The sequence below is a fragment of the Pseudomonas sp. AU12215 genome, assembly GCF_001675465.2.
Classification (GTDB): domain Bacteria; phylum Pseudomonadota; class Gammaproteobacteria; order Pseudomonadales; family Pseudomonadaceae; genus Pseudomonas; species Pseudomonas nitroreducens.
Genome location: NZ_MACM02000026.1, coordinates 1 through 96148, shown reverse-complemented (window position 1 = coordinate 96148; position 96148 = coordinate 1). Strand labels below are relative to the sequence as shown.

Below are 96148 nucleotides of genomic sequence, written 5' to 3'. Positions count from 1 at the left end.
CGCCATCGAGATCGAGCCCGTCACCGTCGGGTGGGTGTCGTTGGTGTAGCCACCATTGTCGACCTTGCCCACCACCGGCAACACAGCATCTTCGATCGAGAGGATCTGGATAGCCTGCGCGACGATGTTGGTGTTCAGCGTGAAGCTCAGACTATTGGACTGGGCGCTGCCGTTACCGGCAGCGTCCACGACCTGGGCGTAGTAACTGTACATTGACAGGTTGGACAGCCCTGCATCCTGATACGTCCAGGACCAGACACCACCTTTGAGCTCGACCGTAGCCGTGCCAATGTCCGCACCATTACGGAAGATGTGCACCTGCTCGTTGGCGCTCAGCGCGGACGAGATCGTGCCGTGCAGCGTCGGCGTGTCGTCATCGGTAACCCCGTTGTTAGCAATCGGACCGGTTACGTCACCCTTGTCGTCGATGATCTCGGTTAGCACTACCACTTGCGGCGGTGCCGTCAGGTCTACGTTGATTACGTAGGCGTTGGACAGAGCGCCCGGATTACCCGCACCGTCCACTACCTGCGCAGTGTAGGTGTAAGCCTTGCCATCCTGCAGGCCGGTATCCTGGTAGCTCCAGGTGGTACCGGTCACGACCGCCGTACCAATCACCTGACCATCGCGCAGAATCTCCACGCTCTGACCAGCGCTCAGCGCTTGCGACAGGGTGCCATCCAGCGACGGGTGGGTGTCGTTGGTGTAACCACCATTGTCCACCTTGCCCACCACCGGCTCGACATCGTCCATGACCTCGCTGATCACCACCTTGATCGGCGGACCAACCAGCTCCAGGGTCATACTGTAGGCATTGGAGTAGCTGCCGGTGTTGCCAGCGGCATCCTCTACCCGCGCTTCGTACTTGTAGGTGTGCTGGTCTTCCAAACCCGATTTGTCGGTGAAGCTCCAGCTGGTGCCATTGACCGAGGCGTTACCGACCTTCTGGCCATCGCGGTACACCACCAGCACTTCATTCTGTGCCAGACCTGCCGACAGTGAGCCTTTCAGTTCCGGCTGCGAGTCGTTGGTGCTACCGCCGTTGGCCACATCACCAATACCCGGGGCAACATCATCGTAGATGGTGCTGATGACCACCGTTTGCGTCGGCGCCGAGGTGTCGATGTTCAGCGTGAAGTCCGCTGARATCGCACCACGGTTGCCCGCGGCATCTTCCACACGAGCGGTGTAGGTGTAAGCCTTGCCRTCCWSCAGRCCGCTATCTGCGTAGCTCCAGTGGGTGCCTGTRCCATCGACCGTGGCTGTGCCAATCACCGCGCCATCGCGCAGCACCACGACTTTCTCGCCCGCCTTGAGCACRTCGGAAATCGTGCCCTCCAGCTTCGGCGTGGTGTCGTTGGTGTAGCCGTTGTTGGCAATCTTGCCAATCACCGGCGCCACGTTGTCGTCCACATCCAGGATCGTCGTCGACTGCGTCGGAGCAATGGTGTCCACGGTGAACACGAACGGATTCGACTTCGGTCCTTCGTTACCCGCCGCATCGACGTCGGAGAACTGGAAGCTGTGCTCCTTGTCGTCCAAGTTGCTGGTCGGCGTGTACTTCCACTTGCCGTCCGCATCCGCCGCCACGGTGTCTACCAGCACACCGTTGTCGTAGATGTTGACTTTGCTGTTGGGCTCGGCGCCCGAACCGCTGAAGTCCGGCTTCGGATCGTTGGTGCTGCCACCATTGGTGATCGCACCGGTGATCGGGGCCACGTCGTCAATCACGCTGTCCAGCGTCGGCGCGTCGGTCGGTGCGCTGGTGTCCACGATGAGGCTGAAGTTGCCGCTGACCGGGCCCTGGTTACCTGCCTGATCTTCCACGCGAACGGTGTAGGTGTAGGTATGACCATCCACCAGACCGGCATCCTGGAAGCTCCAGATCTTGCCATCGGCACTCAGGCTCGCGGCACCCAGACGTACCCCATCGCGGTACACCGCCACCACTTCGCCTGTACCCAGCGCACCACCTACCGTGCCGTTGAGCTTCGGATGTGGGTCGTTGGTGGTCGAACCACTCAGGAAGTCACCCGTCTGCGGCGCTACATCGTCGGTGTAGCTGACGATCGCAGCTGTCGCCGTGGGAGGAATGATATCGGTGTAAGCAACGGGTGTAGGTGGGCTGATGTTACCCGCAGCATCTTCAGCTCGGACCTCAATCTCACAGCTTTCTACCGGCGCCGGGATACTGATGCTGTAGTCGCCCTTGGCATCGGCGGTGGTTGAGGCAGTGGTACCATCCGGCAGTTCAACGATCACTTTGCTGCCCGGCTCGGACTTGCCATCGATGGTGATGGTGCCGGTGCCCGGGTCGGTGATTTCCGCAGTGGGCGCGGGCGGCGGCGTGATGTCGTGGTAATCGACAACAGTGGGCTCACTTATATTCCCTGCTGCGTCTTCAGCCCTGACCTCAATCTTGCCGTCGCCATGTGGCGCTGGCACGTCAATACTGTAGTCACCCTTGGCATCCGCGGTGGTAGTGGCGGTGGTGCCGTCCGGCAGCGTGACAATAACGGTGGCATTCGGCTCGGTATTGCCATCGATAGTGACTGTACCCGTACCCTTATCGGAAATATTCACCGTTGGGGGATTTGGCGGCGTCGTGTCGCCGCCATTGTGATGGTGATCTTTCTTTGTCGCGGCAGCCACGCCACCTATCAGGCCAGCACCAGCCAGAAGCGGCCATAGCAGGAAACCGGCAGATTCGTCGATCTCGCCATGGACCACCGGCGCGGCGCCCAGCGGTTCACCCCCAAGGGCAATGGGGGTCATCTCGCCATCGGCCAGCAACAGCTGGCTGTAGAAGCCCTCACCATCGGTACGCACATACGCGTACATCTGGCCGTCTTCGGATACGCCATAGAGTTGGCTGTCCATGCCGTCTGCGAAGAAGTCCTGGATGACCAGATCAGGCTTGTCGCTGCCCTGGAAAAACACCAGCAGATCCTTGCCGTCCCGCTTGACCGTGACGTTCTCCGGTGCCACTTCATTATTATCGAGTTTAAGAAGGTACTTGGTACCGATCTTTGCCTTGACCTTGCCGCCATCCTTGAACGTAACCCGCTGGGCTGCATTTTCGGAGACTTCTACCAATTGGACTTTTTCAGCGGACATCTGCATTTTCCTTATCCAGCCACAGAAATAAAACTGCGGTGGCCAGCTTAAGGCGGGAGTCATTGAGTCATTTGTAGGACAATTCGGCAGATCAATGCGGATTCGCCGCAACTGCGATCGCAGTGGACTACAGAGCAAACGGACGCCTTGTGGCCGGCTATTGCTGGTGCCGTAGGAGCAAAGGAAATACCGCGAGGCAACAGGCTGGACAGCGCTTCTCCGTCGCATGGACCAGCAGATGCTGAGCTCAATCTCGAATACCGGATCCTGAGGCTGAAAATCGGATGAACCGCTGGCAGGGCCGGCGGCACGATGGTGATAAACTATGCAGCCATTTTCCGGCCGGCCCGCTCTCGGGCCGGCATTCGTCACAGAGTGCACCACGTGGAATTGTTCAAAGAATTCACCTTCGAATCCGCCCACCGCCTACCCCACGTTCCCGCCGGGCATCAGTGCGGCCGCCTGCATGGCCACTCCTTCCGAGCCGCCATCTACATCGAGGGCGAGGTCGATCCGCATACCGGCTGGATTCGTGATTTCGCCGAGATCAAGCAGATCTTCAAGCCGATCTACGATCAGCTCGACCACAACTACCTGAACGACATCCCCGGCCTGGACAACCCCACCAGCGAAAATCTCTGCCGCTGGATCTGGCAACAGCTCAAGCCGCTGCTGCCAGAGCTGTCCAAGGTGCGCGTGCACGAGACCTGCACCAGCGGTTGCGAATATCGCGGCGACTGATCCGCCCGAAGCCATGAACAAGGCCGGCAATCGCCGGCCTTGTTCATATCAGCCCGGGACTCAGAACAGGCCCATCTGCTTGTCGATCAACGCGCCGAAGTCGTCGTCCACGAACGGCAGGATGGCGTCGGCGATCGGCTGCAGCTGGCGGCTGACGTAGTGGTCGTAGTCGATGGGCGAGCTGAGCGTTTCCAGCGGCTCCGGGCCGTTGACGGTGATGACGTAGCTGATCCAGCCACCGCGCTGGTACTGCCGCGGCCGACCCTGGCGCTCGTTGTAGTCGTCGGCGATACGCGCCGCGCGCACGTGAGGCGGCACGTTACGTTCGTAGTCACCGAGCTGGCGGCGCAGGCGCTTGCGGAAAATCAGCAGCTCGTCCTGCTCGCCGGCGAGGGTACGGTTCACGTAGTCGCGCACGTAATCGCGATACGGCTGACGCTGGAAGATGCGCAGGTAGAGTTCCTGCTGAAACTGCTGGGCCAGCGGCGACCAGTCGGTGCGCACGGTTTCCAGGCCCTTGAAGACCATTTCGTCGCTGCCGTCCTCACGCCGTACCAGGCCGGCATAGCGCTTCTTGCTGCCCTCTTCCGCGCCACGGATGGTCGGCATCAGGAAGCGTCGGAAGTGCCGCTCGAACTGGATCTCCAGCGCGCACTCCAGGCCATATTCCTCGCGCAGGTGCTGCGCCCACCACTGGTTGACGTGGTGTACCAGATCGCGCCCGATCCGTGCTGCCTCTTCTTCGCCATGGGCACGGCCAAGCCAGACGAAGGTGGAGTCTGTGTCGCCATAGATCACCCGATGCCCCTGCCCTTCGATCAGCTCGCGGGTGCGACGCATGATTTCGTGGCCACGCATGGTGATCGATGATGCCAGGCGTGGGTCGAAGAAGCGGCAGCCGCTGGAACCGAGCACGCCGTAGAAGGCGTTCATGATGATCTTCAACGCCTGGGACAGCGGCGCGTTGCCGTCGCGCTTGGCGGCGTCGCGGCCCTGCCAGACGCGCTCGACGATGGCCGGCAGGCAATGCTGCGTGCGCGAAAAGCGTCCGCCGCGGAAGCCGGGGATCGATGCCTCGTCGGACGGGTCGCTCAGCCCTTCGACCAGCCCGACGGGGTCAATCAGGAAGGTGCGGATGATCGACGGATACAGGCTCTTGTAATCCAGCACCAGCACCGATTCGTAGAGCCCCGGCCGCGAATCCATGACGAATCCGCCGGGGCTCGCTTCCGGCGCCTTGCCACCGAGATTCGGCGCGACGTAGCCCAGCCGGTGCATTGGCGGCAGGTACAGGTGGGTGAAAGCTGCCACCGAGCCGCCACTGCGGTCGGCCGGCAGCCCGGTGACACTGGCGCGTTCCAGCAGGAAGTCGAGGATGCGGGTCTTCTCGAAGATGCGCGTGACCAGCTCGCAGTCCTTGAGATTGTATTTCGCCAGCGCCGGCTTGTCTTCGGCGAAACGGCGGTCGATCTCGGCCATGCGGTCGTAGGGGTTGTCGATGGCCTTGCCCTCGCCCAGCAGAGTCTGCGAGACGCTTTCCAGGCTGAACGAGGGGAAACTCCAGAATGCCGAGCGCAACGCCTCGATGCCGTCGATGATCAGCCGCCCGGCTGCCGCGGCAAAGAAGTGATTGGACGAGGCATGCTGCCGCCAGCCCATCTCGTCGCCGCCACGCCCCAGGCGCAGCGGGACCTCCAGGCGCTTGGCATGCTCCTGCAGGACGCGCAGGTCGAACTGCACCAGGTTCCAGCCGATGATCGCGTCGGGATCGTGCTCGGCCAGCCACTGGTTCAGACGCTCCAGCAACTGCGCGCGGCTCTCGCAGTATTCCAGCTCAAAATCGCGTTCGCCGTCGATGCCATTGGCGGGGCCGAGCATGTACACCTGGCGCTGGCCGCAGCCCTCCAGGGCAATGGAATAGAGGTCGCCACGGATGTTGGTCTCGATGTCCAGCGAGGCCAGCTTCAGCCTTGGCCGATAATCCGGCGCGGGCCGCAGTTGCGCCGTGAGGATACTGCCGCCCTCGCCTGGCTCGCCCTGGAAGGTCACCGGAGCGGTGATGAAGCGTTCCATGAGGTAGCGTTCGGGTGGACGAATGTCTGCCTCGAATACTTCGACGCCCGCTTCGCGCAGCTTTTTCTCGAGGTTCATCAACTGGCGGTGCTGCTGGCAGTACAAGCCCAGCACCGGACGCTGCTGGAAGTCACGCAGGCCCAGCGGGCGCAGTTCGGCACCACGCTCGCCGGCCAGCAGTTTCTCGGCGCGGGCGCGCTGCTCGGCCGGCAGGAAGGCCACCGAGGTCTGCGGCGGCAGCAGCACATGCCGGGGCCCTTCATCGGTGGCCAGCCAGAAGCCCACCTCGGTGCCTTCGGGCGTATCCCGCCAATGTCGGGTCAGGACGAAACCCTGCCTTGCCTCCACGCTCTAACCACCCGTCTGTCGAATCAGAACGCCATTCTACCGGTCCGCCCGCGGATTCGTTGCAAGGCGTGTAAATCCGACCGATGCGTTTGACGCACGCCCCGCGTCTGCCCAAGCTAGCGGGCTTTCGTTTGCCTGCCAGGACTCGCCCGTGACCGATTCGTCCCGCCACTGGACCCCCCCTCTCCTCGCCACCCTGTGTTTCGCCACCCTGCTTTCAGGCTGCGGCCTGTTCGGCAAAAAGCCCGAAGAAGCCCAGGCACCCACCTATTCCAAGGTCGCCTGGTCGGACCTGCCCCAGACCGCCGACAGCGACGTACTGCAAGGTTTCAGCGCCTGGCGCTCGGCCTGCGCGGTACGCCTGAAGAAAGATGACATCTGGGCCGCGACCTGCGCCGAAGCGGCGAATGTGCCGGCTTCCGCCCCGGCGATCCGCCAGTTCATGCAGGCCCAGTTGCAGCCCTACCAGCTGCGTTCCGGCGAAGGCAGCAGGAACGGCCTGATCACCGGCTACTACGAGCCCGTCTACCGTGGCAGCCAGCAGCGCGACGCCACGCACACCGTACCGATCTATGGCGTGCCGAAAGACCTGATCACCGTCGCGCTGGACAGTGTCTACCCGGAGCTGAAGGGCAAGCGCCTGCGCGGCAAGCTCGAAGGCAACACCCTCGTACCCTACGCTGACGCCGCCGGTATCCGCCGCGATGGGGTCAATGCGCCCGTGCTGGCCTGGCTGCCCGACCCGATGGACCTGCAGTTCCTGCAGATCCAGGGCTCCGGCCGTGTGCAGCTGGCCTCCGGTCGCCAACTGCGTCTGGGCTACGCCGAGCAGAATGGCCGCCCGTACAAGCCGGTGGGCCGCTGGCTGGTGGAACAGGGCGAGCTGAGCAAGGAAGAAGTCAGCATGGCGCGCATCCGCGACTGGGCCCGCGCCCACCCGCAGCGCGTCGACGAACTGCTGGCGAGCAATCCCAGCTACGTGTTCTTCAGCCAGCGCCCGGACAGCAACGAAGGCCCGCGAGGCTCGCTGAACGTGCCGCTGACGCCCGGCTACAGCGTGGCCATCGATCGCAAGGTGATCCCGTTGGGGAGCCTGATGTGGCTCTCCACCACCCGCCCGGATGGTGCGCCGGTGGTGCGCCCGGTCGCAGCGCAGGACACCGGCGGCGCCATCGTCGGCGAAGTGCGCGCGGACCTGTTCTGGGGCACTGGCGATGCCGCCGGGGAGCTCGCCGGGCACATGAAGCAGGACGGCCAGTTGTGGCTGCTCTGGCCAAAGGACAAGTCACTGCCGGGCACCTGAGCGAAACGGCGTGTAACGTCGAACCCTGTACGCCCTAAGAGCCTGGAATTTTCAGACAGAGGAAATTCCTACTCATCCTACAGAGCTCCCTGAGTTCCCGACATCACCGCCAACCGGACAATGGTCGGCGAATCCAGGCACTCCCCTGGCTTCGCCGATCCTCAACCCGATCGCGGTGACCGCCATGAAGAAAAGCCAGCCTCCCCTCCATTCCCAGCGCCAGCACCGTGGCTGGCCGCTGGACTACGACGTCCTCTGCTGGATAGGCGCTATCGCCCTGGTCCTACTGTTCTTCGGCGTCGACCAGTTCTTCGTGTCGAAGCTGCCCGGCACCGGTGCCATCGAACACCCGCGCAGCATTCCCCAACGCGTTGACCTGCCCGCCGCCCATGCGCTGGCGTCGCTGGACCGCGACCGCCAATAGGTGGCTCAGTTGCCCTGACGGAATTGCCCCGGCGTCATCCCGCTCCAGCGGCGGAAAGCCTTGGCGAAAGCGCTCTCGTCGGAGAACCCCAGGCGCTCGGCCACCTCGCCCAGTCGCGAGGACTCGCGCAGCAGTTGTTCGGCCATGCCATGCAACACCTGTTCGCGCAGCAGCTTGAAGCTGGTGCCTTCCTCCGCCAGTTTGCGGTTGAGGTGGCGCCCGCTGAGCTCCAGTTGCTCGGCGACCTTCTCCTTGCCCCAGCGTGGGTTCTGCCGCAGCAGCTGCTGCACGCGCGCGGCCAGGCTCTGCGCTCCCAGACGTTCGAGCTGGGCGTCGGCCAGCGCCCGCAGGTGCTCGCGCATCAGGGCGTTGGCCTGGATCAGCGGCACGTCGAGATCAGCCACGGCAAAGCTCAGGGCATTCTCGGCACCCTCGAAGATAACCGGGCATCCCAGCACCTCGACATACCGCGTCGGCTCGCCCCGGGCGGCATGGCTGAGGATCAGTCGCTGCGGATTGACGCGATCGCCGGTGATCCAGCGAGTCAGGTGCACCAGGCTGGCCAGCGCGGCCTCCACTCGCTCCTCGCGGCGCACGGCGTAGCTCGGCCGATAGACCAGGCGTACCTGCGTTGCATCCTGCTCACGCTGGAACTCGCTGCCCTCGGCGATGATCGGGTAATACTCCAGCAAGGCGTCCAGCGCCTCGCCATAGTGGTCACAGCTCATCAGCAGCGCACCGACCATGTCCAGGTGCCCCACTTGCAGCGCACTGCCCAGGCGCAGGCCCAGCAACGGATCGCCCGAAGCGGCACAAATGGCTTCCCAGAAAGCGTCCTGGCGCTGCAACGGAATGCGCGGCTCCAGGCTGGCCGCCTGCAGATCGGCAGGCACCGGCAGCCCCAGGCGCTCGGCGGCCTGCAGGATGCCCTGGGCGTAATGGACAGTAATGGTGTGCGGCATGGTCTCGAATTAACCGGTAAAGGTCCCGATTGAGCCGTTACCGGGCGGTAACGCTGCCCTATGCTTGCCAATTACAACGATAAATACAAACAAGAGTCGCCTTGCATGCCCAATCCCACCGGAGCCGCGCCCGTGCCGCCGGCTGCAGTCCATTCGCCAGTCCCCGCCCTCCCTCTGTGGGAGAACGGCGATGCCTGAAGTCCACCTCGAATTCTCCGGCGGTTCGATGATCGCCTTGAACGCGATCATCGCCCTGATGATGTTCGGCGTATCGCTGGAACTGCGCCGCGACGATTTCGCCCGCATCCTGCGCCAGCCCAAGGCGCCGGTGATCGGCATGCTGGTGCAGTTCCTGCTGCTGCCGGCCGCCACCTGCCTGCTGACCATCGCCCTGCCCATCGACCCGGAACTGGCGCTGGGGATGATCCTGGTCGCCACCTGCCCCAGTGGCACCTTCTCCAACATCATGACCTGGATGGCGCGGGGCAACGTCGCCGTGTCGGCCAGCGTCACGGCGGTTTCCGGCCTCAGCGCGGGTATCTTCACACCGCTGAACTTCGCCCTGTATGCCGGCATCAACCCGGCCACCCGCGACCGCCTCACGCAGATCCACATCGACCCGCTGGAACTGGTCGGTGTGGTGCTATCGGTGCTGATCCTGCCAATGCTGCTGGGCATGGCCCTGGGCAAGCACAAGCCACAGCTCGCGCGGCGCCTGGAGAAGCCCATGCGACAGTTGTCGCTGCTGGTGATGCTGGGCTTCGTCGGCATGGCCTTCGCCAAGAACTTCCAGCAGTTCATGGCCTACTTCCACCTGTTCTTCTGGCTCGTCCTGCTGCTCAACGGCACGGCGCTGATCCTGGGCTATACCTGCGCACGGCTGTGGAAGCTGCCGGACGCCGACGTGCGCGCCGTCACCCTGGAGAGCGGCATCCACAATTCGGCGCTGGGCATGGCGCTGATCCTCACCTTCTTCCCGCAGGCCGGCGGCATGCTGCTGATCGCCGCCTTCTGGGGCTGCTGGCAGTTGTTTTCCGGGTTGCTACTGGCGCAATGGTGGGCGCGCCGCGAACCACGAGGCACCGCGGTGAGCGCGTCATGAACGCTCCGGCCATCGCCCTTGGCGGTTTCATCCTGCTGGCCTACACACTGGAAGCCATCACCGGCTTCGGCAGCGTGGTGATCGCCCTGTCCCTCGGTGCGCTGCTGATGCCCATCGAAACGCTGCTGCCGATCCTGGTGCCGCTGAACATCGGCATGACCGGCTATCTGTGCTGGCGTCACCGGCGTCTGATCGATACCCGCCTGCTGCTGCGTACCGTGTTGCCGGGCATGCTGGTGGGCATGGTGATCGGCTACCTGTTGCTGCCGCATCTGGACCCGCAACCGCTCAAGCGCGGCCTGGGCGTGCTGATTCTCTGGTTCGCCGGCCGCGAACTGTGGCGCCTGCGCGCCAGTGCACCGGCACGCGGCCACACACCGAGCTGGGTGGTACGCCTGGCGACCGGGACCGCCGGTGTCTGCCACGGCCTGTTCGCATCGGGTGGGCCCTTGCTGGTCTACGCACTGGCCACCCGACCGCTGGATAAAACTCGTCTGCGCGCCACCCTGGTCTGCGTCTGGTTCACCCTCAACGGCCTGCTGACCCTGGCCTTCCTCCTCGATGGCCGCCTGCGCCCGGCGCTGCCGCAGGTGCTCGCCTACGCACCCTTGCTGCTGCTCGGCGTGTGGCTCGGTGAACACCTACACCAGCGCTTCGAGGAACACCATTTCCGTCTCGCCATCCACTGCCTGCTGCTGGTCAGCGGCATCCTGCTGCTGTCGCCCTGGAGTCTCCTGTGAGCTACGACATCATCATCAAGAACGGCCTCTACTTCGACGGCAGCGACGCCCCCGGCAGCCTGCGCCACGTCGGCATCAAGGATGGGCGCATCGACACCCTGAGCGTCAGCCCGCTCGACGAAGGCGGCTGCCCAGAGGTCATCGACGCCAGCGGCCGCTGGGTCACCCCAGGCTTCCTGGAAATCCACTCGCACTACGACGCCGAAGCCATCGCCGCCCCGGCGCTGAAGGAGTCGGTACGCCACGGTGTGACCACCGTCTCCGTTGGTTCCTGCTCCATCAGCATGGTGCTGGGCGAGGCCGAGGACTGTTCCGACCTGTTCACCCGCGTCGAGGCCGTGCCGCGCGAGCAGGTGCTGCCGATCCTGCGTGACAAGCGCACCTGGAAGGACGCCAAGGGCTATCGCGCCTTCTACGACCAGCAACCACTGGGACCGAACCTCTGCTCCTTCCTCGGCCACTCCGAGCTGCGCGTGACAGTCATGGGGCTTGAGCGCGCCATCAGCGGCGCCAAGCCCACCGAAGCCGAGCTGCAACGCATGGAAGAGCTGCTGGAGCAGGCTCTGGATGCCGGCTGTTTCGGCCTGTCGGTGATGACCACGCGCCTGGACAAGATGGACGGCGACCGCGCCTGGTCCAGCCCGCTGCCCTCCACTTTCGCCAGTTGGAAGGAATTCTCCCGCCTGTTCGCCGTGCTGCGCCGGCGCAACGCGCTGATGCAAGGCGCGCCCAACGCGGTCACCAAGATCAACGTGTTCGCCTTCCTCTACCAAGCCCACGGCTGGTTCCGCCGGCCGCTGAAGTGCTCGATGCTCACCGCGCTGGACCTCAAGTCCCAACCCTTCATGCACCGTATCACCCGTGCCTCCGGCTGGGTCGCCAACCGCCTGCTGCGCGGCCGCTATCGCTGGCAGACCCTGCCAGCGCCCTTCGTGGTGCGCATCGAGGGGCTGAACATGAACGGCTTCGAGGAGTTCGGCGCCGGCGAAGTGCTGCGCGACATCAAGGACCCGGAGGAGCTCTACACGCGCATCCAGGACCCGGCCTTCCGCGAGCGCTTCAAGAAGGACATCAAGGCCACCCTCAGCCTCGGCTTGTGGCACCGCAATCTCTCCGACTGCTGGGTGCGCGAGTGCCCGGACGCCTCGATGGTCGGGCGCAATTTCGAGGACATCGGCCGCGAGCGCGGTCTGGACCCGGTGGATGCCTTCTTCGAGCTGGCCGGCCAATACCGCAACGAACTCAAATGGACCACCTGCTACGGCAACCACCGCCCCGAGATCATGGGCAAGCTGCTGGCCAGCCCGTGGACCCAGCCGGGCTTCGCCGACTCCGGCGCGCACCTGGCCTCCCATGCGCAGTACAACTTCCCGCTGCGCATGCTCAAGTATGTGCGCGACGCCGAGCTGGCCGGGCAGAGCTTCATGGATACCGGCCGCGCGGTGCACCGCCTGACCGGCGAGCTGGCGGACTTCGCCGGGATCGATGCCGGTTACATCCGCGTCGGCGACCGCGCCGACCTGGTGGTAGTCAACCCGGCCGGGCTGACCGACGGGCTGGATGACGTCTGCGAGGCACCGATGGAGGTCATCGGGCTGACGCGGCTGGTGAAGCGCAACGACGATGCGGTGGACGCCACCCTGATCAATGGCCGCGTGGCGTATCGGCGTGAAGGCGGCTTCCCCGAGGCGTTGGGCAAGGAGCGCGTGTTCGGCACCTTCCTGCCGGGGCGCGACGTGCTGAGCCGGCCGCAGGAGGTGTCGGCAGGCAGCCCGGTTTACGGTCGGTAAGATCAGTGTCGCTGGTGGTTCGCGAGCAAGCTCGCTCCTACACGGAGCGCGTGCTCTTCGTAGAAGCGAGCTTGCTCGCGAACCCGATTGACGCCAGCCACACCGAATAACCGCGCAGCGGGCCGAGATTGACGCTCTGACGCGCACTCACTAGAGTGCGCGTTTTCCTACATCCTACGCTGCACCCGTATCATGACCCCGTTCTGCCGCTTCGCCGACTCATCGCTCGCCCTCCTCCGGGAGCCTCCGCGCGTGCGCAAGGTCGATGCCGTGCTGAACCTGCGTCGCAGCGTCCTCTTCGCCTTCACCTTCTCCCCGCCTACCGGCCACTGAGCCGGATACCGCGCGCCCTCGCGCCGGTCATTCCGCCTTTCGAATCCGCCCACCGGCGAATCCCGGCGGGCTCGTTTGCATGTGCAGCCCTGCCGCTGGAGCGGCAGGGCAAGAGAAGGTTTCCATGAACACCCCGACCACCCTCAACAAGCCGCTGCTCGCGGTGCTGCTGTTCGCCGTTTCCATCGTCGGCCTGAGCCTGGGTGCCACCCTGCCGCTGGTGGCGCTGCGTCTGCTGGATAACGGCGCCAGCGCCCTGCAGATCGGCATTCTCTCCGCCGTACCCGCCGCCGGCATGATCCTCGCCGCCACCCTGGTCGACCGTGCCTGCCAGCTGATGAGCCGGCGCCGTCTTTATCTACTGTGCTTCGTGCTGTGCACCGCCAGCACCGTCGCCATCGAATTCAGCAGTCATTCCCTGTGGCTGCTGGCCGCCGCGCGCCTGGCGCTGGGGATCGGCATGGGCATCGCGATCATCCTCGGCGAGGCCTGGGTCAACGAGCTGTGCGGCGAGCACAACCGCGGCACCATCGTGGCGCTGTACGCGACCAGCTTCACCGCCTTCCAGTTGCTCGGCCCGACCCTGGTGGCGCTGCTCGGCGCGCAGACGCCCTGGGTCGTGCTGCTGGTCAGCGCCGGGCACCTGATTGCATTGGCCACCGTGGCGCTCGCCATGCCCGAGGACGGTATCCACGAGCACGTCGAGGAGCCGCGCAGCTTCTCCCTCGCCGGCTTCCTGCGGGTGGCGCCGGCACTGTGCATGGGCGTGCTGTTCTTCTCCTTCTTCGACAGCGTGGTGTTGTCGCTCTTCCCCGTGTACGCCTCCAGCCACGGCTACGCGGTGGGCATTGCCGCCTTCATGGCGACGGTGATCCTGCTGGGCGACATGCTCTTCCAGATGCCGCTTGGCTGGCTCTCCGACCGCCTCGACCGCTCCAGCCTGCACCTGCTGTGCGGCGTGGCGGCCATGCTGATCGGCCTCGCCCTGCCCTGGCTGATCGGCCAGCCGGCGCTGCTATGGCCGGCGCTGATGGTGCTCGGCGCGGTGGCCGGTGGCGTCTACACCCTGGCGCTGGTGCTGATCGGCCAGCGCTTCCGCGGCCGCGACCTGGTTACCGCCAACGCCGCCGCCGGCATGCTCTGGGGCGTCGGCAGCCTGCTCGGCCCCCTGCTCAGCGGCAGCCTGATGGACCTCGGCCCGCAAGGCGTGCCGGTGGCACTGGCGCTGGCCGCCGGCCTGTTCGTCGCCACCGCGGCCGCCTCGCTGCGCCGCGCCACCATGCGCACCGCCTGATGCCTCAATAGAAGGCAAGGCGCATCGACTTGGTGCCAGCGTGATCAGGGCTGGCACCTGCCTGCCACTGGGGATTTCAGCTAAGCAATTGAAATCCCCAGTGGTTTTTCCGCTTCACGAAAACTGGCATTTCAATTGCTCAGTCCCCTGCAACGGGATGCATCGCCCACGGCAAGGTAGCCACCGGGTGAGCGAACGCAGCAAGGCACACACTGGAGTTGCACCACAGGCGAACTAGGGTTCCGGTCTCCGTGAGGGGATGTCTGGTCCGAGAGTTTTCCGGCCCTAGGGACAGGGCTACACGGCGGGAGAAAAGCCCGGGAGACGTGATGTCATCCCGTGCCGATTTCCAACCGTTAGGAGCAATGCCATGACCATGCCGCTTTCCCTGCGTTCCCTGCGCAAGACCCTGCTCGGTGCCTGTCTGGTTGCTGCCGCCGGGGTCGTGCCGCTGACTCTGCAAGCCGCCGAGAAGCTCAAGATCGGCACCGTCGTCTGGGCCGGTTACGCGCCCTTCTACGTCGCCGACAAGCTCGACCTCTACAAGCCCCACGGCCTCAAGGTGGAGCTGCAGTTCTTCAACGACCCCGCCCTGATCCCCACCGCCATGACCGGCGGCGCGCTGGATGGCGGCATGCTCACCTACGACCAGGTGGTCGGCGGCGTCGCCAAGGGCCAACCGTACCGCGTGGTGATGCCCATCGACTTCTCCAACGGCGGCGACGCCATCGTCGCGGACAAGTCGATCAAGTCGGTCGCCGACTTCAAGGGCAAGAAGATCGGCTTCAACCCGCTGTCGCCATCCGACTTCCTGCTCGCCTACGCGCTCAAGAGCCACGGCCTGAGCGACAAGGACGTCAGCCCGGTGAACATGACGCCCGAAGGCATCCCCGGCGCCATGGCCTCGGGCAGCCTGCCGGTGGGCGTGACCTACGAACCCAATGTCTCGCAGATCCTCGGCATGCCGGGCGGCAAGTTCCACGTCGTGTATTCATCGAAGGACGCGCCGGGCCTGATCACCGACGTGCTGGTGTTCAACCAGGCGGTCATCGGCAAACGCCAGAAAGCGATCAGCGCGATGATCCAGGGCTACGCCGACGGCCTGGCCTACATGAAGGCGCACCCGGACGAATCCGCCGAAATCATCGGCAAGGTGCTGGGCGTCAGCGCCGCCGAGGCCAAGGAACAGATGGCCGGGGTCTACAACATCCCGCTGGCGGAGATGGGCAAGAACTTCGAGAAGTCCGACGCCACCAGCTCCTTCTTCGGCAGCGGCGCGGTGATCGCCCAACTGCTCAAGGACAACAGCCAGATCCCGGCGATCCCCGACCTCGCCCAGACCTTCGACGCGCAATTCGTCCAGGCCCTCGCCCAGTAAGGCACCCACCCGACGCTCTCGCCGGGACGGCGGGAGCGCTCACGGAGGTATCCATGTCCGCGTCCCTGTACCGCTACGCCGATGGCCGGCTGCCCAACAGCCTGGCACTGGCCTATGCCTTTGGCGGCTATGCCGCCGGCTTCGCCCTGCTGTTCGCCGATAGCTGGCTGCTCAACGCCGCCGGCACCCTGTTGCTGGGCCACGCGATGATCGTCGCGGCCTACCTGATCCACGAATTCGCCCACGGCACCATCTTCGCCAAGCCGGCGCACAACACCTGGGCCGGCGAGGCCTGCAGCTGGCTCTGCGGCAGTTGCTATGCCGGGTTCCAGGACCTGCGCCGCAAGCACATGCGCCACCACGTCGACCGCGCCGACGTGATCACCTTCGACACCAAGGCCTTCCTCGCCCGCTGTCCGCACTGGGCGCGCCGCCTGGTACTGGCCGCCGAATGGGCCTACGTGCCGGCGGTGGAGCTGATCATGCATTACTACGTGATCCTGCTGCCCTTCATCACCGACAACCCGCGCCACCGCGCCAACCGCCGTCGTGTGGCGCTGACCCTGCTGGTGCGCGGCGCGCTGTTCGCGCTGGTGGCGGCGGTTTCGCTGAAGGCACTGGTGCTGTACTTCGTCGCCTGGACGCTGATGATCATCGTGCTGCGCTTCACCGACGCCTACCAGCACACCTACGACGCCTTCGCGGTACTGGAGGACGGCGGCAAGATCCCCGACGACAAGTCCCGCGACCGCACCTACGAGCAGATGAACACCTACTCCAACGTGGTCTCGGTGCGCTGGCCGGTGCTCGACCTGCTGTTGCTCAACTTCGCCTACCACAATGCCCACCACGAGAAGCCCGTGGCGCCCTGGTACCGCCTGCGCAAACTGCACCACGAGCTGTATGGCGACGGCTACGCCCAGGTCCTGCCGATGCACCTGCTGTTCAAGGGCTTCCATCGGCACCGCTTGCGCCGCGTGGTCGACGATCACTACGGCGCGGTGGCGCCCGAGGGCAAGGACCGCGCCGACGGCTTCTACGGCGCCGTGGGCGTCTCCTTCCTGACGGCGGTCTGAGCATGATCGACTACCGGGGCAAACGCGTGCTGATCACCGGTGCCGGAAGCGGGATCGGCAAGGGATTGGCGCGGGCATTCGCCGAACAGGGCGCGACACTGGAACTGCTGGATCGCAACGCCACTGCCCTGGCGGCAGTTGTCGACGAGCTGGCAGCGCTGAGCGATGTGCGCAGCCACGCCCTGGACCTGGGCGACAGCGCGGCCATCGCTGGATTTGTCGCACTCCGCGAAGGCACGCCGCTGGACGTGTTGATCAACAACGCCGGCGTCGAGTACGCCACGCCGCTGGACGACCCGGATGGCGAAGCGGACAGCCGCTGGCAGACGCTGCTGGACAACAACGTCGCCTCGATGCTGCGCCTGACCCGCGCCCTGCTGCCGAGCCTCAAGGCGGGCAGCAGCGTGATCAACCAGGCCTCGATCTGGGGACTGAAGGGCGTGCCGGGTTTCTCCGCCTATGTCGCCAGCAAACACGCGGTGATCGGCCTGACGCGCTCGCTGGCCTGGGAACTCGGGCCACAGCGCATCCGCGTCAACGCCGTGTGCCCCGGCTGGATTGCCACCGAGGCGGCCATGCGCTCGCTCGCGGTGATGGCCACCTCCAATGGGCGCAGCGAAACCGAGGAACTGGCGCAGATACTCGCCGCCCAGGCGGTGCCTGAGCTGCTGACGCCGGCGGACCTGGCCGGCACCTACCTGTTCCTCGGCAGCCCGCTGGCCACCGCCCTCACCGGCCAGGCGCTGTCGGTCAGCCATGGCGAGGTCATGCACTGATGAAACCGCTCGAAGGACAGACCGCGCTGGTCACCGGCGCCACCCAGGGTATCGGCCGCGCCACGGCCCTGGCGCTGGCGGGAGCCGGGGCGACGGTATGGATCAACCACCTCGACCAACCCGAAGCCGCCACCGCGCTGGTGGCACGCATCGCCGCCTCGGGCGGACGGGCCTACGCGGTGCAGGCTGACGTTTCCGCGCCGCAGCAGGTCGAGGACCTGTTCGCCCGCGTGCTTGCCGAGGGCGACCTGCACATCCTGGTGAACAACGCCGGGATCATCCTGGAGAAACCTTTTCTCGACACCAGCGAGGACGACTGGGCCGCGCTGCTCGGCGTCGACCTCACGGCGGTCTATCGCTGCTGCCGCCACGCCCTGGCGCACATGCAGGCGCGCGGGGATGGCTGCGTGGTCAATATCGCCTCGGAACTTGGCCAGCTCGGCCGCGAGCGTTACGCCGCCTATTGCGCGGCCAAGGCCGGGGTGATCGGCCTGACCAAGGCGCTGGCCCGCGAGTTCGCCCCGCACATCCGCATCAACGGCGTGGCGCCGGGGCCGGTGGACACGCCGATGGTCTCGGTAGAACACATGAGCGAAGCGATGATCGCCCGCGAAACGGCGATTCCCGCCGGGCGCCTGGGCAAGCCCGAGGAAATCGCGGCGGCGGTGCTGTTCCTTGTTTCGCCTGAGGCCAGTTTCTTCCACGGACAGATACTCGGCGCCAATGGCGGTGCCTGGATGGGCGCCTGATGCGCGCGGAAATCGTCCTGCTGCTGGGCGCCGCCATCTGGGGCCTGGGCTGGATGCCCCTGGCGCACTTTGCCGGCCAGGGACTTTCGGGCATGCCGCTGGTGCTCTGTACCTATGGCCTGCTTAGCGCGCTGGCCGTGCCGCTGGTGCTGAGCCAGCGCCGGCAATGGTGGCCGCAACGCAATGCCCTGCTGGCTATCTGCATGTTCGGCGGCTGGGCCACGGCGGGGCTGGTGGCGGCGCTGTCCGAGGGCGACGTGGTGCGCGCCATGCTGCTGTTCTATCTGGCGCCGGTATGGGGTCTGATCGGCGGGCGAGTGCTGTTCGGCGAACGCCTCACCCCGCCACGCCTCGGCGCGCTACTACTGGCCATGGGCGGCATCGCGCTGACCCTCGGCGTCAGCCGCGAAACCTTCCGCCCGCTGGGCGCCAGCGACTGGCTGGCGCTCTCCGCCGGCTTTGCCTTCGCCCTGAACAACCTGGCCACCCGCGCCGCCGAGCAGGTGCCGCTGACCAGCAAGGCGGTGGTCGGCTTCATCGGCAGCGCCGTGCTGGGCGGATTGTTCTGCTGGCTGCAAGGCACACCTCTACCGGCCGTAGACGCTCAGCAATGGCTGCAACTGGCCGCCTTCGGCCTGTTCTGGCTGGCCGCCATGGGCGCGGCGCAATACGGCTTCAGCCATGTCGAGGCGAGCCGCGCTGCGGTGCTGGTGGTGATCGAACTGCTGGTGGCGGTGCTCACTGCCGCCTGGATCGGCGAGCGCGAGCTGGGCCTGCGCGAATGGCTCGGCGGCTCGCTGGTACTGGCCGCGGCACTGATCGCCGCGCGCCCTTCACCCGAACCTTCCCCCACTCTCTGCGAGGCCGAATCATGACTGTCCGGATGGACCAGCTCAGCTGGGTCGAGTACGCGCGCCGGGTGCGCGAGCAATCCCCCGTGGTATTCCTGCCCTGCGGCGCCACCGAGCAGCACGGCCCGCACCTGCCGCTGGGCACCGACGCGCTGCTGGCCAGCGCGCTGTGCGAAGACGTCGCCCGGCAGGTCGACGGGCTGGTCGCGCCCGCGCTCTCCTATGGCTACAAGTCGCAGCCCAAGTGCGGCGGCGGCCAGCATTTCTGCGGCACCACCAGCCTCGACGGGCAGACGCTGATTGCGCTGGTCCGCGACGCCGTGCGCGAGTTCGCCCGCCACGGCGTGACCCGCCTGGTATTGGTGGACGGCCATTACGAGAACCAGTGGTTCGTCACCGAAGGCATCCAGCTCGCCCTGCGCGAACTGGGCACCAGCAGCCCGCTGGAAGTGATGCGCCTGGAGCATTGGGATTTCTGCAGCGAGACCACTCTGAATGACGTCTTCCCCGACGGCTTCCCCGGCTTCGCCCTGGAGCACGCCGCAGTGATCGAAACCTCGCTGATGCTGCACTACCTGCCCAACCTCGTGCGCCTGGACCTGATCCCCGACGACGGCCCCGCCGACTTCCCGCCCTACGACATGTACCCCAGCCGCACCGAGTGGGTGCCGCCGTCGGGCGTGCTCTCCTCGGCGCGCGGCTCCAGCGCCGACAAGGGCCTGCGCATGGCCCGCGACATCGTCGGCGGCATCGCCCAGGCCGTGCGCAAGGAGTTCCGCCTGTGAGCACCGCCCTGATCGTCATCGACATGCAGCGCGACTTCTGCGCCCCCGGCGGCTACGCCGACCAGGCCGGGTTGGACATCGACCGCCTGCGCGCGCCGATTCCGGCCATCTCCCGGCTGCTGGACAGCGCCCGCAGCCTTGGCCTGCTGGTGGTGCATACCCGCGAAGGCCATCGCGCCGACCTCAGCGACCTGCACGCCAGCAAGCGCCACCGCGCCGAATTCGCCGGTGCGCCAATCGGCCACCAGGGCCCGCTGGGCCGCCTGCTGGTGCGCGGCGAGTACGGCCACGACCTGATCGACGAACTGCGCCCGCTGCCCGGCGAACCGGTGGTGGACAAGCCCGGCTACAGCGCCTTTGCCTACACCGACCTGGATCTGCTGCTGCGCAGCCGCGGCATCGGCCACCTGGTGCTGTGCGGGGTGACCACCGAAGTGTGCGTTTCCTCCACCCTGCGCGCCGCGGTGGAACTGGGTTATGCCTGTACTCTGGTGAGCGATGCCTGCGGCTCGCCCAGCGCCGAACTGCATGCCGCCGCCCTGGCGATGGTCGAGGTGGAAGGCGGCCTGTTCGGTCGCGTGCAAGGCAGCCCGGCCGTACTCGCCGGATGGGAGGAGTCCGCATGTCCCGCCTGAAGAGCATTCCCGCGGTGCCACCCGCTTACCTCGGCGTCTGGCAACGCACCCTGCTGACCACCACCGGCGGCACCCACGACACTCGCACCCGTGTCTACTGGCTGCAGACCGGGCGCCTGTTCGCCGACCTGCGCATTCCCCTGCCTGCGCCGCAATCGCCCGGCGAGCTGTCCGCCCAGGCGGGATTTGCCGGCATCACCGAGATCACCGGCGACATTTGCCAATGGCACCGGGCAATCGACTTCCAGCCGCCCAATGGCGGCGAGGACATCGGCCGCATGCACTTCGTAAACAGTGAGAAGGTGCTGGAAGACGGCCTGGATGGCAGTTACCACGAAGTCTGGGAGCGCCTGCCGGAATCCATCGGGCGCAATCGCGGCGTGTGGTTAAGCGCCGCCGATGGCCGCCAGGGTTGCCTGCTGCTGGCCGGCGATTGCTTCCTGTTCGCCGCCGGGCGCCGGGAGGCATTACCGATGGCCGACTCACTGGCCGCCCTGCTGGACAGCGACCACCCGGAGTTGCTGGATTTCGAGCTGTCGTTCGGGCGCCACTACGGCGGTGAAACGCCCTGGAAGATCGAACTATCCACCCTGCCCGCCCGCATCGGCGCCGACCTGCTGCCCGCCACAGCCGATCCGGACCACCCCGAGCTGCTGGGCGATGCCAGCTGGCTGAACGGCCTCGGTGTCACGCCACCGGCCGGTGGCTGGCAACCCTGCGAACTGCCCCTGTTCCCCGAGGAGGTGACGCCATGACCGCCCACCAACCCCTGCCGCGCCCACTGGCGCAACCCGCCCGCCAGCGCTGGTGGGTAATCCGCGGCGACCTGCCGCGCGGCGCCTTCTGGGCATTGGCCAGCGCAGGCCTGCTGTTGCCCGTGGTGCTCTGGTGGGCCTGCGGCGCCCTGGGGCTGACCAATCCGATGTTCTTCCCCAGCCCCGATGCCGTGCTCGTACGCCTGGGCCACTGGTGGAGCGACGAAGGCCTGGTCGGCGATATCGCCATCAGCGTCTACCGGGTCATGGGCGGCTTCCTCGCCTCGGCGGTGATCGCCCTTCCCATTGGCCTGTACATCGGCACCTATCGCCCGGTGCAGGCCTTCCTCGAACCGCTCACCGACTTCATCCGCTACATGCCGGCGGTGGCCTTCATTCCGCTGGTGATGCTCTGGGTAGGCATCGACGAAGGCTCCAAGGTGCTGATCATCTTCATCGGCACTTTCTTCCAGATGGTGCTGATGGTCGCCGAGGACGTGCGCCGCGTACCCATGGCGCAGATCGAGGCGGCGCAGACCATGGGCGCCAACCGCGCGGAAATCATCAAGCTGGTGGTACTGCCCTCGGCGCGCCCGGCGCTGCTGGACACCCTGCGCATCACCTGCGGCTGGGCCTGGACCTACCTGGTGGTGGCCGAGCTGGTGGCCGCCAATTCGGGCCTCGGCTACGCCATCCTCAAGGCGCAGCGCTACATGCAGACCGACAAGATCTTCGCCGGCATCCTGCTGATCGGCGTCATCGGCCTGCTCACCGACCAGGCGTTCCGCTGGCTCGGCCGGGCAGCCTTCCCCTGGATGAAGAGGTAACCGGCATGAGCCAGAGCAAGATCGCCATCCGCCACGTCGACAAGGTCTTCAGCAGCCAGGGCCGCCAGGTGCAGGCACTGCAGGACATCAACCTGGATATCCGCGCCAACGAGTTCGTTACCTTCGTCGGCGCCTCGGGCTGCGGCAAGTCCACCCTGCTGCGCAGCATCGGCGGATTGGAGCGCCACAGCGGTGGCGAAATCCTGGTCGAAGGCCGCGCCGTGGACGGCCCCGGCATCGACCGCGCCATGGTGTTCCAGCACTACAGCCTCTACCCCTGGCTGAAGGTGATGGACAACATCAAGTTCTGCCGCCGGCTCAAGGTGGTGTCCGACACCGTGCGCAGCGATGCCGATGTGGAAGTCGCCAGTGGCCGCGCCGATGCGCTGCTCAACCTGATGGGCCTGTCGGCTTTCGCCCAGGCCTACCCCAGCCAGCTTTCCGGCGGCATGCAGCAGCGCGTGGCGATTGCCCGTGCCTTGATGCCCAAGCCGCAGATTCTGCTGATGGACGAGCCCTTCGGCGCACTGGATGCACAGACCCGCGAGGTCATGCACGACCTGATCCGCCACGTGCACCGGCTGGAGAACAGCACCATCCTGTTCGTCACCCACGACGTCGACGAGGCGATCTACCTGGGTGGCCGCGTAGTGCTGATGGCGCCGCGCCCCGGGCGCATCGACAGCGTCTACGAGGTGCCGCTGCCCGCCGAGCGGAATCAGGACATGAAGATGTCGGCTGAATTCATCGCGCTGAAGAAACAGATCCTCGCGCGTATCCGCGAGACCTCGGGCATGAGTACCGACCTGGAACTGCTGGAGCAACTGACCCGCACCGCGGCGCCGGTCTGATGTTGTGGGAAGGGAATCGGCGGAGCGGGTAGCTCCGCCGTTGTGCCGGGCACGAAGCCCGAAACGAATTGCGCCGAAGGCGCGAGGGGAACGGTCTGCCGGGAGCGGATAGCCCCACCCGAAGGCTGGCAGGCCGGATGGCCGCAGGAGCGGCCGAAAGCTTGCCGCAAGCGCCCGGTGAGGCGCTTGCGGCATCGACCTCAGCCGATGGTCATCAGGCTGGCGTTGCCACCGGCGGCAGCAGTGTTGACGCTCAGCGCGCGTTCGATCAGCAGGCGTTCCAGCGGGATATCGGTTTCCCCGCGGTTCAACCCGGTCACGCCGACGATGGCGCCCTTGCGCTGCGAAGCCAGTTCGCACACTGCACGCAACTGATCGGAATCGCCGTGGTGCAGGATGGCGTCGAACACCTTGTCGGTCGTGCTCCAGTCGGCGACCAGCTCGATGCGCTGGGCGACTTCCTTCGGCAGTTCCTTCACCACGGCGGCGTTGGACTCGGCAACCAGCGCACGGCTGCCCACCGCGAGCACGGCGGCCAGCTGCGCGAGCAGGTCGGCGCGGTCTTCCGCCAGGCACAGCACGTGCTCGCGCGGCAGCAGGGTGTAGCTGTTGCGCTCACCGGTCGGGCCGGTCAGTACCTGCTGGGTGAAGCTCTGCGAGAGAGCGGCATAGCCGGCCAGTTGCGCCGCCAGGGCGGTGTCCTTCTGCGCCCACTGGGCGAGTGCTTCCACGGCCTTCTCGGCATCCTTCGGACGCGGCAGCGCCTGCGCGCCGTCGCCCTTGAGCTGGTTGGCCACGGCCTCCTGCGGGCGGGTCGAGAGCAGGCGGTACAGGTACAGCGGGCCGCCGGCCTTCGGACCGGTGCCGGACAGGCCCTCCCCACCGAAGGGCTGCACGCCGACCACGGCGCCAACCACGTTGCGGTTGACGTAAAGGTTGCCGACATGGGCGCTGCCCACGACCTGAGCGATGGTCTCGTCGATGCGGGTGTGCACGCCGAGGGTCAGGCCGTAACCGGATTCGTTGATCTGCGCGAGCAGCTGGTCCAGCTCGGCTCGCTCGTAACGCACCACGTGCAGTACCGGGCCGAAGATTTCGCGCTTGAGCTCGCTGAAGCTCTCCAGCTCGATCAGGGTCGGCACGACGAAGGTGCCGCGCTTGATCTCCTCGGCATCCACGCGGGCGCTCTGGAATACCTTGCGGCCTTTGTCGCGCATCACCTGGATGTGCTTGTCGATATTGCCCTTGGCTTCTTCGTCTATCACCGGGCCGATGTCGGTATGCAGGCGCTCCGGCGCACCGACGCGGTACTCGGCCATGGCGCCCTTGAGCATGGCGATCACGCGGTCGGCGGCGTCTTCCTGCACGCACAGCACGCGCAGCGCGGAGCAGCGCTGGCCGGCGCTGTCGAAGGCGGAGTTGACCACGTCCACCACCACCTGCTCGGCCAGCGCCGAGGAGTCGACGATCATGGCGTTGAGGCCACCGGTCTCGGCGATCAGCGGGATGGTGCGGCCCTGGGCGTCGAGACGGCCGGCGATGTTGCGCTGGAGGATGCCGGCCACTTCGGTGGAACCGGTGAACATCACGCCACGCACGCGCTCGTCGCCGACCAGACGGGCACCGACGGTTTCGCCACGGCCCGGCAGCAGCTGCACGGCACCGGCGGGTACGCCGGCTTCGAGCAGGATGCGCACGGCTTGCGCGGCGATCAGCGGCGTCTGCTCGGCGGGCTTGGCCAGCACGGTGTTGCCGGCGGCCAGGGCGGCGGCCACCTGGCCGCTGAAGATCGCCAGCGGGAAGTTCCACGGGCTGATGCAGACCACCGGGCCCAGCGGGCGGTGGCTGTCGTTGGCGAAGTGGGTGCTGGCCTGGGCGCCGTAGTAGCGCAGGAAGTCCACGGCCTCGCGCACTTCGGCGATGGCGTTGGCGAAGGTCTTGCCCGACTCGCGCACCAGCACGCCCATCAGCGACTGGATCTCGGCTTCCATCAGGTCGGCGGCGCGCTGCAGGATGGCGCCGCGCTCGGCCGGCTGGGTCGATTGCCAGATCTGCGCGCTGGACAGCGCGCCGAGGATGGCGTTGTTCACGTCGGCTTCGCTGGCTTCACGCACGTGGCCGACCACGTCGCGCAGGTCGGCCGGGTTGCGCACCGGTTGCGCTTCGCCCGGCGCCGCGTCGGCCAGGCCGAGGATCGGCTCGGCGACGTAGGCGTGGTTGGTGCTCGACAGCAGCGCCGAGGACAGCGAACCCAGGCGGTGTTCGTTGGCCAGGTCGATGCCGGCGGAGTTCAGGCGGGCATCGCCGTAGAGGTCACGCGGCAGCGGAATGCGCGGGTGCGGCAGGCCCAGGGTGCCTTCCTGCGCCGCCATCTGCTCGACCTGCAGCACCGGGTCCAGCACCAGGTCCTTGAGCGAAATGCTGTGGTCGGCGATGCGGTTGACGAAGGAGGTGTTGGCGCCGTTCTCCAGCAGGCGGCGCACCAGGTACGCCAGCAGCGTTTCGTGGCTGCCCACCGGTGCGTAGATGCGGCACGGGCGGTTGAACTTGCCGTCGGCAACCTTGCCCACCACCTGTTCGTACAGCGGCTCGCCCATGCCGTGCAGGCACTGGAACTCGTACTGGCCCGGGTAGTAGTTCTGCCCGGCCAGCTGGTAGATGGCCGACAGCGAGTGGGCGTTGTGGGTGGCGAACTGCGGGTAGATGGCTTCCGGCACGGCCAGCAGCTTGCGCGCGCAGGCCAGGTAGGAAACGTCGGTGTACGGCTTGCGGGTGTAGACCGGGTAGCCTTCCAGGCCGTTGACCTGGGCCAGCTTGATCTCGCTGTCCCAGTAGGCGCCCTTCACCAGGCGGATCATCAGGCGGTGGCGGCTGCGCTTGGCCAGGTCGATGACGTAGTCGATCACGTACGGGCAGCGCTTCTGGTAGGCCTGGATGACGAAGCCGATACCGTTCCAGCCGGCCAGCGACGGCTCGAAGCACAGGCGCTCGAGCAGGTCGAGGGAGATTTCCAGGCGGTCGGCTTCCTCGGCGTCGATGTTGATGCCGATGTCGTAGTCGCGGGCCATCTTCACCAGGCCGAGCACGGTCGGGTACAACTCGTCCATTACGCGGTCGTACTGGGCGCGGCTGTAGCGCGGGTGCAGGGCGGAAAGCTTGATCGAGATGCCCGGACCTTCGTAGATGCCGCGGCCATGGGAAGCCTTGCCGATGGCGTGGATGGCCTGCTCGTAGGAGGCCAGGTAGCGCTTGGCGTCTTCTTCGGTCAGCGCGGCTTCGCCGAGCATGTCGTAGGAGTAGCGGAAGCCGCGGGATTCCATGTTGGCGGCGTTGGCCAGGGCTTCGGCGATGGTCTCGCCGGTGACGAACTGCTCGCCCATCAGGCGCATGGCCATGTCCACGCCTTTGCGGATCAGCGGCTCGCCGGACTTGCCGATGATGCGGTTGAGCGCCGAGGACATGCCGGTCTCGGTATGGGTCGAGACCAGCTTGCCGGTGATCAGCAGGCCCCAGGAAGCGGCGTTGACGAACATCGACGGGCTCTGGCCCAGGTGCTGGCTCCAGTTGCCGTTGCTGATCTTGTCGCGGATCAGCGCGTCACGGGTGGCCTTGTCCGGGATGCGCAGCAGCGCCTCGGCCAGGCACATCAGCGCCACGCCCTCCTGGGAAGACAGGGAGAACTCCTGCAGCAGGCCCTGCACCAGACCCTGGCGGCCACCGGCGTTCTTCTGGTTGCGCAGCTTCTCGGCGATGCCCAGCGCCATCTTGTTGGCGGCGGCGGCCTGCTCCTTCGGCAGCCGCGCCAGGTCCAGCAGCATCGGCAGCGCCTCGGTTTCCGGGCGGCGATAGGCGGCGGTGATGGCCGCGCGCAGCACCGACTGCGGCAGGATGCTCTCGGCGAAATCGAGGAAGACCTGCAACCCTTGTTCGTTCAGCGAATCCAGCGACTCATCGCCCGCGGCCGCGGCCAGACCGGACTGTTCGGCCGGCGTGAGGCCGCCTTCCACCTGCTCCAGGTAGGAGAAGATGGCCTGCTTGATCAGCCAGTGCGGGGTACGGTCGAGTTGCTGGGCAGCCAGCTTGAGGCGCTCGCGGGTGGCGTCGTCGAGCTTCACGCCAAGGGTGGTGGTGGCCATGGGGCTTCCTGTTGTTAGAAGGTGTGCCTGAAAACGGCGCAAGGTTATACCGCCGAATCGCAAGGTGCAACCAGGTGCAACCCAATAAAAACAAGCCTTTGGTCGTACGCGCGAATCCGGTGCAACCGGTGACATTTCCCACACCCGGCGCTACCAAACGGAGCATGCCAACGGCCTCGCCCGGCTGCAACCCGCAAGGACCGGCCGGACGGCAGGAAGAAAGCAGTGTTCGTGCCAGGGCTGGAAAAGGTGCAACCCGGAGCATTCCCGGTGCTCAGTTGCAGAAGCGTTCCATCAGGCTACACGGCCTCCCGGGCCGCCGGGCGCGCCTTGAGCCACAGACCGAAGGTCTTCACCACCTCCACCACCGGCCGCAGCCGCGCGCCGTCGGCGCTCAGGCAATACTCGACGCGGGGCGGAACCTCGGGGTAAACGGTGCGGGTCACCAGCCCTGCCTCTTCCAGCGCACGCAGTTCGGCGGTGAGCACCCGTTGGGAAATTTCCGGCATGTCGCGCCGCAACTCGTTGAAGCGCTTGCTGCCATCGAGCAGGTACGACACCAGCAACAGGCGCCAGCGGCCGCCAATGACGCGCATGGCTTCTTCGACCGAGCAGCCCGAAACGTTCTTCTTCATCTGTCCTTCCCGGTAACCTTTTTGTGCCCAGGCCACAAAAAAGTGCGTTCTTACGCGCAGCATCGGGGTCGGGAATACTGGCCGCCCACTTCAAACCAGGGCCCGACCCGATGAAACTCTACTTCGCCCCCAATGCCTGCTCTCTCGCTGCACACATCGTTCTGCGCGAGCTGGGCCTGCCGTTTTCGCTGGTGCGCGTGGACAACCGGACCAAACGCACCGCCGATGGCCAGGACTTCTACCGCATCAATCCGAAGGGCTATGTAGCAGCGCTGCAGCTGGAAGACGGCACTGTGCTGACCGAGGGCGCGGCGATTCTACAGTACCTCGCCGACCTGCAACCCGAGGCGGGCCTCGCCCCCGCCAACGGCGCCCTTGAGCGCACGCACCTGCAGGCGCAGCTGAACTTCATCGGCAGCGAACTGCACGCGGGGATGAGCCCGCTGTTCGACAGCGAGATCCCCGAGCCGGTGAAGGACCTGCTTCGCTCGAAACTGGCCCGGCGCCTGGGTTACCTGGAGCAGGAGCTGGCAGCGAACGGCCAGGTCGCCGGTGACAGCTTCAGCATTGCCGATGCGTACCTGTTCACCGTGCTGGGCTGGTCCGAGCAGCTGAAGGTCGACCTCGGCGCTTATCCGGCGATCCGCCGCTTCCGCCAGGCGGTCGCAACGCGCCCGGCGGTGATCGAGGCGTTGCGCGCCGAAGCAGAGGTGCCGGCTGTCGCCTGAGGTGCCGGACCGTGCAACCGCTCGGCGGAAAATCCGCCGAGCCATCGCGCAAGCTGCGCCTTCCGTGGTCCATCACACTAGCCCGGCCCGTCATGCGCCGGGATTTGTGCATTGAGCCCAGGAGAAACCGGATGAGCGCTGACCCTGAGAGTTTCGCCAACGCCTACCAGAACGCCCTGGTGGCAGTGGCCCTGCCCGCCTTCGCACGTGCCAGCGAATTCGCCCGCCAGCACGGCCTGGAATGCAGCGTGGAATTGCTGGATGGCCGCCGCGACCTGCCGGAGCTGAGCCTGAAGGTGCGCAACTCCTGCCGCGACACCGAATGCATCTGCCGCATCAGCGCCGACCCGCAGACCCAGCGTCTCTGCCATGAGAACCGCTGCGGGGAAACCGACGCCGATGTGAAGCAGGTGATCGGCTCTATCGCCTCACTCAACGAACTGGTGCTGGACACCCGTCTCCTGGAGTTCTTCCAGAGCGCGTTCGCCCTGCACCTGGACTATGCCTCCAGCCGGCACGCCAGCAGTTTCTGGTAGCCCGCTGCGCACTTCTCCCGCCTAGCACCCGCAGGAAATCGCCCGTGCCGTCCAGCCCATGAGGGTTTCGGGGTGCCCGGTGTGCTCGTCCTGCCGCTCCTCCAGCACGACGAAGCCGTGCCGCTGGTAGAAGGCCACGGCACCGGTATTGTTGGAATAGACCGCCAGCTCCAGCATCGGCAGGTGAATCTTGGCGTCGCTCAGCAGGACCGAGCCGATGCCCTTGCCCTGGCATTCCGGGGCGACGAACAAGGCCGCCAGTGCGCCGTCATGCAGGCTGTAGAAACCACAGATGCAGCCATCGTTCTCGACGACCCGCGAGGCAGCGGCCGGCAGGTAGATATCCCGCATGTCCTGCAGGCGTTCGCGCCAGAAGTCGGCGCGAATGAAGTCGTGAGCCTGCTGCGAAGCTCGCAGCCAGATATCCAGCACCCGGTCCATGTCGTCGTCGCGAAAGTCGCGGATCATCATCGGCTGCAATCCCCCGGTTCGTTGAAGTGCTCGTGGCGTGGCGGGCGGCATCCTCGCACAAGGGATCATCGCTGCGCGCCCCCGCGCACTGCCGCCAATCGTCGCACCTGCTCGCACCCGTTTCGCCGTGACCCGATGCCTGCAAGCGCCTCCTGCACTCAAGCACGCCGGGCGCCAACCGTCAGGTTCCACTCATCAGAATCAGTGAACGGCTGGCGAGCGTCGGACTCTTCCGAATGGCTCCGCCAATTGGCAAAAGCGCGAGGTAGCGCGTCCACGGCTCGACGCCTGCGGTGGCGGAAATCAGTCGAGCAGCAACGCGAAGCCGAACGCCCCTTCCGCCCCCATTCCAACCCGAACAGACAAGGAGACACTCCATGGGCAGCTATCGATGGTTCCCCTCCAGCCGCACCAGCGGCGTGCAGGAACTGCAATCACTGGTCGATGACCTGGAAAACCTGCTGGTCAGCGGCCGGGACCTGACGGCCGACCAGCTCCCGGCGTTCAAGGCGAAATTGCGCGATCTGGTGGACGAGAGCCGGGAGACCAGTGAACACCTGATCCACCGCAGTCGCCGGGCCATCCGTGCCGGCAGCGAATATGCCGGCGAACATCCCTGGCAGACGGCGGCAATACTGGCCGCCGCCGCAGGCCTGCTGGCAGCGGCCTGCGCCTTGAGCCGCAATCAGCATTGATGCCCGTGCGGTGGTCAGCGGCCCGCTCGCTCGCCACCGCGCGCCGGTCCCGATGCTCAGCAGCGTGGCGTCCGCTAAGAATCGATAAAGCTGTCGATCAGCTCCAGGCCCAGGCTGCGGACGCGCCCGGCGCTGCTCAACTCGTCGCCATGGATGCCGACCACGGTGACACAGGGCATATCCGCCAACTGGCTGCCGAAGCGGATCGAATAGCGGCCGCCGGCCTCCCGGAAGCAGGAGAAATCGAACAGCGGATAGGCTTCGTGGAGAACCGCTTCCACATCCAGGCGTCGCAACTGCGTCATGGCCACCTCCTCTCCTCTGGCTGAACCCTGCCTGCCCGAGCGCCGGAGAGAAATGCTGGCGATTGGCCCAGGCGCTACTGTTCAACGGCCATGGCGGGCGAAGCGCCAGCCATGGCAAGCGGTACTGGCGGCCGAATGCACACCTGGAATCGAGGCGGGTTTCAGACGGAAGGCGTGCCGCGCAAAAGAGCAAGCGAAGCGCCGCGCCGTGCATTTTCCAGCCCCTTGCTGGTGCGCCCTTGCATCCTGCAAATGACCATTGGCCAGCATCGGTTAGGCATTTGCAGCAATAACAACCTGTTAAGCAGATGAAACAGCTTTCCCCGGTCTGGCATGGCTGATGCGAGGTTCCTGGCTCAGGCCGGCGCTCCGGCCTCTGCCAACCACCGGGAGGGAAAGACATGTCCAGTTGCCGCAATGCCGCCATCGAGCACCTGAGCCACCTGTTCAGCGACTATCGCCCGCAGTTCGCCACCAGGCCCGACGGTACGCTGCTGATCAACCTGCGCAATGCCGCGGGCAAGCGTCTCATCTCTCGGGTCATCCAGCAGGAAGAGCAATCCAGCGCCGTGCTGCTGAACAACCTGGTGGAGCGCATCCGCCGCGACCTGATGACCGTGGAAGGGCCGCTGGAAGAGGACAACGTCGACTGGTTCCTCAAGCGCATCGAGTTGCAGACCTTCGTCCCCGTCAACCCGACCCACCGGCCGCGCAAGGTGGTGGTGGCCGGCGTGCGCCTGCGCGCCCTTGCCGACAAACAGGCCCGGCAAGCGAGGTGAGCATGAAAAACCCGGTGGATATCCCCGACCCCGATCCGCAAGTGAGCCGCGAGGAGTTACTGGAGGAATGGGTGGACATCGAACCGGAGGACAGCCGGCAGGAACCCCACCTGTCCGCCGCCCACCAGGACGGCCTCAAGGATGGGCCCGCCTGAACGAGCCAGGCACGACAGCAAAATAACCGGGCCAGGCCGGCTCGAAGCGCATGCCGGTGCCGCCGTCAGTCCGAGCAGTCGGGCGGCTACCGGCTTTTTCATGCCGGAGCGTTTCATCGCCCCTCCCGCCGGACTGCGGGCAGGAAAGGACGCCGAGGCGCCGGCCTTCAGCGCGCCAGGAACGGCGGCGGTGCGTCGATCACACCTGTCTCCTTGACGTACTGCTTGTAGTGCTCGATCAATGCCTCCAGGCGCGCAGGTTCGCTCTTGGCGAGGTCCCGCGTCTCGCCCGGGTCGCTGGCCAGATCGTAGAGCTGCCAGGTGGCCGGGCCGACCGGAGCCGGCAGGTACACCGCCTTCCAGTCGCCCTGGCGGATGGCGCGCATGCCGAACAGCTCCCAGCCGGTGACGGTCTTCTCGTCGTGGGCCTGTTCGGTCTCGCCGGAGAGCCAGCCCAGCCAGGACTTGCCGCGCACTTCGGCGACCTCGCGGCCGTGCCAGTGCTTGCCCGGATGGCGCACGCCGGCCAGGTCGAGGATGGTCGGGGTGATGTCCATCACGGTGGAGAACGAGTGGCTGACCTCGCCCTGGCGTTTCAGCGCCGGGTAGCGCACCAGTGCCGGCACGCGAATGCCGCCCTCGGTGGTGAAGGCCTTGTACAGGCGCGACGGCGCGGTGGCCGCCTGGGCCCAGCGCGGGCCGTACCAGATGTAGGAGTTGGCTCGGCCGATGTTCTCCAGGCTGTTGTCGTAGTGCTGGTCGAGGAAGCTCAGCAGGTCCGGGCCGAAGCGCGGGAAGGCCTCCAGCAGCGCACCTTCGGCGCCGTTATCGGACATGAACAGGACGAAGGTATTGTCCAGCTCACCCTGCTGGCGCAGGTATTCGACGACCCGGCCGACGTTCCAGTCCAGGCGCTCGACCATCGCCGCGTAGACCTCCATGGCCCGCGCCGATTTCGCCTTCTCCCCGTCGCTCAGGCGCGCCCACTCCTTGCTGATCGCCAGTACCGGATGCGCCTGCACGTCGGCGTCGATCAGGCCCAGCTGCTTGAGCCGTTCCAGGCGTTCCAGGCGCAGCGCCTCGGGGCCGGCGTCGTAGCGGCCCCGGTACTTGTCGACCACCTCCTTGGGCGCCTGCAGCGGCCAGTGCGGCGCGGAAAACGGCAAATAGGCGAAGAACGGCCGGCTCTGGTCGCGCTCCTTGAGATAGTCGATCAGCTTGTCGCCAAAGGCGTCGGAGGAATAGAAGTCCGCCGGCAGCTCGTCGATGAACTGGTCGTCCTCGACATACAGGGCCGGCGTGCCCTTGAGGATGCGCGGCGTGGTCTCGTCGTACGGCGGCTCGAAACCATAGTGGTTGGCGGCGCCCGGCAACAACGAGAATGAACGCTCGAAGCCGCGTGCATGGGGTGCCTGTTCGAGCTTCAGGCCCAGGTGCCATTTGCCGGACAACAGCGTCTGGTAGCCGGCTTCGCGCAGCAGTTCGGGCAGCGCCACGACGCGGTCGTTCAGGTAACCCTCGTAGCCCGGCTTGCCTTCCAGCTCCGGCGTCAGTGCCTCGGCCATGGTGCCGATGCCGGCAATGTGGTGGTCGGTGCCGGTGAGCAGCATCGAGCGCGTCGGCGAGCAGGTCGGCGCGGTGTGGAAGTCGGTCAGGCGCAGGCCTTCGAGGGCCAGGGCGTCCAGGTGTGGCGTGGCGATCTCGCCACCGAAGGCGCCGAGGTCGGAGAAACCGAGGTCGTCGGCAACGATGACGAGGAAGTTGGGGCGTTTGCTCATGGCGGGTCTCATGGTTGAGGTCAGTGTTTCCAGAGCACCCTCGCCCTAACCCTCTCCCGGAGGGAGAGGGAACTGATCGGCACGGGGATCGACTCCGTGCTTCCAGGCTGGCAGAGGACGGCTCCCTCTCCCTCTGGGAGAGCGCTGGGATGAGGGTTTTCGGTCAGCAGGCAAGAAACTCTAACGGCAGGTCTTCCACGCGCTTGGGCTGCGGCGCGACGTAGTCGCCCTCTCCCGTCAGCTCGTGCAGCAGCGCCTCGCGCTGGCGCAGGAAGTCGTAGCCGCCGCGCTCGCGCGGGTGCTCCAGCGGCACCTCGACGATGCGCTTGATCCGCCCCGGCCGCGGCGCCATCACCACCACGCGGTCGGCGAGGAATAGCGCCTCCTCCACGTCGTGGGTCACCAGCACCGTGGTGATGCGTTCGCGCTGGCGGATGCGCTGCAGTTCCTCCTGCAGTTGCTGGCGAGTCAGCGCATCCAGGGCGCCGAAGGGCTCATCCAGCAGCAGGATGCGCGGGCTGGCCACCAGCCCGCGGGCGATGGCCACGCGCTGCGCCATGCCGCCGGAGAGTTGGTGCGGGTAGGCCCGGGCGAAGGCCGTCAGGCCCACCAGCTGGAGATAATCGGCGACCCTGGCAGCCTTGCCGGTCTCGCTCAGCGGTTCGTTGACCAGACCGAGGGCGACGTTCTGCTCCACGGTCAGCCAGGGGAATAGACGATGCTCCTGGAACACGATGCCGCGCTCGCCGCCGATGCCGTCGATGGGCTTGCCGTCGATGCGGATCTCGCCCTGGAACTCGCGATCGAGCCCCACCAGCAGGCGCAGCAAGGTGGACTTGCCGCAACCGCTGGCACCGACGATGGCGATGAACTCGCCGTCGGCGACCTCCAGGTCGAAACGCTCGATGGCCTGCAGCTCGCGGCCGTCCACGGGGAAACTCTTGGCGACCTGGCGAAAGCTCACCAGGGCCGGGGAAGCGAAAGCATTCATGCGTGTCTCCAGCGCGTCACCCGCGCTTCGATGCGCTGGCCGACGGCAGCCAGCAGAGCTCCAGTCAAGCCCACCAGCAACATGCCGGCGCCGACCAGGTCCATGCGGAAGAGTTGTTGCGCGCCGATCATCAGGCTGCCGATACCGCCGTCCGAGGGCATGAAGTATTCGGCGCCGATGGTGCCGAGCCAGGCGTAGATCAGCGCCAGGCGCACCCCGGCGAACACCGACGGCGCAGCGCCGGGCAGCACCAGCCGGCGCAGCCGTTGCCAGGGCGACAGGCGCAGCGCGATGGCCGCCTCGGTCAGTTGCGCCGGCAGGCTGGCGATGCCGCGCTGGGTCGCCAGCAGCAGCGGAAAGAACGCGGCCAGGCCGACGAACACCACCTTGGCCAGCTCGCCCAGGCCGAACCAGGCGGTGAGCAGCGGCACCCAGGCGAAGATCGCCACTTGCCGCAGCGCCGCGAAGGACGGGCCTAGCAACCGCTCCGCCGGGCGCCACAGGCCAAGCCCGAGGCCGAGCAGGAAGCCCAGCGAGCCGCCCAGCAGCAGGCCGACGAGTGTACGTTGCAGACTCGCCAGCAGCGCTATGGTCAGGCTGCTGTCCAGCAGGCCATCCCAGAGAGCGACAGCGACTGACGCGGGGCTGGCGAGGATGGCCGGATCGACCCACTGCAGCGCGCTCGCCGCCTGCCAGATGGCCAGCAGGCCCAGTGGCAGAAGCCAGGGCTGCAGGCGCTCCCAGCCCTTGCCCGACGTGCTGCGGCGGAACTCTCCGGCCGCCTGCTGCGGCCAGTGCACCAGGCGCCGGTCCAGCGCCTGGACGCCTCTGTCCATCGCCGCGCCGACCAGGCCGATGACCAGGATGCAGACGAACACGATGTCGAGCATGAATAGCTGCCGCGCCTGCACCATCAGGTAGCCGATGCCTTCGCTGGAAGCCAGCAGCTCCACGGCCAGCAGCGAGGTCCAGCCTTGCGCCAGTGCCAGGCGCACACCGGTAAGGAACGCGGGAAGCGCCGCCGGCAGGATCAACCGCCACAGCAACAGGTGGCGCGGCAGGCGCAGCACGGCGGCGGCCTCGCGCAGGCGCGGCTGGGCATCGCGCACGCCGACGAGGGTGTGCAGCGTCACCGGCACGATGATGGCCTTGATCAGCACCACCAGCTTGAGCAGCTCGCCAATGCCGAAGAACAGCATGAACAACGGAATCCAGGCCAGGGTCGGGACCTGCGCCAGGGCACTGAAGGTGGGCAGCACCAGGCGCTCGGCAAGGCGGCTGAAGCCGAGCCAGGCGCCCAGTGCGAGCCCGCTGAAAATGCCAGCCAGCAGCCCCCAGGCGAGGCGGTTGAGGCTGACGCCCAACTGCTGCCACAGCTCGCCGGCGAGCAGCTCGCGGCCGGCCTGGAGGACCAGTTCCGGTGTCGGCAGAATCTGCGCGGACATCCAGTGGCGATGGCTGGCGATCCACCAGAGCACGCCGATGGTCAGCGGCAACAACCACGGCAAGCCGGCCTGGAGCCAGTGCCAGGACGGCCGCGAGAACCCCAGGCGCGGCGGGGGAAGATCAAGGCGATAGGGCTTCGATATATTCTTCATTGGAATATTAATAGTATTTTCAATGCATTAATGAGCTAACCCAGGCCATTTAAGGGAAGCCCCCGGCGCTCATCCAATGCATTCGGCGAATATTTTTTATGCCGCCAGGGCATCTGCCGGTGAAGCCCTGTGGTTGTTCGCTTAGCTCGAAAAATTACTAAAAAATGCCTTTTTATTATTTTGTTGATGGAAAGCCCCATGCCTTTAGTGCAGGCGCCGGAGCCACATGCGCTCCCCCACTGCAGGAGGCAGGCGCCATGAAGGCCCTCACTGATCAATTGCTCTCCCTTTTCGCTGCGCCAGTGCTGGCCGGCCTGCTCGGCGCCTATCCGCTGGTGACCCAGGCCGCCGAGCCGGTAAAGGAAATCCGCATCGCCGTACCAGACGTCAGCGCCGGGCAGAAACATTCCGGCGGCGGCGTGGTGGACGTGCTCTACACCCGCCAACTGCTGGAGAAGGAATTCGCCGCCGACGGCATCCAGATCAAGTGGAGCTTCTTCAAGGGCGCGGGCCCGGTAGTCAACGAAGCCTTCGCCAATGGCCAGGTGGACTTCGCCTACCTGGGCGATCTGGCAGCGATCATCGGCAAGTCCAGCGGGCTGGACAGCCGCGTGCTGGCCGCCACCGCGCGCGGCGTCAACCATTACCTGGGCGTGCAGCCGGGTTCGGGGATCAAGACCCTGGCCGACCTCAAGGGTAAGCGCGTGGGGATCTTCCGTGGCACCGCCAGCCAGCTGTCGTTCGACAACGCCCTGGCCAGCGCCGGGCTTTCCGAGAAGGACCTGAAGGTGATCAACCTCGACTTCAGCGCCGCCCTCGCCGCCCTGGCGGCCAAGCAGATCGATGCCACCTGGGGTCTTGCCGGCCTGTTCGCGCTACGCGACAAGGGCCTGGCGGAAATCCCGCTGAGCACCCACGACCTCGGCGGCGCCGGCACCCTGCAAGCGCTGCTGGTGGGCAGCGGCGAGTTCGTCGACGCTCATCCGGACATCACCGAACGCCTGCTCAAGGTGCAGCTGCAGGCAGTGCAGTGGGCCAGCACGGAGGGCAACCGTGACGCGTTCATCGACCTGGTATCGCAGCAGGCCGGCTACCCGACGGTGATCTTCAAGAGCGAATTCCAGGGCCGGCCGCTGGCGGACGTACTGTCGCCGAAGTTGGATGCCGATTTCCTCGGCCGCCTGGATGCATCGATCACCGCAGCGAAGAGCTACGGCCTGATCCGCCGTGACTTCAAGGCCGCCGACTGGGTCAGCCCGGCGCTGCAGGACGCCGCCAGCCGCGAGGTGGCGTCGCAGCCGGTGGCAGCACTCCAATAGCCAGCCCCGTGCTCTTCGTAGGAGCGAGCTTGCTCGCGAACCGCACTCTGCCGATATCCCGGCTCGGGCGGCGGCGGTTCGCGAGCACGCTCGCTCCTACAGGGAAGCTCACCAGCGCGCCGCCAGAAACTCCGCCACCCGCCGGTAATACCCGTCGACTTCCGGCACCAGGTTGCCCATCCGCAGGAAGTCATGGGTCATCCCGCAGCAGCGCTCGGCTTCCACCTCCACGCCCTGCGCCACCAGCGCATGGGCGTAGGCCAGGCCTTCGTCCAGCAACGGATCGAATTCCGCGGCCAACAGCAGCGCCGGAGCGCTGCCTTGCAGGGCCGCTCCCGCATGCAACGGCGAGCAACGCCAATCGCGGCGCTGAGAAGCGTCGGGCACGTACTGCTCGTAGAACCAGTCCAGGCTGGCGGTTTCCAGCAGATAGCCTTCGGCGAACAGCTCCTGGGATTCGCTGCGCTTGCTGGCATCCGCCGCGGGATAGAACAGCAACTGCGCGCAAGGCTGCTCGACGCCCTCGCCCGCCAGCTCGGCGCAGAGCACGGTGGCCAGGGTAGCGCCGGCGCTGTCGCCGCCCACCGCCAGGCGGCGCGCGTTCAAGCCCAGGCTGGCGGCAGCAGCCAGCAGCCAGTTCCAGGCATCGCGGGCGTCGTGGGTAGCCGCCGGGAAAGGCGCCTCCGGTGCCAGTCGGTAGCCCAGCGAAATCACCGAGCAACCGCAGTGCTTCGCCAGCAGCCGGCACAAGCCATCGTGGGAATCCAGGCTGCCGACCGTGTAGCCGCCGCCGTGGAAATACAGGATCGCCGCGTCGCCCGCCCCGTTTCCGGTGAAAGCGGGCCGATACAACCGTGCGGGCAGTTCACGGCCATCCCGCGCAGGAATCCGCAATGCCTCCACCGGCATCGACGGCGCCCCGGCCTTGAGCGATTCGGACGACGCTTCGAAGTCCTCCCGCGCCTGCCCTACCGGCAGTTCATGCAGTGCCGGACGACCACTGCGGCGGCCCTCGTCGACCATATCGAGAAACGCGGAAATCTCCGGGTGCAGCATGCCGACCTCTGTCATCAATGCGTTCATACCGTGGCCTTTTCCTTGGCGCTTTCGACCTGCGCACAGCAGTAGCCGATCACACCGTCCAGTTCTTCACGCAGCGTCGCCATCAGCGCCTCGATGCGCGACGGGCGGAACACCCGGCGGCTGAACATGCAGCGCAGGGTCAGTTCGCCGTCATAGACCTGGCCGACGATCTCCAGCCAGTTGTTCATCGGCGTGCTGGCGGCGTAGGTGTCGCCGGGCTTCTCCTGCAGCGGCACGAACAGCGCCTGGTCATCGAAGCTCTGGTCGAACTGGCCGAGGTAGTTGAAGGTGACGCGCGGCTCGGCGCGGGCGGCGAGCTGGCGGCGCAGCGCGCTGTCGCCCAGGTAGCGCAAGGCGCCGTAGCCGATGCCCTTGTCCGGTACCGCGCGCAGTTGCTGGCGGATGGTCGGGATGGACTGGGCGTAACCGCCCTGCCCCGGCGTCAGGCGCAGCGGGAACAGGCTGGTGAACCAGCCGAGCGTGCGGCTGTGGTCGACGCTGTCGAGAATGTCCTCGCGGCCATGGCCTTCCAGGCCGATCAGCACCGACTCGCTGTCGCACCACTGGCACAGCGTGCGGCCCAGGGCGGTCAGCAGCAGGTCGTTGATCTGCGTGCGGTAGGCCTCCGGAGCTACCTTCAGCAGGCGCTGGGTCTGCTCGCGGTCCAGGCGCAGGAACGTTTGCTCCAGGTGCGCCATGCGCTCGGCGCCGCGCGGGTTGTCGCGCAGCGGCTCGCCCAGGCCGGTGGTGTCGGTCTGCTCCAGCCAGTACGGCAGGTCGGCTTGCGCCAGTTGGCTGTCGGCATACTCGCGCAGGCCTTCGGCCCAGGCGCGATAAGTGCTGGTGCGCTCGAGACGCGGCGCCGGCTCGCCGCTGAGCTGCGCGGCGTAGCGCCGTTGCAGCTCCTCCAGCAGGATGCGCCAGGACACGCCGTCCACGCCCAGGTGATGGATCACCAGCAGCAGGCGCTGGGTGCCGTCGGCCATGTCGGTGAGCACGCCGCGCAGCAGACGGCCTTCGCCCAGGTCCAGGCTGCGCTGCGCCTGGTTGGCGATCAGCAGCGCTTCCTCGGCATTCGCCGCCTGACGCTGCCAGAGCAGCGCACCGGTGATCTCGCTGGCCTCGCAATAGCGCTGGCGCCACACGCCGTCCGCGCCACGGGCGAAGGACAGGCGCAGGCTGCCGTGCTCGGCCAGCAAGCCTTGCAGCGCCGCCTCCAGCGCATCGGCATCCAGACGCTGGCGGCACTCCAGCAACACCGCCTGGTTGAAGTGGTTGGGCTCCTCCAGCTGCTGCTCGAACATCCATTGCTGGATCGGCACCAGGCCGAAGGATTCGCCGTCATCGGCGACCGCCACGGCCGCTGTCGGCGCGTCCTCGGCCACGCTCTCGGCGCGCTCCAGCAGGCCGGCGATGGTCTGGTACTGCAGCAGGTCGCGCAGGCGGATTTCCACACCCTCGCCCAGCGCCTGGCGGGCGCGGGAGACGATCTGCAGGCTGAGGATGGAATCGCCGCCGAGGTCGAAGAAGTTGTCGCGGATGCCGACGCGCTCCACTTGCAGCACGTCCTGCCAGATGTCGGCCAGGGCCTGCTCGCGCGCGTTGCGCGGCGCCTCGTAGGCCTCGCCCTGCCAGGTCGGCTCGGGCAGCGCCTTGCGGTCGATCTTGCCGTTTGGCGACAGCGGGAAGCGCGCAAGCTTGAGAATCTGCGCCGGTACCATGTAGTCCGGCACCTGGGCGCGGAGGAAGCTGCGCAACGCGTCGCCTTCCACCTCACCGACCACGTAGCCCACCAGTTGCTTGCCGCTGATACCGTCGCGAGCGACCACCAGCGCCTCACTGACCTGCGGGTGATCCTGCAGGCGCGCCTCGATCTCGCCCAGTTCGATGCGGAAGCCGCGAATCTTCACCTGATGGTCGATCCGGCCCACGTAGTCGATCACCCCATCGGCGCGGCCGCGCACCAGGTCGCCGGAGCGGTAGAGCCGGCCACCGCGAGCATCGAACGGGTCCGCCACGAAACGCTCGGCGGTCAATCCGGCGCGGTTGTGGTAGCCACGCGCCAGGCCGTCGCCGCCGATGTACAGCTCGCCCGCCACGCCCAGTGGAACCTGGCGCAGTTGCTCGTCGAGGATGTACAGCTTGCGCGCGCCGACACCCTTGCCGATGGGCGCATAGGCGGCATCGCAGGCAGTCGCGCGGTCGGCTTTCCACAGCAGCGGCGTGACCACGGTTTCCGTGGGGCCGTAGCCATTGATCAGGTGTTCGGCGCGCAGCGCGCGTTTGGCCAGTTCGAAGCTGGCATTGGGCACCGCATCACCACCGAAGCAGTAGATGCGCACCGGCGGCGGGTTGCCGTCACGCAGGGCATGCTCGGCCAGTTGCTGCAGGTAGACCGGCGGGAAGGCCGCCACGCTCACCTGCTTGTCGTGCAGCACACGGTAGGTCTGCTCCGGCGTCCACAGCTCATCGCCGCGCAGCACCAGGCTGCCGCCGTGCACCAGGGTGGTCAGCCAGCGCTCGTGGGCGCCGTCGAAGGCGAAGGACATGAAGTGCAGCTCGCGGGTCGCCGCGTCCATCCGGTACAGCTCGCCGATGGCCGCGCAGTGCATGGCCAGCGGGCCGTGGCTCACCGCCACGCCCTTGGGCTTGCCGGTGGAGCCGGAGGTGTAGATCAGGTAGGCGAGGTTTTCCGGCTCCAGCGCCACCACCGGCAGATCGCTGTCTTCAGACGAAAGATCGAGGCCGTCCAGCTCCAGGCACTGCACCCCTGCCGGCAGCGGCAGGCGTTCGCGCAGTCGGCTGTCGGTAATCAGCAGCGCAATGCCGGCATCGGCCATCTGGAACTCCAGGCGCTCGCGCGGGTACTCGGCGTCCAGCGGTACATAGGCACCCCCACCCTTGAGCACCGCCAGCAGCGCCAACGGAATGCGCACGCTGCGCGGCAACGCCACGCCGACGCGGACTTCCGGGCCGACGCCCAGTGCCATCAGCCGATGGGCCAGGCGGTTGGAGTCGCGCTCCAGCGCCGCGTAGTCGATCTCCTCGTCGCCACAGATCAGCGCCACCTCATCGCCGCGCAAAGCGGCCTGACGCGCAATCGCCAGATGCACCGGCTCGGCTGGCGGCAGCGACTGGTGCGGGCCACGGCAGGCGGCCAGGGCCGCGCGGTCATCGGCGGAGAGGCACTGCAGCTCGCCGACGCGCTTGCCGGCGCCGTGCAGCAGGCTGTCCAGCACCTGTTCCAGGTTGCCGCGCAGGCGCGCCACGGCCGGTGCGCTGAAGTGCGCGCGCAGGTACTGGTACTCGATCTCGAGCCTGTCGTCGACGCGCACCGCGAGGTCCATCGGAATGCTGGTCTCGTCCTTGGATTTCAGCTCGCCGAAACGCGGGCCCTGGGCGCTGCGCAGCACTTCGTCGACCGGGTAGTTCTCGAACACGATGATGCTGTCGAACAGCGCCTGCCCGGCCTGGCCGGCCCATCGCTGGATGTCGTACAGCGGCGTGTGCTCGAACTCGCGCACGTCCAGGTTGTAGGCCTGCAGTTCGCGCAGCCAGTCGCCCAGATCGGCCTGTTCGGCCGGCGCCTGGACGATGGGCAGCGTGTTGATGAACAGGCCCAGCAGGCTGTCGGCGCCGGCCAGTTGCGCCGGGCGCCCGGCCACGGTGGCGCCGAAGGCCACGCGTTGCTGGCCGGTGTAGCGTTGCAGCAGGAGAATCCACGCCGCCTGCACCAGGGTGTTCAGCGTCACCCGCTGGCTACGGGCGAAGGCTTTCAGGCGTTCGGTGGCCGCCGCGTCGTAGCGGCTGTATTCCAGGCCGTGGCCGCTGCCCTCGGCCGGGCGCGTCAGGCTGTCGGCCAGCACGGTGGGCTGGGCGAAGCCTTGCAGGCGCGCGCCCCAGAAGTCCTGCGCCTGCTGCGGGTCCTGCGCTTGCAGCCAGTGGATGTAGTCGCGGTAGCGGCCCTGCTCGGCGATGCTTTCGCCGTTGTAGCGGCGCAGGGCTTCGGCGAACAGCTGGGCATTGCTCCAGCCGTCGAGCAGGATGTGGTGGTGGGTGTAGACCAGCTGGTGGCTGTCCTCGGTGCTGCGCACGAGCACCAGGCGCAGCAGCGGCGGACGCTCCAGGTCGAAGCTGCGGCTGCGTTCGGCGGCAGCCAGCTCGTCCAGTGCTGCATCCATGTCCTCGCGGCCACGCCAGTCCAGGACTTCCAGCGGCAGCTCGACACGTTTGTGCACGGCTTGAAGCGGCTTATCGAGGCCCTGCCAGTGCACGCCGGCGCGCAGGTTGTCATGGGCATCCAGCGCAGCCTGCCAGGCGCCGCGGAAGCGCTCGACGTCCAGCCCCTGCACTTCCACGCGCAGCTGGTTGACGTAGACGCCCCCCTCGCTGCCGTCCACGCCGTGGAACAGCATGCCCTGCTGCATGGGCGACAGCGGGTAGAGGTCTTCGATCTCGTCGGGGTTCAGACCGAGCGCGGCCAGTTGGGCGGCATTCGGTGCCTCTATCTGAGCCGCGGCAACTGGCACCTCGGCGTGCACCATGTCACCGGCCACACGGGCCAGTGCCTGCAGCGTCTGGTGCTGGAACAGGTCCTTCGGGCTCAGCTGCAACCCGGCGGCACGCGCGCGGCTGACCACCTGGATGGAAACGATGGAGTCGCCGCCCAGCTCGAAGAAATTGTCGTCCAGGCCGACCCGTTCCAGGCCCAGCACGGCGCACCAGATGGCCGCGAGCGTCTGCTCGCGCTCGCTCTCCGGCGCGCGGTAGCTTTTCTGCAGCAGACTGAAGTCCGGCTCCGGCAGGGCCTTGCGGTCCAGCTTGCCGTTCGGCGTGAGCGGCATGCGCTCCAACTGGACGATCTGCGCCGGGACCATGTAATCCGGCAGCTCTTCCAGCAGCGCGGCACGCAGGTCGGTATCGATCTGCCCGGTGACGTAGCCGACCAGTTGCTTGACCTGCCCCGCATCGCGAGCGATCACCACTGCCTCGCGCACGCCGGGTTGGCCGAGCAGGCGCGACTCGATCTCGCCCAGTTCGATACGGAAGCCGCGAATCTTCACCTGGTGGTCGAGGCGGCCGAGGTACTCCAGCACACCGTCTGCCCGCCAGCGCGCCAGGTCGCCGGTGCGGTACATGCGCCGGCCTGGCTGGCCGTATAAACCAGCGTAGGGATCAGCGACGAAGCGCTCGGCGGTCAGCTCGGGGCGCCCATGGTAGCCGCGCGCCAGGCCGTCGCCGGCAATGTACAGCTCGCCGGCCACGCCAATGGGAGCCGGCTGCAGTTCGCCGTCGAGGATGTACAGCTGGGTGTTGGCGATGGGCTTGCCGAGCAGTGCTCGGGCGCCCTTGTCGATCTTCCAGGCCGCCGACCAGATGGTGGTTTCGGTGGGGCCGTAGAGGTTCCAAAGAGCCTCGGTCTGCGTGGTGAGCTTGTCCGCGAGCTCGGCGGACAACGCCTCGCCGCCGCAGAAGAAGCGGCAACCATTCAGGCGCGGGAAGTCCTCATGGCCGCTGAGCAGCGTCCAGGTGCTCGGCGTCGCCTGGATCACCGTCACGCCCTGCTCCAGTGCCACGCCCAGCAGGCGCGCCGGGTCGCGGGCGACGTCGCGGTCTACCAGCACCACGCGGCCGCCGACCAGCAGCGGCAGGTACAGCTCCAGCGCGGAAATATCGAAGGACAGCGAGGTCAGCGCGAGCACGCGGTCCCGCGCATCCAGGCCCGGTTCGCTGGCCATGCTGAGCATGAAGTTGACCACCCCGCCGTGGCGCACCGCGACGCCCTTGGGCTTGCCGGTGGAGCCGGAGGTGTAGATGACGTAGGCGAGATCGTCCGGGCGAGCGAGGTTGTGCAGATCGCTGTCGGCGTAGCCTTCCAGTTGTGCCCAGTCGCGGTCCAGGCAGAACGCGCGGGCGCCGGTCTGCGGCAGCTCGCCGAGCAGGTGCTGCTGGGTCAGCAGCAGGCGCACGTCGCCGTCGTCGAGCATGTGCGCCAGGCGTTCGGCGGGGAATTCCGGGTCCAGCGGCACGTAGGCGCCGCCGGCCTTGAGCACGGCGAGCAAAGCCACCGGCAGTTCGACGGAGCGCTCCAGCGCCACGCCGATGCGGCTGTCCGGGCCGACACCCTGCTCACGCAGCCAGTGCGCGAGGCGATTGGCGCGGCTGTTCAGCTCGGCGTAGCTGAAGCTGCGCTGGCCATCGGTCAACGCGATGTCGTTCGGCGTGCGCGCCGCCTGCTGCTCGATCAGTTGGTGCAGGCAGGCATCGCGCGGATACTCGACGTCGGTGGCGTTCCAGCCGTGGAGCAATTGTTCACGCTCGCGGCCATCGAGCAACGGCAGGCGCGCGACCGGGCAATGCGGATCGGCGACGATACCGCGCAGCAGGTTGAGGAAATGCCCGCAGAGGCGTGAGAGGGTCGCCTCATCGAACTGGTCGGTGGCGTACATGAACTGCCCGCGCACCTGGCCGTCGCGGCTTTCCTCGGTGTTCAGGGTCAGGTCGAATTTGGCGATGCCGCTGTCCAGCTCCAGGCTTTCCAGCTGCAGGCCGCCGGGCAGTTCGCGCAGGGCATCGCGGCGGCTCGGCTGGTGGTTGCAGGCCACCTGGAACAGCGGGTTGTAGCTCAGGCTGCGCTCGGGTTGCAGCGCATCCACCAGTTGTTCGAAGGGCAGGTCCGGGTTGGCCTGGGCGCCGAGCACCGCTTCACGGGTGCGGGCCAGGAAGGCGCTGAAGGATTCGTCGCCGTCGATGCGAGCCGTCAGCACCTGGGTGTTGACGAAGAAGCCGATCAGCCGCTCACTCTCGGCACGGCCACGTCCGGCAATGGGCACGCCGACGCGCAGCTCGCGCTGGCCGCTGTAGCGCGACAGCAGCAGCTGGTACGCAGCGAGGATCAGCATGAACAGCGTGGCGCCCTGCCCGCGCGCCAGGTCGCGCAGCGCGTCGCTCAGCTCGCGCGGCAACTCGAAGTCGAAGGTAGCGCCGCGGTAGCTCTGCACCAGCGGACGCGGCCGATCGCCCGGCAGGGTCAGCAGCAGCGATTCGTCGCCCAGCTGCTCCTTCCAGTACGCCAGTTGCCGCTCGCCCTCGCCGGCCGCCAGCCACAGGCGCTGCCAGCGGGCGATGTCGCTGTACTGGATCGGCAGCTCGGCCAGGTCGGCTTTCGCGCCTTGCACCTCGGCGCTGTACAGCACCGCGAACTCGTCAATCAGTACCCCGATGGACCAGCCATCGGCAATGATGTGATGCAGGTTCACCAGCAGCAGCGCTTCACCCGGCAGACGCGCCAGGTGCAGGCGCAGCAGCGGGCCTGCGGCGAGGTCGAAGGTGCGCTGGGCGCACTCGTTAAGCCATTGCCGCGCCTCGGCTTCGCTACCGAAATCCTTCGCCTCCAGCTGCGCCGGCCCAGGCGGCAGGATGCACTGCATCACCTCGCCATCTGCCGCCATACCCGGCCCTCGTTGCGGCGGATGACGCTGCGCGTCATTCGCCCTACCAGAGCGAAACACCGTACGCAGACTTTCATGGCGCGCGATCAGCGCGGTGAAAGCACACTCCAGCGCGCCCTCGTCCGGCGTGCCGCGCAGGCGCACGGCGGCCGGGATGTTGTAGGCGGCGCTGTGCGGCTCCATCTGCCAGAGGAACCACAGGCGCGCCTGTGCCGCCGACAGTGGCGCGTGCTCGCGCCCCTCGCGGAGGATCGGCAGGCGCGACAGGCTCACGCCCTTCTCGCGAAGCTGGCGCAGGAAGACGATCTGTTTGTCCTCGGAGAGCGCGCCAAGGCGCTCCGCGACCTGCTTCAGCTGGGCGTCCATCGGGTGGGTCATTACAGGTTCTCCAGCTCGCCGAGCAGTTCGTCCATCAGGTCCAGTTCCTCTTCCGCACTGGCGGAGCTCGCGCGCTGGGCTTCGATCCAGGCGGCCAGCGCCTCGATATTGCTCAGTTCGAACAGGCGATGCAGCGGCAACTCAAGGCCCAGGCGCTGACGCAGGGTCAGGCCGACCTGGGTGAGCAGCAGCGAATGGCCGCCCAGCTCGAAGAAGTCGTCGTGCAGGCCGACGCGATCCACTTGCAGCACGTGCTGCCAGATACCGGCCAGCTCGACTTCCAGGTCGCTGCGCGGCGCCACGTATTCGCGCAGGCGCTCGCCCAGTTGCGGGTCCGGCAGGGCCTTGCGGTCCAGCTTGCCGTTGGGCGACAGCGGCATGGCGTCGAGGGCGATGATCCGCGACGGCACCATGTAGTCCGGCAGCTCGCCTTGCAGCGCCTGGCGCAGGGCTTCAGGCTCGGCGCTGGCGACCACGTAGGCCAGCAGCACACCGTCCTTCGCCACCACCACCGCTTCGCTGACCTCCGGCTGCGCTTGCAGGCGCGCCTCGATCTCGCCCAGCTCGATGCGCAGGCCGCGAATCTTCACCTGGTGGTCGAGGCGACCAAGGTATTCGATGGCGCCATCCTCACGTTGGCGAGCCAAATCGCCGGTGCGGTACAGCCGCTCGGCGCTGCCAAACGGATCGGCAATGAAACGCTCAGCCGTCAGACCGGGGCGCGCGTGGTAACCGCGCGCCAGGCCGACGCCACCGATGTACAGCTCGCCGGCCACGCCCTGCGGCACCGGCTCCAGGCGCTCGTCCAGCAGCACCAGGCGCAGGTTGTCGATGGGCCGGCCGATGGGCACGACCTGCCGCGCACTGTCCTCGTCGCAGGCCCAGAAGCTGACGTCGATCGCCGCTTCGGTGGGGCCGTAGAGGTTGTGCAGCCTGGCGCTGCTGCGCTGGCGGAACTGTTGTTGCAGCTCATAGGGCAGCGCCTCGCCGGAGCACATCACCTGCAGCAGCGAGGTGCAGCGCTCCAGTTCGCCGGAAGCGACGAAGGCCTGCAGCATCGACGGCACGAAGTGCAGCGTGGTGACCCGCCCCGCCTCGATCACCCGGCGCAGCGCCGACGGGTCGCGGTGCGCACCAGACGCGGCGACCACCAGCGCCGCACCGGTCATGAGCGGCCAGAAGAACTCCCACACCGATACGTCGAAGCTGAACGGAGTCTTCTGCAGCACGCGGTCGGAGGCATCCAGCGCGTAGGCTTTCTGCATCCAGTGCAGGCGGTTGACCAGCGCGCGGTGGCTGTTGCCGGCACCCTTGGGTTTACCGGTGGAACCGGAGGTGTAGATGAGGTACGCGAGGTTCTGCGGGCTGCCTTGGATGACGGGGTTCTGCTCGGAAGCCGTGGCGATTTCGCTCCACTGGCTGTCCAGGCACAGGGTTTTCGCAGCCGTCTGCGGCAGGCGTTCCAACAGGTATTGCTGGGTCAGCAGAAGATTGACGCCGCTGTCGCCCAGCATGTGTTGCAGGCGGTCCTGCGGGTAGTCCGGGTCCATCGGCACATAGGCGCCGCCGGCCTTGACGATGCCCAGCAGGGCCACCACCAGCTCCACCGAACGCTCTGCGGCCACACCGACCAGTACGTCCGGGCCGACACCCTGGCCGCGCAGCCAGTGCGCAAGCTGGTTGGCGCGGGCGTTGAGCTGGGCGTAGCTCAGGCGCTGTTCGCCGAATTGCAGGGCCAGCGCATCCGGGGTCGCGGCAACCTGGCGTTCGATCAGCTCCTGCAGCTGCACGTCTGCCGGGAATGTCGCCGCGGTGTCGTTGAAGCGTTGCAGCAGCGCGTTGCGCTCCGCGTCGGCCAGCTGGTTGACGCGGCCCAGCGGGCGCTCGGCGTCTTCCACCAGAGCCAGCAGCAGGCGCTCGAAGTGGCCGCGCAGCTGTTCGATCTGGCTCGCGCTGAAGCGGTCGGCACGGTAGGTGTAGCGCACGTCCAACTGCTCGCCGGCACTGGCCACCAGGGCCAGGGCGTAGTTGGTACCGTCCACCGGGCGATGGCCGAGGATGCGCAGCTCATCGTTCGCGGACGACGACAGCGCCGCGTCCATGGGGAAGTTCTCGAACACGATGAGGCTGTCGAACATTGCCTGCCCGCCACGGCCGGCCCAGCGCTGGATGTCGTACAGCGGCGTGTTCTCGAACTCGCGCACGTCGAGGTTGAAGGCCTGCAATTGACGCAGCCAGTCGCCGACGCGCTGGGCGTCGTCCGGGGTCTGCAGGATCGGCAGGGTGTTGATGAACAACCCGAGGCTCTCCTCCGCTCCCGGCAGGGTCGCCGGGCGACCGGCGACGGTGGCGCCGAAGGTCACGCTGCGCTGGCCGCAGTAGCGTTGCAGCAGCAGCGCCCAGGCGCCCTGCACCAGGGTGTTGAGGGTGATGCGCTGGGCCTGGGCAAAGCGTTGCAGCGGCGCCGAGTCGAGACGGCTGCGCAGCTCGCGCAACGGTTCCTCGCGGAAGCTCGCGTTGCAGGCGGTGGCCAGCAGGGTCGGCTCCTCGAAGCCCTTCAGGCGTTCGCGCCAGAAGGTTTCACCGACGGTGCCGTCCTGGGCGTGCAGCCAGCCGATGTAGTCGCCGTACTGCGCGGCGGGCGCCGGCAGCGACTCGCCACGGTAGAGGGCGAGCACTTCGCCGATCAGCCGCGCGCTGCTCCAGCCGTCCAGCAGCAGGTGGTGACAGGTCCAGATCAGGTGGTAGCGGCGCTCACCGAGACGCACCAGCGCCAGGCGTTGCAGCGGCGGCTGGGCCAGGTCGAAGCCCAGGTTGCGCTGGGCGTCGGCGACGCTTTCCAACTGCTGCTCGCTGACCTGCTGGTCGCGCCAATCGAAGGACTGCACCGGCAACTGCACCTCACGCAGGACGAACTGCAACGGCGCCGCATCCGCACTGGCGAGGAAGCCGGTGCGCAGGTTGGCGTGGCGGACGATAACCGCGCGCCAGGCGTCGAGGAAGCGGGCTTCATCGAGGCCGTCAAGATCGACGCGCAGCTGGTTGACGTAGAGCGAAGAGCCCGGCACGTCGAGGGCGTGGAACAGCATGCCCTGCTGCATCGGCGACAGCGGATAGAGGTCTTCCACGCCGGCCGGCAGCGGCAGTGCATCGAGCTGTGGCTGGTCGAGGCCGAGCAGCGGCAGTTCGCTGGCTTGCAGCGGGAGTGGCGTATTCAGGCAATAAGCGACCAGCGCCTGCAATTCGGCGCGCAGCAGCGCTTGCAGCTCGTCGATGTCGGCAGCGTCGAACATGAAGCGGCTGTAGGTGACTTCCAGGCTCAGCTCGCCGCCCAGCACACGGCCGGCATAGACCAGCGCATTGCCCAGCGCGGCATTCAGCGGCTGGCTGCGGCCCACGCCTTCGAAGGCCGGCAGGAAGTCGGCGTCGGCAAACGCCTGGTCGAGCTGGCCGAGGTAGTTGAAGGTGACCTGCGGCGCCGGTAGGTCACGCAGGCTGGCGGCATGCTGGCTGAGGTAGCGCAGTTGGCCGTACCCCATGCCGGCGCGCGGCAGGTTGCGCAGGTGCTCGCGGGTAGCGCGCAGGTCCGCGCCCGGCTCGCCGCCGGCTTGCAGGCGCAGCGGATACAGCGCGGTGAACCAGCCCACGGAACGGCTCAGGTCCAGCGCTGCTTCGCCCTCGAAGGCATCCCGGCCGTGGCCTTCCATTTCCACCAGCGCGGAGGACTCACCGGTCCAGGCACACAGGGCGCGGGCCAGCGCGGTCAGCAGCAGGTCGTTGATCTGCACGCGCTGCGCCTTCAGTGCCGGGCCGAGCAGTTGACGGGTGGTGTCGGCATCGAGGCTGAAGCGCGCGTTGGCGGCTTCCTTCCAGGTGGCCGGGGCGTCGCTGCGGGCGCGGTTCAGACGCGGTGCATCGCGCAGTTCGGCCTGCCAGTAGTCGAGCTCGGCGGCAGCGTTATTGACGGCCGCCTGCTGGCGAGCGCTCCAGGCCTGGTAGCTGTCGCTGCGCGGCAGCGCGGCGGGCGTGCGGCCGGCGCGCAGTTCGCGGTAGGCGTACTGCAGGTCTTCCAGCAGGATGCGCCAGGACACGCCATCCACCGCCAGGTGGTGGATTACCAGCAGCAGGCGTTCGCCGCCGCTTTCCAGCGTGACGTGCATGGCGCGCAGCAGCGGGCCGTTGGCAATATCCAGGCTGGCCTGGGCGTCGTCGCACAGGCGCTCCAGGGTGCGAGCGTCGGCGGCGCGGCGGCGCCAAAGGAGGGTCATGTCCAGCGCACCCTGTTCAGCGTAACGCTGGCGGCTGCCGTCGAAGCGCAGGCGCAGTGCGTCGTGCTGGCCGACCAGCCAGTGCAGCGCGCGGGCCAGTGCGTCGCTGTTCAACGCTTCGCGCGGTTGCAGCAGCAGTGCCTGGTTCCAGTGATGCCGTTGGGCGCTCGGCACGCGTTCGAAAAAACGCGCCTGCACCGGCGACAAGACGACTTCGCCGCTGACAGCGGCCACCGGAGCCGGTACCGCAACGGCAGCCGGTGCGCGGCTTTCCAGCCATTGGGAGAGCTGGCGGACGCTCTGGCGCTCGAACAGCTGTTTCGGGCTGAGCTTGTAACCCAGCTTGCGGATGCGCGCGATGATCTGCAGGCTGAGGATGGAGTCGCCGCCCAGCTCGAAGAAGTTGTCCTCGGCGCCAACGCGCTCGACCTTCAGCACCGCCTGCCAGATGTCGGCGATGCGCTGTTCGAGTTCGGAGAGCGGTGCGCTGTCCAACGCTTTGGCAGCCATTTCGACACGCGGCAGGGCCTTGCGGTCGACCTTGCCGTTGGCGTTCAGCGGCAGGCGTTCCAGCAGCATCAGGTGGGCCGGCAGCAGGTATTCGGGGACTTCGGCGGCCAGGCTTTCACGCAGACTTTCAACGCTCTGCCCTTCGGCCACGGCCCAGGCCAGCAGCCTCATCGGGCCGTCGCCCTCACGCTCGGCCAAGGCCACGGCATCACGCACGCCGGGCAGGCGCTTGAGCGCCTGCGCCAGTTCGCCCGGCTCGACGCGGTAGCCACGGATTTTCACCTGGTCATCGACGCGGCCGAGGAATTCCACGGCGCCGTGACGGTTCAGGCGCACACGGTCGCCACTGCGGTACAGGCGCTCCCCCTCGATCTCCACGAAGCGTTCGGCCGTCATTTCCGGCTGGCCGAGGTAGCCCAGTGCCAGGCCGGCACCGCCGATGTACAGCTCGCCCGCTACGCCCGGCAGCAGGTCACGGCCATGCTCGTCGAGCACGCGGACGGCGGTGTTGGCCAACGGCGTACCGATGGGCAGGCTGGCCGCCGGCAGATCATCCACCAGCGACCATTCGTGGGTCAGTGCGCCCACGGTGGACTCGCTGGGGCCGTAGTGGTTGACGATGCGCAGCTTGGGCGAGAGCTCGCGCAGCGCTTGCAGCAGCGCGCGGTCGCAGGCTTCACCGCCCACCACCAGCAGGCGGCGCGGTAGCACGGCAGCAGCATTCGGTGCGGCCGCCAGCAAACCGGCGAGATGGCTGGGGACGATCTTCAGCACGTCCACGTCCTGCATGAACGCGGCGAAGCGTTCGGCATCCGCCACCGCCTGGGCATCCGCCAGGTGCAGGCGGCCACCGCCGCACAGCGCGCCGAACAGCGTGGTGTGGCCGAGGTCGGCAGCCACCGAGGAAACCATCGCCATGCCCAGCCCCTGGGCGCGGCCCTGGTCCAGTTGCAGACGTTCCAGCACGGCCTGCACGTAGTTGGCCAGCGCGCCGTGGCTGACGCGCACGCCCTTGGGTTGGCCGGTGGAGCCGGAGGTGAAGATGACGTAAGCGGCCTGCTGCGGATCGATGCGCCGAGCAGGCGCAGCGGCACTGCCCTGCTCTGGGCCGCCGGCCGGGATCAGCGTGGCCGCTTCGCCGAAGGTTTCCAGCAGCGCTACCTCACTCAGCAACACGCGGCCGATGCCGTTGTCCTGGATCAGATTACGCAGGCGTTCGGCGGGTTGCGCCGGGTCCAGCGGCACGTAGGTGGCGCCAGCCTTGAGCACGCCCAGCAGCAGGAGCACCCACTGCGCGCTACGCTCCTGGCAGATGGCGACGCACTCGACCGGCTCCACGCCGCTGTCGATCAGCGTATTGGCCAGGCGGTTGCTGCGCGCATCCAGTTCCGCGTAGCTGTAGCGCACGCCCTCATCCTGCACAGCGATGGCGTCCGGTTGCGCGGCAACCTGCGCGGCAAACAGGCCGAGAACATCCTGTTGCGGCCATTGGCGCACCTCGCCACGGCGGCGCGACGCCACCGGGCGCGGCAGCTCACCGAGGGCGCGCTGCGGCTCGGCGCACAGCTGGCGCAGCAGCGTTTCGAACTGGCTGGCGATGGCGGCGACGCTGGCATCAAGGAACAGGTCGCGGGCATAGACGAAGCTGCCGCGCAGCTCATCGCCCGGCTGGCCGTTGGCGTCCAGCGCCTCGGCCATGTCCAGGGCCAGGTCGAAGCGCGCGCCGTACTGCTCTTCGCTGAACAGTTCCAGCTTCAGCGCGCCGGCATCGGGCAGGCGGCTGACGTCGAAGCCGAAGTTGAATTTCACCTGCACCAGCGGGTTGTAGGCCAGGCTGCGTTCGGGTTGCAGCGCTTCCACCAGTTGTTCGAACGGCAGGTCCTGGTTCGCTTGCGCCCCCAGCGCCAACGGCTTGAGGCGGGCCAGCAGCACGGCGAAGGATTCGTCATCGGCAAGCTGGAACGGCATCACCTGGGTGTTGACGAAGAAGCCGATCAGCCCTTCGGTTTCCAACTGCTGGCGGTTGGCGATGGGCACCGCGATGCGCAGGTCGCGCTGGCCGCTGTAGCGCTGCATCAGCACGGCATAGGCGCCGAGCAGCAGCATGAACAGGGTGACGTCCTGCTCGCGGGCCAGCTGCTTGAGACGGCCACCCAGCCCGGCATCCAGGCTGAAGCCGAGGCTGCCGCCGCGGTAGCTCTGCACCGCCGGGCGCGGGTGGTCGGCGGCCAGTTCCAGGACCGGTGTGTCCTGGCTGAGTTGCTCGGTCCACCAGTTCAGCTGACGCCGGCCCTCCTCGCCCGCCAGCAGCTCGCGCTGCCACTGGGCGTAGTCGGCGTACTGCACCGGCAGCGCCGGCAGTTGCAGTGCCTCACCGGCAGCGAAGGCGCCATAGAGACGGCTGAACTCGTCCACCAGCACGCGGATCGACCAGCCATCGGAGACGATGTGGTGCATCGTCAGCAGCAGCACGTGGTCGGCGTCGGCCACTTCTTTTGGAGACAATCGCATCAGCGTGAGACGCAGCAGCGGGCCGTTGCGCAGGTCGAACGGGCGCTGTGCTTCCACCTCGGCCAATCGACGGGCGGCAGCTTCGGCGTCTTTTTCAGCGGACAGGTCGACACGCGCCAGGTCCAGCGGCTGGGCCGGCTGGATGCGCTGGAAGGCCTGGCCGTCCACTTCATCGAAAGTGGTGCGCAGGGTTTCGTGGCGCGCCACCAGGGCATCGAAGGCACGGCGCAGCGCGTTTTCGTCCAGCTCGCCGCGCAGGCGCAGGGCGCCCGGCACGTTGTAGGCGGCGCTGGCCGGTTCCATCTGCCAGAAGAACCACAGGCGGCTCTGCGCGGCGGACAGCGGCAGGTCGCCGTCGCGGGCCATGGCACGCAGCTGCGGGCGGGCGCTTGGGCTCAGCGCACTGAGCCGGGCGACGAATTCGTCCAGGCGGCTGGCCTCGAACAGATCGCGCAGCGGGACTTCGCAACCCAGGTCGCGGCGCAGGCGGGAGATGACTTGCGTGGCCAGCAGCGAGTGGCCGCCCAGCTCGAAGAAATCATCCTCGCGGCCGATGGCCGGCACGCCGAGCACTTCGGCCCAGACGGCGGCGACACGGCTTTCCAGGCCCTCGCGCGGGGCTTCGGTTGTGCTGGCGGCGTCCTGTGGCTCGGGCAGCGCCTTGCGGTCGATCTTGCCGTTGGCGTTGAGCGGCATTTCGGCAAGGACGAGGATGCGCGACGGCACCATGTAGTCCGGCAGTTGCGCACCCAGCGCGGCTTTCAGGATGTCTTCGGCGACGCCTTCGCCCGTCACGTAGCCCAGCAGGCGCTTGCCACGTTCGCTGTCACGGGCGATCACTGCCGCTTCGCGCACGCCGGGCAGCGCGCGCAGGCGGGCTTCGATCTCGCCCGGCTCGATACGGAAGCCACGGATTTTTACCTGCTGGTCGACGCGGCCGAGGTAGTCCAGCGCGCCGTCTTCACGCCAGCGCACGCGGTCGCCGCTGCGGTACAGGCGCAGACCGTCCGCGTAGGGGTCGGCGACGAAGCGTTCCGCGGTCATTCCGGCGCGCTGGTGGTAACCACGAGCCAGGCCGTGGCCGCCGATGTACAGCTCGCCGGCCACGCCGCGCGGCAGCGGCTGCAGGCGGTCGTCGAGGATATACAGGCTGCGTTCGCCGACCACTTCGCCGATAGGCGCATACGCCGCGCCGCACGCCGTGCGCGCATCCGCCTTCCAGAGCATCGGAGTGACCACGGTTTCGGTGGGGCCGTAGCCGTTGATCAGGTGTTGCGGTTTCAGCGCCTGGTGCGCCAACTGGTACGCCGCTTCCGGCACCGCGTCGCCGCCGAAGCAGTAGATGCGCATGCTCGGTGCGTGGCCATGCTCTTTATCCAGAGCCGTCGCTTGTTCAGCCAGCTGTTGCAGGTAGGCCGGCGGGAAGGCGGCGACGGTCACTGCATGACGGCGCAGCTGTTCCAGTGTCTGCTCGGCGGTCCACAGCGCGTCGTTGCGAATCAACAGGCTGCCGCCGTGGGACAGCGCGGTGAGCCAGCGCTCATGGGCGCCGTCGAAGGCGAAGGACATGAAGATCAGTTCGCGATCGTCGCTGGTCATCGCGTAGCGCTGGCCGATGGCGCGGCAGTGCGCGGCGATCTCGCCGTGGGCGACGGCAACGCCCTTGGGTTGGCCAGTGGAGCCGGAGGTGTAGATCAGGTAGGCCAGGTTCTGCGCCTGAATGTGCAGCAACGGGCGCACCGCCAGGGCGTTGGCGAGGTCGGCTTCTTCCAGCACCAGGCGCTCGACGCCCTCGGGCAGCGGCAGGCGCTCGGCCAGTGCGGCATTGGTCAGCAGCAGGTCCACACCGGCGTCCTGCATCAGCCAGGCGAGGCGCTCCTCGGGGTAGTCGACGTCCAGCGGCAGGTAGGCGCCGCCGGCCTTCATCACGGCCAGCAGGGCCAGCGGGATATCCACGCCGCGCGGCAGCGCCACGGCAACCCGGCGTTCCGGGCCGATGCCGCGCTGGATCAGGCGCTGCGCCAGGCGGTTGGAGCGGTCTTCCAGCTCGGCGAAATTCACCTCGCGTTGATCGTCGATCAGCGCGACCTTCGCCGGATGGCGGCGGGCCTGGGCGGCGATGGTCTCACTCAGCGCCTCGAAGGCCGGCGCATCACCGGCCACGGCGATGCTCCAGTCGCTGGCGGGCAACCAGTCGCGGGCATCAAGCGCGGCGTCGGCATTCATCTGCGGCAAGGCGCGCAGCAGGTCGAGGAAGTGCCCGACGAGGCGCTGCATACCAGTGGCGGCGTAGCGCTCCTTCGCGTAGCAGAAGCTCACGCGCAAGGACTGCTCGCCTTCGCGGACGCGCAGCACCAGGTCGAAGGGGGTTTCCAGGTCAAGCTGTTCCAAAGCTTCCACGCTGACGCCCGGCAGGCCGTTGCCGGCGCGCGGCTGCCACTGGTGGTCGAAGGCCACCTGGCACAGCGGATGGCGTCCGTGGCCGCGCTCGGGCTGCAGGGCTTCCACCAGTTGTTCGAACGGCAGGCCCTGGTGCGCCTGGGCTTGCAGCAGGTCGTCGCGCAGTTGGCGGAGCACGCCGCGCAGGCTGGCGCCTTCGGGCAGCTCGCTGCGCAGCACCAGCAGGTTGACGAAGAAGCCGACCAGTCCCTCGCTGTCGAGCTGCTCGCGGCCTGCCTGGGTCAGGCCGATGCGCAGGTCGTGCTGGCCGCTGTAGCGTTGCAGCAGCAGGTTGTAGGCGCTGAGCAGCACCATCGGCAGGGTGGCGCCGTGGGCCTGGGCCAGACCGCGCAGTTTTCCGGTCAGTTCGGCGTCCACTTCGCGCTCGATCAGCTCGGCGCTCTGGCCTTTTTCACCGGTCGCGAACGGTAGCTCCAGCGGCGAATGCTGGGTGCCCAGGCGTTCACTCCACCAGTCCAGCAGGCGCGCGCCCTCACCCGCTTCCAGCTTGTTCTGCTGGGCGGCAGCGAGATCGAGATACTGGCGCGACAGCGCCGGCAGCGCCGGCTCGCGCTGTTCGACGATGGCGCGGTAGCACTCGGCGAATTCGTCCAGCAGCAGGTTCAGCGACCAGCCGTCGGCGATGATGTGGTGCACGCAGAGCAGCAACGCCTGGCGGCCGCCGCCGAGGTTCTGCAGGCGCAGGCGCAGCAGCGGGCCGGCGGCCAGGTCGAAGGGTTGCGAGGCGAAGGCCTCGGCGTCCTCGCGGGCGGCGATGTCTCGGCGGGCGTTGCCCAGAGCACTGAAGTCGCTCTCGGTCAGCTCGACCTGATTCGCGTCGGACAGGCTCAGCGACACCTCGCCGTCGGCCTGTTCGATAAAACGGCTGCGCAGGGTTTCATGGCGACCCAGCAGCATCGCGAAGGCCTGCTCCACCGCGGGGCGGCGCAGCTCGCCGCGCAGGCTCATGCGCCCGGCGATGTGGTAGACGGCGCTTTCCGGTTCCAGCTTCCAGAGGAACCACAGGCGGCGCTGGGCTGGCGACAGCGGCAGCAAACCGTCACGCGGGACCTGCGGCACAGCCTCGACCTGAGTGGTCGGCAGTGCGGCCAGCGCGGCGACGAAGGCGCCCAGCTCCGGCGCTTCGAACAGCAGGCGCAGTTCCACGGCGCGGCCGAGGCGTTCGCGCAGGCGCGCCATCAGTTGAGTGGCCTTGATGGAGTTGCCGCCCAGGGCGAAGAAATTGTCGTCGCGGCGAATCGCCGGCAGCTCTAGCACCTCGCTCCAGAGTGCGGCGATGGCTTGCTCTTCGGCAGTCAGTGCAGCAACCGGCCTGGCGCTGGCGCCATCGCTGATCGGTTCGCCGGCACGCTGGATGGCGTAGGCCTGCAGGCTGCCATCGAGCAGCTGCGCGCGGCACGCCGAGCGCTGCAGCTTGCCGCTGGAGGTCTTGGGCAATGCGCCCGGCTCCAGCAACGCCACCACCAGCGGCGCCTCCTGGAAGGTCTCGGCCACGGCGGCGGAGATGGCTTTCGCCAGCGCCTCGGCGGAGATCAGCTTGCGCACGCTACGGCCGACTTCGGCGGCGATGCCAATGCCATCGCGGCCCTGGTGTTCGATGGCGAAGGCGGAGACGCGGCCCTTGCGCACCAGGTCCACCTCTTCTTCCACGCAGCGCTCCAGGTCCTGCGGGTAGAGGTTCTGCCCACGAACGATGAGCATGTCCTTGAGGCGGCCGGTAACGAAGAGTTCGCCGTTGTGCAGGAAGCCCAGGTCGCCGGTACGCAGCCAGGTGCGGCCGTCCTTCTCGACGAAGGTGCGCGCGCTGGCTTCCGGGTTGCGCCAGTAGCCCAGCGCGACGCTGGGGCCACTGCTGCAGATTTCGCCGACGCGATCCGGGCCGAGGGTTTCGCCACTCACTGGGTCGACCAGTTGCACGTCGTGGTCCGGCTGGGTGCGGCCGCAGTTGATCAGCGAAGTACCGCGCCCCGGGCGGGCGATGTTTTCACCCAGGGCGTTGAGGTCGACTTCCAGCTGGGCTATGCCTTCGCCACGCACGCCGCCGGTGACGAACAGGGTCGCTTCGGCAAGGCCGTAGCAGGCGTAGAAGGACGAGGCGTCGAATTGCGCCGGGGCGAACCAGGCGGCGAAGCGTTCCAGGGTGTCCGGGCGGATCGGCTCGGAGCCGGAGAAGGCCACGCGCCATTGGCTCAGGTCGAGGCCTTCCAGCGCGGCCTCGTTGACTCGCTCGCAGCACAGCCGGTAGGCGAAGTCCGGGCCGCCGCTGACGGTGCCGCCGAAGCGGGCGATGGCTTCCAGCCAGCGGCGCGGGCGTTCGAGGAAGTAGCGCGGCGACATCAGCACGCACTCGATGCCGCTGTAGATCGGCTGCAGCAGCCCGCCGATCAGGCCCATATCGTGGAACAGCGGCAGCCAGCTGACGATCACGTCGTCGTCACCGATGCCGAAACCGTGACGGATCAACCGCTCGTTGGCGACCAGGTTGCCGTGGCTGACCTGCACGCCCTTGGGTGTCGAGGTAGAGCCGGAGGTGTACTGCAGGAAGGCGATGTCGTCGTCGGCCAGTTCCGGCATCTGCCATTCGACGGCCAGCGCCGGATCGGCCTGGTCTACCGCCAGCAGCAGCGGGCTCTCGCCGTTCTCGCGCACGCAGGCCGGGCGCAGGGCTTCGATCAGCGTGGAGTCGGTGAGCACCAGGCTGGGTTCTGCGTCGTCGAGGATCGAGCGCAGGCGCGCCAGGTGCTGCGGGCGCACCGACTCCGGCGGATAGGCCGGCACGGCGATGATCCCCGAGTAGAGGGAGGCGAAGAATGCGGTGACGTATTCAGGACCGCTGGGCAATAGCAGCACGGCGCGGTCGCCCTGCTGGCCGTGGCGCAGCATCCAGGCGGCCATGGCGCGGGCGCGCTCGTCCAGCTCGCGGAAGCTGATGGGCTGTTCGACATTCTCGGCGATGAATCGCAGGGCAGTCTTGCGCGGCATTTCGCAGGCGCGTTGCAGCAGGGCCTCGACCAGGTTTCCTGCGGCTTCGTAACGGTCGTTCATGACATCACCTGTTCTGGCGGCGAATGGTGGGTATTCGCCGGGAAAAAATTTTCGGGAATGAACCTGAGCGCGCGAGCTAGAGCCAGGCGAGGCGGAAGGCAGACAAAAAAGCGCAGTTCACTGCAGTGAATGAGCATTTTTTGTCTGTCTTCCAACGACGCATGGCCGACGCGCAGCCGCTCAGGCCCCGTGACCTTCGGCCATCGCAACGACTACCTTGCGCGGCCCGCTGAACGGCGAGCGCGCATGCGCCGCCAGCATGTTGTCGAGCATCAGCACATCGCCGCTGGTCCAGGGGAAGCTCACCTTGGCCTCCTCCAGCACGCCGCGGACTTCGTCGAGTACCGAGGGTTCGATGGGGCTGCCGTCGCCGTAGTAGACGTTGCGCGGCAGGTCTTGCTCGTCGACGATTTCCAGCAGGCTCTCGCGCACTTCCGGCGGCAGGTTGGAGACGTGGAACAGGTGCGCCTGGTTGAACCAGACCCAGTCGCGGGTGGTCGGGTGCTGCGCCACTGCCTGGCAGACCTGGCGAGTGCGCAGCTCGCCGTCGTCCTTCCACTCCCAGCCGATCTTGTGAGCCCTGCAGTAGGCCTCGACCACGGCCGGATCGTCGCTGTTGAACACCTGTTCCCAGGCCACATCCAGGCCGTTGCCGAAGTTGCGGGTGTACATCAGCCCGCGCTCGGTGAAGCGTCGGCGGATGCCTTCGTCTACCTGGCGGTAGATCTCGCGGCTGTCGGCGATGGGAGTCTCGCCGCCGCTCTGTGCGGCCTGCACGCAGTAGAACCAGATCTTCATCGGCCACTCGCGGGTGTAGGCCTGTTCGTTGTGCAGCGGGATGTGCTGGTGCGGCGGGTATTCGGTGGAGGTGTACACGCCGCTGGTGACGTTGCTGCGCGGCGTAGAACCGAATTCGTAGTTGAGCAGCGGATGGCCGAAGCCGGCGGCGAACTCGCGGAAGCGCTCCGCCGCACCGACCTGGAAGCCACGGAAGAGAATGCCGGCGCACACCGGCAGGCGCTCTTCAACCAGCGGGCGCAGTTCGGCCAGGGCATCGAGCAGGTCGATACCCTCGCCGCGCGCCTGCACCAGCAACGGCAGGCCGCCGCGCGCTTCAACCAGTGAAGCTATATCGAACAGAGTGGAGGTAGGCATCTGGATTCTCCGCGAGGGGCACTCAGGCCAGCGCTGCGCTGGACGGTTTCCCCGGTTGCTGCAGGCGGCCGAGCATCAGTTCGAGCAGGCGCGCCTCGTCGGTGTTGATGAAGAAGTGGCCGCCTTCGAGCATCTCCAGGGAGAAACCGGCGCAGGTCTCGTCCTGCCAGGCCGACAGCGACTCGACCGAAAGCCGGTCGCCCTTGCCACCGAACACATGGATCGGGCAGGTCAGCGGCGCGCGTCGGCGGTAGTCGTAGCGGCCGCAGAGGAGGAAGTCGGCGCGCATCACCGGCAGGGTCAGGGCAAGCATCTCGGCATCGGCGAACACCGCCGCCGAGGTGCCGCCCAGCCGCCGCATGCGTTCGATCAACTGCGCGTCGCTCTGCTCCTGCGCCAGCTCACGATGGCTGTCGCGGTGTGACGGCGCAGAGGCGGCCGAGGCGAACAGCGCCTGCGGCAGCGGCAGGCCGCGCTCGCGCAGGGCATGGGCCAGTTCGAAGGCCAGCAGACCGCCGAGGCTGTGGCCAAAGATGGCGTAAGGCAGATCCAGGCGTGCGGCGATCTCATCGGCCAGTTGGCTGGCGAGAGCTCGCAGATCGGTCTGCAGGCCTTCGGCGAAGCGCCGACCACGGCCGGGCAACTCCACTGGGCAGACCTCGATCCACTCCGGGAGCTGGCGCTTCCAGCGCGCATAGAGCATGGCGCTGGCGCCGGAGTACGGCAGGCAGAACAGACGCAGCACGGGTCAGTGCCCCGCAGCCTGGCCGTCCATCTTCTGCCGCAGGCTCAGCGGGCGCATATCAGTCCAGTTGGCTTCGACGAAGGCCAGGCAGTCGGCCTTACTCCCCTGCTTGCCGGCCTCACGCCAGCCGGCCGGGACTTCCTTGTAGACCGGCCACAGCGAGTACTGCTCTTCGCCATTGACCAGCACCTTGTACACCGCGTCTTCGCGATCGAAAGCCATTGCTCTTCTCCTCTCTCCAGATGGGGATGCCGACGCAGAGCGGTTACCCCGTTTTTCCAGCTCTGCCATGAAGACGAGGGAGGCAATGAAATAGTTAGTGTTCTCGGATGCGATTAATTCTCATAAGATATGCGCCGGCGAAATTTCCTGGCTTGTCCTTCACCTGTAAGTCGAGAGTTCTGACGAATGGATGCGAATGAAAAAACTTCACACTTGTGTGGGAACCCTGTCCCAGAGCGATAGTCGGAGTCTCTCGAATAAATTGATAATAATTATCATTTGATCTAGATTACCGCCTCAACCCATGTGGACGTCCCCGCCTCCGCCGCCGCATAGGAACACCTTGCATGTCCAAGCCAATGCCCGCCGAGTCGCGCCCCGCTCTCCACGAGCTGTTCGCCACCCACCGGCAGACCTTCATCAATGCGGCCGCACGCATCCTCGGCTGCCGCAGCCATGCCGAAGACGTGGTGCACGATGCGTACATCAAGCTCAATGCGAGCGACCTCACCCCCGGCATCCAGTCGCAGAGCGGCTACCTGATGCGTGTGGTGCGCAACCTGGCCATCGATCTCTATCGCCGTCAGGCGCTGGAGAAGCGCTACTCGGGTAGCGAGGAAGAAGGCATGCACATCGCGACGCCGTCCGCGTCACCGGAAATGGAGCACGAGGACCGGGAGACCCTGGAAGCTATCTCCAGCGCCCTGCAGACGCTGCCCGAGCGCACCCGCTATGCCTTCGAGATGTACCGCCTGCACGGCCGCACGCAGAAGGAAATCGCCGAGGAACTGGGCGTCTCCCCGACCCTGGTGAACTTCATGGTGCGCGACGCGCTGATCCACTGCCGCAAGACCCTCAAGGGCCTGGAAGAAGGCCGCGGCTGATGCTCAGCCTTCCGCCGCCAGAGCGCGGAAGGTCGAGCGATACTGCTCCGGCGTGGTGCCCGACAGCCGCCGGAACATGGCGATGAACGCCGAGGGGCTGCTGTAGCCCAGGTTGAAGGCGATCTGCTGCACCCCCTCCCCCGATGCCAGTGCCTCGATGGCGGCAAGAAACCGCAGGCGCTGGCGCCATTCGCCGAACGACATCCCCAACTCCCGCTGGCAGGCTCGCGCGAGGGTGCGCTCGGTGCTGTGCACGCGCTCGGCCCATTGCGCCAGAGTGCGGTTGTCGCCCGGCTCGGCCTGCAGCGCGGCCAGCACCTCACCCAGCGCGCCGCCGCTGGCATAAGGCAGGTAATCATCATGGGGCTGTGCGGCCTGGAGCTGGTCGATCACCACTTCGGCCAGGCGCTGGTCGGCTGCGCTCTGCGGGATGTTGACCCGGCGTGCGGCAAAGTCGGAGAGGATCGCCTTGAGGATGTCGCTGATCGCCAGAGTGCAGGGATTCTGTGGCAGCTTGCGCGCCAGTTCGGCGGACACGTACAGCGAGCGATAGACGATGGCCTGCCGGTTGTAACAACTGTGTAAACGCCCCGGCGGCACCCATACCGCGTACTGCGGCGGCGAGAGAAAGCGCTGGCCGTCCACTTCCAGCTCCATCACCCCGTGGGAGGCGTAATTGAGCTGGCCCCAGGCGTGGCGGTGGCTGGGCGAGTGAGTCCCGGCGTCGAACTCGTCGTAGCGAAAGTACAGATCGGCGGGCAGGCGGTCGATGTCAGGAAGGGGAAGCGGCAGTACGCGGGTCATGTCCGAAAGCCGGGGTGGATTGTCTTATTTTCATTATACGTCTGGATTCGGACGAGCGGAGAATATGCACCGTTATCCCCGGAAGCGTTTCCCATGAATTACCTGTTCCCCTTGCTGGCCGTGGTCATCTGGTCCGGCAACACCGTCGTCAACAAGCTCGCCGTAGGGCAGATCGCCCCCGCGGAAATCGGCTTCTTCCGCTGGCTGCTGGCCGGCGCGCTGCTGACGCCCTTCCTGCTGCGCGCCACCCTTGCCCACTGGCCGGTGATCCGCGCCAACCTGGGCAGGATCGTCACCCTCGGCCTGCTCGGCATGGCGGTCTACCAATGCCTGGCGTACTACGCCGCCGCGCTGACCTCGGCGACCAACATGGGGATCATCCTGTCGCTGATGCCGCTGATGTCCCTCGCCCTGGCATCGATCCTGCTGCGCCACAGGATGAGCGCCACCGCGCTGCTCGGCGCGCTGGTGTCGCTGGGCGGCGTGCTGCTGGTGATCACCCAGGGCAACCCACAACAATTGATCAGCCACGGCGTGAACCTGGGCGATGGCATGATGATCGTCGCCACGGCGGCCTATGGGGTGTACGGCGTGCTGCTGAAGAAATGGAACCTGCCGCTGCCGCCGCTGCTGATGCTCTACCTGCAGGTGCTGGTGGCCATCGTTGCGCTGGCCCCGCTGTATATCGCTTCGCCGCACCACGGCCTGACCACGGCCAACCTGCCGCTGGTGCTCTATGCCGGGCTGCTGGCTTCCATCGTCGGTGCGCTGGCCTGGATGCAGGGCGTACAGCGCATGGGGCCGAGCCGAATGGCGCTGTTCTTCAACCTGCTGCCGGTGTTCACCGCCGCCATCGCCGCCGTGGTGCTGGGCGAGCAACTGACCAGCTATCACCTGATCGGTGGCGCGCTGATCCTGAGCGGCGTATTACTGGCCGAGCTGTGGCGGCCGCGGGAGAAACCCGTCACGGCCGCCAGCGCTCGCTGAATCAGGCGTTGTCACGCAACTCGGCCATCAGCGTCGCCACCAGCTGCGCCGCCGGCATCTCCCGTGACAACGGCGCGCCCTGCCCGGCCCATTGCACGGCGAAGTCGGTATTGCCCTTGGCGTTCGCTGCAGCCGTCAGCGCCTTGGCCGCGTCATAGGTGATGGGGTAGTCAGGCAGCGCCGGCGCATCGGCGCTGCCCAGGTCAGTGAACAGCCGATTCACCATCCCGCGAGCGGCGCGGCCGGAAATCGCCGCCGTCACCTCGGTGCGTTCTCCTCGCTCGCCACGCAGCGCTGCCTTGAATGCGGCGTTGGCCGAAGACTCGTCGGCAGCTATGAACGCGGTGCCCATCTGCACGGCCTGGGCGCCCAGTTCGAACACCGCGCGCATGCCCTGCCCATCCATGATTCCACCTGCCGCGATCACCGGCAGGCCTGTGCCTTTCACCAGCGTGCGGACCAGCGCGAAGGTGCCGATGCGCGCGTCCTTCTCCGGCTCGAACACGCCCCGGTGGCCACCGGCCTCATAGCCCTGAGCGACGATCGCATCGATGCCCGCTGCCTCGATGGCGCGGCCCTCTTCCAGGCAGGTGGCAGTCGCCAACAGGCGGATGCCGGCGGCCTTCAGGCGATCGATCCAGCTCTGCGGCGGCAGGCCGAAGTGGAAGCTGACCACGGCCGGGCGCGCCTCGATGAGGAACTCCAGCATGTCCGGATCGGCCAGGAAGCTACGATAGATCTCGGTGATCTGCTGCGGCGGCTGCGCATCGAACTCGGCGAACAGCGGGCGCAGGTGCTCCAGCCAGGCCGCCTCGCGCGCCGGATCGGCCACCGCCGGGCGGTGGCAGAACAGGTTGAGGTTGAGCGGCTTGTCGGTCAGCGCGCGGGTCTGCTCCAACAGGGCGCGGGCCTGCGTCGCGTTGCTGGCGCCCAGGCCGATGGAACCCAGGCCGCCGGCATTGGAAACCGCCGCGGCCAGCGCCGGGGTGGACACGCCAACCATGGGTGCCTGGATGATGGGGAACTGGATGCCGAGCAGGTCGGTGATGCGCATGACGGGGTCCTCAACGTCAGGGTCGGCGAAGTCGCCGTTTGGCCTGTAATGGCTTGACTTAACATCTCATAAAGAGAATATTCGTCGCAACATATTCTCTATTGAAGATTAATCATGGATCTCTCCAGCCTGGAAATCTTCCGTTGCGTGGCCGAGGAACAGAGCGTCACCCGCGCCGCGGCCCGCCTGCAGCGCGTGCAATCGAACGTCACCACGCGCATCCGCCAGCTCGAGGAAGACCTTGGCGCGGCGCTGTTCCTGCGCGACGGCAAGCGCATGACGCTGACCGACCAGGGCCGCGACTTTCTCCGCTACGCCGAGCAATTGCTCGCCCTCGCCACCGAAGCCCGCCAGTCGCTGCACCCGAGCAGCGCCACCGGCAGCCTGCGCCTGGGCAGCATGGAGGCCGCCGCCGCCAGCCGGCTACCGGAAATCCTGGCGCGCTTTCACCGGGCCTATCCCGACGTGGAACTGCACATCACCACCGGCCACAGCCAGAAGCTGATCAATGAAGTGCTGAACCGCCTGCTCGACTGCGCGCTGATCTCCCATCCGGACATCCTCCACGCCGAACCCGGCTTCGAATCGCTGCTGGAGCGCGGCCTGTGCGCCGAACCGGTGTTCCGCGAGGAGTTGCTGCTGGTGCTGCCTGGCGACCATCCACCGGTAACCCGGCCCGAGGATGTGCAGATCCGCACGCTGGTGGGCTTCGCCCGCGGTTGCACTTACCGGCAGTTGCTGGAGCGCTGGTTGAACGGAGCGTCGCTCGCCGTGCAGGAGGTCGGTTCGTACCATGGCATCCTCGCCTGCGTTAACGCCGGCTCCTGTTTTGGCGTGCTGCCTCGTTCAGTGCTGGAGCTGCATCGGGATATGCCGGCCCTGCAGGTGGTGCCGCTGCTGGAAGTGGACACCTTGCTGATCTGGCGCGAAGGCTACGCCACCGGCGCCTTCCAGCGCTGGCGGGAAGCCCTCGAGGCACGCCCGTGAGCCGCACCCGCCGCCTGCCCGCGGCGCTGTCGGCAGCACTGATCCTTGCCGTGGGCATGGGCTTTGGCCGGTTTGCCTTTACCGGGCTCTACCCGCTGATGGTGCGCGACGGCGTGCTCAGCGTCACCGGCGGCTCGCTGGCGGCCTCGGCCAATTACGCCGGCTACCTGCTGGGTGCGCTGCTGCTGGCGCGCAGCCACGAACGACATGCTGCACGCATCTGCCTGATCGCCCTGGTCGGCACCTTGGCCGCCCTCGCCGCCATGGCCATTCCGGCACCCGTCTGGTTTGCCGTCGGCGTGCGCCTGCTGGCGGGCGTGCTCACGGCCATGGTGCTGGTCAGCGCGGCGCAATGGTTGTTGCAGAGCATGGGCGAAAGCCATGGCGCTCCGATGATGTTCGCCGGCGTGGGCGTCGGCATCCTGGTCTCGGCGGAACTGATTGCCGCCGGCAACGCCTTCGGCCTGGGCAGCGCCGCGATCTGGTGCGTGTTGGCGCTGGCCGGGCTGGTGCTGTCGCTGCTGGCCACCCCCGCGCTGGGCCGCGCAGCACCGACTTCGCCGCAGCAGACAACGAACGGTACGGGGCCGATGCCCGAGCTGTCCGCGTTGATCATCCTGCTGGTCTACGGCCTGGCCGGCTTCGGCTACATCATCACCGCCACTTACCTGCCATTGCTGATGAAGAGCGGCCTGGGCGCCATCGACCCGCTGCAGGTCTGGGCCGCCTTCGGCCTGGGTGCGGCACCGTCGTGTTTCCTCTGGCATCGGCTGCACCTGAGGCTCGGCGGCCGTCGCGCATTGGCGTTGAACCTGCTGGTGCAGGCCATCGGCGTGATGCTGCCGGCACTGGGCGAGTCCGCTTTCCTTTATCTGGGCAGCGCGGTGCTGGTGGGTGGCAGCTTCATGGGCACCGTGACCATCGCCATGCCGGCGGCCCGCGCGGTGGCCGCGCAGGTGCGCTTCAACATGCTGGCGGCGATGACGGCGCTGTATGGCGTCGGGCAGATCGCCGGGCCACTGGCCGCCAGCGCCCTGCGCGGGTTGACCGGCAGCTTCATTCCGGCCCTGGGCGCCGCCGCCAGCGCCCTGCTGATCGGCGCGCTGTGCTGCCTGCCACTACGCCGGACTGCCCTTTGCAGGAGCGAGCTTGCTCGCGAACAACCTCAACACCACCGCTGCCTGTAAATCTGTTCGCGAGCAAGGACTGGGCGTCCCCCTAGGTCCGGCAGGCAAGGCACCCGCTCAGGCCGGCGGCGGCTGGCGGAAGGACACGCCCAGGCGGTTCCACACGTTGATGGCGCCGATGGCCACGGTGAGGTCAACCAGTTCGCGCTCGCTGAACTGCTCGCGGGCGAGCTGGAAGACCTCCAGTGGCACCTTCGATTCGGACAGCAGCGTCACCGACTCGCTCCAGGCCAGCGCCGCGCGCTCACGCTCGGTGAAGAACGGCGATTCACGCCACACACTGACGGCGAACAGGCGCCGTTCGGTCTCGCCATTGCGGCGCGCTTCCATGGCGTGCATGTCGGCACAAAAGGCGCAGTTGTTCACCTGCGACACGCGCAGGCGCACCAGTTCCAGCAGTGGCTTCTCCACCGACAGCTCGAAGATGGCGGCTTCCAGCGCCAGCACTGCCTTCAGCGCTTCCGGCGAGGCAGTGTAGTAATCCAGACGCGGCTCCATGACAGGAACTCCAGACAATGACCCGGCCATTGTGCGCCGGCGCCTCGCCCTGAGAGGTGGCCAATCCACCGAAATTGCACCGCGCAACTTCACCACGGCCAATGCCGGCGCTACGCTTGCGCGACCGCCCTGCCCCGGAGTTCGCCCTTGGAGCTGCACCTGATCATCCACGGCCAGAAAGATCTCGCCGGGCAACTCTATCGCCAGCTGCGCGAAGCCATCGACTCCGGCCGCCTCGCCGCCGGCACCCGCCTGCCGCCCAGCCGCTTGCTGGCCGAGCAGTTGGGTATCTCGCGCAAGACCATCTCCGACACCTACGCCCAGCTCACCTATGAAGGCGTGCTGGTGGGCAAGATCGGCAGCGGCACCTTCGTCAACACGCACCTGCCGCGGCATGACCGGCGCCAGGATGGCGTGCGCTTCGCCAGCCAGGAAAACATCGAGCGCTGGTGCAACCTCGACACTCGCCTGCGTCACCCCGGCGCCGCCGGCACGGCGAAGGCCGACTTCATCGGCGGCGCCACCACCCAGTTGCAGTTCCCCCAGGAAGAATGGCGGCGCTGCGTGAACCATGCGCTGCGCCAGATGGCCGGCATGCGCGGGCACTACAGCGCCCCCGAAGGCATCGCGCCGTTGCGCGATGGCATTGCCCGGCACATCTCCTATGCACGCGGGGTGAACTGCCAGCTGGACGACGTGATGGTCTGCAATGGCGCGCAGCAGGCGCTGGACCTGCTTGCCCGCATCATGCTGCGGCCGGGTGACAGAGTCGCGATGGAAGACCCCGGCTATACCCCGGCGCGGCTGATCTTCCAGACCCTGGGTGCCGACGTGGCCAGCGTGCCGGTGGACGCCGAGGGCATCTGCGTTGACCTGATTCCCGAAGGCACGCGGATGATCTACACCACCCCGTCGCACCAGTTCCCGCTGGGCATGCCGATGAGCCCGGCGCGCCGCGAGGCGCTGCTGGCGCGGGCGCTGGAGCTGGGTGCGCTGGTGATCGAGGACGACTACGACAGCGAGTTCCGCTACGAAGGCCGGCCCACCGATGCGCTGCAGAGCCTCGACCGGCACGGCGTGGTGGCCTACATCGGAACGTTCTCCAAGGTGCTGCTGCCGGAGCTGCGCCTGGGCTATCTGATCCCGCCGCCCAGCCTGTTCCCCGCGCTGGTGCGCGCCCGGCAGATCAGCGACTGGCACAGCTCGACCCTGCCGCAATGGGCGCTTTCCAAGTTCATCGCCGAAGGCTATTTGCTCAAGCACATCCGCCGTTGCCACGGTATCTACGCCGGGCGCCGCGAACGGATACTCGCGCGGCTGACCGGCGACCTGGCACCCTGGCTGGAGGTGGTGCCCTCGGTGGCCGGCTTTCACCTCACCGCGCTGCTGCGCCAGCCGACCAACGTGGCGCTGCTCACCGAGCTGGCGCGCAAGGTCGAAGTCGGCCTCTACGGCCTGGCGCCCTTCCACCACCAGGTGCCGGTGCGCGACGGCCTGCTGCTGGGCTTCGGCGCCATCGACACGCTGGATATCGACCCGGCGCTGGACAAGGTGCGCGACCTGCTGCAGCAGTTGGGCTGACGCCAAAACCCAATTCCCAGGGAGCATAGGAGCAACTGTCTTTTCCTGGGGAGTCCGTACCAATGCATCCCCCTCACCCCAGCCCTCCCCCTCAGGGAGAGGGGGCCGCCCGAGCCAGCTGACGCTGAGGTTTCATCCTGCACCGAACGGTCCCCTCTCCCTTTGGGAGAGGGTTAGGGTGAGGGCCGACCCAAGCGCAGAAGCATCTCGTAGGAGCGGACTCTGTCCGCGATCGATTTCCGACCATTCCAGGCCCGCCGGTAGCACATCGCGAACGAAGTCCGCTCCTACGCTCCCGATAGCATCGCAGCGCGCAGCGGAAGGATTGGTCCAACGGTTTTCCCGGGAATTGGCAGTTCATGCGCAGACGGCGCGGCCGTAACCTTCCAGCATCGGTTTTGAAAGCCGGTTCCGGCCTTTACCGGATGCCGGCGCCAGCGCCCAATGGCCATCCATTGCAGAAGGAGCCCCGCCATGTCCCCGTCCGCCATTGCCATCGTCCGCGTCCAGGCATTCCCCGGCCAGGCCAGTGCGCTGGGTTCCTACCTGGGCGAGCTGCTCGAACAGGTGCGCCGCCAACCGGGCTGTCAGTCCGGCGAGCTGCAGGCGCTGGCCGCCGACCGCTGGCAGGTATCGACCTGCTGGGCCAGCCAGGCCGAGCTGGAGGCACACCTGTCCGGCCCGAAGGCTCAACAGTGGCTGGGCCAGCTCGGCAGTGGTGAACTGGCGCTGGGGCTGGAGTTCGAGAGCCACAGCGCCGAGTGATTCAGAACGGCGAGCGCACCACACCGCCGTCCACCCGCAATGCCGCGCCATTGGTGGCCGACGAGGCCTCGGAGCAGACGTAGACCACCAGGTTGGCCACCTCTTCCGGGCGCGCGAAGCGCTGCAGCAGGGAGCTGGGCCGCGCACTGCGGAAGAACTCGGCCTCGAACTCCGCGAACGGCTGGCCGCCGGAGAGTTTCTCGACGAATTCGTTGACGCCCTCCGAGGCGGTCGGCCCCGGCAGCACCGCGTTCACTGTCACGCCGGTGCCCGCGCAGGTCTCCGCCAGCCCGCGGGACAGGCTGAGCTGGGCCGTCTTGGTGACGCCGTAGTGGATCATCTCCACCGGGATCACCATGCCACTCTCGCTGCTGATGAATACCACCCGGCCCCAGTTCTTCTGCTTCATGCCCGGCAGGTAGGCGCGGGACAAACGGACACCGGAGAGCAGGTTGACGTCGAGGAAGCGCACCCAGTCCTCGTCCGGGATGTCCTCGAAGGGCTTGGGGTCGAAGATGCCGAGGTTGTTCACCAGTACATCCACCGCCGGATAGCGCTTCACCAGCGCGGCAACCTGCTGCGGATCGGAAAGATCGCCGGCGAATCCTTCCACCTTGGCGTCCGCCTGAGTGGAGCGGATGCGCCCCAGCGCCTCGTCCACGGAAGCCTGGCTGCGGCCATTGACGATCACCCTCGCCCCTTCGCGGGCCAGGCCCTGGGCAATGGCGAAACCGATGCCCTTGGTCGAACCGCTGACCAAGGCGAGCTTGTCGGACAAATGCAGGTTCATGGGGTGTCTCCGGGGCGGAAGTATGGGGCGGGCGCGACATCGCAACCTGGGCCCGTGGACGGATCAGGATAGATGAAGGTCCGCAAGGCGCAGGCCTCAGTGGTCGGAAGGCGTTTCAGGCTTCGCCGGCGCTGCGTGCCAATGCTCCCTGGGGACCCATTTCGCCTCCTGCGGATCGCCCAGGTAATGCGGCGACATGATCTGCACGCCGTACTCGTTGAACACGTCCTGGATATTCGCGTGCAGTACGCTCAGCAGCAGTGCGCGCGGTCGCGGCTCGCTGGGGATGGCCTGGGCGACCAGGCGGTATTCGGGGTAGAAGTCCGACAGCGCGGTCTGGAATACCTGCGGCGCCGGGGTTTGCAGGATCCCGTCGGTGCGCCGCGCCGCTTCGATCAGCATCGCCTCCACCTGCCGCCACGGGGTGTCATAGCCAATGGTGACCACGGTATCCACCACGTAGCCTTGGCCCTGGACGATGCGCGAATAGTTGCGTGTCACGGAGCCGGTGATCATCGAATTGGGCAGCGTCAGCACCTCGCCCAGGCCGGTGCGGATGGTGGTGTTGAACACTCCGACCTCGGTCACCGTGCCCTCGTTGTCGCCAATGCGGACGAACTCGCCCACCCGCAGCGTGCGCGAATAGGTGAGGATCAGTCCCGAGGCAGCCTGGCCTATCACACTGGACGCACCGAGGGAGATCATCAGGCCGACCAGCACCGACAGGCCCTTGAAAGCCTCGGTGCCGGAGCCGGGCAGGTATGGGTAGGCCATGACAATGGCGAACAGCCAGATCGCCAGGGAGGTCAGCCGCGTGGTCGGCTGCAGGGTTTCCTCGGTCAGCCAGCGCAGGTTGCCCGGCCGTGCCATGCGTTGCAGCACATGACGGGAGAAGCCGCTGATGGCGCGGGCGATGATCAGGATGCACAAGGCGACTGCCAACCCCGGCAGCGCATCCAGCATGCCGTTGATCAGGTACCGCGCGAGGTTGACCAGATGCACATTGAGGCTCTCGCCCCAGGGCCGGGTATAGGGGAAGCGCGACAGCACGAAGCTCAGCCACTGGTAGCTGAAGAGGAACACCAGCAGCCAGTAGACCAGCCAGATCAACCGGCCCACCAGGTAATAGAGGTAGCGGCTGCCCAGCAGGGGTGTCTGGCCGACCTTGAGACGGCCGCTGTGCCGGCTCATCACGTCCGGCAGGCGGTCCAGCAGTTTGCCCCGCACATAACCGACGCCGCGCAGCAGTAACAGGTAGGCCAAGGTGGCCACCGCCGCCAGTCCCAGCGCGCTGAGCAGATAGCGCACGCTGCCCGCTTCGCGATTCTCGGCCACCGCGAGGCGCAGGTTGCCGGCGGCCGCCTCGGCGGCGGCACGCACCGAACTGCCCGGCGGGTCGACATCCTCGGGCGAAACGATAAAGGCGCGGCTATAGCCGAGCAGGACCATGTAGCTGTCCTGGATCGGGTCGAGATTCACCTTCAGCTCATCGCCACCCTGCAGGGCTTCCTCGATGGTCGCCTTGGCGCGGTGCGCGCGCACCTGCGGTGACTCGCCGAGCAGCGTGGCGCGGAACACCAGGATGCGGCGATTCTCGACTTTCAGCTCCGCCGCGGCATCGTCGGCAGCGCGGACTGCCGTGGCCGGCATTTCGGCGGCGACGCTGGTCTGCCCCCACACCCCTGCCAGCCATACCAACAGCAGACATCTGCCCAGCATTTTCCCCATCCCCAACCCCCGGCGCTCCGGCGCCCTGCTCCGGTCTCTCATGGACCGCTCGCTCAAGCGTAGCCAAAGTCGGAATAGGCGTCTGACGGGCGGCGAAATGCCGCTATGTAGGATCCATTCGTCTGGAAGCCGCGTACAGCGTAGGAGCCAGCGATGGGCTGTAAGACTCCTGTTACTTACCTGTCGCTTATGTCGCTGTTCTGCTTGCGATAATTCGGAATGGTACTAGCGTCAATTGCGTAAGCAGATATGCGTAGGACTGCTTTTTCTCTCGATATTGATCAGCCGGAATTAGGGAAATGCAGGCCAAGTATCGTTCGAAGCTTTTCCAGCCCGCCGCCCACGCGCTCGCGCTGGAGCAACGCATTCTTTTCGATGGTGCCGCTGCCGCCGCCGTCGACCAGCAGCACCACGACTCCAGTACGGGAGCCGAGGCCAAGGACACGGCCAAGCCGGCCACGGCTGTCGAGGCTCGGGCCCAGGCGGCGGCGCCCGCGCAGGCCGCGCCGCGCAACCTGGTGGTCATCGATGCTCGCCTGGAGAACCGTGACCAGCTGGCCGCCAACCTGCCGGTGGGCACCACCGCCCTGGTAGTGGATGCCGGCCAGGACGCCATCGCGGCAATCAGCAGCGCGCTGACGCAACTGGGCAAGGTCGACTCGATCCAGATCTTCTCCCACGGCGCCACCGGCCAGTTCACCCTCGGCAACCAGACCTTCACCCGCCAGAGCGTCGATCAGCTCGGCGATCGCCTCAGCGCCTGGCGCGGCGAACTCAATGCAGGGGCGGATATCCAGTTGTACGGCTGTGACGTCGGTTCGGGCAGCGCCGGTCAGGCGCTGGTCAACGAACTGGCGCGCTGGACCGGCGCGGATGTCGGCGCCTCCAGCAATGCCACCGGCGCTACCCGCGCCGGCGGCGACTGGAACCTGGAAGTGCGCGCAGGCGATGTCGACAAGACCATCGCCCTGAGCGCCAGCACCCTGACGGACTTCCAGGGCCTGCTGGCCAATGCCAGCCCCACCGTAGCCATGGGCAGTGGCGGCGCGGCGGTGCGCCTGGGCGATACCTTCACCTTCGACGTCATCTTCAGCAACCCCTCCACGCAGGTGGGCTACGCCCCCTACATCGACCTGTTCATGCCGGCCACCGGCCGCGACGGCAACGACGGCGCCACCTTCGTTTCCGCCAGCTACCTGGGCCAGTCCGTGAAGAGTTTCGTCGTCACCTTCGACGGCAGCGGCAACGCCACCCATCCACTGGCCAAGGACGCCAATGGCAACGCCCTGGTGATCAACGCCGCCAGCGTCGGCATGAAGCCGGGCGACCAGATGGTGGTGCTGCAGTTACCCTACGCCAGCGTCACCGTCGGCCAGCCGGCCATCGACATCCAGGTCACCGCGCAGTTGAGCAACCTGGCCGATACCAGCTATTCCGACGGCGCGCCGAACCTCACCATCAACGCCCGCGGCGGCTTCGAATACGGCAACGACTCGCTGAACAACCCCGCGCAGGATCCGACCCTGGTGGAAGCCGCGCTGCACAGCTTCGTGGTCACCCCGACCCTGCTGTCGGTCACCCAGACGGTGGATATGCCCGAGGGCGAAACCGTCACCGGCCCGAACTTCACCCGCACCGAAACGGTCACCGTGACCCCGGCCCCCGGCCAGACCCTGACCAACGTGACGGTCACCCAGACGGTACCCGACCAGGTGCATGTCAGCTCCATCACCCCCGGCGCTGGCGGCACCCTGTCCTCGATCACCCTGCATGACGGCACCGTGCTGACCGACCCGGCGCTGATCGCCGCGGCCCTGAACAATCCCAATGCCTTCGTCGCCAGCTACACCATCCATTACGACACCCTGAGCGCCGCCAGCACCACCTCGGTCGGCTTCTACGTCCCGGAGATCGACGCCGCCGGGCGGCCGGTGCTCGATCCAACAACCGGCAATCCGCGCACCATCACCTTCGGCACCGCGACCGTGAGCGGCGACTGGAATCCGCTGGACCCGCGCGACCGCCCGATCGACCCGGACGGCTACCCCTTTACCGTGACCGGCAACGGCGCGGGTGTCGCCTTCGTCGCCAAGTCCATCACCCTGCTCAAGACGGTGAACCTGCAGACCGATGTCGGCACCCCCGGCATCACCCCCGGCGATACTTTGCGCTACACCATGGATGTGGCCATTTCCGACTTCTACGCCTTCGGCAAGAACATCCTCGGCCAAGGCCGCTTCACCATCACCGACCAACTCAGCGACGGCCAGACCTTCTCCGCCGCGAACGCGCCAAGCATCGTCATCCAGCAACACGGTGGATCGCAGGTGATCCCGGTGATCTACACCGCCACGGTGAACGCCGATGGCAGTACCACGCTGGTCTTCGATATCGGTGCCTCCATTGCCGCCGCCGTGCAGGGGCCGGGGCTCTACGCGCTGTTCGGCGATCTCTGGGACGACGACATCCAGGAAGGCGCCACGCGGTTGTCCGTCGTCTATGACGCGATCATCGACACCACCTACACCTCCGACCACCCGCCCCACGACCAGCTCAACGAGGGCGACAGCGTCAGCAACAATGCGCTGGTGGATGCCACCGTGCTACGCGACGCGCTGAACACCGGCGGCGAGCAGACCGACGGCTCCAGCACCACCAGCACCATCAAGACCTCCAACATCGATATCCAGCTCACCCAGGTCAACGGCGGCGCACCGCCGGGCAACGGTGAGCTGCGCCCTGGCGACGTGGTGACCTTCACCATCACCTATGACCTGCTGGTGGCCGATTACGAGAACTTCACCCTGACCGCCTACCTGCCGCTGCCGCTGCTCGCCTCGCAGGTCACCGACTGGACCCAGGGCACCGGCGTGGGCCAATGGACCTTCGGCGCCGGCAACACCATCGGCGATGTACCGGACAGCGTGCGTACCGGCGCCGGCAATTCGATCATATTCAACTTCGGCAACTACGCTTCCGGCGGCCTGAATGGCGGCCGGGTGCAGGTGCAGTTCACCATGGTCGTGGGCGACCAGCCCTTCGCCGACCAGCGCGAACTGGACGTCCTGGCGCAATCCAGCCAGACCACCACCATCGACAAGACAGTGCTGATTTCCTCGGATGTGGCGGTCATCGAGTCGGTGGCCGAACCGGTGCTGGATATCAAGCACGGCGTGGTTTCCAGCACCAATGGCACGGTCACCGGCACCACCGGCACCTGGGCCCAGCCGGGTACCACGGGAGTACCCTTCAGTGGCAGCGTCACCAGCCTCGCGGCGGTGGACGGCAACGTCAGCGGCATCGACGGCGCCGACACCCTGCGCCTGGCCACCGCGATCAAGAATACCGGCGGCGGCGGCGCTTTCGACGTCGCCACCAGCATCACGCTGCCCGGCGGGCTGGCCTTCGTCGGCGGCAGTCTCGCGACGGCCAACCTGCAGATCCATCGCGGCGACGGCACCCTGCTGGTGCTGGGCGTCGACTACAGCGTCAGTGGCAACAGCATCACCTTCCTCGACGCCAATAACCAGGCCACCCTGCTCGCCGGCCGCACCGGCACCGCCAACGATGTCTCCGGCGCCAACGTCGTGGTGATCACCTACGACGTTACCGTGGACAACGCCATCCTCGCCTCGCGTACGCTGCAGACCAGCGCCGCGCTGACCAACTATGCCAGCGTGAACGGCGGCCAGGACTTCACCCCGGTGGACATCGTCGAGGTCGCCAACCAGCAGGTGGCGGCGCCGACCATCACCAAGACCTACCAGAACGACGGCCCCCCCAACGACGCCTCAAGCGCCGGCCACACCACCGGCAGCAACCTGGTGATCGGCGAGAAGATGACCTACGACATCGTCGTCACGCTGCCCGAAGGCGGCACCGCCAACCTGCGTCTTTCCGACCTGATCCCGCCCGGCCTGCGCCTGGATACCACGGCTTTCAACGGAGCCGGCTACCAGATCATCGTCAATAGGACCTCCAGTAATGGAGAACCGGTCAGCCTCGCGCTCACGCAAGATTTCAACGGTAACGTCACTGTCAGTACATCATCCCCACCCCTCGACGGTAGCGATGGTGCCGACTTGCAACTGCTGTTCAGTGCAGCGGGCTCCACCGCGGACAACAACGTCGCCAACAACGCCTTTGTCATCCGCCTGGTGCTGGTGGCGAGCAACGTGCAGGGCAACCAGCAGGGCGTGACCCTGAACAACGGTGCACAGATCACCTACAGCGACCCCGATGGCGATACGCCCAACGGCGCCACGGCGGTGGATCGCACAGTCACCAGCGCGCAGCAGCCCTCGGTGAGCATCGTCGAGCCGACCCTCACGGTGACGCAGAAGGTCAACTCCACCCCCACCTTCGGCGGTTTCGACGAAGGCGACACGGTCACCTTCGACATCACCATCGAAAACACGTCCGGGATCAATGCCTTCGACCTCAGCCTGCTGAACATCCTGCCCACGCAGATGGACAACATAGTGATCACCGGCATCGTCTACAGCGGCGGCGCCACAAACAATACCGGCGTGGACTTCATCATCCAGAACGGCCAGCTGGTTACCGCCAATGGCGCGAACATCGACATCGCCAACGGCGGCAAGATCGTCATCTCCCTGTCAGGCGTGGTGAACGCCACGGCAGCCGGCCAGGCGGTCATTTCAAACAACGTCGTGGTGCGCTGGACCAGCCTGGACGGCCTGAGCAACACCACCGACACCGGCGCCGGCGAACGCGGCGGCGACGATGGACTGCTCAATTCCGGGGTGCTCAACGACTACCGGCAGATCAACACGCTGTTCATTCCCGTCACCAACGGCATCCAGGTCTCCCGCGTCGGCGGCCTCGATGCCACGCCACCGGCCACCAATTCCTCCGGTGCCACTGACACCGCCGGCCTGGAGGAAACCGTGGTGGTCGGCGAGATCATCCGGTACCGCGTGGCAGTCGTGGTACCCACCGGCGACAACCCCAACTACCAGATCCGCATCGAACTGGCTCCCGGACTGGAATTCATTCCCGCCGATCTCAACAATATCCTGATCGCCCTGGGCTCCAGCGCCATCGGCGGGCTTAGCACCGACGCCACCGACCTGATCAGCGGCGGCACCCTGGGCATGGTCGGCAACCAGAACAGCGACGTGTCACTACCGATCCACCCTGACCTGTCCGGCGACAAGCCCACCGGCATATTCAACATCAACAGCGGGCGCCTGCAGATTTCCCCTGATGGCCGGACCATCACCTTCAACCTGGGCAACCTGACCAACACCGAGGTGAACGATGGCGATATCGAAGGCGTGATCCTGGAATTCAACGTCCGGGTCGCCAACATCGCCAGCAACCAGTCCGGAGCCCAGTTGGGCATGAATGTGTTCGAACACGTCGGCGCCGGTGCCGGGGTCGATCGCGGCCACAGCGCCACGATCTTCGAGCATGTGGTGGAGCCGAGCTTCACCGGCATGGATAAATCGGTCATCGACATCGCCGCCGGCAGTGTGGCGGGCACGACCAACGCCACCGTCTCCGTCAGTTTTACCCAGAACGGCGAAGTACCGGCCTACAACGTCGTGCTGCGCGACCAGTTCCCCAGCGGCAGCGACTACGCGATCCAGAGCATCGTCATCAACGGTACCAGCTACACCACCGGCAACCTGCCGGCGGGCGTCACCGCGAGCGTGGTGGGCGGCCAGGTGGTGCTCAACTTCGACCAGCTGAACGTCAACGACAAGGTGCAAGTGGTCTACAGCGTCACGCTGCCCAACACCATCGTTCCCGACGATGCCAACAGCTCCGCGGTGCTGACCTGGACCAGCCTGCCCACCAGCTTCGAGAACGCCGGCTGGGGCGGCTCGCGGCCACTGACCGCCGGCGGCGTCGATGGCGAACGCACCGGCCAGGACGGCGTCGGCGGGCTGAACAACTACATCCTCAGCGACGGCGCCGGCATGGGCGTGGTGCGGGGCACCCTGTGGGATGACACCCGGTCGGCCACCAACAGCGTGACGCCTGACGGCCCCGGCCTGGGCGGCATCGGCGTGACCCTGACCTGGGCCGGCGACGACGGCGTGTTCGGCAACGCCGACGACCGTACCTTCAGCACCACGACGGCCGCCGACGGCACCTACCAGTTCGCCATCCTGCCCTCGGGCAACTACCTGGTGGCCGTGGCGCAGAACTTCGCCCAGGCCAGCAACAACCGCTTCCACGTTCGCGTGGATACCGACACCGGAACGGCCACCGTCGGCCTGGGCAACATCAACCTCAACCTGAGCGAAGGCGCCATCGGCATCGCCAATGCCGGCTACGTGCATATCAACGAAGCGCCGATCAACACCGTCGCCGACCAGCATGGCCAGGAAGACACCGTACTGCACATCGTCGGCCTGGCCACCAGCGACGTGGACGTCAATGCCGGCAACGCCAACGGCGTCATGACCGTGACCCTCACCGTGATGCACGGGGTGCTCTGGCAGACAGGGACGGCACCGGGCCCCAACGACACGCCGCCCGCGGGCGCCGGTCGCAGCCTCGTGCTCACCGGCACCCTGCAGCAGATCAACGTGCTGCTCAGCCAGATCTACTACAAGGGCGACCAGGACTTCAACACCGGCCGAAACGTCGAAGTCCTGACCATGGCCACCAATGACCAGGGCAATTTCGGCGACGCGGACAACGATGGCATTCCCGGCGAAACAGTCGAAGACGCGCTGCTGGCCATCAACACGATGAACATCGTCATCGACCCGGTGAACGATGCGCCTGTGGCCCACCCCGACCTCGCCATCGCCATCGAAGCCGGCGGCCTGAACAATGCCGACCCGGGCGTCGACCCGACCGGCAACGTGCTGGACAACGACACCGACGTCGACATCGCCACCAACGGCGACGTGCTCAAGGTCACCCGCGTGGAGAACTCCATCGGCGGTTTCGCGACCGTGGCGGCCTCCGGCGTGACCCCCCTTGCCGGCCGCTACGGCACGCTGTACATCACGGCCACGGGTGGCTTCCAGTATGTGGTCGACAACACCAACGCCGCGGTACAGGCCCTGCGTAGCGCCGGCGACGTGCTGCGCGACTCCTTCGGCTACTTCATCACCGATAGTGGCGGCCTCGGCAGCTCGACGTCCCTGACCATCGACATCCACGGCGCCAACGATACCCCGATTGCGCATAACGACGCCGGCACTGCCGTTGAGTCCGGCGGCACCAACAACGGCAGCCCCGGTGCGGATGCCATCGGCAACGTGCTGCTCAACGACACCGACGTGGACTCCACGGTCTACGGCGAGACCAAGGCCGTCAGCCTGGTGCGCTACGACGGCATCGGCGGCGGGCGCATCTTCCCGGTTGCTCCCGGCGCGCCGGCGACGCTGCCGGTCCTCTATGGCAGCCTGACGATGAACGCCGATGGCTCCTACCGCTACGTCGTCGACAACAGCAATCCTGTGGTCAATGCCTTGTCGCCCGGGGAAACCCTCACCGAGGTGTTCACCTATCAGGTCACCGACAAGGGTGGCCTGAGCGCCATCGCCACGCTGACCATCACCATCCAGGGCGCCAACGATGCCCCGGTGGCCGTGGACGACCACAACACCGCCACCGCAGGCGCCAGCGACGGCAGCCCGGCGCCGGTCAACGCCAGTGGCAACGTGATCACCGGCGCTCCGGGCACCGGCGTGGACACCGACGTCGATAACGCGGACAAGCCCAATGCCGACAGGCTCCGGGTTGATGGTGTGCGCTCCGGCCTGGAAACTGCCGGCGGCACGCTGACCACCGTCGCCGGGACGATCAGCATCACCGGCACCGCCGCACGGCTGGCCAACGGCACGATCATCAGCGGCAACTTTGGCCAGCTCACCATCGGCGTCGATGGTACCTACCTCTTCGAGGTGAACAGCGCCGACCCGGCCATCCGCGCGCTCACCGCCAACCAGTCCCTCGACGTGGTGTTCACCTACCGCATCCACGACAGCGGCGGTCTGACCGACCTGGCGCAACTGGTAATCACCGTGACCGGGGTGAACGACCCACCCATCGTGCAACCGGTAGTGATCCACGCCACCGAGGCCGGCGGGCTGCTCAACAACGTTCCGGGCCTGGACCCAACTGGCAGCATTCGTGGCTCGTACACCGATCCGGATGGCGACGTCCTCACCATCACCGCGGTGGTCAGCCCCAGTGGCGCCAACGGTACCGTGGGAGCAGACCTGGCCGGCAATCACGGCACGCTGCTGCTCAATGCCGATGGCAGCTACCGCTTCCTGGTCAACAACCTCGACCCGGCGGTCCAGTCGTTGCGCACCTACAACGACACACTGACCGAGGTGTTCACCTACACCGTCAGCGATGGCCAGGGCAAATCCGTCACCCGAACCTTCACGGTGATCATCCACGGGCAGAACGACACTCCCATCGCCGCCGACGATACCGGCACCGCCATCGAAGCTGGCGGCACGCTCAATACCACCCTTGGCGCTCCCGCTACCGGCAACGTTCTGCCCAACGACCTGGACGTGGACGGTGCCGCCTACGGCGAAACCAAGGTGGTCGATGCCGCACGCACCGGCGCCGAAGCCGCCGGCGGTACGCTCATCGACCTTGCCGCCAGCGGCGGCGTGATTGCCGGCAGCTATGGCACCCTGGTGCTCAATGCCAACGGCACCTACACCTACACGGTGAACGACAGCCTCGCCGCGGTGCAGGCACTCAAACTCGGCGACAGCCTGGTGGAAACCTTCACCTACCGCATGCACGATACGGCGGGCGCCACGTCCATTGCCCAACTGACCATCACCATCGAAGGCCGCTACGACGCTCCGGTGGCCAACGACGACATCAACTACGCCGTGGCCAACCTCGACGGCAGCGGCGGGCGCAATCCTACCGGCAATGTCATCACGGGCTTGGGCGCACTGGGCGTCACGCTCGGCGCCGACACCGATGTCGATGCCGGCGACCACCTGGTGATCACCGGCATCGGAATCGGCGCCGAAAACCGCAATCCTCCGCTGACGCCGGTGCCCGCGGGCACCACCGGCGCCAATGGCCATACGATCCAGGGTCTGTTCGGCACCCTGGTGATCGGCGCAGACGGCAGTTACCAGTACTTCGTCGACAGCACCAATCCCACCATCGTCTCGCTCGGACCGCTGGCCTTCGCCATCGAGGCGTTCACCTATCAGGTGACCGATGACGGTGGCCTCAACGACCAGGCAACGCTGTTCATCATCATTCGCGGGCGCAACGACCCACCCGTGACCGAGCCGGACTTCGGAACTGCCGTGGAGGATGGCGGCCTGCACAACAACGTGCAGGGCAGCAACCCGTCCGGCAACGTCCTGGCCAACGACACCGACCCGGACACCATCACCAGCATTCCCCAGGACGTGATGCACGTGGTGGCGTTCTGGACCGGCGACCGCCCGCTGCCGGCCGACGCCAGCGCACCCGGACAGACACTGCGCGGCCAGTACGGCACGCTGACGCTGAACCAGGACGGCAGTTGGAGCTATGAGCTCGACAATACGCTGCCTGAGGTCGAAGCCCTGCGCGCCAGCGGCCAGACCCTGCAGGACAAGTTCACCTACCTCGGCGCGGACATCTGGGGCGGCGCCACGCCCGGCCTGCTGACCATCACCATCGACGGCCGCAACGACACGCCCATCGCCAGTGACGATACCGCCACCGCCGTCGAGGCTGGCGGCGTGAACAATGGCACCCCCGGCGTCGACCCGCGCGGCAACGTGCTGGATAACGACACCGATGTCGATGGCGTGCAGTACGGAGAGACCAAGACCGTGGTCCATTACACCGGCGAGAATGGCAACACCGTCAGCGCCGGCCAGGTGCTCCAGGGGCTCTACGGCAAACTGACGATCAACGCCGACGGCAGCTACCAGTACGTCGTGGACAACGCCAACCCGACGGTGCAAGCCCTGCGCACCGCCGGCGAAACCCTTCGCGAAGTGTTCACCTACCGCATGCGCGACACTGCCGGCGCAACTTCGGACGCCCGCCTGACTGTCACCATCCGGGGCGCCGACGACAACCCGGTAGCCCGCGACGACAGCAATGTTGCCAGCGACGAAACCCCGGCGCCGCAGGCCAGCGGCAACGTGCTGCCCAACGACAGCGACGTGGATGGCGGCGACCAGCTGACCGTCACCGGCATCCGTACCGGCGAGGAAACCGCCAGCGGCACAGCCGGTGTCATCGGCCAGCCCATTGCCGGTCGCTACGGCACGCTCGTATTGAATGCCGACGGCAGCTACACCTACACCATCGACCTGAGTAATCGCGAAGTCCTCGCCGCTGCGGGCCTGGGGCAGATCCTCAAGGACTATTTCACCTACACCATCAGCGACCTGGCCGGCCTTACCGACCAGGCGCAGCTGACCATCACCCTGAACATCGCCACGCCCTACATCCCGCCGGGTCCGCACTTCGACCGCTTCGGCGACGACGGCTACCCGCGTGATCGGATACCCGACGTCGACCCGGCGATCTTCGTGCAGCCGGTGGTCGAGCGCATCGACGAGCGCCTGTCGCTCTCCGGCTGGGGCGCCGACGGCAGCAACGTCGAGTTCTTCGCCACGCCGGAGATCGAAAGCCCGTCGCTGGGTGCGCAACTGGGCCAGGTGAAGGGCCAGTTCGTCGCCCGCGCCGTCGCCGAAAGCCGCCGTGCGGCAGCCCTGGACAACAACTGGGTCGACGGCCGCCACGGCGTCATCAGCCTGAGCGCCGACGGCCTGCTGCCCGATCCCTCGCTGTGGGCGCCCTTCCCCGCCGACATGGTGGGCAAGGCGGAAAAACCCGCGCAGACCGCACCGGGCTTCCGTGCCCAGCTGCGTGAGGCCGCCCAGCGCCGGAGCGGTGGCCAATGAGGAACATGCGACCCATTCAGATCGATCAAGGACAGAACATGCCCGCCTATGCACTGAAATGCCTGAGCGCCACCATCACCGTGAGTATTCTGCTCAGCGCCTGTTCGGCGTTCGAGCCCAAGCCTTACACCGAGGAGGAAATGCGCCAGCGGGTGATCGAGGACCAGGCACGGATGTACAAGGAGCAGGAACCGGTCGGCGGGCCGATCACCTTCTACGAAGCCTCCGCGCGCGCGTTGAAGTACAACCTCGACTACCGCCTCAAGCTGCTGGAAAGCGCGCTGGCCTCCGACCTGCGCGACGTCACCAGCCACGAGATGCTGCCGCGGGTGGTCGCCTCCGCCGGCTATGCCGGGCGCAATAACGACTCGGGCGGCACCTCCATCGGCATCGAGGACCGCCAGGTCAGCTTGCGGCCCTCGACGTCCGAGGAGCGCTACCGCCAGCTCTACAGCCTCGGCCTGTCCTGGAGCCTGCTGGACTTCGGCGTCGCCTACTACCGCACCCAGCAGAAGAACGACCAGATGCTGATGGCCGAGGAACGCCGCGAGAAGGTCGCGCAGAACGTCCTGCAGGACGTGCGCAACGCCTACTGGCGCGCCCTGGGCGCCCAGCGCCTGCTGCCGGAAGTGGACGGCCTGCTGATGCGCACCCACCGCGCCCTGACCTCCGCCCGCGAGGCCGAAGGCAAGGGCCTGCTGCCGCGCCAGGACATCCTCGCCTACCAGCGCGCCCTGCTCGACTCGGTATACATGCTCACCGTGCGCCGCCAGGACCTGGAATTCGCCCGCGCCGAGCTGGCCGCGCTGATGTCGCTGCCGCCGAACACGAAAATGGTCCTGGCCGACGTCGGCGAACAGCCGCTGCCGCTGGTGACCAACAACATCGACCAGCTCGAACGCCTCTCCCTGGAGCGCCGCCCGGAAATCATGGAGGAGTGGTACCGCAAACGCGTCGACATGAACGACCTGAAGATCGCCAAGGCCCAGCTGTGGCCCAACGTGAGCTTCAACTACGGCTACGAGTACGACTCCAACAAGTACCTGTACAACAACGACTGGAACCAGACCGGCATCAACGTCTCGATGAACCTGCTGCGTCTGGCGCAGTACCCGGACATCAAGGCCGCCGAGGCGAGCCAGGAGAAGACCGACGACATGCGCCGCACCGCGCTGTCCATGGCCATCCTCACCCAGGTCCGGGTCGGCCTGCTGCGCTACCAGCTGGCGCGCCAGGAAGTGGAGTTCGCCGACGAGAGCCTGCGCGTCGACCAGAGCCTGCTCAGCTATGCGCAGTCCGCCCGTGGCGCCGCCCTGGGCAGCGAGCTGGAGCTGATCCGCGCCGAGGGTCGCTACCTGCTCTCGCGCTACCAGCGCGAGGCCGCCTACTCCGATGCCCAGGCCGCCTGGGGCCGCCTGTACAACTCGGTGGGCTTCGAGGTGATGCCCAAGGAGATCGAGAACCACGACGTGAAGACACTGGCCCGCGAGATCCAGCGCACCCTCGAACAGCAGACCAGCACCAACCTCCTCGCCAGCAGCACCCCGAGCAGTCAACAAGGAAGCGCCAATGCCGCACCTGCGCAGTAAACCGTCGTACCTGCTTCTCCCGTTGTGCCTGATGTTCCTGCAGCCGGCGCTGGCCGACGATGCCACCAGCGGCCTGCCGCCACTGCCCGACAGCCAGGATCCCGGCGCCATCCGCGTGCTGCTGGTCTCCGCCCTGGAAACCACCCTCTCAGCGCAGATGAACGGCACCCTTGGCGCGCTCAAGGCCAATCTGGGCGACAAGGTCGCCAAGGACACCGAGCTGGCCCAGCTCAACTGCGTCGAAGTCAACGCCCGCGCCAAGGTCGCCGCCGCCGAGCTGAACATGGCCCGCGCCAACCTCGCCGCCAAGCAGAACCTGCGCAAGCTCGAGGCGGTGGGCGACCTGGAGGTCGCCATGGCCAATACCGAGCTGCAGAAGGCCGACGGCGCTCTCACCCTGGCGCGGGCGCAGGCCGGTTACTGCCTGGTCGATGCGCCCTTCTCCGGGCGTATCGCCAAGGTCTACGTCAAGCCGTACCAGACGGTTTCCGCCGGCACGCCGCTGTTCGACCTGGTCAGCGATGGCGCGCTGAAAGTGCGCCTCAACGTGCCCTCCTCGATGCTGCCCAACCTGCGCCCGGACATGCCGCTGGAGGTGGACATCCACGAGACCGGCAAGCACTACCCGGCCAAGGTCAGCGTGATCAACGCACGCGTCGACGCCGTGGCGCAGACCGTGGAACTGGAGGCGAAGCTGGATGCCAGCTACCCGGAACTGATCGCTGGCATGAGCGGGGTCGCGCGCTTCCCCGAAAGCCATGAGTGAGCTGCTGCCGCCACCCCAGCTGCTGCTGAGCCTGGCCAATGTACGCGACAGGGCACTGGCGGCCGACTCCCTCGGCGGCCTGGCCTTCAGCATCGCCAACGACCTGTTCCCGTTGCTGCGCTTCCACCAGGCGCTGGTGTTCGCCTGCCACGACACGCGCAACGAACTGCTGGCGGTGTCCGGCCTGGCCAAGCCCACCGAGGATTCGCCCTACCTGGTCTGGCTGGAACGCGCCAGCCGCTGGGTTGCCACGCAATTGCCCGACGCCACGCCCGCCTGGCTGGCCCGTGACGCCACTGCGCCGCCGGCGGATATCGCCGAAGGCTGGGGCGAATGGTGGCCGGCCGGCCTCTGGTGCGTGCCGCTGCACGACCGTGCGGGCAAACGCCTGGGGCTGGTGCTGTTCCTCCTCGACGAAGCACCGGCGCGCAACCTGCAACCGCTGCTGCAAGGCATCTGGCAGACCTGGGCGCACGCCTGGGCCTCCTTCGGTCCGCGCAGCAAACTGCGCTACTGGCGGCCCAGCAAACGCCAGGTGCTGGTCGCCGTCATCGCGCTGGCCGCGCTGCTGCTGATCCCGGTGCGGCAGACGGCACTGGCACCGGCGGAGGTCGTCTCGCGCAACGCCCAGGTGATCAGCTCGCCGATCGACGGGGTCATCGTCAAGATGCTGGTTCGCCCCAACCAGAGCGTGGAGGTCGGCACTCCGCTCTTCGAGCTGGACGAAACCACCCTGCGCAGCCGCGCCGACGTGCTGAGCAAGGAAGTCGCGGTGGCCGATGCCGAGCTCATGGCCGCCAGCCAGCGGGCCTTCGACAATCCGCAGAGCAAGAGCGAACTCACGGTGCTCGACGGCCGCGCCCGCCAGCGCCGGGCCGAACTGGCCGCCGTGCAGGCGCAGCTCGCACGCACCCGCGTGCTCGCCCCGCGTGCCGGCGTGGCCGTGTACAGCGACCCCAACGACTGGCTGGGCAAACCGGTGGTCACCGGCGAGCGCATCCTGCAGATCGCCGACCCGAAGGCGCCGGGCATGCGCATCCAGCTGCCGGTCGCCGACGCCATAGCACTGGAGCCCGGGGCGAAGGTGGCGCTGTTCCTCACCGCCTACCCGCTCGACCCGCTGCATGGGGAAATCCTCGACACCAGCTACCAGGCCAAGCCCAGTGAAGAAGGCGTGGCCTCCTACCGCCTGCTGGCCAGCGTGCAGGACGCGCCGCCCCACGCCCGTCTTGGCCTGCACGGCACCGCCAAGCTCTATGGCGAACGTGTGGTGCTCGGTTACTACCTGCTGCGGCGGCCCCTGGCTTCGCTGCGTGCCTGGACAGGCTGGTAGCTTCGATGGAGATCGCCGCCGAAGACCTGCCCACCCCGCCCTTGCGTGACGACCTGCGCCTCGACGAAGCAGCCCCCGGCCCGGACGGCGAGCCGGTGTGGGTGATTCACGACAGCGTGCTCAACCGCTTCTACCGCATCGGCTGGCTGGAGTTCGAATGCCTGCTGCGCTGGGAGCAGACGCCCCGGCAGATCAGCGAGCAGATCGCCGAGCAGACCGCCCTCAAGCCCGAGGCCGAGCAGGTGCTGGGCTTTCGCCAGTTCCTCGAACAGCACCAGTTGCTCCGCCCCGGCGCCGAAGCCCTGGCGCGGCTCCAGGCTCGCAGCGAGGGCGGCTCCTGGATGAGCTGGAACTGGTGGCTACACCACTACCTGTTCTTCCGCATCCCGCTGATTCGCCCGCAGCGCTTCCTGCGCGCCATCGCCGGCAGCCTCGACTGGCTGTTCAATCGCTATGTGGCGATGCTGGTGCTGCTGCTCAGCCTCGCCGGCATCGTGCTGGTGACGCACCAGTGGGACACCTTCACCCATGACGTGGTGGAGTCCTTCTCCTTCGAGGGGCTGCTCAGCTTTGCCGCCGCCCTGGTGGTGGCCAAGACGCTCCACGAACTGGGCCACGCGCTGGTGGCGACGCGCCTGGGGTTGAAGGTGGCGCACATGGGCATCGCCTTCGTGGTGATGTGGCCGATGCTCTATACCGATACCGGCGAGAGCTGGAAGCTGCGCAGCAACCGCCAGCGCCTGGCGATCGCCAGCGCCGGGATCATCACCGAACTGGGGCTGGCCGGCCTCTCCACACTGGGCTGGGCGCTGGCCGATCCGGGCCCGTTGCGCAATGCGCTGCTGTACCTGGCGACCACCAGCTGGGCGCTGTCGCTGGCCCTGAACGCCAGCCCCTTCATGCGCTTCGACGGCTACTTCATCACCTCCGACCTGCTCGACTTCCCCAACCTGCACGAGCGCGCCGGCGCCCTGGCCCGCACGACACTGCGGCGCAACCTGCTGGGGCTGGACGAGCCCTGGCCGGAGCACTTCCCGACCGGTAAGCGCCGGGCGTTGGTGGCCTTCGCCTTTGGCACCTGGGTCTACCGCCTGCTGCTGTTCCTCGGCATCGCCGTGGCGGTCTATTACTTCTTCTTCAAACTGCTGGGGATCTTCCTGTTCGCCGTGGAAATCAGCTGGTTCATCGTTCAGCCCGTGTGGCGCGAACTCAAGGTCTGGTGGCAGCGCCGCGCGGAAGTGAAGCCGCGCCGCAAGCTGGTCTTTCTGGCCGTGCTCGGCGGCGTGCTGCTCCTGCTCGCCATTCCATGGCGCACCCAGGTGCACGCCATGGGGGTGGCCCGCGCGGCGCAGCAACTGCACGTCTATGCCCCCTTCCCGGCACTGCTGCGCGACCTGCGCCCTGGCGGCGCGGTCGGCCAGGGGGAAACGCTCGCGGTGATGGAAGAGCCCGACATCGCCGCCAAGGTGCGCGGCAGCGAAGCCGGCATCCGTGGCTACCAGGGCCGCCTGGCCGGCATGCTGGCCGACCCGTCCGGCCTCGCCGAGGAAGCCGTCACCCGCCAGCGCCTGGGTGTGGAGTACCAGCAGGCACGGGCCGCCCGCAATGAAATGGCGCGGCTGAACCTCCAGGCGCCCTTTGCCGGCCAGTGGCGGGACGTCAACCCGGACTGGAAACCCGGCCAGTGGATCAATACCCGCGAGCCCATCGGCGTACTGGTGGACCCGCGGCACTGGCTGGTGGATGCCTACGTCAAGCAGGACGAAGTGCAGCGCCTCACCGACGGCGGCCGCGTGCGCTTTTACCCCGAGGGCGTGCCCAGCCCCATCGAAGGCCAGGTGGTGCTGATCGGCACCACGCGCATCAGCCAGCTGGAGCAACCGATGCTCGCTTCGCGCTACGGCGGCCCGCTGAACGTCAACCCGCAGGGCGATACCCTGGTGCCCAACCCGGCGCTGTTCCATGTGCTGGTGAAGCTCGATGGCGCGCCGCCGGGCCTGCACGAGACCCGCGGGCACCTGCAGATCGAGGGCGCCAGGCGCAGCTGGCTGGGCGAAGGTTTCACCCGCCTGCTGGCAGTCGCCCTGCGCGAAAGCGGGTTCTAGCAGCCACCCTGCGGGAACGGGGCACCGCCGTGATCCGTCCGCAGGGACGAGCCCCGCTCCGGCGCCAGCGCGTCAATCCTTCGCCATCCCGAAGCAATGCCGCGCCTGCGGGAACTGCCGCTCGCGCACCTCGCGGGCAAAGCGTTGCGCCGCCGCCGAGATCAGCTCGTCCACCCGCACATACTGCTGCGCGAAGCGCGGAATCTGTTCGCCGGAAAGCCCCAGCATGTCCTCGCTCACCAGCACCTGCCCGGCGCAGGCAGGAGACGCGCCGATACCGATCACCGGGATCTCCAGCCGCTCGCAGACCTGTCGCGCCAAGGGTTCCAGCACGCCTTCGAGCACCACGCTGAACGCCCCGGCGGCTGCCACCGCTTCGGCATCGCGCAGCACCCGAGCCGTACCGGCTTCTTCCTTGCCCTGCACCTTGAAGCCGCCCAGGGCATTGACCTTCTGCGGCATCAGGCCGATATGCGCCATCACCGGAATGCCACGCTCGACCAGGAACGCAATGGTCTCGGCCATTTCCGCACCGCCCTCCAGCTTCACGGCCTGCGCGCCGCTTTCCGCAAGCACCCGCGCGGCGGCCAGGAAGGCCTGCTGCGGCGAGGCCTGGTAACTGGCGAAAGGCAGGTCCACCACCACGCAGGCGCGCTGGGAGCCACGGGCCACCGCGGCGCCATGGGCGATCATGGTGTCCAGGCTGACGGCCAGCGTGTCCGGCAGGCCGTAGAGCACCATGCCCAGCGAATCGCCCACCAGCAGTACGTCGACGTGCGGGTCGAGCAAACGCGCCATGGGTGCCGAGTAAGCCGTCAGCACGACCAGGCTGCCGGGCTCGCGGCGCTGGCGAATCTCCAGGGTGGACAGGCGTTGTTGCGGGCGATGGCTGCTCATGCGGTTTCCTCTTCACGGGCTGATATTGATCGGGGAAGACGCTACCATCGGCATCAAGTGGCCCACTTCCGTGAGAGAGACAAGCTATGCCGTCGACGGGACAGGTTCCTCTGGCGCTTCCCGGCTTCGCCGCCCTGCCCCGGCCGGTCTGGCTGCGCGCCTTCGACATGCCGGCCGGCCACAGCGTGGAGCCGCATACCCATCCCTGGGGCCAGCTGATGTACGCCGCCAGCGGAGTGCTGGAGGCCAGCACCGAGCAGCATGCCTGCCTCATCCCGCCCCGGCGCGCCATGTGGCTGCCAGCGGGGGTCACGCACAGCGTGCGGGCACGCACCGCCGTGGTGTTCCGCAGTTTCTACCTGGCCCCGGAGATCGCCGCCGGGCTGGGGCCGTGCCGCGTCGTGGAGATTTCGCCACTGCTGGACAACCTCATCCAGCGCGCCAGCGAATTCGCCAGCGACTACCCTGACGAAGGGCCGGAAGCCCGGCTGATGCAGGTGCTGGTGGATGAGCTGCACAATGCGCCGGACTCCGGCCTGGACCTGCCGCTGCCGCGCGATGCCCGCCTGCGGCGGGTCACCGATCACCTGCAGGAACACCCCGGCGAGCGGCTGGGCATCGAAGACTGGGCACAGCGCGTCGGCGCCTCGCGGCGCACCCTGGCGCGGCTGTTCCGCGACGAGACCGGGCTGTCGTTCCGCGAGTGGCGCGAGCGGGTACGGCTGCTCGCGGCGCTGCCGAGGCTGGAACGCGGCGAGTCGGTCACGCTGATCGCGGGCGAGCTGGGCTATGAATCCACCTCGGCCTTCATCGAACTGTTCCAACGCCAGCTCAGGACCTCGCCAGGAGCCCTGGCGCGGCAGATGCGTGCGGGAATCTGACACGAACCAACATGAGTAAATCTTATGTTCATCACGAGAACATTGAGTTTGTCTCATGAAGGCGCGCCACGGAGAATTTCCCCATCGTTGATTCAATGGAGAGATTCACATGGCGTTCGCACACAACCTCGGCTTCCCCCGCATCGGCCGCGACCGCGAGCTGAAGAAGGCGCAGGAAGCCTTCTGGAAAGGCGAACTGGACGAAGCCGGCCTGCGCGCCGTCGGCCGCGAACTTCGCGCCGCCCACTGGCAGGTGCAGAAGAACGCCGGCATCGAATTGCTGCCGGTGGGCGACTTCGCCTGGTACGACCAGGTCCTGGCCCACTCGCTGACCTTCGGCGTGATCCCCGAGCGTTTCCGCGACCGGGGCGATGCCAAACCGACGCTGCAGACCCTGTTCGCCATGGCGCGCGGCGCCGTGGCGACGAACTGCAGCACCGGCTGCTGTGGTGCCCACGCCCAGCCCCTTCTCGCACAAGAGCTAACCAAGTGGTTCGACACCAACTATCACTACCTCGTCCCGGAATTCAGCGCTGAACAGCAGTTCGCACTGAGCTGGGAGCAACTGTTCGAGGAAGTGGACGAAGCCCACGCCCTCGGCCACACGGTGAAACCTGTGGTGATCGGCCCGCTGACCTACCTCTGGCTGGGCAAGACCAAGGGCAGCGACTTCGACAAGCTCGACCTCGTCGAGCGCCTGCTGCCGCTCTACGGCCAGATCTTCCGCCGCCTCGCCGCGCAAGGCGTGGAGTGGGTGCAGATCGACGAGCCGATCCTCGCCCTCGACCTGCCGCAAGCCTGGAAGAACGCCTTCGAGCGCACCTACAACCTGCTGCAGAGCGAGCCGCTGAAGAAGCTGGTGGCCACCTACTTCGGCGGCCTGGACGACAACCTGGGACTGGCCGCCGGCTTGCCGGTGGATGGCCTGCACCTCGATCTGGTGCGCGCTCCCGAGCAGTTCCCGAGCATCCTCGACCGCCTGCCGGCCTACAAGATTCTCTCCCTCGGCGTGGTCAACGGCCGCAATGTCTGGCGCTGCGACCTGGAGAAAACCCTGGAAGTACTGCGCTACGCCCATGACCGTGTCGGCGAACGCCTGTGGGTCGCCCCCTCCTGCTCGCTGCTGCACAGCCCGGTGGACCTGGAGCGCGAGGACGAACTGGATACCGAGCTGAAGAGCTGGCTGGCGTTTGCCGTGCAGAAGTGCGCCGAAGTTGCCCTGCTCGCCCGCGCCGTCAATGAACCGCAGGCGCCGGATGTCCTTGCCGCCGTGGAGCAGAGCCGCGCCGTGCAAGCCAGCCGGGCCGCCTCGCCGCGCATCCACAAGCCGCAGGTGAAGGCCCGCCTGGCCGCCGTGAATGCCGCCGACAGCCAGCGCCAATCGCCCTTTGCCCAGCGCATCGTCAAGCAGCGCGCCGGCCTGGACCTGCCGGACTTCCCCACCACCACCATCGGCTCTTTCCCGCAGACGGCCTCCATTCGCCTCGCGCGGCAGGCGTTCAGGCAGGGCAAACTGAGCGCCGCCGACTACACCGAGGCGATGCACAGCGAAATCCGCCATGCCGTGGAAATCCAGGAACAACTGGGCCTTGACGTACTGGTACACGGCGAGGCCGAGCGCAACGACATGGTCGAGTACTTCGCCGAGCAACTCGACGGCTACCTCTTCACCCGCTTCGGCTGGGTGCAGAGCTACGGCTCACGCTGCGTGAAGCCGGCCGTGATCTTCGGCGACCTCAGCCGCCCGCAACCGATGACCGTGGAGTGGATCCGCTACGCCCAGAGCCTCACCGCGAAGGTCATGAAAGGCATGCTGACCGGCCCGGTGACCATGCTGATGTGGTCCTTCCCGCGCGAGGATATCTCGCGCGAGGAGCAGGCACGCCAGTTGGCCCTGGCGATCCGCGACGAAGTGGTCGACCTGGAGGCCGCCGGCATCCGCATCGTGCAGATCGACGAAGCCGCGTTCCGCGAAGGCCTGCCGCTGCGCCGCAACGACTGGGGCGGCTACCTGGCCTGGGCCACCGAAGCCTTCCGCCTGTGCGCCTCCGGCGTGCGCGACGAAACGCAGATCCACACCCACATGTGCTACAGCGAGTTCAACGACGTGATCGAGTCCATCGCCGCCATGGACGCCGATGTGATCACCATCGAGACCTCGCGCTCGGACATGGAGCTGCTGGAGGCCTTCGAGAAGTTCGAATACCCCAACGAGATCGGCCCAGGCGTCTACGACATCCACTCGCCGCGCGTGCCGGGCAAGGACGAGATGGTCAAGCTGCTGCGCAAGGCGGCACAGCGCATCCCCGCCGAGCGTCTGTGGGTCAACCCGGACTGCGGCCTGAAAACCCGCGCCTGGCCGGAAACCGAGGCGGCGCTGGTGAACATGGTCGCGGCCGCCCGCGAGCTGCGCAAGGACCTGGCGCTGCTGGGCTGAACGCGGGTCGATGACGCCCCGTAGGGCGCATAACGCCCCAGGCGTTATCCGCCACAACGGATAACCCGTACCGGGTTATCCGCCCTACGTTACTGCTACCGCGTCGGTCCGGTAGATGAGCGCGTCGCCGGACAGGCGTAGTCTTGAAGCCCTTCGATCCACGGCACGCAGGACCAGACATGAAGCAGCTGCTCATCATCGGCATCGGCGCAGGCGACCCCGAGTACCTCACCGTCCAGGCCATCAACGCGATGAACCGCGCGGACGTGTTCTTCCTCATGGACAAGGGCGCGAGCAAGGACAAGCTGAACCGGCTGCGCCGGGACATCCTGCTACGCTACGTCAACCACTCCGACTACCGCATCGTCGAGGCCGACAGCCCCGAGCGCGTGCGCGAAGGCGACTACACCGGGCAGGTGCGCGACCTCAACCACGCCAAGCAGCAGGTTTTCGAGCGGCTGATCAGCGATGAACTGCCGGAGGGCCAGTGTGGCGCCTTCCTCGTCTGGGGCGACCCATCGCTGTACGACAGCACCCTGCGCATCCTCGACGCGATCCTGCGCCAGGGGCGCGTGCAGTTCGACTACGAGGTCATCCCCGGCATCACCAGCGTGCAGGCCCTCGCGGCGCGCCACCGGGTGCCGCTCAATGCCATCGGCCAGTCGGTACAGATCACCACCGGTCGGCGCCTGGCCGAAGGTTTCCCGGACAACGCAGAGAGTGTCGTGGTGATGCTCGACGCCGAGGACACCTACCGCCAACTGGAGGACCCGCAGCTGGAAATCTACTGGGGCGCCTACGTCGGCACGCCCGATGAAATCCTCCGCAGCGGCAGGCTCGTCGAGGTTGCTGAAGACATCCAGCGCACCCGCCGGGCAGCCCGCGAGGCCAACGGCTGGATCATGGACACCTACCTGCTGCGGCGCGCGCCGAAAGGCGATTGAGCAACCACGCAGGGCGGATAACCTCTGCCGGCGTTTGCGCCCTGCGGTTCCGGGCAGGCTCGGCAAAAGCGACTAGAGTGACTTCCGTTGTGTCGCCAACACCCGCCGGAGCGCACCGCTCATGCCGCATGCCACCCTCTCCCGCTTCATCGACCAGGCCACCCGCCTGAGCCGCGAGGAATCCGAACCCTGCCAGTGCGTGGCCTCGCTGACACCCTTCATGATGGAACTGCTCGCCCATACCGGTGACTTCATCGAAGCGCACCACTACCAGAGCGACCCGACCCACTATGCGCGCAACCTGATCTACCTGTCGCTCTATGCCCTGGTCTGGTCCCCGGGCCAGTGGACGTCGGTTCACGACCACGGCAGCTGGAGTGTGGTCGGCATTATCGAAGGCGTGCTGGAGGAGCGCAGCTACGTCTGCCTCTCGGCCGACCGCTCGCGAGACGACGGCATCGAACTGGTCAAGGGCGGCATGATCCTGCTGCCACCGGGTGCGGTGACCAGCTTCGTGCCCAATCCCGACCACCTCCACGTCACCGGCGTCCCGGCCGAGCGCACACGGGCAGTCAGCCTGCACCTGTACGGACGGATGATGAACAACTACCACATCTACGATGTCGAGACCGGCACACGGCACTTCGTCGAGGTGGAGCACAACGGTTGAGCCGCCTTACAGCGTCCTGATCGACGTACTGATCGCCCTGGCGCACTCAATGGCCGCCGGCGCCAGGCGGCGCTCGGCATCCTCGCGACTCCAGCGGCTGGTGGGCGCCACTACGTGTACCGAGGCCACCGGGCGGCCCTGACTGTTGCGTACCGGCGCAGCCACCGCCATGTCTCCCAGGAACAGTTCCTCGCTGTTGATCGCATAACCCTTGCGGCGAATCTCGGCGATCTCGGCGAGGATTTCCTCCAGCGAAGTGCGGGTGTACTGGGTGTGGCTGGACAGGTCGCTGTCCCGCAGCAGCTCCAGCACCTCGTCGTCGCTCAGCGCACTGAGGAATGCGCGGCCCGAAGCGGTGCAGTACATGGGGATGCGGCTGCCGATGGGCAGGTGGATCGGGATGAATTTCGGCCCCACGAAGCGCGCCACGTAGAGCATGTCGGTGCGCACCGGCTCGGTGAGGTTGGTGGTTTCGCCGGTGGTCTGTGCCAGCTCCGCGAGGAAGGGGTTGGCGACGTCCACCAGGGTGTCGGCGGCGAGGTAGTTGTAGCCGATCTCCATCACCTGCGGGGTCAGCTGGAAGCGCTTGGTCTGGGGGTGCTTGCAGACATACCCCAGCGCTTCGAGCGTATGGATCATCCGCTGCGCGGAGCTCTTGGTAATGTCGGCGGCCTCCGCCACTTCCGCCAGGTTCATGGTGCGGCTGCGCGCGTTGAAGGCACGCAGCACGGCCAGGCCCTTTTCCAGCGACTGGTTGAACAGGCTGTTTTCGTTGTCGCTCATGTCTCGTCCTTGCGAAGGATCAGGTTCTTATTAGACTGCAAATATCGATATGCGATATTTATAAATCTCTTTACGATTTTTGTAAATCATTTATATTGCGACCAATGCCTCCTGCCGATACTCGAGGCTATCCATAACGCATAAAGACAACAAACCGCGTCAAATGGGAGTTCATCCATGCATCCTCGCTTCCGCGTGTTTTCCTGCGCCCTCGCGCTCGTCGCCAGCTGCGCCGCATCCCTGGCCGCCCAGGCCGAACCTCTGAAAGTCGGCGCCACCGCCACCGGCGTTCCCTTCACCTTCCTCGACGTCAAGACCAACAGCATCCAGGGCATGATGGTCGACTCCGCGCAGGCCGTGGCCAAGGCCGGCGGCTTCGAAGTGGAAATCGCCCAGACCACCTTCGCCGCGCTGATCCCCTCGCTCACCGCGAAGAAGATCGACCTGATCTCCGCCGCCATGCTGCGCACTCCCGAGCGGGAGAAAGTGGTGCAGTACTCCGACCCGGTGTTCGAGTACGGCGAAGGCCTGGTGGTACGCGCCGACGACGACAAGGCCTACACCAGCATGGATGACTTCAAGGGCGAGATCGTTGGCGCCCAGGTTGGCACCATCTTCATCGACAAGCTCAACCAGCGCGGCATCTTCAAGGAAGTGCGCGGCTACGACTCCCTCGCCGACCTCACCCGCGACCTGGCCCTGGGGCGCATCAAGGCCGGCTTCGG

62 protein-coding genes, 1 pseudogene and 1 riboswitch are annotated in these 96148 nt (G+C 67.0%); of the genes and pseudogenes, 40 read left to right on the top strand and 23 right to left on the bottom strand.

Annotation, left to right across the window (positions count from 1 at the left end):
• The coding region (locus tag A9513_RS07750; protein ID WP_255302828.1) for an Ig-like domain-containing protein at positions 1 to 3117 on the bottom strand (3117 nt) is incomplete at its 3' end.
• A 384-nt stretch (positions 3118 to 3501) separates the two neighbouring features.
• Here A9513_RS07750 and queD point away from each other — a divergent pair.
• Positions 3502 to 3858, top strand: a complete 357-nt coding sequence (gene queD / locus A9513_RS07745; RefSeq protein ID WP_089285886.1) for a 6-carboxytetrahydropterin synthase QueD — start codon at positions 3502 to 3504, stop codon at positions 3856 to 3858.
• Positions 3859 to 3918: 60 nt separating this feature from the next.
• Here the strand turns inward: queD and A9513_RS07740 are convergent, their stop codons facing one another.
• Positions 3919 to 6279, bottom strand: a complete 2361-nt coding sequence (locus tag A9513_RS07740) for a DNA polymerase II (protein ID WP_065084397.1) — start codon at positions 6277 to 6279, stop codon at positions 3919 to 3921.
• 211 nt (positions 6280 to 6490) lie between these two features.
• Between A9513_RS07740 and A9513_RS07735 the strand changes: the two genes are divergently transcribed.
• On the top strand, positions 6491 to 7582 hold the full coding sequence (locus A9513_RS07735) for a murein transglycosylase A (RefSeq protein ID WP_240157895.1): 1092 nt from the start codon (positions 6491 to 6493) through the stop codon (positions 7580 to 7582).
• 184 nt (positions 7583 to 7766) lie between these two features.
• Positions 7767 to 8006, top strand: coding sequence for a hypothetical protein (locus A9513_RS07730; protein ID WP_024764748.1), 240 nt, complete (start codon positions 7767 to 7769; stop codon positions 8004 to 8006).
• A 5-nt stretch (positions 8007 to 8011) separates the two neighbouring features.
• Here the strand turns inward: A9513_RS07730 and A9513_RS07725 are convergent, their stop codons facing one another.
• Positions 8012 to 8968, bottom strand: coding sequence for an AraC family transcriptional regulator (locus A9513_RS07725; RefSeq protein ID WP_024764747.1), 957 nt, complete (start codon positions 8966 to 8968; stop codon positions 8012 to 8014).
• A gap of 190 nt (positions 8969 to 9158) precedes the next feature.
• Between A9513_RS07725 and A9513_RS07720 the strand changes: the two genes are divergently transcribed.
• The 15 genes from A9513_RS07720 to A9513_RS07655 all read left to right on the top strand — a co-directional run bounded on the left by A9513_RS07720 (position 9159) and on the right by A9513_RS07655 (position 22910).
• On the top strand, positions 9159 to 10070 hold the full coding sequence (locus tag A9513_RS07720) for a bile acid:sodium symporter family protein (RefSeq protein WP_065084395.1): 912 nt from the start codon (positions 9159 to 9161) through the stop codon (positions 10068 to 10070).
• Positions 10067 to 10810, top strand: a complete 744-nt coding sequence (locus tag A9513_RS07715; RefSeq protein ID WP_065084394.1) for a sulfite exporter TauE/SafE family protein — start codon at positions 10067 to 10069, stop codon at positions 10808 to 10810. The genes A9513_RS07720 and A9513_RS07715 overlap by 4 nt, the downstream gene beginning before the upstream one ends.
• Entirely contained in the window at positions 10807 to 12600 is a 1794-nt protein-coding gene (locus A9513_RS07710; RefSeq protein ID WP_065084393.1) for an amidohydrolase family protein, read from the top strand. Before A9513_RS07715 ends, A9513_RS07710 begins: the two co-directional genes overlap by 4 nt.
• Positions 12601 to 12792: 192 nt before the next feature.
• Positions 12793 to 12933: a hypothetical protein gene (locus tag A9513_RS35985; protein ID WP_169887160.1), complete on the top strand. Its 141-nt coding sequence runs from the start codon at positions 12793 to 12795 to the stop codon at positions 12931 to 12933.
• A gap of 124 nt (positions 12934 to 13057) precedes the next feature.
• On the top strand, positions 13058 to 14227 hold the full coding sequence (locus A9513_RS07705; RefSeq protein ID WP_024764743.1) for an MFS transporter: 1170 nt from the start codon (positions 13058 to 13060) through the stop codon (positions 14225 to 14227).
• 223 nt (positions 14228 to 14450) lie between these two features.
• Positions 14451 to 14553: riboswitch (guanidine-I (ykkC/yxkD leader) on the top strand.
• Positions 14554 to 14597: 44 nt separating this feature from the next.
• Positions 14598 to 15605, top strand: a complete 1008-nt coding sequence (locus tag A9513_RS07700; RefSeq protein ID WP_226045102.1) for an ABC transporter substrate-binding protein — start codon at positions 14598 to 14600, stop codon at positions 15603 to 15605.
• Between the two features lie 53 nt (positions 15606 to 15658).
• On the top strand, positions 15659 to 16681 hold the full coding sequence (locus A9513_RS07695; RefSeq protein ID WP_065084392.1) for a fatty acid desaturase: 1023 nt from the start codon (positions 15659 to 15661) through the stop codon (positions 16679 to 16681).
• 2 nt (positions 16682 to 16683) lie between these two features.
• Positions 16684 to 17457: an SDR family NAD(P)-dependent oxidoreductase gene (locus tag A9513_RS07690; protein ID WP_065084391.1), complete on the top strand. Its 774-nt coding sequence runs from the start codon at positions 16684 to 16686 to the stop codon at positions 17455 to 17457.
• Positions 17457 to 18206 carry an SDR family NAD(P)-dependent oxidoreductase gene (locus tag A9513_RS07685; RefSeq protein WP_065084390.1) on the top strand — a complete coding sequence of 250 codons (750 nt, stop codon included), beginning with the start codon at positions 17457 to 17459 and terminating at the stop codon, positions 18204 to 18206. The genes A9513_RS07690 and A9513_RS07685 overlap by 1 nt, the downstream gene beginning before the upstream one ends.
• A complete protein-coding gene (locus A9513_RS07680; RefSeq protein ID WP_065084389.1) occupies positions 18206 to 19081 on the top strand; it encodes a DMT family transporter in 876 nt (291 codons plus the stop codon). The genes A9513_RS07685 and A9513_RS07680 overlap by 1 nt, the downstream gene beginning before the upstream one ends.
• Complete coding sequence (locus A9513_RS07675) at positions 19078 to 19842, top strand: creatininase (protein ID WP_065084388.1); 765 nt, start codon at positions 19078 to 19080, stop codon at positions 19840 to 19842. Before A9513_RS07680 ends, A9513_RS07675 begins: the two co-directional genes overlap by 4 nt.
• Positions 19839 to 20477, top strand: a complete 639-nt coding sequence (locus tag A9513_RS07670) for a cysteine hydrolase family protein (RefSeq protein ID WP_255302827.1) — start codon at positions 19839 to 19841, stop codon at positions 20475 to 20477. The genes A9513_RS07675 and A9513_RS07670 overlap by 4 nt, the downstream gene beginning before the upstream one ends.
• A complete protein-coding gene (locus A9513_RS07665) occupies positions 20465 to 21232 on the top strand; it encodes a hypothetical protein (RefSeq protein WP_065084387.1) in 768 nt (255 codons plus the stop codon). Before A9513_RS07670 ends, A9513_RS07665 begins: the two co-directional genes overlap by 13 nt.
• Positions 21229 to 22059 carry an ABC transporter permease gene (locus A9513_RS07660; RefSeq protein ID WP_065084386.1) on the top strand — a complete coding sequence of 277 codons (831 nt, stop codon included), beginning with the start codon at positions 21229 to 21231 and terminating at the stop codon, positions 22057 to 22059. Before A9513_RS07665 ends, A9513_RS07660 begins: the two co-directional genes overlap by 4 nt.
• A gap of 5 nt (positions 22060 to 22064) precedes the next feature.
• Positions 22065 to 22910 carry an ABC transporter ATP-binding protein gene (locus tag A9513_RS07655; protein WP_037013218.1) on the top strand — a complete coding sequence of 282 codons (846 nt, stop codon included), beginning with the start codon at positions 22065 to 22067 and terminating at the stop codon, positions 22908 to 22910.
• A gap of 200 nt (positions 22911 to 23110) precedes the next feature.
• On the opposite strand, the gene putA is transcribed toward A9513_RS07655, so the two are convergent.
• A complete protein-coding gene (gene putA, locus A9513_RS07650; RefSeq protein ID WP_024764733.1) occupies positions 23111 to 27046 on the bottom strand; it encodes a trifunctional transcriptional regulator/proline dehydrogenase/L-glutamate gamma-semialdehyde dehydrogenase in 3936 nt (1311 codons plus the stop codon).
• Positions 27047 to 27345: 299 nt separating this feature from the next.
• Entirely contained in the window at positions 27346 to 27681 is a 336-nt protein-coding gene (locus tag A9513_RS07645) for a helix-turn-helix domain-containing protein (protein ID WP_024764732.1), read from the bottom strand.
• A gap of 110 nt (positions 27682 to 27791) precedes the next feature.
• On the opposite strand from A9513_RS07645, the gene gstA reads away from it, so the two are divergent.
• On the top strand, positions 27792 to 28409 hold the full coding sequence (gstA, locus tag A9513_RS07640; RefSeq protein WP_024764731.1) for a glutathione transferase GstA: 618 nt from the start codon (positions 27792 to 27794) through the stop codon (positions 28407 to 28409).
• A 131-nt stretch (positions 28410 to 28540) separates the two neighbouring features.
• The gene (locus tag A9513_RS07635) at positions 28541 to 28945 is read left to right on the top strand and encodes a hypothetical protein (protein WP_024764730.1); all 405 of its coding nucleotides are present in this window, start codon (positions 28541 to 28543) and stop codon (positions 28943 to 28945) included.
• A 21-nt stretch (positions 28946 to 28966) separates the two neighbouring features.
• Here the strand turns inward: A9513_RS07635 and A9513_RS07630 are convergent, their stop codons facing one another.
• Complete coding sequence (locus A9513_RS07630) at positions 28967 to 29413, bottom strand: N-acetyltransferase (RefSeq protein WP_024764729.1); 447 nt, start codon at positions 29411 to 29413, stop codon at positions 28967 to 28969.
• Positions 29414 to 29793: 380 nt separating this feature from the next.
• Between A9513_RS07630 and A9513_RS07625 the strand changes: the two genes are divergently transcribed.
• Positions 29794 to 30111: a YqjD family protein gene (locus A9513_RS07625; protein ID WP_024764728.1), complete on the top strand. Its 318-nt coding sequence runs from the start codon at positions 29794 to 29796 to the stop codon at positions 30109 to 30111.
• Positions 30112 to 30185: 74 nt separating this feature from the next.
• Here the strand turns inward: A9513_RS07625 and A9513_RS07620 are convergent, their stop codons facing one another.
• Positions 30186 to 30416 (bottom strand): hypothetical protein, encoded by a 231-nt coding sequence (locus A9513_RS07620; protein WP_024764727.1) that lies wholly within the window; start codon positions 30414 to 30416, stop codon positions 30186 to 30188.
• A gap of 401 nt (positions 30417 to 30817) precedes the next feature.
• On the opposite strand from A9513_RS07620, the gene A9513_RS07615 reads away from it, so the two are divergent.
• Positions 30818 to 31195, top strand: coding sequence for a DUF3509 domain-containing protein (locus A9513_RS07615; RefSeq protein WP_054907067.1), 378 nt, complete (start codon positions 30818 to 30820; stop codon positions 31193 to 31195).
• A 2-nt stretch (positions 31196 to 31197) separates the two neighbouring features.
• Entirely contained in the window at positions 31198 to 31350 is a 153-nt protein-coding gene (locus A9513_RS35980) for a hypothetical protein (RefSeq protein WP_176707224.1), read from the top strand.
• 167 nt (positions 31351 to 31517) lie between these two features.
• Here A9513_RS35980 and A9513_RS07610 read toward each other — a convergent pair whose 3' ends face one another.
• From A9513_RS07610 to A9513_RS07600, 3 genes and pseudogenes are all read right to left on the bottom strand, one after another.
• Positions 31518 to 33128: an arylsulfatase gene (locus A9513_RS07610; RefSeq protein ID WP_065084385.1), complete on the bottom strand. Its 1611-nt coding sequence runs from the start codon at positions 33126 to 33128 to the stop codon at positions 31518 to 31520.
• A 163-nt stretch (positions 33129 to 33291) separates the two neighbouring features.
• Positions 33292 to 34119 carry an ABC transporter ATP-binding protein gene (locus tag A9513_RS07605; RefSeq protein ID WP_024764724.1) on the bottom strand — a complete coding sequence of 276 codons (828 nt, stop codon included), beginning with the start codon at positions 34117 to 34119 and terminating at the stop codon, positions 33292 to 33294.
• Positions 34116 to 35627, bottom strand: a pseudogene (locus A9513_RS07600) (ABC transporter permease); the annotation flags it as partial. The pseudogene A9513_RS07600 and the gene A9513_RS07605, both read right to left, overlap by 4 nt.
• Positions 35628 to 35974: 347 nt before the next feature.
• Between A9513_RS07600 and A9513_RS07595 the strand changes: the two are divergent.
• Positions 35975 to 37036 (top strand): ABC transporter substrate-binding protein, encoded by a 1062-nt coding sequence (locus A9513_RS07595; RefSeq protein ID WP_065084383.1) that lies wholly within the window; start codon positions 35975 to 35977, stop codon positions 37034 to 37036.
• Between the two features lie 108 nt (positions 37037 to 37144).
• Here the strand turns inward: A9513_RS07595 and A9513_RS07590 are convergent, their stop codons facing one another.
• The 6 genes from A9513_RS07590 to A9513_RS07565 form a co-directional block, all read right to left on the bottom strand.
• Positions 37145 to 38119, bottom strand: coding sequence for an alpha/beta hydrolase (locus A9513_RS07590; protein ID WP_065084382.1), 975 nt, complete (start codon positions 38117 to 38119; stop codon positions 37145 to 37147).
• Positions 38116 to 45948 carry a non-ribosomal peptide synthetase gene (locus A9513_RS07585; RefSeq protein ID WP_065084381.1) on the bottom strand — a complete coding sequence of 2611 codons (7833 nt, stop codon included), beginning with the start codon at positions 45946 to 45948 and terminating at the stop codon, positions 38116 to 38118. Before A9513_RS07585 ends, A9513_RS07590 begins: the two co-directional genes overlap by 4 nt.
• The gene (locus A9513_RS07580) at positions 45948 to 58742 is read right to left on the bottom strand and encodes a non-ribosomal peptide synthetase (protein WP_065084380.1); all 12795 of its coding nucleotides are present in this window, start codon (positions 58740 to 58742) and stop codon (positions 45948 to 45950) included. Before A9513_RS07580 ends, A9513_RS07585 begins: the two co-directional genes overlap by 1 nt.
• A gap of 180 nt (positions 58743 to 58922) precedes the next feature.
• Positions 58923 to 59897, bottom strand: coding sequence for a TauD/TfdA family dioxygenase (locus A9513_RS07575; protein WP_065084379.1), 975 nt, complete (start codon positions 59895 to 59897; stop codon positions 58923 to 58925).
• A gap of 22 nt (positions 59898 to 59919) precedes the next feature.
• Positions 59920 to 60642, bottom strand: coding sequence for a thioesterase II family protein (locus A9513_RS07570; RefSeq protein ID WP_065084378.1), 723 nt, complete (start codon positions 60640 to 60642; stop codon positions 59920 to 59922).
• Positions 60643 to 60645: 3 nt separating this feature from the next.
• Complete coding sequence (locus tag A9513_RS07565) at positions 60646 to 60864, bottom strand: MbtH family protein (protein WP_024764718.1); 219 nt, start codon at positions 60862 to 60864, stop codon at positions 60646 to 60648.
• A gap of 347 nt (positions 60865 to 61211) precedes the next feature.
• Here A9513_RS07565 and A9513_RS07560 point away from each other — a divergent pair, with 347 nt between their 5' ends.
• The gene (locus A9513_RS07560) at positions 61212 to 61748 is read left to right on the top strand and encodes an RNA polymerase factor sigma-70 (protein WP_065084377.1); all 537 of its coding nucleotides are present in this window, start codon (positions 61212 to 61214) and stop codon (positions 61746 to 61748) included.
• Between the two features lie 3 nt (positions 61749 to 61751).
• On the opposite strand, the gene A9513_RS07555 is transcribed toward A9513_RS07560, so the two are convergent.
• Complete coding sequence (locus A9513_RS07555; RefSeq protein WP_024764716.1) at positions 61752 to 62552, bottom strand: helix-turn-helix domain-containing protein; 801 nt, start codon at positions 62550 to 62552, stop codon at positions 61752 to 61754.
• A gap of 93 nt (positions 62553 to 62645) precedes the next feature.
• Here A9513_RS07555 and A9513_RS07550 point away from each other — a divergent pair, with 93 nt between their 5' ends.
• Positions 62646 to 63539: a DMT family transporter gene (locus A9513_RS07550; protein ID WP_037018628.1), complete on the top strand. Its 894-nt coding sequence runs from the start codon at positions 62646 to 62648 to the stop codon at positions 63537 to 63539.
• A 1-nt stretch (position 63540) separates the two neighbouring features.
• Here A9513_RS07550 and A9513_RS07545 read toward each other — a convergent pair whose 3' ends face one another.
• The gene (locus A9513_RS07545) at positions 63541 to 64593 is read right to left on the bottom strand and encodes a nitronate monooxygenase family protein (RefSeq protein WP_065084376.1); all 1053 of its coding nucleotides are present in this window, start codon (positions 64591 to 64593) and stop codon (positions 63541 to 63543) included.
• Positions 64594 to 64707: 114 nt separating this feature from the next.
• Here A9513_RS07545 and A9513_RS07540 point away from each other — a divergent pair, with 114 nt between their 5' ends.
• Positions 64708 to 65580 carry a LysR substrate-binding domain-containing protein gene (locus tag A9513_RS07540; protein WP_065084375.1) on the top strand — a complete coding sequence of 291 codons (873 nt, stop codon included), beginning with the start codon at positions 64708 to 64710 and terminating at the stop codon, positions 65578 to 65580.
• Complete coding sequence (locus A9513_RS07535) at positions 65577 to 66767, top strand: YbfB/YjiJ family MFS transporter (RefSeq protein ID WP_024764714.1); 1191 nt, start codon at positions 65577 to 65579, stop codon at positions 66765 to 66767. The genes A9513_RS07540 and A9513_RS07535 overlap by 4 nt, the downstream gene beginning before the upstream one ends.
• A 57-nt stretch (positions 66768 to 66824) precedes the next feature.
• Here the strand turns inward: A9513_RS07535 and A9513_RS07530 are convergent, their stop codons facing one another.
• Complete coding sequence (locus tag A9513_RS07530; RefSeq protein WP_024764713.1) at positions 66825 to 67265, bottom strand: carboxymuconolactone decarboxylase family protein; 441 nt, start codon at positions 67263 to 67265, stop codon at positions 66825 to 66827.
• Between the two features lie 147 nt (positions 67266 to 67412).
• On the opposite strand from A9513_RS07530, the gene A9513_RS07525 reads away from it, so the two are divergent.
• The gene (locus A9513_RS07525) at positions 67413 to 68846 is read left to right on the top strand and encodes a PLP-dependent aminotransferase family protein (protein WP_024764712.1); all 1434 of its coding nucleotides are present in this window, start codon (positions 67413 to 67415) and stop codon (positions 68844 to 68846) included.
• 474 nt (positions 68847 to 69320) lie between these two features.
• Positions 69321 to 69611, top strand: a complete 291-nt coding sequence (locus tag A9513_RS07520; RefSeq protein WP_065084374.1) for a putative quinol monooxygenase — start codon at positions 69321 to 69323, stop codon at positions 69609 to 69611.
• A gap of 1 nt (position 69612) precedes the next feature.
• Here A9513_RS07520 and A9513_RS07515 read toward each other — a convergent pair whose 3' ends face one another.
• Positions 69613 to 70401 carry an SDR family NAD(P)-dependent oxidoreductase gene (locus tag A9513_RS07515; RefSeq protein ID WP_024764710.1) on the bottom strand — a complete coding sequence of 263 codons (789 nt, stop codon included), beginning with the start codon at positions 70399 to 70401 and terminating at the stop codon, positions 69613 to 69615.
• A 96-nt stretch (positions 70402 to 70497) separates the two neighbouring features.
• The gene (locus A9513_RS07510) at positions 70498 to 72051 is read right to left on the bottom strand and encodes a mechanosensitive ion channel family protein (RefSeq protein WP_052239104.1); all 1554 of its coding nucleotides are present in this window, start codon (positions 72049 to 72051) and stop codon (positions 70498 to 70500) included.
• Positions 72052 to 72428: 377 nt separating this feature from the next.
• Here A9513_RS07510 and A9513_RS07505 point away from each other — a divergent pair, with 377 nt between their 5' ends.
• The 5 genes from A9513_RS07505 to A9513_RS07485 are packed head-to-tail and all read left to right on the top strand — an operon-like array spanning position 72429 to position 88811.
• Positions 72429 to 83018, top strand: coding sequence for a VCBS domain-containing protein (locus tag A9513_RS07505; protein ID WP_065084373.1), 10590 nt, complete (start codon positions 72429 to 72431; stop codon positions 83016 to 83018).
• A 38-nt stretch (positions 83019 to 83056) separates the two neighbouring features.
• On the top strand, positions 83057 to 84607 hold the full coding sequence (locus tag A9513_RS07500; RefSeq protein ID WP_024764709.1) for a TolC family protein: 1551 nt from the start codon (positions 83057 to 83059) through the stop codon (positions 84605 to 84607).
• The gene (locus A9513_RS07495; protein WP_065084372.1) at positions 84588 to 85373 is read left to right on the top strand and encodes an efflux RND transporter periplasmic adaptor subunit; all 786 of its coding nucleotides are present in this window, start codon (positions 84588 to 84590) and stop codon (positions 85371 to 85373) included. Before A9513_RS07500 ends, A9513_RS07495 begins: the two co-directional genes overlap by 20 nt.
• A complete protein-coding gene (locus tag A9513_RS07490) occupies positions 85366 to 86706 on the top strand; it encodes an efflux RND transporter periplasmic adaptor subunit (protein ID WP_065084371.1) in 1341 nt (446 codons plus the stop codon). Before A9513_RS07495 ends, A9513_RS07490 begins: the two co-directional genes overlap by 8 nt.
• Positions 86707 to 86711: 5 nt before the next feature.
• On the top strand, positions 86712 to 88811 hold the full coding sequence (locus A9513_RS07485) for an HlyD family efflux transporter periplasmic adaptor subunit (RefSeq protein WP_065084370.1): 2100 nt from the start codon (positions 86712 to 86714) through the stop codon (positions 88809 to 88811).
• A 72-nt stretch (positions 88812 to 88883) separates the two neighbouring features.
• Here the strand turns inward: A9513_RS07485 and panB are convergent, their stop codons facing one another.
• Positions 88884 to 89708: a 3-methyl-2-oxobutanoate hydroxymethyltransferase gene (gene panB / locus A9513_RS07480; RefSeq protein WP_065084369.1), complete on the bottom strand. Its 825-nt coding sequence runs from the start codon at positions 89706 to 89708 to the stop codon at positions 88884 to 88886.
• A gap of 86 nt (positions 89709 to 89794) precedes the next feature.
• Between panB and A9513_RS07475 the strand changes: the two genes are divergently transcribed.
• The 4 genes from A9513_RS07475 (at position 89795) to A9513_RS07460 (ending at position 94640) form a co-directional block, all read left to right on the top strand.
• Positions 89795 to 90589 carry a helix-turn-helix domain-containing protein gene (locus A9513_RS07475; protein WP_065084368.1) on the top strand — a complete coding sequence of 265 codons (795 nt, stop codon included), beginning with the start codon at positions 89795 to 89797 and terminating at the stop codon, positions 90587 to 90589.
• Positions 90590 to 90698: 109 nt separating this feature from the next.
• Positions 90699 to 93026 (top strand): 5-methyltetrahydropteroyltriglutamate--homocysteine S-methyltransferase, encoded by a 2328-nt coding sequence (gene metE / locus A9513_RS07470; protein ID WP_065084367.1) that lies wholly within the window; start codon positions 90699 to 90701, stop codon positions 93024 to 93026.
• 179 nt (positions 93027 to 93205) lie between these two features.
• The gene (gene cobF / locus A9513_RS07465) at positions 93206 to 93970 is read left to right on the top strand and encodes a precorrin-6A synthase (deacetylating) (RefSeq protein WP_065084366.1); all 765 of its coding nucleotides are present in this window, start codon (positions 93206 to 93208) and stop codon (positions 93968 to 93970) included.
• 121 nt (positions 93971 to 94091) lie between these two features.
• Positions 94092 to 94640, top strand: coding sequence for a cysteine dioxygenase family protein (locus tag A9513_RS07460; RefSeq protein ID WP_065084365.1), 549 nt, complete (start codon positions 94092 to 94094; stop codon positions 94638 to 94640).
• A gap of 6 nt (positions 94641 to 94646) precedes the next feature.
• Here A9513_RS07460 and A9513_RS07455 read toward each other — a convergent pair whose 3' ends face one another.
• Entirely contained in the window at positions 94647 to 95423 is a 777-nt protein-coding gene (locus tag A9513_RS07455; RefSeq protein ID WP_037010593.1) for an IclR family transcriptional regulator, read from the bottom strand.
• Between the two features lie 177 nt (positions 95424 to 95600).
• On the opposite strand from A9513_RS07455, the gene A9513_RS07450 reads away from it, so the two are divergent.
• A partial coding sequence (locus tag A9513_RS07450) for an ABC transporter substrate-binding protein (RefSeq protein WP_065084364.1) occupies positions 95601 to 96148 on the top strand: 548 nt, incomplete at its 3' end.

What these genes read in the sequence shown, in the direction of transcription:
- A9513_RS07730 (WP_024764748.1), top strand. Translation starts at nt 7,767, where the DNA reads ATGAAGAAAAGCCAGCCTCCCCTCCATTCCCAGCGCCAGCACCGTGGC.
- A9513_RS07725 (WP_024764747.1), bottom strand. Translation starts at nt 8,968, where the DNA reads ATGCCGCACACCATTACTGTCCATTACGCCCAGGGCATCCTGCAGGCC.
- A9513_RS07720 (WP_065084395.1), top strand. Translation starts at nt 9,159, where the DNA reads ATGCCTGAAGTCCACCTCGAATTCTCCGGCGGTTCGATGATCGCCTTG.
- A9513_RS07715 (WP_065084394.1), top strand. Translation starts at nt 10,067, where the DNA reads ATGAACGCTCCGGCCATCGCCCTTGGCGGTTTCATCCTGCTGGCCTAC.
- A9513_RS35985 (WP_169887160.1), top strand. Translation starts at nt 12,793, where the DNA reads ATGACCCCGTTCTGCCGCTTCGCCGACTCATCGCTCGCCCTCCTCCGG.
- A9513_RS07705 (WP_024764743.1), top strand. Translation starts at nt 13,058, where the DNA reads ATGAACACCCCGACCACCCTCAACAAGCCGCTGCTCGCGGTGCTGCTG.
- A9513_RS07700 (WP_226045102.1), top strand. Translation starts at nt 14,598, where the DNA reads ATGACCATGCCGCTTTCCCTGCGTTCCCTGCGCAAGACCCTGCTCGGT.
- A9513_RS07695 (WP_065084392.1), top strand. Translation starts at nt 15,659, where the DNA reads ATGTCCGCGTCCCTGTACCGCTACGCCGATGGCCGGCTGCCCAACAGC.
- A9513_RS07690 (WP_065084391.1), top strand. Translation starts at nt 16,684, where the DNA reads ATGATCGACTACCGGGGCAAACGCGTGCTGATCACCGGTGCCGGAAGC.
- A9513_RS07685 (WP_065084390.1), top strand. Translation starts at nt 17,457, where the DNA reads ATGAAACCGCTCGAAGGACAGACCGCGCTGGTCACCGGCGCCACCCAG.
- A9513_RS07680 (WP_065084389.1), top strand. Translation starts at nt 18,206, where the DNA reads ATGCGCGCGGAAATCGTCCTGCTGCTGGGCGCCGCCATCTGGGGCCTG.
- A9513_RS07675 (WP_065084388.1), top strand. Translation starts at nt 19,078, where the DNA reads ATGACTGTCCGGATGGACCAGCTCAGCTGGGTCGAGTACGCGCGCCGG.
- A9513_RS07665 (WP_065084387.1), top strand. Translation starts at nt 20,465, where the DNA reads ATGTCCCGCCTGAAGAGCATTCCCGCGGTGCCACCCGCTTACCTCGGC.
- A9513_RS07660 (WP_065084386.1), top strand. Translation starts at nt 21,229, where the DNA reads ATGACCGCCCACCAACCCCTGCCGCGCCCACTGGCGCAACCCGCCCGC.
- A9513_RS07655 (WP_037013218.1), top strand. Translation starts at nt 22,065, where the DNA reads ATGAGCCAGAGCAAGATCGCCATCCGCCACGTCGACAAGGTCTTCAGC.
- putA (WP_024764733.1), bottom strand. Translation starts at nt 27,046, where the DNA reads ATGGCCACCACCACCCTTGGCGTGAAGCTCGACGACGCCACCCGCGAG.
- A9513_RS07645 (WP_024764732.1), bottom strand. Translation starts at nt 27,681, where the DNA reads ATGAAGAAGAACGTTTCGGGCTGCTCGGTCGAAGAAGCCATGCGCGTC.
- gstA (WP_024764731.1), top strand. Translation starts at nt 27,792, where the DNA reads ATGAAACTCTACTTCGCCCCCAATGCCTGCTCTCTCGCTGCACACATC.
- A9513_RS07635 (WP_024764730.1), top strand. Translation starts at nt 28,541, where the DNA reads ATGAGCGCTGACCCTGAGAGTTTCGCCAACGCCTACCAGAACGCCCTG.
- A9513_RS07630 (WP_024764729.1), bottom strand. Translation starts at nt 29,413, where the DNA reads ATGATCCGCGACTTTCGCGACGACGACATGGACCGGGTGCTGGATATC.
- A9513_RS07625 (WP_024764728.1), top strand. Translation starts at nt 29,794, where the DNA reads ATGGGCAGCTATCGATGGTTCCCCTCCAGCCGCACCAGCGGCGTGCAG.
- A9513_RS07620 (WP_024764727.1), bottom strand. Translation starts at nt 30,416, where the DNA reads ATGACGCAGTTGCGACGCCTGGATGTGGAAGCGGTTCTCCACGAAGCC.
- A9513_RS07615 (WP_054907067.1), top strand. Translation starts at nt 30,818, where the DNA reads ATGTCCAGTTGCCGCAATGCCGCCATCGAGCACCTGAGCCACCTGTTC.
- A9513_RS35980 (WP_176707224.1), top strand. Translation starts at nt 31,198, where the DNA reads ATGAAAAACCCGGTGGATATCCCCGACCCCGATCCGCAAGTGAGCCGC.
- A9513_RS07610 (WP_065084385.1), bottom strand. Translation starts at nt 33,128, where the DNA reads ATGAGCAAACGCCCCAACTTCCTCGTCATCGTTGCCGACGACCTCGGT.
- A9513_RS07605 (WP_024764724.1), bottom strand. Translation starts at nt 34,119, where the DNA reads ATGAATGCTTTCGCTTCCCCGGCCCTGGTGAGCTTTCGCCAGGTCGCC.
- A9513_RS07595 (WP_065084383.1), top strand. Translation starts at nt 35,975, where the DNA reads ATGAAGGCCCTCACTGATCAATTGCTCTCCCTTTTCGCTGCGCCAGTG.
- A9513_RS07590 (WP_065084382.1), bottom strand. Translation starts at nt 38,119, where the DNA reads ATGAACGCATTGATGACAGAGGTCGGCATGCTGCACCCGGAGATTTCC.
- A9513_RS07585 (WP_065084381.1), bottom strand. Translation starts at nt 45,948, where the DNA reads ATGACCCACCCGATGGACGCCCAGCTGAAGCAGGTCGCGGAGCGCCTT.
- A9513_RS07580 (WP_065084380.1), bottom strand. Translation starts at nt 58,742, where the DNA reads ATGAACGACCGTTACGAAGCCGCAGGAAACCTGGTCGAGGCCCTGCTG.
- A9513_RS07575 (WP_065084379.1), bottom strand. Translation starts at nt 59,897, where the DNA reads ATGCCTACCTCCACTCTGTTCGATATAGCTTCACTGGTTGAAGCGCGC.
- A9513_RS07565 (WP_024764718.1), bottom strand. Translation starts at nt 60,864, where the DNA reads ATGGCTTTCGATCGCGAAGACGCGGTGTACAAGGTGCTGGTCAATGGC.
- A9513_RS07560 (WP_065084377.1), top strand. Translation starts at nt 61,212, where the DNA reads ATGTCCAAGCCAATGCCCGCCGAGTCGCGCCCCGCTCTCCACGAGCTG.
- A9513_RS07555 (WP_024764716.1), bottom strand. Translation starts at nt 62,552, where the DNA reads ATGACCCGCGTACTGCCGCTTCCCCTTCCTGACATCGACCGCCTGCCC.
- A9513_RS07550 (WP_037018628.1), top strand. Translation starts at nt 62,646, where the DNA reads ATGAATTACCTGTTCCCCTTGCTGGCCGTGGTCATCTGGTCCGGCAAC.
- A9513_RS07545 (WP_065084376.1), bottom strand. Translation starts at nt 64,593, where the DNA reads ATGCGCATCACCGACCTGCTCGGCATCCAGTTCCCCATCATCCAGGCA.
- A9513_RS07540 (WP_065084375.1), top strand. Translation starts at nt 64,708, where the DNA reads ATGGATCTCTCCAGCCTGGAAATCTTCCGTTGCGTGGCCGAGGAACAG.
- A9513_RS07530 (WP_024764713.1), bottom strand. Translation starts at nt 67,265, where the DNA reads ATGGAGCCGCGTCTGGATTACTACACTGCCTCGCCGGAAGCGCTGAAG.
- A9513_RS07520 (WP_065084374.1), top strand. Translation starts at nt 69,321, where the DNA reads ATGTCCCCGTCCGCCATTGCCATCGTCCGCGTCCAGGCATTCCCCGGC.
- A9513_RS07515 (WP_024764710.1), bottom strand. Translation starts at nt 70,401, where the DNA reads ATGAACCTGCATTTGTCCGACAAGCTCGCCTTGGTCAGCGGTTCGACC.
- A9513_RS07510 (WP_052239104.1), bottom strand. Translation starts at nt 72,051, where the DNA reads ATGCCGGCCACGGCAGTCCGCGCTGCCGACGATGCCGCGGCGGAGCTG.
- A9513_RS07505 (WP_065084373.1), top strand. Translation starts at nt 72,429, where the DNA reads ATGCAGGCCAAGTATCGTTCGAAGCTTTTCCAGCCCGCCGCCCACGCG.
- A9513_RS07500 (WP_024764709.1), top strand. Translation starts at nt 83,057, where the DNA reads ATGCCCGCCTATGCACTGAAATGCCTGAGCGCCACCATCACCGTGAGT.
- A9513_RS07495 (WP_065084372.1), top strand. Translation starts at nt 84,588, where the DNA reads ATGCCGCACCTGCGCAGTAAACCGTCGTACCTGCTTCTCCCGTTGTGC.
- A9513_RS07490 (WP_065084371.1), top strand. Translation starts at nt 85,366, where the DNA reads ATGAGTGAGCTGCTGCCGCCACCCCAGCTGCTGCTGAGCCTGGCCAAT.
- A9513_RS07485 (WP_065084370.1), top strand. Translation starts at nt 86,712, where the DNA reads ATGGAGATCGCCGCCGAAGACCTGCCCACCCCGCCCTTGCGTGACGAC.
- panB (WP_065084369.1), bottom strand. Translation starts at nt 89,708, where the DNA reads ATGAGCAGCCATCGCCCGCAACAACGCCTGTCCACCCTGGAGATTCGC.
- A9513_RS07475 (WP_065084368.1), top strand. Translation starts at nt 89,795, where the DNA reads ATGCCGTCGACGGGACAGGTTCCTCTGGCGCTTCCCGGCTTCGCCGCC.
- metE (WP_065084367.1), top strand. Translation starts at nt 90,699, where the DNA reads ATGGCGTTCGCACACAACCTCGGCTTCCCCCGCATCGGCCGCGACCGC.
- cobF (WP_065084366.1), top strand. Translation starts at nt 93,206, where the DNA reads ATGAAGCAGCTGCTCATCATCGGCATCGGCGCAGGCGACCCCGAGTAC.
- A9513_RS07460 (WP_065084365.1), top strand. Translation starts at nt 94,092, where the DNA reads ATGCCGCATGCCACCCTCTCCCGCTTCATCGACCAGGCCACCCGCCTG.
- A9513_RS07455 (WP_037010593.1), bottom strand. Translation starts at nt 95,423, where the DNA reads ATGAGCGACAACGAAAACAGCCTGTTCAACCAGTCGCTGGAAAAGGGC.